The 114,722-nt window shown below is 60.1% G+C and carries 106 protein-coding genes and 4 pseudogenes (2 of these 110 running past the window's edge); 49 read left to right on the top strand and 61 right to left on the bottom strand.

The genetic code is table 11. The features are described 5' to 3' along the window. From JTY93_RS06305 to JTY93_RS06280, 6 genes and pseudogenes are all read right to left on the bottom strand, one after another. Positions 1-670 (bottom strand): annotated as a pseudogene (locus JTY93_RS06305) (amidase); it reaches 773 nt to the left of the window's first position. After that, a complete protein-coding gene (locus tag JTY93_RS06300) occupies positions 667-1,977 on the bottom strand; it encodes a citrate-proton symporter (RefSeq protein WP_029297023.1) in 1,311 nt (436 codons plus the stop codon). The pseudogene JTY93_RS06305 and the gene JTY93_RS06300 overlap by 4 nt, the downstream one beginning before the upstream one ends. A gap of 59 nt (positions 1,978-2,036) precedes the next feature. Further along, positions 2,037-3,212 (bottom strand): M20 aminoacylase family protein, encoded by a 1,176-nt coding sequence (locus JTY93_RS06295; protein ID WP_205476215.1) that lies wholly within the window; start codon positions 3,210-3,212, stop codon positions 2,037-2,039. Positions 3,213-3,320: 108 nt separating this feature from the next. Next, positions 3,321-3,635 (bottom strand): amidase, encoded by a 315-nt coding sequence (locus tag JTY93_RS06290; RefSeq protein ID WP_205476216.1) that lies wholly within the window; start codon positions 3,633-3,635, stop codon positions 3,321-3,323. Continuing rightward, positions 3,632-4,714, bottom strand: coding sequence for a serine hydrolase domain-containing protein (locus JTY93_RS06285; protein WP_205476217.1), 1,083 nt, complete (start codon positions 4,712-4,714; stop codon positions 3,632-3,634). The genes JTY93_RS06290 and JTY93_RS06285 overlap by 4 nt, the downstream gene beginning before the upstream one ends. Positions 4,715-4,829: 115 nt before the next feature. After that, positions 4,830-5,705 (bottom strand): acyl-CoA dehydrogenase middle domain-containing protein, encoded by an 876-nt coding sequence (locus tag JTY93_RS06280; protein WP_205476218.1) that lies wholly within the window; start codon positions 5,703-5,705, stop codon positions 4,830-4,832. 130 nt (positions 5,706-5,835) lie between these two features. On the opposite strand from JTY93_RS06280, the gene olsB reads away from it, so the two are divergent. Both olsB and JTY93_RS06270 read left to right on the top strand, forming a co-directional pair. Beyond that, the gene (gene olsB, locus JTY93_RS06275; protein WP_029297033.1) at positions 5,836-6,591 is read left to right on the top strand and encodes an L-ornithine N(alpha)-acyltransferase; all 756 of its coding nucleotides are present in this window, start codon (positions 5,836-5,838) and stop codon (positions 6,589-6,591) included. After that, the gene (locus JTY93_RS06270) at positions 6,591-7,385 is read left to right on the top strand and encodes a lysophospholipid acyltransferase family protein (protein WP_205476219.1); all 795 of its coding nucleotides are present in this window, start codon (positions 6,591-6,593) and stop codon (positions 7,383-7,385) included. Before olsB ends, JTY93_RS06270 begins: the two co-directional genes overlap by 1 nt. 117 nt (positions 7,386-7,502) lie before the next feature. Here JTY93_RS06270 and JTY93_RS06265 read toward each other — a convergent pair whose 3' ends face one another. Next, the gene (locus JTY93_RS06265; protein ID WP_205476220.1) at positions 7,503-8,084 is read right to left on the bottom strand and encodes an acyl carrier protein phosphodiesterase; all 582 of its coding nucleotides are present in this window, start codon (positions 8,082-8,084) and stop codon (positions 7,503-7,505) included. Between the two features lie 154 nt (positions 8,085-8,238). Here JTY93_RS06265 and JTY93_RS06260 point away from each other — a divergent pair, with 154 nt between their 5' ends. The 3 genes from JTY93_RS06260 to JTY93_RS06250 are packed head-to-tail and all read left to right on the top strand — an operon-like array spanning position 8,239 to position 10,813. Next, positions 8,239-8,553: an ArsR/SmtB family transcription factor gene (locus tag JTY93_RS06260; RefSeq protein WP_029297039.1), complete on the top strand. Its 315-nt coding sequence runs from the start codon at positions 8,239-8,241 to the stop codon at positions 8,551-8,553. A gap of 11 nt (positions 8,554-8,564) precedes the next feature. Further along, positions 8,565-9,731 (top strand): MFS transporter, encoded by a 1,167-nt coding sequence (locus tag JTY93_RS06255; RefSeq protein WP_169999304.1) that lies wholly within the window; start codon positions 8,565-8,567, stop codon positions 9,729-9,731. A 26-nt stretch (positions 9,732-9,757) separates the two neighbouring features. Next, positions 9,758-10,813, top strand: a complete 1,056-nt coding sequence (locus tag JTY93_RS06250; RefSeq protein ID WP_205476221.1) for an alkene reductase — start codon at positions 9,758-9,760, stop codon at positions 10,811-10,813. A gap of 334 nt (positions 10,814-11,147) precedes the next feature. Here the strand turns inward: JTY93_RS06250 and JTY93_RS06245 are convergent, their stop codons facing one another. Next, positions 11,148-11,780: a TetR family transcriptional regulator gene (locus JTY93_RS06245; RefSeq protein ID WP_029297045.1), complete on the bottom strand. Its 633-nt coding sequence runs from the start codon at positions 11,778-11,780 to the stop codon at positions 11,148-11,150. Positions 11,781-12,045: 265 nt separating this feature from the next. Between JTY93_RS06245 and JTY93_RS06240 the strand changes: the two genes are divergently transcribed. The 6 genes from JTY93_RS06240 to JTY93_RS06215 all read left to right on the top strand — a co-directional run bounded on the left by JTY93_RS06240 (position 12,046) and on the right by JTY93_RS06215 (position 21,963). After that, positions 12,046-13,185, top strand: a complete 1,140-nt coding sequence (locus tag JTY93_RS06240) for an efflux RND transporter periplasmic adaptor subunit (protein WP_205476222.1) — start codon at positions 12,046-12,048, stop codon at positions 13,183-13,185. 3 nt (positions 13,186-13,188) lie between these two features. Beyond that, positions 13,189-16,356: an efflux RND transporter permease subunit gene (locus tag JTY93_RS06235; protein WP_205476223.1), complete on the top strand. Its 3,168-nt coding sequence runs from the start codon at positions 13,189-13,191 to the stop codon at positions 16,354-16,356. Beyond that, positions 16,356-17,813 carry an AdeC/AdeK/OprM family multidrug efflux complex outer membrane factor gene (gene adeC, locus JTY93_RS06230; RefSeq protein ID WP_205476224.1) on the top strand — a complete coding sequence of 486 codons (1,458 nt, stop codon included), beginning with the start codon at positions 16,356-16,358 and terminating at the stop codon, positions 17,811-17,813. Before JTY93_RS06235 ends, adeC begins: the two co-directional genes overlap by 1 nt. 168 nt (positions 17,814-17,981) lie before the next feature. Further along, entirely contained in the window at positions 17,982-19,232 is a 1,251-nt protein-coding gene (locus JTY93_RS06225; protein WP_205476225.1) for an OprD family porin, read from the top strand. Between the two features lie 84 nt (positions 19,233-19,316). Further along, positions 19,317-20,216 carry a polysaccharide deacetylase family protein gene (locus JTY93_RS06220; protein ID WP_205476226.1) on the top strand — a complete coding sequence of 300 codons (900 nt, stop codon included), beginning with the start codon at positions 19,317-19,319 and terminating at the stop codon, positions 20,214-20,216. 166 nt (positions 20,217-20,382) lie between these two features. Next, positions 20,383-21,963, top strand: coding sequence for a M91 family zinc metallopeptidase (locus JTY93_RS06215; RefSeq protein WP_205476227.1), 1,581 nt, complete (start codon positions 20,383-20,385; stop codon positions 21,961-21,963). A gap of 47 nt (positions 21,964-22,010) precedes the next feature. On the opposite strand, the gene pcaC is transcribed toward JTY93_RS06215, so the two are convergent. The 11 genes from pcaC to pcaR form a co-directional block, all read right to left on the bottom strand. Further along, the gene (gene pcaC, locus JTY93_RS06210; protein WP_029297061.1) at positions 22,011-22,403 is read right to left on the bottom strand and encodes a 4-carboxymuconolactone decarboxylase; all 393 of its coding nucleotides are present in this window, start codon (positions 22,401-22,403) and stop codon (positions 22,011-22,013) included. Between the two features lie 209 nt (positions 22,404-22,612). Then, the gene (pcaD, locus tag JTY93_RS06205) at positions 22,613-23,404 is read right to left on the bottom strand and encodes a 3-oxoadipate enol-lactonase (RefSeq protein WP_205476228.1); all 792 of its coding nucleotides are present in this window, start codon (positions 23,402-23,404) and stop codon (positions 22,613-22,615) included. 10 nt (positions 23,405-23,414) lie between these two features. Continuing rightward, positions 23,415-24,779: a 3-carboxy-cis,cis-muconate cycloisomerase gene (locus JTY93_RS06200; protein ID WP_205476229.1), complete on the bottom strand. Its 1,365-nt coding sequence runs from the start codon at positions 24,777-24,779 to the stop codon at positions 23,415-23,417. Positions 24,780-24,789: 10 nt separating this feature from the next. After that, entirely contained in the window at positions 24,790-26,085 is a 1,296-nt protein-coding gene (locus JTY93_RS06195) for an MFS family transporter (RefSeq protein WP_029297066.1), read from the bottom strand. Positions 26,086-26,266: 181 nt separating this feature from the next. Continuing rightward, entirely contained in the window at positions 26,267-26,833 is a 567-nt protein-coding gene (gene pcaG, locus JTY93_RS06190; RefSeq protein WP_169999314.1) for a protocatechuate 3,4-dioxygenase subunit alpha, read from the bottom strand. A 1-nt stretch (position 26,834) separates the two neighbouring features. Then, the gene (pcaH, locus tag JTY93_RS06185) at positions 26,835-27,539 is read right to left on the bottom strand and encodes a protocatechuate 3,4-dioxygenase subunit beta (RefSeq protein ID WP_205476230.1); all 705 of its coding nucleotides are present in this window, start codon (positions 27,537-27,539) and stop codon (positions 26,835-26,837) included. A 28-nt stretch (positions 27,540-27,567) separates the two neighbouring features. Then, positions 27,568-28,773: a 3-oxoadipyl-CoA thiolase gene (gene pcaF / locus JTY93_RS06180; protein WP_169999326.1), complete on the bottom strand. Its 1,206-nt coding sequence runs from the start codon at positions 28,771-28,773 to the stop codon at positions 27,568-27,570. Continuing rightward, the gene (locus JTY93_RS06175) at positions 28,770-29,549 is read right to left on the bottom strand and encodes a CoA-transferase subunit beta (RefSeq protein ID WP_205476231.1); all 780 of its coding nucleotides are present in this window, start codon (positions 29,547-29,549) and stop codon (positions 28,770-28,772) included. Before JTY93_RS06175 ends, pcaF begins: the two co-directional genes overlap by 4 nt. Beyond that, positions 29,546-30,406, bottom strand: coding sequence for a CoA transferase subunit A (locus JTY93_RS06170; RefSeq protein WP_205476232.1), 861 nt, complete (start codon positions 30,404-30,406; stop codon positions 29,546-29,548). The genes JTY93_RS06175 and JTY93_RS06170 overlap by 4 nt, the downstream gene beginning before the upstream one ends. A 296-nt stretch (positions 30,407-30,702) precedes the next feature. After that, a complete protein-coding gene (gene pcaK / locus JTY93_RS06165) occupies positions 30,703-32,049 on the bottom strand; it encodes a 4-hydroxybenzoate transporter PcaK (protein WP_205476233.1) in 1,347 nt (448 codons plus the stop codon). Between the two features lie 175 nt (positions 32,050-32,224). Further along, a complete protein-coding gene (gene pcaR / locus JTY93_RS06160; protein WP_205476234.1) occupies positions 32,225-33,067 on the bottom strand; it encodes an IclR family transcriptional regulator in 843 nt (280 codons plus the stop codon). Between the two features lie 539 nt (positions 33,068-33,606). On the opposite strand from pcaR, the gene JTY93_RS06155 reads away from it, so the two are divergent. Both JTY93_RS06155 and JTY93_RS06150 read left to right on the top strand, forming a co-directional pair. Beyond that, positions 33,607-33,807, top strand: a complete 201-nt coding sequence (locus tag JTY93_RS06155; RefSeq protein WP_029297082.1) for a hypothetical protein — start codon at positions 33,607-33,609, stop codon at positions 33,805-33,807. Positions 33,808-34,138: 331 nt separating this feature from the next. After that, positions 34,139-35,614, top strand: a complete 1,476-nt coding sequence (locus JTY93_RS06150; RefSeq protein ID WP_029297084.1) for an inorganic phosphate transporter — start codon at positions 34,139-34,141, stop codon at positions 35,612-35,614. A 236-nt stretch (positions 35,615-35,850) separates the two neighbouring features. On the opposite strand, the gene ccoM is transcribed toward JTY93_RS06150, so the two are convergent. The 3 genes from ccoM to JTY93_RS06135 form a co-directional block, all read right to left on the bottom strand. Continuing rightward, a complete protein-coding gene (gene ccoM, locus JTY93_RS29550; protein ID WP_029297086.1) occupies positions 35,851-35,967 on the bottom strand; it encodes a cytochrome c oxidase subunit CcoM in 117 nt (38 codons plus the stop codon). A 144-nt stretch (positions 35,968-36,111) separates the two neighbouring features. Continuing rightward, positions 36,112-36,303, bottom strand: coding sequence for a hypothetical protein (locus JTY93_RS06140; RefSeq protein WP_205476269.1), 192 nt, complete (start codon positions 36,301-36,303; stop codon positions 36,112-36,114). 25 nt (positions 36,304-36,328) lie between these two features. Beyond that, positions 36,329-36,670, bottom strand: coding sequence for an aspartate-semialdehyde dehydrogenase (locus tag JTY93_RS06135; RefSeq protein WP_169999319.1), 342 nt, complete (start codon positions 36,668-36,670; stop codon positions 36,329-36,331). Between the two features lie 218 nt (positions 36,671-36,888). Between JTY93_RS06135 and rapA the strand changes: the two genes are divergently transcribed. Continuing rightward, a complete protein-coding gene (gene rapA, locus JTY93_RS06130; RefSeq protein WP_169999320.1) occupies positions 36,889-39,735 on the top strand; it encodes an RNA polymerase-associated protein RapA in 2,847 nt (948 codons plus the stop codon). A 168-nt stretch (positions 39,736-39,903) separates the two neighbouring features. On the opposite strand, the gene JTY93_RS06125 is transcribed toward rapA, so the two are convergent. Beyond that, positions 39,904-41,250: a spinster family MFS transporter gene (locus JTY93_RS06125; protein ID WP_169904951.1), complete on the bottom strand. Its 1,347-nt coding sequence runs from the start codon at positions 41,248-41,250 to the stop codon at positions 39,904-39,906. Between the two features lie 246 nt (positions 41,251-41,496). On the opposite strand from JTY93_RS06125, the gene JTY93_RS06120 reads away from it, so the two are divergent. The 3 genes from JTY93_RS06120 to JTY93_RS06110 all read left to right on the top strand — a co-directional run bounded on the left by JTY93_RS06120 (position 41,497) and on the right by JTY93_RS06110 (position 46,623). Next, a complete protein-coding gene (locus JTY93_RS06120) occupies positions 41,497-41,865 on the top strand; it encodes a YkgJ family cysteine cluster protein (protein ID WP_169999322.1) in 369 nt (122 codons plus the stop codon). Between the two features lie 142 nt (positions 41,866-42,007). Then, positions 42,008-44,233, top strand: a complete 2,226-nt coding sequence (locus JTY93_RS06115) for a putative bifunctional diguanylate cyclase/phosphodiesterase (protein ID WP_205476235.1) — start codon at positions 42,008-42,010, stop codon at positions 44,231-44,233. Between the two features lie 209 nt (positions 44,234-44,442). Further along, the gene (locus JTY93_RS06110; RefSeq protein WP_029297104.1) at positions 44,443-46,623 is read left to right on the top strand and encodes a hypothetical protein; all 2,181 of its coding nucleotides are present in this window, start codon (positions 44,443-44,445) and stop codon (positions 46,621-46,623) included. Between the two features lie 305 nt (positions 46,624-46,928). Here the strand turns inward: JTY93_RS06110 and JTY93_RS06105 are convergent, their stop codons facing one another. Next, positions 46,929-47,234 carry a DUF2288 domain-containing protein gene (locus JTY93_RS06105; protein WP_169996966.1) on the bottom strand — a complete coding sequence of 102 codons (306 nt, stop codon included), beginning with the start codon at positions 47,232-47,234 and terminating at the stop codon, positions 46,929-46,931. 341 nt (positions 47,235-47,575) lie between these two features. Here JTY93_RS06105 and JTY93_RS06100 point away from each other — a divergent pair, with 341 nt between their 5' ends. The 9 genes from JTY93_RS06100 to JTY93_RS06060 all read left to right on the top strand — a co-directional run bounded on the left by JTY93_RS06100 (position 47,576) and on the right by JTY93_RS06060 (position 56,372). Continuing rightward, positions 47,576-48,703 carry a branched-chain amino acid ABC transporter substrate-binding protein gene (locus JTY93_RS06100; protein WP_169996965.1) on the top strand — a complete coding sequence of 376 codons (1,128 nt, stop codon included), beginning with the start codon at positions 47,576-47,578 and terminating at the stop codon, positions 48,701-48,703. Between the two features lie 228 nt (positions 48,704-48,931). Beyond that, complete coding sequence (livH, locus tag JTY93_RS06095) at positions 48,932-49,855, top strand: high-affinity branched-chain amino acid ABC transporter permease LivH (RefSeq protein WP_029297109.1); 924 nt, start codon at positions 48,932-48,934, stop codon at positions 49,853-49,855. Then, positions 49,852-51,105 (top strand): high-affinity branched-chain amino acid ABC transporter permease LivM, encoded by a 1,254-nt coding sequence (locus JTY93_RS06090; protein WP_032858082.1) that lies wholly within the window; start codon positions 49,852-49,854, stop codon positions 51,103-51,105. Before livH ends, JTY93_RS06090 begins: the two co-directional genes overlap by 4 nt. After that, positions 51,102-51,869, top strand: coding sequence for a high-affinity branched-chain amino acid ABC transporter ATP-binding protein LivG (livG, locus tag JTY93_RS06085; protein WP_205476236.1), 768 nt, complete (start codon positions 51,102-51,104; stop codon positions 51,867-51,869). Before JTY93_RS06090 ends, livG begins: the two co-directional genes overlap by 4 nt. Next, positions 51,870-52,571 (top strand): ABC transporter ATP-binding protein, encoded by a 702-nt coding sequence (locus JTY93_RS06080; protein ID WP_029297115.1) that lies wholly within the window; start codon positions 51,870-51,872, stop codon positions 52,569-52,571. Between the two features lie 1,345 nt (positions 52,572-53,916). Beyond that, positions 53,917-54,225 (top strand): BufA1 family periplasmic bufferin-type metallophore, encoded by a 309-nt coding sequence (locus JTY93_RS06075; protein WP_205478778.1) that lies wholly within the window; start codon positions 53,917-53,919, stop codon positions 54,223-54,225. A 22-nt stretch (positions 54,226-54,247) separates the two neighbouring features. Further along, positions 54,248-55,129, top strand: a complete 882-nt coding sequence (bufB, locus tag JTY93_RS06070) for an MNIO family bufferin maturase (protein ID WP_205478776.1) — start codon at positions 54,248-54,250, stop codon at positions 55,127-55,129. After that, positions 55,126-55,890, top strand: a complete 765-nt coding sequence (locus JTY93_RS06065) for an HvfC/BufC N-terminal domain-containing protein (protein ID WP_205478775.1) — start codon at positions 55,126-55,128, stop codon at positions 55,888-55,890. The genes bufB and JTY93_RS06065 overlap by 4 nt, the downstream gene beginning before the upstream one ends. Continuing rightward, on the top strand, positions 55,887-56,372 hold the full coding sequence (locus JTY93_RS06060) for a DoxX family protein (RefSeq protein WP_205478772.1): 486 nt from the start codon (positions 55,887-55,889) through the stop codon (positions 56,370-56,372). Before JTY93_RS06065 ends, JTY93_RS06060 begins: the two co-directional genes overlap by 4 nt. Here JTY93_RS06060 and JTY93_RS06055 read toward each other — a convergent pair. Further along, on the bottom strand, positions 56,369-57,277 hold the full coding sequence (locus tag JTY93_RS06055; protein ID WP_205478770.1) for a LysR family transcriptional regulator: 909 nt from the start codon (positions 57,275-57,277) through the stop codon (positions 56,369-56,371). The two genes, JTY93_RS06060 and JTY93_RS06055, sit on opposite strands and share 4 nt — an antisense overlap. A gap of 105 nt (positions 57,278-57,382) precedes the next feature. On the opposite strand from JTY93_RS06055, the gene JTY93_RS06050 reads away from it, so the two are divergent. Continuing rightward, positions 57,383-57,982 carry a short chain dehydrogenase gene (locus JTY93_RS06050; RefSeq protein WP_092234079.1) on the top strand — a complete coding sequence of 200 codons (600 nt, stop codon included), beginning with the start codon at positions 57,383-57,385 and terminating at the stop codon, positions 57,980-57,982. A gap of 5 nt (positions 57,983-57,987) precedes the next feature. Here the strand turns inward: JTY93_RS06050 and JTY93_RS06045 are convergent, their stop codons facing one another. After that, on the bottom strand, positions 57,988-58,344 hold the full coding sequence (locus tag JTY93_RS06045) for a hypothetical protein (protein WP_205478768.1): 357 nt from the start codon (positions 58,342-58,344) through the stop codon (positions 57,988-57,990). A gap of 172 nt (positions 58,345-58,516) precedes the next feature. Between JTY93_RS06045 and JTY93_RS06040 the strand changes: the two genes are divergently transcribed. Both JTY93_RS06040 and JTY93_RS06035 read left to right on the top strand, forming a co-directional pair. Continuing rightward, positions 58,517-59,188, top strand: coding sequence for a COG3650 family protein (locus JTY93_RS06040; protein WP_070995765.1), 672 nt, complete (start codon positions 58,517-58,519; stop codon positions 59,186-59,188). Between the two features lie 106 nt (positions 59,189-59,294). Next, positions 59,295-60,908, top strand: a complete 1,614-nt coding sequence (locus JTY93_RS06035; RefSeq protein ID WP_205478766.1) for an NAD(P)/FAD-dependent oxidoreductase — start codon at positions 59,295-59,297, stop codon at positions 60,906-60,908. An 81-nt stretch (positions 60,909-60,989) separates the two neighbouring features. Here the strand turns inward: JTY93_RS06035 and JTY93_RS06030 are convergent, their stop codons facing one another. Further along, positions 60,990-62,084, bottom strand: a complete 1,095-nt coding sequence (locus JTY93_RS06030; protein ID WP_205478765.1) for a PLP-dependent cysteine synthase family protein — start codon at positions 62,082-62,084, stop codon at positions 60,990-60,992. Between the two features lie 217 nt (positions 62,085-62,301). On the opposite strand from JTY93_RS06030, the gene nhaA reads away from it, so the two are divergent. The 5 genes from nhaA to JTY93_RS06010 all read left to right on the top strand — a co-directional run bounded on the left by nhaA (position 62,302) and on the right by JTY93_RS06010 (position 65,884). After that, positions 62,302-63,489 (top strand): Na+/H+ antiporter NhaA, encoded by a 1,188-nt coding sequence (nhaA, locus tag JTY93_RS06025; RefSeq protein WP_205478762.1) that lies wholly within the window; start codon positions 62,302-62,304, stop codon positions 63,487-63,489. Between the two features lie 146 nt (positions 63,490-63,635). Further along, positions 63,636-64,853 carry an S-type pyocin domain-containing protein gene (locus JTY93_RS06020; protein ID WP_205478761.1) on the top strand — a complete coding sequence of 406 codons (1,218 nt, stop codon included), beginning with the start codon at positions 63,636-63,638 and terminating at the stop codon, positions 64,851-64,853. Then, positions 64,850-65,185, top strand: a complete 336-nt coding sequence (locus tag JTY93_RS06015) for a hypothetical protein (RefSeq protein WP_205478760.1) — start codon at positions 64,850-64,852, stop codon at positions 65,183-65,185. The genes JTY93_RS06020 and JTY93_RS06015 overlap by 4 nt, the downstream gene beginning before the upstream one ends. Positions 65,186-65,362: 177 nt before the next feature. Further along, positions 65,363-65,593: a DUF7683 domain-containing protein gene (locus JTY93_RS30260; RefSeq protein WP_240344557.1), complete on the top strand. Its 231-nt coding sequence runs from the start codon at positions 65,363-65,365 to the stop codon at positions 65,591-65,593. Positions 65,594-65,632: 39 nt separating this feature from the next. Further along, on the top strand, positions 65,633-65,884 hold the full coding sequence (locus tag JTY93_RS06010; RefSeq protein ID WP_205478759.1) for a pyocin S6 family toxin immunity protein: 252 nt from the start codon (positions 65,633-65,635) through the stop codon (positions 65,882-65,884). 60 nt (positions 65,885-65,944) lie between these two features. On the opposite strand, the gene JTY93_RS06005 is transcribed toward JTY93_RS06010, so the two are convergent. After that, positions 65,945-66,409, bottom strand: coding sequence for an outer membrane lipoprotein (locus JTY93_RS06005; RefSeq protein WP_029297142.1), 465 nt, complete (start codon positions 66,407-66,409; stop codon positions 65,945-65,947). A gap of 156 nt (positions 66,410-66,565) precedes the next feature. Here JTY93_RS06005 and JTY93_RS06000 point away from each other — a divergent pair, with 156 nt between their 5' ends. Beyond that, complete coding sequence (locus JTY93_RS06000) at positions 66,566-66,811, top strand: hypothetical protein (RefSeq protein WP_169996938.1); 246 nt, start codon at positions 66,566-66,568, stop codon at positions 66,809-66,811. A 59-nt stretch (positions 66,812-66,870) separates the two neighbouring features. On the opposite strand, the gene pdxH is transcribed toward JTY93_RS06000, so the two are convergent. The 5 genes and pseudogenes from pdxH to dinG all read right to left on the bottom strand — a co-directional run bounded on the left by pdxH (position 66,871) and on the right by dinG (position 74,399). Continuing rightward, entirely contained in the window at positions 66,871-67,518 is a 648-nt protein-coding gene (pdxH, locus tag JTY93_RS05995; RefSeq protein WP_169996936.1) for a pyridoxamine 5'-phosphate oxidase, read from the bottom strand. Between the two features lie 27 nt (positions 67,519-67,545). Beyond that, a complete protein-coding gene (locus tag JTY93_RS05990; protein ID WP_205478758.1) occupies positions 67,546-68,562 on the bottom strand; it encodes an OmpA family protein in 1,017 nt (338 codons plus the stop codon). A 139-nt stretch (positions 68,563-68,701) separates the two neighbouring features. Continuing rightward, positions 68,702-69,848: pseudogene (locus JTY93_RS05985) on the bottom strand (serine hydrolase domain-containing protein). 53 nt (positions 69,849-69,901) lie between these two features. Next, positions 69,902-72,166: a beta-galactosidase gene (locus JTY93_RS05980; RefSeq protein WP_205478756.1), complete on the bottom strand. Its 2,265-nt coding sequence runs from the start codon at positions 72,164-72,166 to the stop codon at positions 69,902-69,904. A gap of 88 nt (positions 72,167-72,254) precedes the next feature. Further along, positions 72,255-74,399: an ATP-dependent DNA helicase DinG gene (dinG, locus tag JTY93_RS05975; protein ID WP_029297151.1), complete on the bottom strand. Its 2,145-nt coding sequence runs from the start codon at positions 74,397-74,399 to the stop codon at positions 72,255-72,257. Between the two features lie 99 nt (positions 74,400-74,498). Here dinG and JTY93_RS05970 point away from each other — a divergent pair, with 99 nt between their 5' ends. Next, positions 74,499-74,963 carry a CopD family protein gene (locus JTY93_RS05970; RefSeq protein WP_205478748.1) on the top strand — a complete coding sequence of 155 codons (465 nt, stop codon included), beginning with the start codon at positions 74,499-74,501 and terminating at the stop codon, positions 74,961-74,963. A 285-nt stretch (positions 74,964-75,248) separates the two neighbouring features. Here the strand turns inward: JTY93_RS05970 and JTY93_RS05965 are convergent, their stop codons facing one another. From JTY93_RS05965 to JTY93_RS05955, 3 genes are all read right to left on the bottom strand, one after another. Then, entirely contained in the window at positions 75,249-76,007 is a 759-nt protein-coding gene (locus JTY93_RS05965) for a collagen-like domain-containing protein (protein WP_205477043.1), read from the bottom strand. Continuing rightward, entirely contained in the window at positions 76,000-76,290 is a 291-nt protein-coding gene (locus JTY93_RS05960) for a DUF1145 domain-containing protein (protein ID WP_169996929.1), read from the bottom strand. Before JTY93_RS05960 ends, JTY93_RS05965 begins: the two co-directional genes overlap by 8 nt. A gap of 180 nt (positions 76,291-76,470) precedes the next feature. Further along, complete coding sequence (locus tag JTY93_RS05955) at positions 76,471-77,166, bottom strand: PA1041 family peptidoglycan-binding anchor lipoprotein (protein ID WP_029297159.1); 696 nt, start codon at positions 77,164-77,166, stop codon at positions 76,471-76,473. Between the two features lie 191 nt (positions 77,167-77,357). Here JTY93_RS05955 and JTY93_RS05950 point away from each other — a divergent pair, with 191 nt between their 5' ends. From JTY93_RS05950 to JTY93_RS05900, 11 genes are all read left to right on the top strand, one after another. Next, positions 77,358-77,855 (top strand): DUF6231 family protein, encoded by a 498-nt coding sequence (locus JTY93_RS05950; protein ID WP_169996927.1) that lies wholly within the window; start codon positions 77,358-77,360, stop codon positions 77,853-77,855. A gap of 2 nt (positions 77,856-77,857) precedes the next feature. Further along, positions 77,858-78,346, top strand: a complete 489-nt coding sequence (locus tag JTY93_RS05945) for a YchJ family protein (RefSeq protein WP_205477042.1) — start codon at positions 77,858-77,860, stop codon at positions 78,344-78,346. A gap of 107 nt (positions 78,347-78,453) precedes the next feature. Next, the gene (locus JTY93_RS05940; RefSeq protein ID WP_205477041.1) at positions 78,454-78,945 is read left to right on the top strand and encodes an LEA/WHy family protein; all 492 of its coding nucleotides are present in this window, start codon (positions 78,454-78,456) and stop codon (positions 78,943-78,945) included. After that, positions 78,942-79,142 carry an SEC-C metal-binding domain-containing protein gene (locus JTY93_RS05935; RefSeq protein ID WP_205477040.1) on the top strand — a complete coding sequence of 67 codons (201 nt, stop codon included), beginning with the start codon at positions 78,942-78,944 and terminating at the stop codon, positions 79,140-79,142. Before JTY93_RS05940 ends, JTY93_RS05935 begins: the two co-directional genes overlap by 4 nt. A gap of 189 nt (positions 79,143-79,331) precedes the next feature. Next, positions 79,332-79,976, top strand: a complete 645-nt coding sequence (locus JTY93_RS05930) for a glutathione binding-like protein (RefSeq protein WP_205477039.1) — start codon at positions 79,332-79,334, stop codon at positions 79,974-79,976. A gap of 217 nt (positions 79,977-80,193) precedes the next feature. Then, positions 80,194-82,635: a penicillin acylase family protein gene (locus tag JTY93_RS05925; RefSeq protein ID WP_205477038.1), complete on the top strand. Its 2,442-nt coding sequence runs from the start codon at positions 80,194-80,196 to the stop codon at positions 82,633-82,635. Between the two features lie 280 nt (positions 82,636-82,915). Beyond that, entirely contained in the window at positions 82,916-83,698 is a 783-nt protein-coding gene (locus JTY93_RS05920; protein ID WP_169996920.1) for a transporter substrate-binding domain-containing protein, read from the top strand. Between the two features lie 60 nt (positions 83,699-83,758). After that, on the top strand, positions 83,759-84,487 hold the full coding sequence (locus tag JTY93_RS05915) for an ABC transporter permease (RefSeq protein WP_169996918.1): 729 nt from the start codon (positions 83,759-83,761) through the stop codon (positions 84,485-84,487). Beyond that, positions 84,484-85,194 carry an ABC transporter permease gene (locus JTY93_RS05910; RefSeq protein ID WP_205477037.1) on the top strand — a complete coding sequence of 237 codons (711 nt, stop codon included), beginning with the start codon at positions 84,484-84,486 and terminating at the stop codon, positions 85,192-85,194. The genes JTY93_RS05915 and JTY93_RS05910 overlap by 4 nt, the downstream gene beginning before the upstream one ends. A gap of 9 nt (positions 85,195-85,203) precedes the next feature. Next, positions 85,204-86,322: a succinylglutamate desuccinylase/aspartoacylase family protein gene (locus JTY93_RS05905; RefSeq protein WP_205477036.1), complete on the top strand. Its 1,119-nt coding sequence runs from the start codon at positions 85,204-85,206 to the stop codon at positions 86,320-86,322. Between the two features lie 13 nt (positions 86,323-86,335). Further along, a complete protein-coding gene (locus JTY93_RS05900) occupies positions 86,336-87,100 on the top strand; it encodes an ABC transporter ATP-binding protein (protein WP_205477035.1) in 765 nt (254 codons plus the stop codon). A gap of 180 nt (positions 87,101-87,280) precedes the next feature. On the opposite strand, the gene JTY93_RS05895 is transcribed toward JTY93_RS05900, so the two are convergent. Next, complete coding sequence (locus JTY93_RS05895) at positions 87,281-87,478, bottom strand: hypothetical protein (RefSeq protein WP_029297182.1); 198 nt, start codon at positions 87,476-87,478, stop codon at positions 87,281-87,283. Positions 87,479-87,585: 107 nt separating this feature from the next. Then, positions 87,586-88,152, bottom strand: coding sequence for a dCTP deaminase (dcd, locus tag JTY93_RS05890; protein WP_093412595.1), 567 nt, complete (start codon positions 88,150-88,152; stop codon positions 87,586-87,588). A gap of 392 nt (positions 88,153-88,544) precedes the next feature. Here dcd and JTY93_RS05885 point away from each other — a divergent pair, with 392 nt between their 5' ends. Continuing rightward, positions 88,545-88,754, top strand: coding sequence for a cold-shock protein (locus tag JTY93_RS05885; protein WP_002554837.1), 210 nt, complete (start codon positions 88,545-88,547; stop codon positions 88,752-88,754). 195 nt (positions 88,755-88,949) lie between these two features. Here the strand turns inward: JTY93_RS05885 and rpoS are convergent, their stop codons facing one another. The 8 genes from rpoS to JTY93_RS05845 all read right to left on the bottom strand — a co-directional run bounded on the left by rpoS (position 88,950) and on the right by JTY93_RS05845 (position 96,068). Beyond that, a complete protein-coding gene (gene rpoS / locus JTY93_RS05880) occupies positions 88,950-89,954 on the bottom strand; it encodes an RNA polymerase sigma factor RpoS (RefSeq protein WP_038446486.1) in 1,005 nt (334 codons plus the stop codon). Between the two features lie 105 nt (positions 89,955-90,059). Next, complete coding sequence (locus tag JTY93_RS05875; RefSeq protein ID WP_205477034.1) at positions 90,060-90,893, bottom strand: peptidoglycan DD-metalloendopeptidase family protein; 834 nt, start codon at positions 90,891-90,893, stop codon at positions 90,060-90,062. A gap of 211 nt (positions 90,894-91,104) precedes the next feature. Then, on the bottom strand, positions 91,105-91,740 hold the full coding sequence (locus tag JTY93_RS05870) for a protein-L-isoaspartate(D-aspartate) O-methyltransferase (RefSeq protein ID WP_169865481.1): 636 nt from the start codon (positions 91,738-91,740) through the stop codon (positions 91,105-91,107). Positions 91,741-91,781: 41 nt separating this feature from the next. Beyond that, positions 91,782-92,531, bottom strand: a complete 750-nt coding sequence (gene surE, locus JTY93_RS05865; protein WP_169996908.1) for a 5'/3'-nucleotidase SurE — start codon at positions 92,529-92,531, stop codon at positions 91,782-91,784. After that, on the bottom strand, positions 92,519-93,577 hold the full coding sequence (gene truD / locus JTY93_RS05860; RefSeq protein WP_205477033.1) for a tRNA pseudouridine(13) synthase TruD: 1,059 nt from the start codon (positions 93,575-93,577) through the stop codon (positions 92,519-92,521). The genes surE and truD overlap by 13 nt, the downstream gene beginning before the upstream one ends. Further along, positions 93,574-94,047 (bottom strand): 2-C-methyl-D-erythritol 2,4-cyclodiphosphate synthase, encoded by a 474-nt coding sequence (ispF, locus tag JTY93_RS05855; RefSeq protein WP_205477032.1) that lies wholly within the window; start codon positions 94,045-94,047, stop codon positions 93,574-93,576. Before ispF ends, truD begins: the two co-directional genes overlap by 4 nt. A gap of 54 nt (positions 94,048-94,101) precedes the next feature. Then, complete coding sequence (gene fghA / locus JTY93_RS05850; protein WP_169996904.1) at positions 94,102-94,947, bottom strand: S-formylglutathione hydrolase; 846 nt, start codon at positions 94,945-94,947, stop codon at positions 94,102-94,104. A gap of 8 nt (positions 94,948-94,955) precedes the next feature. Beyond that, a complete protein-coding gene (locus tag JTY93_RS05845; RefSeq protein WP_076962184.1) occupies positions 94,956-96,068 on the bottom strand; it encodes an S-(hydroxymethyl)glutathione dehydrogenase/class III alcohol dehydrogenase in 1,113 nt (370 codons plus the stop codon). 109 nt (positions 96,069-96,177) lie between these two features. Here JTY93_RS05845 and JTY93_RS05840 point away from each other — a divergent pair, with 109 nt between their 5' ends. Further along, positions 96,178-97,074: a LysR substrate-binding domain-containing protein gene (locus JTY93_RS05840; protein WP_070995747.1), complete on the top strand. Its 897-nt coding sequence runs from the start codon at positions 96,178-96,180 to the stop codon at positions 97,072-97,074. A gap of 127 nt (positions 97,075-97,201) precedes the next feature. Here the strand turns inward: JTY93_RS05840 and ispD are convergent, their stop codons facing one another. The 15 genes and pseudogenes from ispD to bamA all read right to left on the bottom strand — a co-directional run. Further along, positions 97,202-97,909: a 2-C-methyl-D-erythritol 4-phosphate cytidylyltransferase gene (gene ispD / locus JTY93_RS05835; protein WP_205477031.1), complete on the bottom strand. Its 708-nt coding sequence runs from the start codon at positions 97,907-97,909 to the stop codon at positions 97,202-97,204. Further along, positions 97,906-98,184 (bottom strand): cell division protein FtsB, encoded by a 279-nt coding sequence (gene ftsB, locus JTY93_RS05830; protein WP_205477030.1) that lies wholly within the window; start codon positions 98,182-98,184, stop codon positions 97,906-97,908. Before ftsB ends, ispD begins: the two co-directional genes overlap by 4 nt. A 172-nt stretch (positions 98,185-98,356) precedes the next feature. Continuing rightward, positions 98,357-99,646 (bottom strand): phosphopyruvate hydratase, encoded by a 1,290-nt coding sequence (eno, locus tag JTY93_RS05825; protein ID WP_029297253.1) that lies wholly within the window; start codon positions 99,644-99,646, stop codon positions 98,357-98,359. Between the two features lie 156 nt (positions 99,647-99,802). After that, on the bottom strand, positions 99,803-100,648 hold the full coding sequence (gene kdsA, locus JTY93_RS05820) for a 3-deoxy-8-phosphooctulonate synthase (protein WP_010212442.1): 846 nt from the start codon (positions 100,646-100,648) through the stop codon (positions 99,803-99,805). Positions 100,649-100,653: 5 nt separating this feature from the next. Further along, a complete protein-coding gene (gene pyrG, locus JTY93_RS05815) occupies positions 100,654-102,285 on the bottom strand; it encodes a CTP synthase (RefSeq protein ID WP_169996899.1) in 1,632 nt (543 codons plus the stop codon). Positions 102,286-102,558: 273 nt separating this feature from the next. Further along, positions 102,559-103,879 (bottom strand): annotated as a pseudogene (gene tilS, locus JTY93_RS05810) (tRNA lysidine(34) synthetase TilS). A gap of 159 nt (positions 103,880-104,038) precedes the next feature. Next, complete coding sequence (locus JTY93_RS05805) at positions 104,039-104,986, bottom strand: acetyl-CoA carboxylase carboxyltransferase subunit alpha (RefSeq protein ID WP_029297260.1); 948 nt, start codon at positions 104,984-104,986, stop codon at positions 104,039-104,041. A gap of 139 nt (positions 104,987-105,125) precedes the next feature. Further along, a pseudogene (gene dnaE / locus JTY93_RS05800) lies at positions 105,126-108,648 on the bottom strand (DNA polymerase III subunit alpha). A 77-nt stretch (positions 108,649-108,725) separates the two neighbouring features. Continuing rightward, entirely contained in the window at positions 108,726-109,358 is a 633-nt protein-coding gene (gene rnhB, locus JTY93_RS05795) for a ribonuclease HII (protein ID WP_205477027.1), read from the bottom strand. Further along, positions 109,355-110,494, bottom strand: a complete 1,140-nt coding sequence (lpxB, locus tag JTY93_RS05790; protein WP_205477026.1) for a lipid-A-disaccharide synthase — start codon at positions 110,492-110,494, stop codon at positions 109,355-109,357. Before lpxB ends, rnhB begins: the two co-directional genes overlap by 4 nt. A 2-nt stretch (positions 110,495-110,496) precedes the next feature. Continuing rightward, positions 110,497-111,273 carry an acyl-ACP--UDP-N-acetylglucosamine O-acyltransferase gene (gene lpxA, locus JTY93_RS05785; protein WP_169996889.1) on the bottom strand — a complete coding sequence of 259 codons (777 nt, stop codon included), beginning with the start codon at positions 111,271-111,273 and terminating at the stop codon, positions 110,497-110,499. Continuing rightward, a complete protein-coding gene (gene fabZ / locus JTY93_RS05780) occupies positions 111,270-111,710 on the bottom strand; it encodes a 3-hydroxyacyl-ACP dehydratase FabZ (protein WP_029297270.1) in 441 nt (146 codons plus the stop codon). The genes lpxA and fabZ overlap by 4 nt, the downstream gene beginning before the upstream one ends. Positions 111,711-111,820: 110 nt before the next feature. Then, positions 111,821-112,876, bottom strand: coding sequence for a UDP-3-O-(3-hydroxymyristoyl)glucosamine N-acyltransferase (gene lpxD / locus JTY93_RS05775; RefSeq protein ID WP_205477025.1), 1,056 nt, complete (start codon positions 112,874-112,876; stop codon positions 111,821-111,823). Positions 112,877-112,879: 3 nt separating this feature from the next. Further along, a complete protein-coding gene (locus JTY93_RS05770; protein WP_003219314.1) occupies positions 112,880-113,383 on the bottom strand; it encodes an OmpH/Skp family outer membrane protein in 504 nt (167 codons plus the stop codon). A 45-nt stretch (positions 113,384-113,428) separates the two neighbouring features. Beyond that, on the bottom strand, positions 113,429-114,722 hold the 3' portion of the coding sequence (bamA, locus tag JTY93_RS05765) for an outer membrane protein assembly factor BamA (RefSeq protein WP_169996882.1). Its footprint extends 1,094 nt past the window's final position; only the last 1,294 of its 2,388 coding nucleotides appear in the window; its start codon lies off the right edge, out of view — the gene reads right to left on this strand; its stop codon occupies positions 113,429-113,431.

Genomic DNA, 114,722 nt, shown 5'->3' with positions numbered 1-114,722 from the left:
CCGCCACGCTGCGGCCCATCGGGCCTTCGGTGGCCAACTGCTGGACAAACACCTCCGGTGCCGGCCCATGGGGCACGCGGCCCTGGGACGGGCGCAGGCCAAACACGTTATTGAACGCTGCCGGGTTGCGCAGCGAGCCCATCATGTCGCTGCCATCGGCCACCGGCAGCATGCGCAGCGCCAAGGCCACCGCCGCCCCGCCGCTGCTGCCGCCGGCCACCAACGCGGGGTCGTAGGCATTGCCGGTGGTGCCGAACACGCTGTTGTAGGTCTGGGAACCCAGGCCAAACTCCGGCACGTTGCTCTTGCCGATGATAATCGCACCACTGGCCCGCACCCGGGCCACGGCGATGGCGTCTTCAACGGGGATCTGTTCGACGAACAGCGGCGAGCCCATGGTCGTGCGCAAGCCCTTGGTTGCCGCCAGATCCTTGATCGCCTGGGGCATGCCATGCATCCAGCCACGGGAGCGGCCCTGGTCCAGCTCCCGGTCACAATCCCGGGCCTCGGCCAGCACGTGCTCTTCGTCGCGCAACGACACCAGGGCATTGACCGACGGGTTGAAACGCGCGATCTGCGCCAGATAAGCCTGCATCACTTCATGACACGACACCTGCCGAGCGTGGATCGCCTGGGACAACGCAATTGCATCGAGCTCAACAATGTTCAAGGCTTCACTCCCTTGGTAAAGCGCGCCGGTGCTGCGGCCCTCGGCGCTTCATGCATGCAGTAAGTGCCCAGCAGCGTCAGGACGCAAGCGAACAGCACATAAAACGCCGGGGCCACCGGGGTGCCCAGCTCTTTGCTCAGCCAGGTGACGATCAGCGGAGCAAAGCCACCAAACACCATCACCGCCACGTTGTACGCCACTGACACCCCGGTGGAGCGCACCTCGATGGGAAACTGTTCGGCCAGGGCCGTCGGCGCCGGGCCGAAGAAGCCGCCGATGGCGATGCACAACATCACTTGCATCACCAGCAACCGCTCGATGGACGGCGCCGCCGCGACCCACACGTACAGCGGGTAAACCATCACGAAAAACGCCAGGGTGAAGCCCATCAACACCGGTCGCCGGCCCAGACGATCGGACAACAGGCCAGACAGCGGAATCACCACGGTCATCAGCGCCACGGCGAACATCTGCACCATCAATACCTGATCCAGGGGCAGGCCCAGGTTCTTGTGGGCGAAGGTCGGCATATTCACCAGCACCACGTAGAACGACACCGTCGCGCCACAGGCCAGGCCCATGCTCACCAGGATGCTGCGCCGATGCTCACGCAGCACCGTCATCAGGCTCGGCGCCGGGCCGGTGGCCTGTTTGCGCGCTTCGATAAATTCCTCGGGGTCTTCCATATGCCGGCGAATCCACAAGCCCACCGGGCCGATGAGCAGGCCGAACACAAACGGCAGGCGCCAGCCCCACAGGTCGAGGGTTTCTGGAGTAAAAAAGTGCGTGACCAGCGCTACCATCGCCGCGCCGCCAAACACCGCCAGGCACTGCCCGACCAATTGCCAGGAGCCGTATAAGCCCTTGCGATGGGCCGGTGCGCTTTCCACCAGAAACGCCGTGGCGCTGGCATATTCACCGCCCGTGGCAAAGCCCTGGAGCATGCGCGCCACCACGATCAACAGCGGCGCGCCCATGCCGATGGCGGCGTAGTTGGGGGCAAATACGATCAGTGCGATAGACACGGTCATCAAGCGAATAATCAGTTGCATGGCGGCCTTGCGGCCTTTGCGGTCGGCGTACATACCCAGCAGGATGCCGCCCACCGGGCGCATGAAGAAGCCCACGCCGAAGGTGGCCAGGGCCATCAACAGCGAGGCGTATTCGTCGTCCGAGGGGAAGAACTGCCGGGCGATGATGCTGGCCAGAAAACCATAGACGATGAAGTCGTACCACTCCAGCGCGTTGCCGACCACCGCCGCTACCACTTGCCGGGTGCGGGACACGCCTTTTATTGAAGTCTGCATGAGAACACTCCATTCAACCTGTTGAGGAAAGGTCCAGCGGCAGGAAAAAGGCAGGGGGTTCAGGCCGGTTTGAGCCAGCTCTCGGCCAAGGCACCCCAGTAGGCGGCACCGGTCAGCAGGATCTCGTCGTTGAAGTCATAGGCGGGGTTGTGGACCATCGGCCGCGACACGCCGTTGCCGATAAACAGGTAGCTGCCGGGGCAGCGCTGGAGCATCCAGGCGAAGTCTTCGCTGCCCATCAACTTGGGCGTGTTGGCGTCGACCGCCTCCTCGCCGAGCAAGGCAATACCGACCTGGCGGGCGAACTCGGTTTCGTCGGCATGGTTGACCAGCACCGGATAGGCCGGGCGATGTTCGATCTGCGCGGTACAGCCAAAGCTCTGGGCCTGGGTCTGGATAATCGCCTTGACCCGCTCCAGCATCTGCTCGCGCACCGGTGCATTGAGGGCGCGCAGGCTCAGGCGCAATACGGCCTGCTGGGGGATCACGTTGGCCGCTTGCCCCGCTTGCAGGGCGCCGACCGTAACCACCGCCGCTTCCTGGGCATTGATGTTGCGCGCGACCACTGTCTGCAACGCCATCACCGTACTGGCGGCCGCCACCAGCGGGTCCACAGTCAGATGCGGCATGGAGCCGTGGCCGCCGACACCTTCGAGGGTCACGGTGAGCAGGTCCTGGGAAGCCATCATCGGCCCGGTCCGCAGGCCCAGGTGGCCGGCGGGCAAGCCGGGCATATTGTGCATGCCGAACAGGGCATCGCAGGGGAAGCGCTCCAGCAAGCCATCGGCGAGCATCGCTTCAGCGCCGCCCTGGCCTTCTTCGGCCGGCTGGAAAATCAGGTTGAGGGTGCCGTCGAACTGACGCGTCGCCGCCAGGTAACGCGCAGCGCCCAACAGCATGGCGGTGTGACCGTCGTGACCGCAGGCATGCATGCAGCCGGCGTGTTGGCTGCTGTAGGCGACGCCGGTGTTTTCGATGATCGGCAAGGCGTCCATGTCGGCCCGAATCCCCAGGGTGCGCGAGCTGCTGCCATTGCGCAGCACGCCGACCACGCCGGTGCGACCGATGCCGGTATGCACTTCGTAGCCCCAGTTTTTCAGGGATTGGGCGACCAGGGCCGAGGTGCGGTTTTCTTCAAACCCCAGTTCGGGGTGGGCGTGGATATCCTGGCGCACGGCGTGCAGGTCGCTGGCGACATCGCTCAGCCAATCCAGGATGTGCTGGTGTGGGCTCATGGTGACTCTCCTCGCAGGCGGGTATTCCCGTTCTTTTTTGTGGCACCGCCACAGATAACCGCGATGGGCGTGCGAGGACAATCAAAGGTGGTTCCACCCTGTGGAACCTCAGGGCAGCAGGCGGCAACCCTGGCGCTCGCCCAGCCATTGGGCGCTGTGGCTGCGGCCCAGGCCGCTGGCGGTGACCAGGCGCGTCTGCGGGTGATCGGCAAAGGCGCTGGTGGGGATGTATTGCTTCACATAGCCCAGGCAATAGTCCGCCGGGTTGCCCGCCACATACCGACACGAGCAGTACTCCTTGGCGGTATAGGCGGCGATGATGTCAGGGAAGGCTTGCAGGTTGACGCGCTCGTGCCAGAGCCAACCCAGCAAAGCGAACAACAGCAGGAGAAACAGGCTGAGAAGCGGGCGACGATGGATCATGGTTGCACCGCCGCGAGCACGCGCTTGAGCAGTTCGTTGTGGCGATAGCTGCCATCGCGGTCATCGCCATAGCGCACGATCACCAACCTTGCCTGGGGCAACACATACAACGCCTGGCCCCAGTGCCCCAAGGCCGCGAAGGTATCGTCGGGCGCATCCGGCCAGGGCCGGGCAGCGCCCTGCACTTGACGGTTGAGCCACCAGTGGCCGCCGGGCACCGCTTCGTCCTGGTCCGCCGTGTACTGCGCCAGGGGTTGGCGATTGAAGTCGACCCACGCCTGGGGCAGCAATTGCCGCTCGCCCCAGCGCCCGTCCCGCGCCATCAACAAGCCAATGCGCGCCAGATCGCGGGCAGTCATATAGGCATAGGACGAGGCGACGAAGGTTTCATTGGCGTCACTTTCCCAGGTGGCGCTGCGGATCCCCAAGGGCGTGAACAGTGCGGTCCACGGGTAATCGACATAAGCCCTATGGCCCAGCATGCCCTTGAGAGCAGCGGACGCCAGATTGCTGTCGCCGCTGGAGTAGCGAAATGCCTGGCCTGCTGCTGCGAAGGTGTGGGTGTCGGCGGCAAACTGCGCCATATCGGCGCGGCCACGGGTGTAGAGCATGGCCACCACCGAGGATTTCAGCGGCGCGTATTCGTAGTCTTCCTGCCAGTCCAGGCCTGAGGTCCAGTTCAGCAGGTGCGCCAGGGTGATGCTCGGGTGTTGCTTCATCGGCGGATAGAAACGCGCGACCGGGTCGCTCAGTTTGAAGCGGCCTTCGCCATAGGCAACGCCCAACACCGTGGCCAGCAGGCTTTTGCTGATGGACCAGGTCAGGTGCGGCGTGCTTGCGGTAGTGGGTGCAGCGTAGCGTTCATAAATGACTTCGCCGTCGCGGATCACCAAGAGCGCGTCGGTGCGGATGCCTTGGCGGGTGAGGTCATTGCGGGCCGGGAATGCATAGTCCTCCAGCGCGTTCAAGGCGGGGCCGGTCAATGGCGCGCCCTGGGACCAATCCTTCGCCGGCCAGGCCTGGGCGTGTGCGGTAGCGGTGAACAGCAGCAAGGCGACACACAGCAGGCCTTTGACCATGGACAAGCACTCGGGGGCATTCAAACCGGCGAGCCTAATGCAGATAAATGACGGTTTGGCGACAGGTCATCGGTTTGCCGCGCCGCATAAATCCAAGCCCGCTCGCCACATAAGCTCAGGGGGATGGGTTCAGGGCTTTTTCCAGGCGTTTGGCCCGGGCGCTGGCGGCAAGGTCCAGCACGGCTTGGTCGCGCTGCCACATGGCGGCCCACGCCCCTTCACTCATCGCTTGATTGACCTGCGGCTTCAGCGCCTCGAACTGCGCAAACAATCCCCCCAACAACACATGCCCTGCCGCCGAGGCCGTGGGCTGGCGAATGACTTCGGCACAGCCGGCCAGCAACGCCAATAACTGCAAACGCAGGGTCTGGGGCCAATCACACTCCTGGCCGATGCCATGCAGCCAGGCGGTCATCGCGCTCAAGACATAGGTGTCTTCCAGCGTGCGGAAGGGTTTGACGTAGTCGTCCCAGCCATCCCCTGGCAAACGTTCGCAGGCGGCATGGTCGAGGTGGACGCGCCCGTGGCTGATATCGGGCATCAACGGGATCGCGGGCAAGGGCTCGACGCGTACGCCGGGCTCGCCGGCCAGCACCACTGCCAGGCTCAGGCGCGGCTTTTCATCGGCGGCCTCGCAACGCGCGGCGATCAGTAGCCAGTCGGCGGCGTCGCCGGCGGTGACGAAGTCCTTGCGCCCGCTCAGGCGCAAGTCGTCCAGGCGCGTTTGCATGTCCACTGGGCGCAGGCTGCGCTGTTCGGTCGCACACAAGGCGCCCAGGCTGTGGGGCGCGCTGGGCCATAACGCGCGCAAAGCTGCTTGATAACCCACCAGAAATGCCCGGCCGGGCGTGGCCATCAGGCGCGCACCCTGAGTTGCCAGTTCAAAGGGCGTCACCTGCCCCAGGCGTTGCAATAAAACGCTGTAGCCCTCGGCCAGGTTGGCGTGGACGGGCAGTCGGTCGGGTCGATCGAGCAAAGCGTGCCAGGGCATGGAGGGCTCCTTGGGGGCTGTCATCTAAGCGTCACCGTAGATTCATGGAGATGACACCGGGGGTACATAGCCTGACTTTGCACAACAAAGTCGACTGGCCGCAACCCTGGCCGGCACCTGGAGACTCGCCATGACTCAGATCGCCCGCATCAGTGACACCGGCAATGAACGCCGTCTGCAAGCCGAACGCCTGATCGGCGCCCAGGCTTTGCAGGAAGCCCAGGCCCTGCGTTTCACCGTTTTCAGCGGCGAGTTCAATGCCAAGCTCAAAGGCGCGGAACTGGGCCTGGACATGGATGACTATGATGTTCACTGCAGCCACATTGGCGTACGGGACTTGAACACCGGGCGACTGGTTGCCACTACCCGGCTGCTGGATCACCAGGCGGCCAGCACCTTGGGCCGGTTCTACAGCGAAGAAGAATTCAGCCTCCACGGCCTGTTGCATCTGCAAGGGCCGATCCTGGAGATCGGTCGTACCTGCGTCGACCCGGCCTATCGCAACGGCGGCACCATCGCGGTGCTGTGGGGCGAACTGGCCGAAGTCCTAAACCAGGGCGGCTACAGCTACCTGATGGGCTGCGCCAGCATCCCGATGCACGACGGTGGCATCCAGGCCCACGCAATCATGCAACGCCTGCGCGAACGCTATCTGTGCAACGAGCACCTGCGCGCCGAACCGAAAAAACCGCTGCCGAGCCTGGACCTGCCGTCCAACGTCATCGCCGAAATGCCGCCGCTGCTCAAGGCCTACATGCGCCTGGGCGCGAAGATCTGCGGTGAGCCATGCTGGGACGAGGATTTCCAGGTGGCTGACGTGTTCATCCTGCTCAAGCGCGACGAGTTGTGCCCGCGTTATGCCCGCCACTTCAAGGCGGCCATGTGATGGGGCGCCTGCGGGTCTACGGGCGGATCGCCCGCGTGCTGCTGGTGGTAAGCCTGGGCTTGAGCATGGCCGGGGTGTTTGGTCTGTTCGAGCGCCTGGGGGTTGCCAACTCCATGGTGCGGCGCCAGCGCTGGTCGCGGTTTTTCATGGCGCGCTTGAGCAATGCCCTGCCCTTTCGCGTGACCGTGCACGGCGAGCTGCCGCAACAGCCGATGCTGTGGGTCAGCAACCATGTGTCATGGACGGACATCCCGCTGCTGGGCATGGTGGCACCGCTGTCGTTCCTGTCCAAGGCCGAAGTGCGTACCTGGCCGGTGGCCGGTTGGCTGGCGGCCAAGGCCGGCAGCCTATTTATCCGCCGTGGTTCAGGTGACAGCCAATTGATCCGCAAGCAGATGACCCGTCATCTGCAGCAAAAACACCCGCTGCTGATGTTCCCTGAGGGCACCACCACCGATGGCCGCAGCCTGCGCACCTTCCATGGCCGGTTGCTGGCCAGTGCAATTGATGCCGACGTGGCGCTGCAGCCGGTGGCTATCCGTTATGTGCGCGATGGGCAGATCGATCCGCTCGCACCGTTTATTGGTGATGATGATTTGCTCTCGCACCTGATGCGCCTGTTTGGCAATGATCAGGGCGACGTTGAGATTCATCTGCTCAAGCCCATTGCCTGCGCCGGACAGGAGCGTGCAGCGCTGGCGTATCAGGCGCAGCAGGCGGTGCACAAGGCATTGTTCGGCGAGGTGGCCCAGCCAGCAGAACCAGGGCAAATAGGCACACTGGCCGCTGCCTGAGCCTCCCTGTAGGAGCGAGCTTGGCTCCGGGCGGCGTTCCGACGAAGAACCTGAGAGCGCCGCGATAAACCAGATGTGCTGCGTTATCGTTGACGTTCTTCGCGAGCAAGCTCGCTCCTACATAGAGGTGGCGTGTTGGGCGCAAAACACCTGCAGTTGGGGATAGAACACCCGGAAGTCCTCGCTCAACGGCTCATACAACAGCCGCAACTCCTGCATCGCCTGCCCCAGTTCCTGGGGTTGGCTCAGGCGCCGGGAAATCCCCCGCAGCACTTGCTCCATCACCGCGAACTCGCGGTAGGAGCCCAGCCAGTCATCGGCCGCCATATACGGCGCAATCTGCGCCAGGCGCCCCGGCAACTGCGGCTCTGCCGCCAGCACCTGGTACACCTGGGAGGTAAAGCGCTCCAGCGGCTGCTCGGCATACTGCGCCCAATCCCGCGCCAGACAATGGTCGAAGAACACGTCGAGGACGATCCCCGCATAGCGCCGCCGGGTCAGGGTGAACCGTGACAATGCCTGCCCGACCAGTGGGTGGCTGTCGGTGAAACGGTCGATGGCGCGATGCAACTGGATCCCCGCCTCGATTTGCGGGCTGTACTGGCCCTGCAGGCGGCCTTTGACGAAATCACCATAGAGGCTACCCAGCAGTTGTGCAGGAAGTTGGCCGCCAAGGTGCAGATGTGCGAGATAATTCATGGCGCGCAGTTTAGCACTGCCATCAATGCATCGTTATAACCCGATATACCGATTTATCTGGTAACAAGATCAAAATCGTATTGGTATATCGGGATATAGCGATTTAAAGTTCGCCTCATCGCGATATAACGTTTTACCAACACCGAGCCCTGCCATGTCCATTGACCTCGACGAAATAATAAAAGCCCTGGCACACCCAGTACGGCGAGACATTCTCAACTGGCTGAAAGACCCGAAAGTGCAGTTCCCCGAGCAAGTGCACAACCACGAGTACGGCATCTGCGCCGGCCAGATCGACCAACGCTGCGGCCTGTCGCAATCCACCGTGTCGGCGCACTTGGCGACCCTGCAACGCGCAGGCTTGATCAGCAGCCAGAAAGCCGGGCAATGGCACTTTTTCCGCCGCAATGAAGACGTGATCCAAGCCTTTATCCAGGCCATCACTGAAGAACTCAGCCCCCCGCTGTAAAGGACCCCACAATGCCTCTCTCGCTACTCATACTGGCCTTAAGCGCCTTCGCCATCGGCACCACCGAATTCGTCATCATGGGCCTGTTGCCCGATGTGGCGGCCGACCTCGGTGTGTCGATTCCAGGCGCCGGCTGGCTGGTGACCGGCTACGCCCTGGGCGTGGCCATCGGTGCGCCCTTCATGGCACTGGCCACCGCCAAGCTGCCGCGCAAGGCTGCTCTGGTAGCGCTGATGGGCATTTTCATCATCGGCAATCTGCTCTGCGCCCTGGCCAGTGACTACAACGTGCTGATGTTTGCCCGTGTGGTGACCGCGCTGTGCCACGGTGCGTTCTTTGGGATCGGCTCGGTAGTGGCGGCCAACCTGGTGCCGGCCAACAAGCGCGCTTCGGCGGTGGCCCTGATGTTTACCGGCCTGACCCTGGCCAACGTACTCGGCGTGCCCCTGGGCACCGCGCTGGGCCAGGAAGCTGGCTGGCGCTCGACCTTCTGGGCCGTGACGGTGATTGGTGTAATTGCGCTGATCGGCCTGATCCGCTTCCTGCCGGCCAAGCGTGATGAAGAAAAACTCGACATGCGCGCCGAACTGGCGGCCCTCAAGGGCGCCGGCATCTGGTTGTCGTTGAGCATGACTGCGCTGTTTGCCGCTTCGATGTTCACCCTCTTCACCTATGTCGCGCCGCTGCTGGGGGATGTCACCGGTATCTCACCCAAAGGCGTGACCTGGACCCTGCTGCTGATCGGCCTGGGCCTGACCGTGGGCAATATCATCGGCGGCAAGCTGGCGGACAAGCGCCTGGCGGCCACCCTGATCGGCGTGTTTATCAGCATGGCCGTGGTGTCCACCGCATTGACCTGGACCAGCGTCGCCATCATCCCCACCGAAATTACCCTGTTCCTCTGGGCCACCGCGTCATTTGCCGCCGTACCGGCGCTGCAGATCAACGTGGTGACGTTCGGCAAGGCCGCGCCCAACCTGGTCTCGACCCTCAATATCGGCGCTTTCAACATCGGCAACGCGCTGGGCGCCTGGGTTGGCGGTAGCGTGATTGCCCACGGTTTCGGCCTGACCAGCGTGCCGTTGGCCGCTGCGGTGCTGGCGATCCTGGCGCTGGTGGTCACGCTGATTACGTTCCGTCAGAGCGGCGATGCCGACCTGGCCCCTGCTACCCATTAATCACTTAGAACAGACGAGTGTTTACGATGACGACTATTTTCGATCCGATCAAACTGGGTGATGTGCAACTGTCGAACCGCATCATCATGGCGCCGCTGACGCGCGGCCGTGCCGATGCCGGTCGCGTACCCAATGCGCTGATGGCTGAATACTACGTGCAGCGGGCCTGCGCCGGGCTGATCCTCAGCGAAGCCACCTCGGTGACGCCAATGGGCGTGGGCTACCCGGACACCCCCGGCATCTGGTCCAACGACCAGGTGCGTGGCTGGACCAACATTACCAAGGCTGTGCATAACGCAGGCGGCAAAATCTTCCTGCAACTGTGGCACGTAGGGCGTATCTCCCACCCGTCCTACCTGAACGGCGAAGCCCCGGTGGCACCCAGCGCCATCCAACCGGCAGGCCATGTCAGCCTGGTGCGGCCACTGGCGGACTACCCGACCCCACGCGCCCTGGAAACCGCAGAGATCGCGGATATCGTCGACGCCTACCGCGTGGGGGCCGAGAACGCCAAGGCCGCCGGCTTTGACGGCGTGGAAGTGCATGGCGCCAACGGTTACCTGCTCGACCAGTTCCTGCAAAGCAGCACCAACCAGCGCACTGATGAGTACGGCGGCTCCCTGGAAAACCGTGCACGATTGCTGCTGGAAGTGACCGATGCAGTGATCGAAGTCTGGGGCGCTGGCCGCGTGGGGATGCATTTGTCGCCTCGGGCCGATCTCCATGACATGGGCGATGACAACCTGGCAGAAACCTTCACCTACGTCGCCCGTGAACTGGGCAAGCGCGGCATTGCCTTTATCTGCGCCCGCGAGAAAGAAGCCGGCGACAGCCTTGGCCCACAACTGAAAGCCGCGTTCGGTGGGCCGTACATCGCCAACGAGCGCTTTACCAAGGACAGCGCCAACGCCTGGTTGGCTTCGGGCAAGGCGGATGCGGTGGCCTTTGGCGTGCCGTTTATCGCCAACCCGGACCTGCCGGCGCGCCTCAAGGCCGATGCGCCGCTCAATGAAGCGCGCCCCGACACCTTCTACACCAAGGGCCCGGTCGGCTATATCGACTACCCAACCCTCCCCTTGTAAGAGCGAGCTTGCTCGCGAAGAACCTGAGGGCGCCGCAATAAACCAGATTCACTGCGTTATCGTTTACGTTCTTCGCGAGCAAGCTCGCTCCTACAGAAAAGCAGAAACGCAAAAGCCCCGGTTCGTGAGAGCCGGGGCTTTTTATGTTAGCCATCCGTTGTAGGAAACACTCCTTCACATCACTGCAACAATATCGCTACAAAATACTTAGCCGGCTACCTTTCAACCCGGCGCCAGCGCGTATATAAAGTCACCCCACAAATAAGTCGGAAGGACGATTGACCGTCCTTAGGCTTTACTGTTGACACAAACGGACGTAATTACGCATTTTGTATCAATTGCGCAGGCCGGGGCTCAATCGCAGCATGTCCAGCCCTATATCCACCAGACGCTCAGCCTGCTGATACAGCTCGAAGCTGTCAGGCACCAGTAGCCACTGGCCAATAAGCCCATTGATATAAGCGTGTATGCACACCGCCCCACGAGCAGTGTCGAGGTTTTCCGGGAGCTGCCCGCGGTGAACTGCATTGCGCAGCGTCAGGCCGATGCGCAGGTTGCACTCAAGGCTGTGGGTCTGGCGCTGACGGCGCATGTCGCACATTTCATCGGTAAATTCGCACTTATGGAACAGGATCTCATTAATGCGCCGAGTCTTCGGGTCCAGGGCCACCTGATGAAAAAGATGAATCAGCAGCTTGCGCATACAGCCCAGCGGATCTACCTCATCCTCGCTTTCACTGGCCCTGGCCAATTCGTCCAGAGGTTCGTGCAGCGTGTCGAGCAGTGCCTGCAACAGGTCCGACTTATTGCTGAAGTGCCAATAGATCGCGCCCCGCGTCACGCCTGCCCTGGCCGCGATATCTGCCAACGTGGTACGCGCAACGCCGCGCTCATAAAAGGCTTGCTCGGCGGCTTCAAGTATTTGGCTACGCGTTTCCTGAGCTTCCTCTTTGGTACGACGAACCATGGCAGTAACACCTCAATCAGGACACGAGCGGTGGCTGCTAACCACCTTCTGAATAATTATGGGACGACACCTTCATGGGCGCCGAACGTAATAGAATCGAGGCTTTCAGCGCTGCCTTGTAAGGAATCCGCGAAGCCTGTCAAGAGTTTACAAACAACCATGAACGTAAGTATATTGCGTAGCAAGCTACTTATCCACTCAGTGCCTGTTTTTTACCCTTCCACACTTCTTGTGCGCATCAAGCGCGCCTGACCCGAGGATCTTCATGCAACTTAAGCCAGCTGTTACCGCTCTGGTCACTGCCGTCGCCCTGGCATCGCTGCTCAGCGGATGTAAAAAGGAAGAGGCGGCACCGCCCGCTCAAACCCCTCAGGTCGGCGTGGTCACTATTCAACCTCAAGCCTATACCCTGACCTCCGAATTGCCGGGCCGCACCACTGCGTTCCGCATCGCGGAAGTCCGCCCGCAGGTTAACGGCATCATTCTCAAGCGCCTGTTCAAGGAAGGCGGCGACGTCAAGGAAGGCCAGCAGCTCTATCAGATCGATCCGTCGGTCTATGAGGCCACCCTCAAAAGCGCCCAGGCCAGCCTGCAGCAGACCAAGTCGATTGCCGACCGCTACAAGCAGTTGGTCAACGAACAGGCCGTCAGCCGCCAGGAATACGACACCGCCGTGTCCAACCGCATGACCTCGGAAGCCAACCTGCAGAGCGCTCAGATCAACGTGCGCTACACCAAGGTGTTCGCCCCAATCTCCGGGCGTATCGGCCGTTCCTCGGTCACCGAAGGCGCACTGGTCAGCAATGGCCAGGCCGATGCCATGGCGGTGATCCAGCAATTGGACCCGATCTACGTCGACGTCACGCAATCGTCCACCGAGATGCTGAAACTGCGTCGCGACCTGGAAAGCGGCCAACTGCAAAAAGCCGGTGAGAACGCGGCCATGGTCAAGCTGACCCTGGAAGACGGCAGCGAATACAGCCAGCAAGGGCGCCTGGAGTTCTCCGAAGTGTCGGTCGACCAGACCACCGGTTCGGTCACCCTGCGCGCCGTGTTCCCCAACCCTGACCACACCCTGCTGCCGGGCATGTTTGTCCACGCGCAATTGCAGGCCGGTGTGAACAGCAAGGCAATCCTCGCCCCTCAACAGGGTGTGACCCGCGACATCAAGGGTATCCCGACGGCGCTGGTGGTGACTGCCGACAACAAGGTTGAACAGCGCGTGCTGGTGGCCAACCGTACCGCCGGTGCCTACTGGCTGGTGGAAAAGGGCCTGAATGCCGGTGACCGTGTGATCACCGAAGGCTTGCAGTTCATCAAGCCGGGAATCACGGTTCAAGCCAAGGAAGCCACCAACGCCAAGCCCGCCGGTACTGCTCCTGCCGCCGCTGGCAAAGGGGAGTAATACATGTCGAAATTTTTTATCGACCGTCCCATTTTTGCCTGGGTAATCGCCCTGGTAATCATGCTGGTCGGGGCACTGTCGATCCTGAAGTTGCCCATCAACCAATACCCGGCCATCGCACCAACCGCCATTGATATCCAGGTGACCTACCCAGGCGCATCCGCACAAACCGTGCAGGACACCGTGGTGCAGGTGATCGAGCAGCAGCTCAATGGTATCGACAACCTGCGTTATGTGGCCTCGGACAGTAACTCCGACGGCAGCATGACCATCACCGCGACGTTCAACCAGGGTACCAACCCCGACATCGCCCAGGTCCAGGTGCAGAACAAGCTGAACCTGGCGACCCCATTGCTGCCTCAAGAAGTGCAGCAGCAGGGGATCCGCGTAACCAAGTCGGTGAAGAACTTCCTGATGGTGATCGGTTTGGTGTCCGAAGACGGCACCATGACCAAGGATGACCTGTCCAACTACATCGTTTCCAACATCCAGGACCCGATTTCTCGGACCTCTGGCGTCGGTGACTTCCAGGTCTTCGGTTCCCAGTACGCCATGCGTATCTGGCTGGACCCGGCCAAGTTGAACAACTACAAGATGACCCCAGTGGATGTCAGCACCGCCGTGCAGGCACAAAACGTACAGGTGGCCACCGGCCAACTGGGCGGCCTGCCAGCCCTGCCCGGCACGCAGTTGAACGCCACCATCATCGGCAAGACCCGCCTGCAAACTGCCGAGCAGTTTGAAAAGATCCTCCTGCGCGTGAACAGCGACGGTTCCCAAGTGCGCCTGGGTGATGTCGCCCGTGTCGAGCTGGGTGGCCAGAACTACAGCATCAGCGCCCAGTTCAACGGCAAGCCGGCTTCCGGCATGGCGATCAAACTGGCATCGGGCGCCAATGCCCTGGACACCGCCAAGGCCATCCGCGCCACGGTGGCGTCTCTGGAGCCGTTCTTCCCGCCGGGCATGAAAGCCGTGGTTCCGTATGACACCACCCCCGTGGTGACCGAATCGATTTCCGGGGTAGTCGATACCCTGGTCGAGGCGATCATCCTGGTGTTCCTGGTGATGTACCTGTTCTTGCAGAACTTTCGCGCCACCATCATCACCACCATGACAGTACCGGTGGTCTTGCTGGGTACGTTCGGCATCCTCGCGGCCTTCGGTTTCACCATCAACACCTTGACCATGTTCGGCATGATCCTGGCCATCGGCTTGCTGGTGGACGATGCGATCGTGGTGGTAGAAAACGTCGAGCGGGTGATGGCCGAGGAACACCTGTCGCCCAAGGAGGCGACGGTCAAGTCCATGAGCCAGATCCAGGGCGCCCTGGTGGGTATTGCCCTGGTACTGTCGGCGGTACTGCTGCCGATGGCGTTCTTTGGCGGCTCCACGGGTGTGATCTATAAACAGTTCTCCATCACCATTGTGTCGGCGATGGCCCTGTCGGTACTGGTTGCACTGATCTTCACCCCGGCCTTGTGCGCCACCATGCTCAAGCCGATCGACCCTGAGAAACACGGGCAACCCAAGCGTGGATTCTTCGGCTGGTTCAACCGCACCTTCGACCGTGGCGTTCTGAGCTACGAGCGTGGCGTGGGCAACATGATCAAGCACAAGGCGCCTTCGTTCCTGGTGTACCTGATCATCTTCGCCGGCATGATCTGGCTGTTCACCCGTATTCCGAGCGCGTTCCTGCCCGAGGAAGACCAGGGTGTGATCTTCGCCCAGGTGCAGACGCCGGTGGGTTCTTCGGCCGAGCGCACCCAGACCGTTATCGACGACATGCGTGCCTTCCTGTTGAACAACAAGGAAGGTGAGCCCGGTGAAGGCAAGGCCGTGCAATCGGTATTTACCGTAAACGGCTTCAACTTTGCCGGTCGTGGCCAAAGCTCGGGCCTGGCATTCGTCATGCTCAAGCCATGGAGCGAGCGGGATGCCTCGATGTCGGTATTCGAGGTGGCCAAGCGGGCCCAGGGATACTTCTCCCAGACCTTCAAGGACGCCATGGTGTTTGCCATCGTGCCACCTTCGGTACTGGAGCTGGGTAACGCAACGGGCTTCGACGTGTTCCTGCAGGATCAGGGCGGTGTGGGTCACGATGCATTGATGAACGCACGTAACCAGTTCCTCGGCATGGCGGCCCAAAGCAAGATCCTTGCTGGCGTACGTCCAAACGGTGTGAACGATGAGCCGCAGTATGAGTTGACCATCGACGACGAGAAGGCCAGCGCCCAGGGCATCAGCCTGTCGAGCATCAACCAGACCCTGGCGATTGCCCTGGGTGGCAGCTACATCAACGACTTCATCGACCGTGGTCGGGTGAAGAAGGTCTATATCCAGGGCGATGCCGCTGGCCGGATGTCCCCGGAAGACCTGAACAAATGGTACGTGCGCGCCAACGACGGAAAAATGGTGCCGTTATCCGCCATTGCCTCCGGCAACTGGATCTTCGGTTCGCCGAAACTGTCGCGGTACAACGGCGTAGCGGCCATGGAAGTCCTCGGCACTCCGGCGCCGGGCTACAGCACCGGTGACGCGATGGCAGAAGTCGAGCGTATCGCCAAGCAACTGCCTGCGGGTGTGGGCTATGCCTGGACCGGTCTGTCCTATGAAGAACGCTTGTCCGGCTCCCAGGCACCTGCGCTGTACGCCCTGTCGTTGCTGGTAGTGTTCCTCTGCCTGGCGGCGCTGTACGAAAGCTGGTCGATCCCGATTGCGGTGGTGTTGGTAGTACCGCTGGGTGTGATCGGTGCACTGATGGCGACCAGCCTGCGAGGACTGTCCAACGACGTGTTCTTCCAGGTGGGGTTGTTGGTGACGGTGGGCCTGGCCTCGAAGAACGCCATCCTGATCGTGGAGTTCGCCAAGGAGCTGCATGAGCAGGGCAAGGGCATCGTCGAGGCGGCCATCGAGGCGTCCCGCATGCGTCTGCGTCCGATCATCATGACGTCCATGGCGTTCGTCCTCGGCGTACTGCCGCTGGCGATCTCCTCGGGCGCAGGTTCAGGCAGCCAACACGCAATCGGTACCGGGGTAATTGGCGGTATGATCACCGCTACCGTCCTGGCGATCTTCTGGGTGCCACTGTTCTTCGTGACCGTGTCTGCCATTGGCAGCCGGAAAAAAACTGACAAGTCCGATACACCGCAAACTCCTAAAGAGGCTGGCTAATGCGCAAGTCGCTACTCTCCCTGGCAGTCACGGCATTCGTGCTCAGTGGCTGCTCGCTGATCCCAGATTATCAGCAGCCTGAAGCGCCGGTTGCCGCCCAGTTCCCTCAGGGGCCGGCGTATTCGTCGGCCCAGGCACCGAGCCAGGCCGCTGCCGAACAGGGCTGGAAGCAGTTTTTCCACGACCCTGCCCTGCAACAGCTGATCCAGGTCGCACTGGTCAACAACCGTGACCTGCGCGTCGCCGCGCTGAACATCGACGCCTTCGCCGCGCAGTACCGCATCCAGCGTGCCGACCTGTTCCCGGCCGTCGGCGCCAATGGCAGCGGCAGCCGTCAGCGCACTCCGGCACGGGCCTCGCAAACCGGCGAATCGAACATCACCAGCTCCTACTCGGCGACCCTCGGGATCAACGCCTACGAGCTGGACCTGTTCGGCCGGGTGCGCAGCCTGAGCGAAGAAGCGTTGCAGAAATACTTCGCTACCGAAGAAGCGCGCCGCAGCACGCAGATCAGCCTGGTGGCCAGCGTGGCCAATGCCTACCTGACCTGGCAAGCGGACAAGGAGCTGCTCAAGCTGACCCAGGACACCCTGGCCGCCTACGAGCAGAGCTTCAAGCTCACCTCGCGCAGCAACGAAGTCGGCGTGGCCTCGGCCCTGGACTTGAGCCAGGCGCGCACCTCGGTTGAAAGCGCCCGTGTGCAACTGGCCCGCTACACCCGCCAAGTGGCCCAGGACGAAAACAACCTGACCCTGCTGCTGGGCACCGGCCTGCCGGCGAATCTTGCCACCCAGCCGCTGTCCGACGACCTGTTGAGCGAAGTACCGGCAGGCCTGCCTTCAGACCTGCTGCAACGTCGTCCCGACATCCTGCAGGCCGAGCACAACCTCAAGGCGGCCAACGCCAATATCGGCGCGGCACGGGCTGCGTTCTTCCCGAGCATCAGCCTGACCGCCAATGCCGGTACGTTGAGCCCGGACCTCGGCGGCCTGTTCAAGGGCGGCTCGGGCACCTGGTCGTTCGCGCCGCAGATCAACATCCCGATCTTCAACGCCGGTAGCCTGCGCGCAAGCCTGGACTACTCGAAGATCCAGAAAGAGATCAACGTTGCGACCTACGAGAAGTCGATCCAGACCGCGTTCCAGGAAGTCTCCGACGGCCTGGCGGCACGTGCGACCTACAACCAACAGTTGCAGGCCCAGCGTGACTTCGTCGAGGCCAACCAGGACTACTACCGTCTGGCCGAACGTCGCTACCGCATTGGTGTCGACAGCAACCTGACCTTCCTCGACGCCCAGCGCCAGCTGTTCGCTGCCCAGCAAACGCTGATCACCGATCGCCTGGCCCAACTGACCAGCGAAGTGACCTTGTACAAGGCCCTCGGTGGCGGTTGGAACGAACAGACGGCGAAGAATGAACCCGTGAAAGAAGAAGCGCCGAAGCTCAAGTTGTTCTGATCGGCGTAGCGACACACGAAGCCCACCTTTTGGTGGGCTTTTTTCATGGGCGTACAGTTCCGTTCGATCACCGCCCAAAACCCGCCCTGCCCCCAATTGAATCGCCCCGGCAACGCCACGCACCATGGCCCGCACCTGAAAACCACCAATAACAACAGGTCCTACGCCATGAGCACTTTGCACCCTCGCCGGCTATTGCTGGCTACCGCTGTCGCCAGCCTTGCCCTTCCCGCTGTCGCCGAGGAGCACGGCTTTCTTGAAGACGCCAGTGCCAACCTCAACCTGCGCAACTTCTTCTTCAACCGCAATTTCACCAACCCGACCAAGACCCAGGGCGGTGCGCAGGAGTGGACGCAGAGCTTCATCCTCGACGCCAAGTCCGGGTTCACCCAGGGCACCGTGGGTTTTGGCGTGGACGTGCTGGGCATGTACTCGCAAAAGCTCGACGGCGGCGGCGGCTCGGGTGGTACGCAACTGCTGCCCCTGGATCACGACGGCAAACCGGCGGACAACTTCGGTCGCCTGGGGGTAGCGTTCAAGGCGCGGCTGTCCAAGACCGAGTTGAAAGTCGGCGAGTGGATGCCGGTGTTGCCGATCCTGCGTTCGGACGACGGCCGCTCCCTGCCGCAAACCCTGCGCGGCGGGCAGATCACCTCCAAAGAGATCGACGGCCTGAGCCTGTATGGCGGCCAGTTCCGCGCCAACAGCCCGCGTGATGACAGCAGCATGACCGACATGTCGATGTTCGGAAAAACCGCGTTTACCTCGGATCGCTTCAACTTCCTGGGCGCCGAATACGCGTTCAACGACAAGCGAACCCAGGTCGGCGTGTGGAATGCCCAACTCAAGGACATCTACCGCCAGCAATACCTCAACCTGATCCACAGCCAGCCCGTGGGCGACTGGACCCTGGGCGCCAACCTGGGTTTCTTCTACGGCAAGGATGACGGCAGCGCCCGGGCCGGCGAGTTGGACAACAAGACCTGGTCCGGCCTGTTCTCGGCCAAGTACGGCGGCAACACCTTCTACGTCGGCCTGCAAAAACTCAGCGGTAACAGCCCGTGGATGCGGGTCAATGGCACCAGCGGCGGCACCCTGGCCAACGACAGCTTCAATGCCAGCTATGACAACGCCGAGGAAAAATCCTGGCAAGTGCGCCATGACTACAACTTCGCCGCGCTCGGCGTGCCGGGGCTGACCCTGATGAACCGCTACATCAGCGGCAGCAACGTGCATACCGCCACCGTCAGCGACGGCAAGGAATGGGGCCGGGAAAGCGAAGTCGGCTACACCGTGCAAAGCGGCAGCCTGAAAAACCTTACCCTGCGCTGGCGCAATTCCAGCATGCGTCGGGACTACAGCAACAATGAGTTTGATGAGAACCGGTTGATCGTCAGTTACCCGATAAGTCTGCTGTAAACCGGCGACAATCTTGCTGTATGGTGCGCGCCTGCCGCTGCTGATCCCACTCAGCAGCGGCCTTTATTTGAGCCCGCACACACCATGAAGCCCGCCGCCCTCGCTACCGCCCTGTTCGCCCTGGCACTTTGCCTCAGCGGCTGCATCGGCGCACCCGTAGGGTTGACGCCACTGACCGAACAACGTCTGCAAACCCAGGCACCAATCCGCTTTTTGCTGACCTTCGATGATGGCCCCAGTGCCTCGGGCTACGCCAACCCCAGCCGTTCGGTGATTCAGGACCTGGCCGACAACCCCGTGCAACCGGGGATCAAGGCCATCTTCTTTTTACAGACCGACGCCTGGCGCGCCGGCGGTAGCCCACGCGGGCGCAAAACCATGGTGCGTGAGCACGCTGCTGGCCATATCCTGGCGTTTCACACTGCCACGCGCTGGCACAGCAACCATCGCCTGCTCAACGACACGGACCTGGAACAGACCCTGAACCAGGGCGCCGCCAGCATTGCCTCGATCACCGGCGCGCCCCCCAATCTGGTCCGTCCCCCCTTCTGGAACTACGACCGACGCACCTTCGCCGCGTACCAGCGCCACGGCATGCACATTCTGCTGACCGACCTGAGCGCCAATGACGGCAAGATCTGGGGCTTCAACGCCAGCCCCCAGCGCCGCGCCAACCTGCTGCGGCAACTGTCGCTGGTGCGCGAACGCATTGCCCTGGGCCAATTGCCGACCGTGGACGGGGTGATTCCGGTAGTGGTGACCTTTCACGACATTAACCGCTACACCGCCAGGCACCTGCACGAATACCTGCAGATCCTGATGGACAGCGCCCAGGCCAATGGCTTGAAAACTGCCGCTGAACCTTTCTACAGCGACCGCTCGGCGCTGGAACGTGGCGCCCTGGCCCGCACGGTAAAAGACCTCCACGAGGTGGTGCAGTTGCCCGGTATGTGGAATTGGGTGTGGGACGCGGACGCCCAATGAGGCTCTTGAACCAGAAACAAAACAGACCTCGACAATGAGTGTCTGTCGAAGTTTTTGAGCTTGATACCTCAGTCACTTAAAAAACCGGTATTACTTTCCTCAGGAACGTTTACCAAGCAACCTACCACCGACTCTCAAAATGCTTACGTCCTAGCGAGAGTTTGTAATGATGAGCTTACCTGTTTCAACATTTCCCAGCGCCCTCCGTTCTACCCAACTCGCGGAAACTTCCGGCCAAAAAACCACACCCGCCGTTACCGTGATTCAAAGCCCCCACATCCAAGAAGCAAACGTCCGCTTTACATCAAAGTCAAAACTCTTACCCGAGCAGCATTACGTCGAGAAATACCCAAACTACACAAACTCGGCCCCACTCTTTAGCGATAACAATATAAAAGTCGTCCATAAATCCTCGTGGAGAATTGAAAAGGAGGATAGCTATAGCAACATCAACAACGTACTTCAGATCGAAACCGGAGACAAAGCGGACACTATAAAAGTCAGCCAACCCTCGGCCAACGAAATCAGTTTGCAAGTCAATGGCACTTACTACACTTTAAAGCTCAACAACCATGAAGACTACCCTGAAGAACTGCACATAAAATCCAAAGGCGGCAATGATAAAATCAAGGTTGATCCCAGCGTCACCGTATCCATCACCATTGAAGGTGGCAGAGGCAATGACCAGATTGAAGCCCTTGCCAGTGGTTTGACTGCAGTCTATGGCGGGGCTGGAGATGATGACATCACCCTGGGCAGCGGGGCCGGTTATGCCGAAGGCAACAGTGGCGATGACAAAATGAAAGGCGGGACCGGTAAATCCGTGATGTATGGAAATGCCGGCAGAGACCAGATGTTTTCTGGCCCTGGGAGCAAAGGTACATTCAGCTACATGGACGGTGGCGAAGGCGACGACTTCATGATCAGCGAAAGCCCCTTTAACGTGATGCATGGTGGCCGCGGCCAGGACTTTATGTACGGAAGAGGGCCCACCACGTTTTATACCGGACGGGGCCGGGATACCGTCTTTTCAAACGATGCGCGCGACAAAGTCTATGCCGATGCCGGTGATCGTGTCTGCCGGGTTCCCGGCTCTACATTAAGACAAGTCACAATAAGCGATGCCGGCAATAAGGGCTTGAATATCGAGGGCTCAGATAAGTTCCGACAGCGTACAGAAGATGATCTTGAACTTTTCAGAAACTCGCCGACTGCGCAGAAGATGCTCACCGAGTTAGACCAGGCCGCCGAGCGTAATGGCGCTCCGGTCACGATCAAAGAAACCTTGATGGCCCCTAGCTATTATTTCGCCAACGCGTTTACAAGAGAAACCGACAAACAGCTGAAGGACTATGACGATATCAGCGAGTCCGCCCAGGTAGGTTTCATCCACGACAATACCAAGGGTTCGGTAGCGACCAGCGCAACGATAAACCACACTCCCAGCATCCTGTTTCCGCCTACCCTGGTACCGCCGATAGTCGATTTCTACCATGAAATGGCACATGCCTATAACGGCGCAAATGGCACTTTATTACCGGGCATAACCAGTAGACCTGATCTAGAGGCTCCAGAGCGCAACTTAGAGCGACAAGCCGTTGGACTGGAGACCGATGCACCGGCCTTCGACTTTGACAACGACCGCTCCACTCCCCCCACGACAACTAACCCCAAAACCTTTACCGAAAATGCGCTGCGTGAAGAAATGGGCTTTCCCCTGCGCAAATCTTACTCTCACTATGAGTGAGCAATAATCAACCACCCTGAACAATGCATGAGGGGGAGAAGCCGCCATTAACCGCGCGACTCAACCCCCAACTCATCCCACACCGACTCCGCCAGGTGGAACGTCGCATTGGCCGCCGGTATCCCACAGTAGATCGCGCTCTGCATCAGCACTTCCTTGATCTCGGCGCGGGTCACGCCGTTGCTGGCAGCGGCGCGCAAGTGCAGTTTGAGCTCTTCGTTGCGGTTCATGCCGATCAGCATGGCGATGGTGATCAGACTGCGGGTGTGCCGAGGCAAGCCGGGGCGGGTCCAGATATCACCCCAGGCGTGGCGGGTGATCATTTCCTGGAACTCGCTGTTGAACTCGGTCAGGGCATTGAGACTGCGATCGACATGGGCATCGCCCAGCACTTCACGACGGACTTTGAGACCATCGGCATAACGTTGTTTCTCGTCCACAAAATTCTCCTATATTGGTGCGGCCCTGCCGTGAGAAGCGGGCTTGCTGTGGCGAGCGGGCTTGCCCCGCGCTGGGCTGCGTAGCAGCCCTAAAACCTGCGTCCCAGTCCTATCTGATGCAACTCTGGTTTTTTTGGGGGCTGCTGCGCAGCCCAGCGCGGGGCAAGCCCGCTCGCCACAACCACAACCACAACCAAAGCCACAACTCATCAATCAGCTAACAAAAAAGCCAGCACCCGATCGCTGAACGCAGCGCCGGCTTGTACGTTGGACAGGTGTGCCGCGTAGAATTCGGCGTACTCGGCCCCCCGCACCTGCTCCTGGATAAAGTGGCTGCCAGACGGCGGTGTCACCGCGTCTTCGGTACCGGCGATCACCAGGGTCGGCACAGTGATCGACGACACCTGATCACGCAAATCGGCATCGCGCACCGCGCCACAGTTGGCGGCATAGCCTGCGGGATCGGTGGCTGCCAGCATGTCGGTAATGCGCTTGGCCTGCTCGGGATGCGCCTGGGCAAAATCAGCGGTGAACCAGCGAGCAATCGACGCATCACGCAATGCCACCATCGCCGCCGCGCCATCGCGCAAGACCATTTCTATACGAGGGTTCCAGATATCCGGGGTACCGATCTTCGCTGCCGTGTTGCATACCACCAGTTTGCGCAAGCGTTCGCCGGCGTTGATGCCCAGCCACTGGCCAATCAGGCCACCCATGGACAGGCCGCAAAAGTGCACGCGGTCGATCTGCAGCGTGTCCAGCAGCGCCAGCACATCCCGCCCCAGCTGTTCGATGCTGTAGGGGCCGTCGGTGACCAGGGATTTGCCGTGGCCACGGGTGTCCAGGCGCAGCACCCGAAAATGCTCGGTGAAGGCCGGCATCTGCGTGTCCCACATGTGCAGGTCAGTGCCCAAAGAGTTTGACAGCACCAGTACCGCCGCACCTTCGGGGCCTTCGAGTTGGTAATTCAGTTCGCCATCGGCGAGTTGTACAGATCCCACAGCAGCCTCCTCAGGCAGAAAATGCAAAGTGTCCGGCCACTGCACGGCTAACCCAGGTCTGGGCCTGCCCCAGGTAGTGGGCCGGATCGAGCAGACGATCGAGTTCGCCAGCCGACAATTGGGCAGTGACTTGCGCCTCATCGGCCAGCACCGCACGCAAATGGCGCTGCTCTGCCACGGCGCGTTTGCAACATTGCTCCAACAGATGGTGGGCGGTTTCACGGCCCAGGCGCTGAGCGAGCACGATGCTCACCGCTTCGGCCAGGACCAGACCTTGGGTCAGGTCGAGATTCTTGCCCATGCGCTGCGCATCGACTTCCAGGCCTTCGCTTACCAGTAGCGCTTGCTGCAAGGCACCGGACACCAGGCGGCAGATTTCGGGCAAGGTCTCCCACTCGGCATGCCACAGGCCCAGGCTGCGTTCGTGTTCCTGGGGCATGGCGCTGAACATCGTCGATACCAGGCCAGGCACACGGGTGGCCGCACTGATCAGTACAGCGGCGCCCACTGGGTTGCGTTTGTGCGGCATGGTAGAGGATCCGCCTTTACCCGGTGCCGACGGCTCGAACACTTCCGCCGCTTCGGTTTGCATCAACAGGCTGATATCCCGACCGAGCTTGCCGAGGCTGCCGGCGATCAGGCCCAGGACGCTGGCGAATTCCACCAGGCGATCGCGCTGGGTATGCCAGGGCTGCTCGGGCAGCGTCAGTTGCAACTCTGCCGCCAGGGCGTGCGCCACCGGCATCGCCTGTTCGCCCAGGGCGGCCAGGGTGCCGGACGCGCCGCCGAATTGCAGTACCAGCAGGCGCGGCTTCAACTCTGCCAGGCGCTGGCGATTGCGGGTCACCGCCCCCAGCCAACCGGCAATTTTCATCCCCAGGGTGACCGGCGTGGCGTGTTGCAACCAGGTACGCCCGGCCAATGGCACGTCGGCATAACGCTGCGCCTGGGCGGCGAGCACCGCGCCGAGCCGGGCAAGGTCCGTCTCAATCAGCGCCAACGCCTGCCGCAATTGCAGTACCAGGCCGGTGTCCATCACATCCTGGCTGGTGGCGCCCAGATGCACATAGCGCTCGGCACCGGCATCTTCACTGGCAATCAACTTGCCCAGGGCCTTCACCAACGGAATCGCCGAGTTGCCCGCCGTGGCGATCGCTATGCCAAGGGCATCCACGTCGTACAACGAGGCCAGGCAGGCCTGGGCAATCGGCGCCACAGCTGCCGCTGGGATCAACCCGACCCGGGCCTGCGCCCGGGCCAATGCGGCTTCAAAATCCAGCATGCCCTGCAAGCGTCCTTGGTCACAGAACACCTCGACCATGCTATCGGCGGTGAAGTAAGCGTCGAACAATTGGTTGCTCGTGCGCAGTGTCATAACTCATCCCTTACAGATCGTGGTGCAAGTACTCAGCCTGTTTCGGCAGGCGCAGGCTGAACAGAAACGCGATGGCCATCATGCCGGTCACGTACCAGTAGAAGGTGTTTTCCAGGCCGATGGACTTCAGGCCCAATGCCACGTATTCGGCCGAACCACCAAAGATCGCATTGGCCACCGCATAGGCCAGGCCTACACCGAGGGCGCGTACTTGTGGCGGGAACATCTCGGCTTTCACCAGACCGCTGATGGAGGTGTAGAAACTCACAATCGCCAGCGCCAGGGTGATCAATACAAAGGCCAGGAACGGGCTGGTCACGGTTTTCAGGGTCAGCAGGATCGGCACCGTGCACAGGGTGCCGAGGGCACCGAACCAGAGCATCGAGTTACGGCGACCGATCTTGTCCGAGAGCATGCCGAATAGCGGCTGCATGCACATATAGAGGAACAGCGCGCCGGTCATGATGTAGCTGGCGGTCTTGGCGTGCATGCCGGCGGTATTCACCAGGTACTTCTGCATGTAGGTGGTAAAGGTGTAGAAAATCAACGAGCCGCCGGCGGTGTAGCCGAGCACGGTGATAAACGCGGCCTTGTGATCACGGAACAGCGCGGCAATGCTGCCGGCGTCCTTGTTGTCACGCATTTCCTTGCTGGTGGTTTCTTTCAGGGAGCGGCGCAGCAACAGCGAAATCACCGCCGCCACCGCACCGATCACAAACGGAATGCGCCAGCCCCAGGCCCGCAGTTCATCTTCGGTGAGCAGTTGTTGCAGGATCACCACCACCGACACCGCCAGCAGTTGCCCGCCGATCAGGGTCACGTATTGGAACGAGGCGAAGAAGCCGCGCTGGCCCTTGAGCGCGACTTCGCTCATGTAGGTTGCCGTGGTGCCGTACTCGCCGCCCACCGACAGGCCCTGGAACAAACGCGCCATCAGCAACAGCGCCGGTGCCCAGGCGCCGATGTCTTTATAGGTGGGCAGAAACGCAATGACCAGGGAGCCGGCGCACATCATCAGCACCGAGATCATCATCGAGTTCTTGCGCCCGTGTTTGTCGGCGACCCGGCCAAACAGCCAGCCACCGATGGGGCGCATCAGAAAGCCTGCGGCGAACACACCGGCGGTGTTGAGCAATTGCACCGTGGGGTCGTCGGAGGGGAAAAACGCTGGGGCGAAGTAGATGGCGCAGAAGGCGTAGACGTAGAAGTCGAACCATTCGACCAGGTTGCCGGAGGAGGCCCCGACAATCGCAAAAATCCGTTTGCTGCGTTCTTCTCCAGTGTAGTGACTGGTATTGGTTGTCATGTTGTTTTCACTCGTAGGGAACGGGTTAGAGTCTAGACATACTTTGCAACAACCTCGTTCCGCAAGCAGACCTTGGAATATGTATTACCGATAAGGGCCTCTTCGCGAGCAAGCCCGCTCCAACATTGGAACGCGGCCACCCTGTGGGAGCGGGCTTGCTCGCGATAAATTTCAAGCCAACTCAGTAATCGAAGAACACCGTTTCTTCATCTGTCCCCTGAAGCACCACGTTCCACTGATAAACCCCCGACGCATCCGCCTTGGCCACCAAGGTCCGCCGCCGCTCTGCCGGCACACACGCCAGCAAAGGGTCATCGCCATTGGCCGCCTCGCCATCGAAATAAATCCGCGTCAGCAAGTGCTTCACCAAACCACGGGCAAAAACCAACACCACCAAATGCGGCGCCTGGGTCGTGCCCTTGAGACCCGGTACGCTGCCCGGCTTGATGGTGCTGAAACGGAAACGCCCTTCACCATCCACCGGCACTCGGCCAAAGCCTTCGAAATTGGGGTCCAGGGCTTTGGCCTGGTCATCTTCGGGGTGGTCATATTTACCGGCGGCATTGGCCTGCCAGACTTCCAGCATCGCATCGTTGACCACATCGCCATTGCCATCCACCACCTGCCCGGTGATCGCCACGCGCTCGCCGAGGGTGCCAGCATTGGCCAGGTCTTCGCGGTTCAGCCAGGTCAGGCCGATGTGATAGTACGGCCCGACGGTGTGGGACGTGGTTGCGTTAAGGGTCATGTCATTTCTCCATCGGCGTGGCGTCGCGGCCGCGCAGGACGATGTCCCAGCGGTAGCCGAGGGCGTAGTGCGGCACGGTCTTTTCCAGGTCGAAACTGGCGATCAGGCGTTCCTTGGCCGACGTGTCGGGCACGCAGTTGTAGATCGGGTCATAGGCCAGCAGCGGGTCGCCGGGAAAGTACATCTGGGTCACCAAGCGCGTCAGCACACTGGGCCCGAACAGCGAGAAGTGAATGTGCGCCGGACGCCAGGCGTTGTGATGATTACCCCACGGATAGGCGCCGGGCTTGATGGTCTGGAACTGGTACCAGCCATCGGCATCGGTAACGGTGCGGCCAGTGCCGGTAAAGTTCGGGTCCAGGGGCGCATCGTGCAAGTCGCGCTTGTGGTTGTAGCGCCCGGCAGCGTTGGCCTGCCAGATCTCGACCAATATGCCCGCCACTGGCAGGCCGTTTTCGTCCAGGACCCGGCCGTGAATGATGATGCGTTCGCCTTGCGGCTCGCCATCGTGCTGGGCCGTCAGGTCATTGTCTTTCTCGGCAATGCGCTCGGCGCCGATGGTCGGGCCGGTGATTTCCGACAGCGAATGGGGCAGAAACACCAACGGCTGGGACGGCGAACGCAGGTTCGTCGACTGGTACGCCGGGTGCAGGTAATCAGGCTGAGTACCCGCTTGCGGGCGCCGGTATCCGGGCTTGTCACTCATGAAGTCATCCTCTTTATTCTTGTCAGTCTCAAACGCGTTCGATCGCCAGGGCCAGGCCTTGGCCGACGCCAACACACATGGTCGCCAGGCCTTTGCTGCCGCCGGTTTTTTCCAGTTGATGCAGCGCGGTCAACACCAGGCGCGCACCGCTCATGCCCAGCGGATGGCCCAAGGCAATCGCGCCACCGTTGGGATTGACCTGCGGCGCATCGTCCGCCAGGCCCAATTCACGCAGCACCGCCAAGCCTTGGCTGGCGAAGGCTTCGTTGAGTTCGATCACATCAAAGTCGCTGACAGCCAGGCCCAGGCGCTCGACCAGCTTGCGCACCGCAGGCACCGGGCCGATGCCCATCACACGGGGTTCGACCCCGGCGCTGGCCATGCCCAACACCCGGGCGCGGGCGGTCAGGCCGTGCTTTTTCACGGCTTCGGCACTGGCCAGAATCAAGGCCGCAGCGCCGTCGTTGACCCCGGAGGCGTTGCCGGCGGTGACAGTCTTGTCCGGGCCATTGACTGGTTTGAGCTTGGCCAGGGCTTCGAGGCTGGTGTCGGCGCGTGGATGCTCGTCGTGCTCCACCAGAATCTCGCCTTTTTTATGGGCGACCCGCACCGGCACGATTTCTTGCGCGAAGAATCCGGCGGCCTGGGCAGCGGCAGTGCGTTGCTGGCTGCGCAAGGCGAAGGCGTCCTGGTCGGCACGGGAAACGTTGTACTCATCGGCCACATTGTCAGCCGTCTGCGGCATGGCATCGACGCCGTACTGGGCCTTCATCAACGGGTTGATAAAACGCCAGCCAATGGTGGTGTCTTCCAGCTTCATGTTGCGCGAGAACGCGGCGTCGGCCTTGCCCATCACGAAGGGCGCACGGGACATCGACTCGACGCCACCGGCAATGGCCAGTTCCATTTCGCCACTGGCGATGGCGCGGAACGCGGTGCCGATGGCGTCCATGCCCGAAGCGCACAGGCGGTTGAGCGTGACGCCAGGGATGCTCGGCGCCAGGCCGGCCAGCAGCGCAGCCATGCGCGCCACGTTGCGGTTGTCTTCGCCGGCCTGGTTGGCGCAGCCGAGGAACACTTCGTCGACTGCGGTCCAGTCCACCGATGGGTTGCGCGCCATCAGGGCCTTGATCGGCAGGGCCGCCAGGTCATCGGCGCGCACCGTGGACAAGCCACCGCCGAAGCGGCCGATGGGGGTGCGGATGGCATCACAGATAAACACGTCGCGCATCAGGCTTCTCCTGGGGTTTGGCCATGGGCGGCGGCGGTACGGGCTTCAAGGTCGCGCAAGGCGTTCAGTTCGATTTCGGTAGGTTCGGCGCTGGTGCTGACCTGGTCGGCAAAACGGATCGCCCAGCCGGTGGCGGCAATCACTTGCTCGCGGGTCACACCGGGATGCAAGGCGGTGACCACAAATTCGTGGGTGCCCTTCTCCGGTTCCATGATGCACAGGTCGGTAATAATCCCTACCGGGCCTGCGCCTGGCAGGCCGAGGCGCTTGCGCGAATCGCCGCCTTCGCCATGACCGACCGAGGTAATGAAGTCCAGCTTGTCGACAAACGAACGGGACGACTGTTTGAGGATGATCAGCACGCTCTTGGCGGAACCGGCGATTTCCGGCGCGCCACCGGCGCCCGGCAGGCGCACCTTGGGCTGATGATAGTCACCGACCACGGTGGTGTTGATATTGCCGAAACGGTCGACCTGGGCCGCGCCTAGAAAGCCGACGTCAATGCGCCCGCCTTGCAGCCAGTAGCGAAAAATCTCACCGGTGGGCACCACAGTGTCGGCGGTTTCCGCCAGTTCGCCGTCGCCAATGGATAGCGGCAGTACCGAGGGTTTGGCGCCAATCGGGCCGGACTCGTAGATCAACACCACATCCGGCGAAGACGTCAGGCGGGCCAGGTTGGCGGCCTTGGACGGCAGGCCGATACCGACGAAGCAGACCGAGCCGTTCTTAAGCCGACGCGCGGCGGCGACGGTCATCATTTCATTGGTCGAGTAAGTCATTGCTTGGCCTCCTGGGCAGCAGCCAGCTTGGCCTGGAATTGACTGAAGTCGGCGGTGCCATGGATGTATTCATCGATCCAGGCGGTAAACGTCCCACGATCCCGAGCGATCGGGTCCCAGGCTTGATAGAAGCGATTGTCGCGTTCGGTGTAACCGTGGGCGTAGGACGGATGCGCGCCGCCCGGCACATGGCACACTGCGGTCAGCGCCCAGGTCGGCAGCACGCAGGCGTTCATCGGCGCGTTGAGGTCATCGACGATTTCTTCGACGGTGACGATGCAACGCTTGGCCGCCAGCGCGGCCTCTTTCTGCACCCCAAGAATCCCCCACAACAGCACGTTGCCCTTGCGGTCGGCCTTTTGCGCATGGATCACGGTGATGTCCGGGCGCACCGACGGCACCGCCGCCAGCACTTCGCCCGTGAAGGGGCAGGTCACGGTCTTGATCAACGGATTGACCTTGGGCAGGTCGGAACCGGCATAGGCCCGCAGCACCGCGAACGGCAGGCCGGAAGCGCCGGCCACGTAGGCGTTGGCCAGGTCCGCATGGCTGTGTTCTTCGATCTCCAACGGTTGCGGCCATTGCTTCTCGACCGCGTCCCGCAGGCGATGCAGGGAGCCCACGCCAGGGTTGCCGCCCCAGGAGAAAATCAACTTGCGCGCACAGCCGGCCCCGATCAGTTGGTCGTAGATCAGGTCGGGCGTCATGCGTACCAGCGTCAGGTCTTTCTTGCCCTGACGAATGATTTCATGACCTGCCGCTGTAGGGATCAGGTGGGTAAAGCCTTCGAGCGCGACGGTATCGCCGTCATTGACGAACTGCTTTACCGCATCAGCCAGCGAAAGGATTTCAGCCATGGGGTTGGGCTCCCGATGTAGGTCGAAAAAGGCGCTGGAGACAGCGCCGAAGTGCTTGAAGAGTAAGCTGGGGTCAGAGGCCAAACAATCCGATAATCGACTAAGTGTTCGATAATCGAACGAATTGTTGCCTAGCTAACATTCCTCCAAACACCCCTGGATTCAATGTAAACACCGTACATGTGGGAGCGGGCTTGCTCGCGAAGGCGGTGTGTCAGTCAACACATTTTGTCCTGAGCCGCCGCCTTCGCGAGCAAGCCCGCTCCCACATTTTTGAAGCGTGCCGGCTTTAAATCTCAGGTGGCATCCGCATGGCTGACCAGGCCTTTGATCAGCACCGCGGTGGTGGCCAACGCGGCCGGAATTACCAACGCCGTCAGCACCTGCTCGAAGTTCCAACCCAACCCCAACAACGTGGCGCCCATCCACGCGCCGAGGATCGCGCCAAAACGGCCAATCCCCAGCATCCACGAGACCCCAGTGGCGCGGCCCTGGGTCGGGTAAAACCGCGCAGCCAGCGAAGGCATGGCCGATTGCGCACCGTTGACACACATCCCGGCGATCAACACCAGGGTGGCCAGGAGGGTGATATTGCCCAGGCTCTGGCCCACGGCGTAGGCAAACACCCCCGCCAACAGGTAGAAAGTGCCGATGACCTTGTGCGGATTGAACCGGTCCATGGCCCAGCCCACGCCCACGGCGCTGAGTACGCCACCAAACTGGAACAACGCGCCAATGAACGCCGCCTGTTCCATGCTGGCACCGCTGTCTCGCATCAGGGTCGGCAACCAACTGGTCAGCAGGTACACAATCACCAGGCCCATGAAGTACGTGAGCCACAGCAACAGGGTGCCGGCGCTGTAGGTGCCAGAGAAGATCACCGCGAATACATTGCGCGCCTTGACAGTTTTCTGTTCCGGGACACTGAAGCTGGCGGCCTGGGCGACGGTGACCGGGTCGATGGGCGCCAGGGCCTTGCGCACTTTGTCGGTGCCGCGATTGCGCACCACCAGGTAGCGCGCCGATTCCGGCAGCCACAGCAGCAGCACACCCACCAGGATCAATGGCAGGATGCCGCCGATCAGCAGCAGGCTATGCCAGCCGAACATCGGGATCAGCTTGGCCGAGATAAACCCGCCACCGGCCATGCCCAGGTTGAAACCACAGAACATGCTGGTCACCAGCAACGACTTGTGGCGCTCCGGGGTGTATTCAGACAGCAATGTCGTCGCGTTCGGCATACCTGCGCCCAGGCCCAGGCCGGTCAGGAACCGCAACACCAGTAGCTGATCAACGTCGGTGCTGTAGGCCGAGGCCAGGCTGAAGGCGCCGAACACCAGCACGGCGCCCACCAGCACCACCTTGCGCCCGAACCGGTCGGCCAAGGGCCCGGAGCCCAAGGCGCCAAACACCATGCCAATCAACGCCGCACTCATCACCGGGCCGAGGCTGGCACGGTCGATCCCCCAATCCTGGGACAGCGCCGGCGCAATAAAGCCCATGGCCGCAGTATCCAGGCCATCGAGAAAGACAATCAGGAAACACAGGATCACCACCCGCCATTGATAGCGGGACAAAGGTTGCGCATTGATAAAGGACTGCACGTCCAGACATGTACCAACAGAAGGCGAAGGCTGATTCATTATTTTTATTTCCACACCGATGGCGGGCGGACGACGGCGAGTCGTCAATATTATTGGAGCGAAACCAGACCTGTGGCGGCACGCCATCGCGGTCAATCACGCTGCCGCGACATTAATAAGCCAAGGGAAACACCGTCAATTCATCAAACCGGGATCTGTGCGGTCACCGAACAGCTTAAGCAAACAACTGGGCACTCAGCTCCTGGCTGGCGCTAAGCATGCTCGGCAGGAAGCGTTGCTCCAGCTCGCTACGGCTGACCCGGCCGGCGTGAGTGCTGACATTGAGCGCGGCCAACACCTGGCCAGACGCGTCATACACCGGCACGGCAATGGAGCGCAGGCCCTGCTCCAGTTCCTGATCAACGATGCACCAGCCCTGTTGCCGCACTTGTTGCAGGCATTCAAGCAAGTCTTGGGGCGTGGTCAGGGTGCGGCTGGTCTTGACTTGCAGATCGGCGTGATCGAGGTAGTCCTGCAGCGACGCATCATCCAGGGCGGCCAGCAGGATCCGGCCCATAGAGGTGCAATAGGCCGGCAACCGGCCACCGACCGACAGATCCACCGAGATCAGGCGCTGGGTCGTGGCGGAGCGGGCGATGTAGAGGATGTCGTCGCCTTCCAGGGTCGCCATGTTGCAGGCTTCGTGAAGCTGCTCGCTCATGCGGTCCAAGTAGGGCTGGGCAGAAACCGCCAGGGGCGTGGAAGACAGGTAGGCATGCCCCAGGGTCAGGACCTTGGGTAGCAGGGAATAGGTGCGCCCGTCGGTGGTGGCGTAGCCGAGCTTGATCAAGGTATGCAGGCAACGCCTGACGGCAGCGCGGGGGATTTCTGTGCGATGGCTGATCTGCGCGATGGTCAGGTGGCGCTTGCGCTCCTGGAACGCCTGCACCACGGCCAGCCCGCGTGCCAGGGAGGTCATGAAATCCGGGTCGCCGGTAAACGCCTGGATGCGCTTGGCCGGTGACGCGACGATCGGCGGCGCCACTGAGGCAAAGGAGTTGCGCAATTGATCGTTCATTTCAGGTCCTTTCTCTTGTTTTCAACCGCCATTACAAGCCGCCGGGCAGCGGATGTACAAGGCAGGGGCGCCAACATTGGGCGATTATCGGACGATCATTCGATAATCGCAATTTGCTGACTGAATGGATCAGGCGCAGCGCGCGTTGATTTAATTAGTGCCAATTTTACTTTCAACTGTCACATACCGATTATTAGGCAAGTGGCGCCAAGTGCTCGACACTATTGAACTGCCCTCTTATCTGGCCAAGTTGACGCTTTTTAACTTGTTGACGATAGTCTTATTCAAATGCGCCGCTATAATGCGCTCTGTAACAATCTGGAGTTGGCTGGACGCGCGATCGTCGATCCCGCTGAACCCAGCCATTGCCGTATCCAGGCCTTGGTCGCAAGTACCCAGTCCTGAAAAAGAAAACTGTTGCTACGACAGCTGTACTTCCCCGGTGCCGTGGCCGCGTGCAATACAGAAGTGGTCGATCGTAAGCCTCTTCCTGATATCGCGCTTCACCGGAATTAAACTCAACTCAATTAGGTAACAATGTGACGAAAGACGAACTGCGCGCAGAACTTGAGCGCCAGGAGCAACGTTACAAGGATGTTTACGGCGGGGAAGTCACCACCTACGCCGCCCAACCGGAGCCGGAGCGCAAACCATGGCGCAAACGAGCCAGTCTGCTCGACCAGGCGTTTGCCCAGGAAATCCAAAAGATCGAAAAGGATCTCAAGGCCGAAGAGCCATAAGCTCTGCTGGACTGAGCCTTCCTGGCAAGTCATTGCCCTGCCAGCACCTCCTGGCAGGGGCGCCTTGGGTATGCCCTCCAATCGTCATTTTCGGCGTCATTACGAAATTTCATACAGCCGTTTCAGCCCCCTCGCCCTAATTGTCGCACCCCGCACCGCGCCCTCTATTCTTTACAAATCAATGAGTTGCCAAACAACCGAAATATCTGGTAGCCACACCCCTCCTCCCAACTAATTCGTTGAAGAATGTTACCGGTGAGCAGCTAGTGCATCGATTACTGAGGTTTTCTGGCATAATCGCGCCCCCTTACGACCGGGTCATAAAACCTTCATGATCGATTTATTCAGCGGACTGGATGCCTGGGTTCTTGTGAGCCTGTTGCTCGCCCTCGCCTTTGTCCTCGCCTTCGAGTTCATCAATGGCTTTCATGACACCGCTAACGCGGTGGCCACAGTCATCTATACCAAAGCGATGCCGCCGCACCTGGCCGTATTCTTTTCCGGGGTGTTCAACTTCCTCGGCGTGTTGCTCGGCGGGGTAGGCGTTGCCTATGCCATCGTGCACTTGCTGCCGGTGGAGTTGCTGATCAATGTGAACACCGGACATGGCCTGGCCATGGTGTTCTCATTGTTGGCCGCCGCCATCACGTGGAACCTCGGCACCTGGTATTTCGGGATTCCGGCATCCAGCTCCCACACCCTGATCGGTTCGATCCTCGGTGTCGGCCTGGCCAATGCCCTGATCAACGATATTCCACTGGCGGATGGGGTCAACTGGCAGAAGGCCATTGATATCGGCGCCTCGCTGGTGTTCTCGCCCATGGCCGGCTTCCTGGTCGCTGCTCTGGTGTTGATTGGTCTTAAATGGTGGCGTCCGCTGTCCAAGATGCACAAGACACCGGACCAGCGCCGCAAGCTCGACGACAAGAAACACCCGCCGTTCTGGAACCGCCTGGTACTGGTGATTTCCGCGATGGCCGTGAGTTTCGTGCATGGTTCCAACGACGGTCAGAAAGGTATCGGCCTGATCATGCTGGTGCTGATTGGTATCGTGCCCGCGCAGTTCGTACTTGATCTGGGCAGCACCACTTACCAGATCGAGCGAACCCGCGACGCCACCCTGCACCTCAACCAGTTCTACCAGCGCAACCACGAAACCCTCGGCGAATTCCTTGCCTTGGGCAAAAGTGTCAGAGACGACCTGCCAGGCAAGTTCCGTTGCAACCCGCAACAGACCGAGCCGACCATCAACGCCCTCCTCGGCACATTGAAGGGTGTCTCTGACTACCACTCCTTGACCTCCGACCAGCGCATTGAAGTCCGTCGCTACCTGTTGTGCCTGGACGACACCGCAAAGAAAGTCGGCAAGCTGCCTGGCCTTGATTCCCGCGAGAAGTCGGACCTGGAAAAACTGCGCAAAGACCTGACTGCCACCACTGAATACGCCCCGTTCTGGGTGATCCTCGCCGTGGCCCTGGCCCTTGGCCTGGGCACCATGGTGGGCTGGAAGCGTGTGGTACTGACCATCGGTGAGAAGATCGGCAAGCAGGGCATGACCTATGCCCAGGGCATGTCGGCACAAATCACTACCGCCACCATGATTGGCTTTGCCAATATCTTCGCCCTGCCGGTGTCCACCACCCACGTGCTGTCTTCGGGCGTGGCCGGGACCATGGTCGCGAACAAGAGCGGCCTGCAAGGCGGCACCGTGAAGACCATCCTGATGGCCTGGGTGCTGACCCTTCCGGCCACGGTGAGCCTGTCGGCCGGGCTGTTCTGGTTGGCTTCCAAGGCGCTGGGCAGTTAACCGCCCGCGCAACTGAAAAAGGCGTGACCTGCGAGGGTCACGCCTTTTTTTGTCCTTGGAGCCGGCTTGCCGGCGAAAAACTTGAGAACAACACGGGGTACCAGGCCCACCGCGTTATCGTTGACGATTTTCGCTGGCAAGCCGGCGCCTACAAGAATTGCTTCAAAATCCGGGCAAAAAAAAGGGCGACCGAAGTCGCCCAAAATGCCTTGCGTGCTCATGTAACCCGGAAAAACCTATGGTTTTTTACGCTTATTCGCGTCTTTCCAGATAAAAAAACCAAACCCTACAAAAAACAGCACCATGAGGCCGACAGTCAGCACCCCGGCGAAAACCACATTATCGAAAAACATGACCGGCCTCCTGCTCTTGCCCTGTTGCGATGGGGGCTAAGTTAACCAAGAAGCCGGGGGGATAAATTGACGGGGATCAATGTCGCCCGCAACGGGGCGTAAAGAAGGGAAATAACTGACCTGAATCAACAGATTCAGGGCATTTCAGCGCTTTTTCGCTTTGTTTTTCGACTTTTTCTTCGTCTTGCCCAACGGCATGGCCTGCTCGAACGCCTGGCGCACGTCATTCAGGCGCTTGTCGTTGAGGTCGTGCACCCGTTTGGCCCGTTCGGCATTCAGGTCGATCAGCTTGTCGTCACTCATGGCATGGCTTACGTGGTGGCTGGAGTGACTCAATAATGCGTCCTGGCCCGCCCGGGGGTCAAACCTCGACATCCACCCACAACCCCTGGCGGGGCGCGTCCTCAATCAGCGGCGCGACCGGCACGGTGTTATCGGCGTTGAGTTCATCACCGGGAATGGCCAGGTGCTGCTCGGGATCTTCGTCGGCCTCGCGCCGGCGTTTCTGCTGTTCCTGCTGGCGTCGTTGCTCCTCGCGCAGCATCAGGGTCGATTGCTCGGCGTCGCGGTTTTTCAGGTCGATGGTGCTTTCGTTGGAGCTCGCCTGCGCAGGTACCACCGGCGGGATATCGGGCTTTGGGCGCACGGGGTCGAGTTGTGATGTGACCGGCACAACACTCAAGGGCAAGATCGGTGGCAGCATAATTATTAGTCTCCTGTCAGCAGGCTGTCGGCTGGCGTACCAGCGACTTGAGCCCAGGGTCGCCAACTTGTGACCCAGTCGTCAGTCACCCGTGCCCTGCCACCCGTCGAATCGACCTCTTTCATCCCTGCAAGCGGAGTAGTTTTTGTCAGAGTCCTTTGGCTGGGGACCTTGTTCCGTTAGAATAGTCGGCTTTTTCACGGCGGGAGTCAGGCAGCATGGCGCAGCAGTATCAACCGGGGCAACGCTGGATTAGTGACAGCGAAGCAGAGCTGGGGTTAGGCACCGTTCTGGCACAGGACGGCCGCTTGTTGACCGTGCTCTATCCGGCCACTGGCGACACTCGCCAGTATGCGCTACGGAATGCGCCCCTCACTCGCGTGAGGTTTTCGCCGGGTGACACCATCACCCACTTCGAAGGCTGGAAAATGACCGTGCGCGAGGTCGACGATGTCGATGGCCTGCTGGTCTACCACGGCCTCAATGGGCAGAACGAGCAGGTCACCCTGCCGGAAACCCAACTGTCGAACTTCATCCAGTTCCGCCTCGCCAGCGACCGTCTGTTCGCCGGGCAGATCGACCCGCTGGCCTGGTTCTCCCTGCGCTACCACACCCTGGAACACACCAGCCGCCAATTGCAGTCCTCGCTCTGGGGCCTGGGTGGCGTACGTGCGCAGCCGATTGCACACCAATTGCACATTGCCCGTGAAGTGGCCGACCGTATCGCGCCACGGGTGCTGCTGGCCGACGAAGTAGGCCTGGGCAAGACCATCGAAGCCGGCCTGGTGATCCATCGCCAGTTGCTGTCCGGCCGCGCCAATCGCGTGCTGATCCTGGTCCCGGAAAACCTCCAGCACCAATGGCTGGTAGAAATGCGCCGACGCTTCAACCTGCAGGTGGCGCTGTTTGACGAAGAACGGTTTATCGAAAGCGATGCCAGCAACCCGTTCGAAGACACCCAGCTCGCGCTGGTGGCCCTGGAATGGCTGGTGGATGACGAGAAGGCCCAGGACGCGCTGTTCGCCGCCGGCTGGGACTTGATGGTGGTCGACGAAGCGCACCACCTGGTATGGCACGAAGAGAAAGCCAGCGCCGAATACCAACTGGTGGAGCAACTGGCTGAGACCATTCCCGGCGTGCTGCTGCTGACCGCGACCCCGGAACAACTGGGCCAGGACAGTCACTTCGCCCGTCTGCGCCTGCTGGACCCGAACCGTTTCCACGACGTCAAAGCCTTCCGCGCCGAGAGCGAGAACTATCGCCCGGTGGCCGAAGCCGTCCAGGAACTGATGGACAAAGGCCGCCTTTCACCGGCTGCGCACAAGACTATCCAGGGGTTCCTCGGCAACGAAGGTGAAGCCCTGCTGGCCGCCGTCAACGATGGCGACACCGAAGCCAGCGCGCGCCTGGTGCGTGAGCTGCTGGACCGCCACGGCACCGGCCGCGTGCTGTTCCGTAACACCCGCGCCGCGGTGCAAGGCTTCCCCGAGCGCAAGCTGCACGCCTACCCGCTGCCGTGCCCGGACGAGTATCTGGAACTGCCGCTGGGCGAGCATGCCGAGCTGTATCCGGAAGTCAGCTTCCAGTCGCAGCCGGATATCGAAGAAGAAAACCGCTGGTGGCGCTTCGACCCGCGTGTCGAGTGGCTGATCGACCAGTTGAAGATGCTCAAACGCACCAAGGTCCTGGTGATCTGCGCCCATGCCGAAACCGCCATGGACCTGGAAGACGCCCTGCGCGTGCGTTCCGGCATCCCGGCCACGGTGTTCCACGAGGGCATGAACATCCTCGAACGGGACCGTGCCGCCGCCTACTTCGCTGATGAAGAGTTCGGCGCCCAAGTGCTGATCTGTTCGGAAATCGGTAGTGAAGGCCGCAACTTCCAGTTCGCCCACCATCTGGTGCTGTTCGATCTGCCGTCGCACCCGGACTTGCTGGAGCAACGCATCGGGCGTCTGGATCGGATCGGCCAGAAGCATGTGATCGAATTACACGTGCCGTACCTGGAAACCAGTCCGCAAGAACGGCTGTTCCAGTGGTACCACGAAGCCTTGAACGCCTTCCTTAATACCTGCCCGACCGGCAACGCCTTGCAGCACCAGTTCGGCCCGCGCCTGCTGCCGCTGCTGGAAAATGCCGACGACGTTGAATGGCAAGGCCTGATCGACGAAGCCCGGACTGAGCGCGAGCGTCTGGAAGCCGAGCTGCACACCGGCCGCGACCGTTTGCTGGAGCTCAACTCCGGCGGCGCTGGCGAAGGTGATGCACTGGTCGAAGATATCCTGGAGCAAGACGATCAGTTCACCCTGCCGATCTACATGGAAACCCTGTTCGACGCATTTGGCATCGACAGCGAAGACCATTCGGAAAACGCGCTGATCCTCAAGCCCAGCGAAAAAATGCTCGACGCCAGCTTCCCCCTCGGCGACGACGAAGGCGTAACCATTACCTACGACCGCAACCAGGCGCTGTCTCGCGAAGACATGCAGTTCATTACCTGGGAGCACCCAATGGTCCAGGGCGGTATGGATCTGGTGCTGTCCGGTTCCATGGGCAACACCGCCGTGGCGCTGATCAAGAACAAGGCGCTCAAGCCGGGCACCGTGTTGCTGGAGCTGCTCTACGTCAGTGAGGTAGTGGCGCCGCGTTCGCTGCAACTGGGTCGCTACCTGCCGCCGGCAGCCCTGCGTTGCCTGTTGGATGCCAATGGCAATGACTTGTCCGGCCGTGTGTCGTTCACCACCTTGAACGACCAGTTGGAAAGCGTGCCACGGGCCAGCGCCAACAAGTTCGTGCAGGCTCAGCGTGATCAGCTGACGCCACGGATCAACGCCGGCGAAGAGAAAATCGCCCCGCGCCACGCCGAGCGTGTGGCCGAGGCGCAACGTCGCCTGGCGGCAGACACCGACGAAGAACTGGCACGCCTGACCGCCCTGCAAGCCGTCAATCCAACCGTACGCGACAGCGAACTGGTTGCCCTGCGCCAACAACGCGAGCAAGGCCTGGCCATGCTCGACAAGGCGGCGTTGCGGTTGGAAGCTATTCGGGTGTTGGTAGCGGGTTGATCCGCACCCTGCCCTGTCAAACAAGAAGGCCCGCGCAATGCGGGCCTTTTTTATGGGGTCTTGAGGACCTCATCGCAGGCAAGCCAGCTCCCACAGTTGACCGGTGTTCCAGTTGGCAACTCGGTCAACTGTGGGAGCTGGCTTGCCTGCGATAGCATCACCTCGGTCTCAAGCAGGAACCGCCGGACCAGGCACCGCCACCACTCCCAACCCATCCTTCATCCGCTTGGCATCGCGCACAAAACACCGCGAAGCCTGGAACAGAAACAGCATGGTCAGGAACAACGCCACCGGGATCAGGTACATGGCGTCATGCAGCCCCACGGCCTTGAACGCTTCGGTCATTTGTTCGGCACCCGCCGCATACATCGCCGCATGGGCAAAGTGATCAGACAATGCGCCCACCACCACTGGCCCCATACCACCACCCAGCAGATACAGGCCGGCAAAGAACAGTGCCATGGCCGTAGCGCGTAGGCGTGGCTCCACCACGTCCTGGATTGCCGTGTACACACAGGTGTAGAAGTTATAGGCGAACAGCCAACCCACACTGAACACCGCGACAAACACCCCAATTTCGATGCGCCCCGCATGCAGGGCCCAGGCCGTGCAGACCGTGGAGATAATCAGGCTGAAGGCGGCAAACAGCAGGCGGCCGTTGGGGATACGTTGGTGAATCTTGTCGGCCACCAGGCCGCCCAAGGTCAGGCCAAACAAGCCCGTCACGCCGACGATCACCCCGGTTGCCACCGCAGCTTCTTGCAGCGGCATCAGGAAGTAGCGTTGCAGCATCGGCACCAGGAACGAGTTGCAGGCATAGGTGGCAAAGTTGAAGCACAGCCCGGCCAGCACCAACCAGAGGAAGGTCGGTACCGCCAGCACGCGACGAATCGGCCGATCAACTTTCTCTTGAGAGACTTGCACGGTTTCGGCGGCGCCGCGCTTGGGCTCCTTGATGTAGAACATGAACACCGCGAGGATCAGCCCCGGGACCGCCGCAATAAAGAACGGTGCACGCCAGCTGTCGAACGCCTGGACCATCGCGCCGATGGTGAAGAACGCCAGCAACAGCCCCAAGGGCAGGCCCAGCATGAAAATCCCCATGGCTCGAGCGCGGCGGTGGGCCGGGAATAGGTCGCCGATCAGCGAGTTGGCAGCCGGTGCATAACTGGCCTCACCAATACCGATGCCCATGCGTACCAGCAGAAAGGTCCAGAAGCTACCAACCATACCGTTGACCGCCGTCAGCGCGCTCCAACTCGCCAGGCCCCAGCCCATCAGTTTGCTGCGCGAGCCAGTATCGGCCAGGCGCCCCAGAGGCAAGCCGGCAATGGCATAGACGATGGTGAACGCGGTGCCGATGATGCCGAGTTGGAAGTCACTGAGGTGCCATTCCATGCGGATCGGCTCGATGATGATCGCCGGGATCGTGCGATCAAAGAAGTTGAACAGGTTGGCCAGGAACAGCAGGAACAGAATGCGCCAGGCATTCGCCGCTTGGGTCGAGTTCTGCATGGGTCCGTCTCTTTATTGTTATAGAGGCTCGATGCCGACGCATCCTGCCCGGAACCTGCAATCTAGTCAGCCAAGGCGCGGTTGTCTGTAATGATTCGTAAAGCTGATAGGGCGTAATTTCATCCAGGGCAGCCCGATTTTCCCCGGTAAAAAAATAAGCACGCGCCCCCCTTCCCAAGCGCCTTGGCAGGAATAGAATAGCGAGCCTTCCGCAGTTCCCCCCTTACCTCTTATTGATGACGTGCCATGTCCGATGCCAGTCCGTGTCTGAATTGCGGTGCCTGCTGTTCACACTTTCGCGTGTCTTTCTTTTGGGGCGAATGCGCTTCATCAGGCGGCACCGTGCCCGATGAACTGGTGGTACAGATCAACCCCAGCCGAGTGGCGATGATCGGCACCGACCAAAAGCCGGCGCGCTGCGTCAGCCTGGAAGGCGAAGTGGGCTGCGGTACACGCTGCTCGATCTACGAGCAGCGCTCCAGCGTATGCCGGGAGTTCGAGGCGTCATGGAGCCAGGGCGAAGTGAACGTCGATTGCGACGCCGCTCGTGCCGCGTTCGGCCTGGCGCCGCTTGAGCAACCGCCTTACGAGTACGAGTTGCCGATCAGCGCTTAGAACCACTGGCTATGAGCGGGATGCAAAAATCGAAAAAAATCAAAATGCCATCACCGCTTGCGATTTCGTTGAGCCTTCTATACTTGACTCCATAGGTCATCGCCGCGCGCCGTGACAAGAGATGACTCTAACGGGACATGCTATGGAATGGCTGGGTCTGCATTTTTTTACCCCCCTTCCCGAGAACGGGCATTTATTACTCGATTGCACCCATAACCCCTTCCTGGTGCTGCTGGCGTATCTGGTTGCCTGCGCTGCGGGCTTCGGCACCCTGGACATGGCTGAACGTGTCGGCCACGTTGACAACCCGACGGCAAAACGCCGCTGGCGCTGGATCGGCGCCGCATGCCTGGCCGGCGGGATCTGGTCGACTCACTTCATCAGCATGCTGGCGTTCCAGGCGCCCATCGCCATCCATTACGAACTATTCATGACCTTTGCTTCATTGCTGATCGCAATGGTCGCCTCGTTGTTCGCCATGCAAACCCTCAGTCATACGCAACTGCGTTTTCATCAGTATCTGATCGCGTCCATCTGGATGGGCCTGGGCATCACCCTGATGCATTACGTGGGCATGTCCGCCATGCGCTCCGAGGCCCAGATGTATTTTTCCAGCGCGCTGTTCGGGTTGTCGGTAGCCATCGCCATCGGCGCCAGCCTGGCGGCCTTGCTGTTATCCAATTACCTGCGCAATGGCAGCGGGATGTTCCACCAACTGCTCAAATACGGCGCCAGCCTGGTACTCGGCGCCGGCATTATCAGCATGCACTTCACCGGTATGGCCGCCATGCAATTGCTGCTGCCCACAGGGGCTGTACCGTCGCTCCCAATCGACAATAACCCGACGCAACTGGGGCTGTCGGTGGCCGTCATCACGTTGCTGGTGATCGGCAGCAGCATCAGCGCAGCCCTGGCCGACAAGAAACTGCAGCACAAGGAACGCGACCTGCGTCGGGTCAATACCTTGCTGACCGAGCTGGACCAGGCGCGCGCATCCCTGCAGCAAGTCGCCCACTATGACGCCTTGACCGGCCTGCTCAATCGCCGGGGCTTCAACCAGATCTTCGCCGAAAAGCTCGCACAGAAATCCCTGGCGGGGAGCATGCTGGCGTTGATTTTCCTCGACATCGACCACTTCAAGCGGATCAACGACAGCCTGGGCCATGACGCCGGCGATGAGCTGCTGACGGTCCTGGCCGGGCATATCAAGAGTTCGGTACGCAGCCACAATGATGTGGTGGCGCGGTTCGGCGGCGATGAGTTCTGCATCCTGATCAATATTCATCATCGCGACGAAGCGCGGCACATGGCCCAGCGCATCATGCAAAAAATGAAAGAGCCCATCGAGCTGGCTGGCCGGCGCATGGTGATGACTACAAGCATCGGTATCAGCGTATTTCCCGAGGACGGGACCACCAGCGAGGAACTGCTGAAAACCGCCGACCTAGCGCTGTATCAGTCCAAGGATGGCGGGCGCAACAGCCTGAACTTCTTCAGCTCCAACCTGAAAACCCGCGCCTCGCTTGAACTTCAGCTGGAAGAGGAACTGCGTAACGCGCTACGCAACCAAAAAGAACTGGTCCTGCACTACCAACCGATCCTCGACCTGCGCAAAGGCAAGGTCACACGGCTCGAAGCCCTGGTGCGCTGGCAACATCCCGTCCATGGGTTGCTGGCGCCCGACCGGTTTATCGGTATTGCCGAAAACAACGGGCTGATCGCCGAACTGGACAACTGGGTACTACGCCAGGCCTGTGCCGACCTGAGCTGGCTGACGGAACAGGGTCACCCAGACCTGAGCATGGCCGTCAACTGCTCGGCCCTGAACCTCGCCCGTGACGAACTGGCGGACGAGATCGAATATGCCCTGCGCAGCAGCGGTATCGCCGCCAGCCGCCTGGAACTGGAAGTGACCGAAAATGCCTTGATGGGCAACATCAGCAGCACCCTGATCCTGCTGCGGCAAATCCGCGCGCTGGGCGTTTCGTTGTCCATCGATGACTTCGGCACCGGTTACTCCTCCCTTTCCTATCTCAAGCGCCTACCCCTCAATACCTTGAAAATCGATCGGTCCTTTATCCAGGACATTCCCAAATCCACCACCGATATGGAGATTGTCCAGGCGATCATCGGCATGGCCCACACCCTGCACCTGCAGGTCATCACCGAAGGGGTGGAAACCCCGCAGCAACTGGAGCTTCTGATCAAGCATGGCTGCGATTATGTGCAGGGTTACCTGCTCAGTGCAGCGGTGCCAGCCAGTGAAGTCAGTGCGTTGATCAACACGCTTGATCAGCACAACCCGCTCACACCGTTAAGCCAGGCAGGCGGCAAGGACACCTCTTCGGTGGTACGTCCAATCCGTTGAGGCGCAAAAACCTTGGCATATCGCCATCATTTTGATTAAAGAACGCCGACGAACGGCCGATTCATGAGAGTCCGGCGTCGCTTTTCCCTAGAAAAAATAGGGTTAAGACAGGTCGCCGAGGCCTAAAACGCACTGTAAAAGTCGCGAACTCTCACTCGGTGATGGCTCTTTGATGCTTTCCAGCCATCCGTCCAGGCACATGGCGCACAATGACTTCTAAAAATAATCCTGTTACTGCGGTATCCGACGTGTTGCTGACAGCTCCTGCGGAAAAACCCTCAGGTTCAAAGTCATTGAACAGTCAACGTGCGCTGGGCACCCAGCAATACCTGTACTTCACCGAAACCAACACCGACCGCATCCTCGACAACCTCGACGGCCTGCGCGACATGGTGTTCCCACGCCCGCCGCACCTTGAGGGCGACAGCGAGTTACGCAGCGAGCAGGAATTTCCCTCGGTCTGCCTGATCGGCTTGGGGCGCTGCGGTTCCAACATTGCCCTGGATGTCGCGGAGCTGGTCTACAACGCGCGCAAGTTCTACTTGAACGAGTTCAGCACCGAAGATAAATCCTACGTTGAAAAGGGCTACAGCCCAGCCCAATGGATCCGTAACAACCTGCGCCTGGGGGCCAGCAAGGCCAGCAAGCCGGTGTTTCTGGTAGAACCGTTGGTGATGCTCGGCGACCTGGACAAAGACATTGCCGGGCGCATCCGTTTTTCCCGCAAGGGCGAAAAAAGCGGATTTTTACGCGACTACAGCAAGATGAAAATCATGGACCTGTCGGAAGTGCACGCCGGTGGCGCCGGTAACGCACCGATCCTCGGCCAGTACCTGGCCAAGATCATCCTCAACAAAGACACCCAGCGTTTTTCCAGCCCCGACTGGAAGATGATCCATTCGTACCTGATCGATTCCTGCGGGATCAAGGCCAACCAGTCGCGCCTCTACTTCTCGATCTTCAGCGCCGGCGGCGGCACCGGCTCGGGCATGGCCTCGGAATTTGGCCTGGCCCAGCAGCACTCGTACATGAACAAAACCTTCGATACCAAGCCCGCCGACGAGCACGACAGCAAGAGCGGCCACGCCTTTGTGTTCGAGCCGATCTTCACCAGCGGCATCTGCGTGCTACCGAACATCTCCGATCACCGCAGCGAAATGTCCGAGGCACTGCACATCAACGCCGGGCGTCTGCTGTGCAAGTACCTGTCGGAGGAATGGGACTTCTCGTACAACTTCGACAATGAAGACAGCAGCGAGGCCAGCGTCAAAGGGCGCATTCGCCCGTGGAACGCCATGATGCTGATCTCCAACGACATCATGCGTTACGCCGAAGAAAGCGACGATGGCAACATCCAGAACATTGACGTCAATGCCATGGAAAAACACGCCAACCAGTACATCTCACAGCAGATCTTCAACATTCTGACGGCCCAGGCGGTGACAACCGACTACGACCAGAACTATTTCCGCCGGGCCGGCATTGATATCGGTGAAACCATTCGCCTGGACGCCAACGACCTGTTCATGAGCCTGGCCGGGCCGGTGGCGATTGCCTATGCCGAGTCTGTGGTCCCGGAAACCCCGGCGCCGTCGAATGACAAGTTCAAGGTGTTCGAAAAAGAACCGCAGCGATTGAACATCGATGACCTGTTCTTCCGCTCCATCGACCTGCCCCACTTCAACAAGGTCACCCAGGCCATCGAAGGCATCAGCCTGCTGCCGATCGAGTCCAAGCGCTATCGGGCGTCGCTGGAGCAGTACAAGAATTCCGGCTATGACGCGGCGGCCCTGCACGACCTGCACTTCTTCAAGAACTGCTCGTCGGTGGTGTCCATTGTCTCCCTGCCCAAGGACTACAAACTGTCCTATATGGACCTGAACCGGCTCAAGACTCACCTCAACAGCCTGTTCCCCAACACGACCCTCAAGCGTTACGCCCTGGTGATCGGCGCCTCGGCCAACCTGTCGCTGACCACCCTGATCGCCAAGAGCCCGTGCCTGTCGGATGATTTCCTGACGTTGATCGTGGCCTTTATCAAACGCTGCTTTGCCCGCAACCCGTACCGCTTCGACGAGACGCTGGACAACTCGATCCTGGACTTCATCATCCATGAAGACTTCGACGAGGACCGTATTGACGAGTTGCTCAACGAATTCGAAAACCCGGCGAAAATCCTCGATACCAACTGGTACGCGATCAAGCCGATGTATGAGAAGAAGTATCGCGAGCTGATCAATGACAAGGAGAAGTTTGTCTCAATCAACGATATTCGTCTGTCGCGGGACTGCGTGAAGAAAGCGATCAAGTACCTGCGTGAGATTTATCGTCACCGGATTGGCAAGACCAAGGTGATCTCGCTGAATAACCATACGGGCAAGACCGCCTAGACCGAGGCGCGCCCTTCGCGAGCAAGCCCGCTCCCACCTTCGGCCGCGTTCCACCCTTGGAATGCGGCCGAAGGTGGGAGCGGGCTTGCTCGCGAAGGCGGTCTGCCAGGCGACAAATATCCATAACCTTGCCACACCAAGAAACAATTCCCCGAGCCATTCGCGGCCCGCAAAACTGTTCCCATGACGTTTACGTCACCCTCCCTTGTGACCTTTCTTCACGGCCAGTTGCCATCACGGGTAAAGCGGTTACTCCGCTACACACTTCTAACCGGGAAAAACGCGCACCATTTAAGTGCTCGAATTTAATTCGATGCCCTTTCCTGGATCAGAATCCACGGCGAAACCACCACCGCCCACAGGCTCGGATCACGCTCCACCAGGTCCAATGCCCGCGTCGCAGACACTTCGCCAAGGCTCCCCGAGGCTAGCCAGGCGGCCACTTTGTCCCGGCTATCCTCGGCCATGCCCTCGGCGGCTTCGATCAAATCCAGGCCTGCGTCGACCCACAATAGGGCACCCTTGGCGAAGAACGGCTCAAGCTCCTTCCAGGAAATTTCCGCGGTTTCGCCGAGCAGCTTGGCATAGAGGGTGCTAGGTTCTTGCGTCATGGGAACTCACCTGAGGGAAAAATCGGCGCAATCATACCGTCGAGACTTCCGCAGAAAAACCCAGTTGCAATTGAGGCACCGATTGAAAGTGTCAGGAACGCCAAGGATTGCCCGAGACTCTGGCATTCACCCGCCGCAATTCTGTCTTTTTCTTTCATTTAAGCGACACACCCGGGGTTTGCCCCCAGCAGCTAGCTTTTCAAGCGATCAACCGGCGCTCTACACTGTACCGGTACAGTTGCCAGGCCGCTGCCGGGGGGATATCCGAGATATCTGATCCGGTTCTGTAGCCCACAAGGCCGCTAGAACTATAAAAAATACAACAGTAAGAGTGGAGCACTATGAATAAGGCTACTAAGCAGATTTCCAAACTGTTTGCCGCTATGGTCCTGGCTGGAGTTGCCGGCCATTCGTTCGCAGCTGACACCATCAAGATCGGTATTGCCGGCCCTAAAACCGGCCCTGTGACCCAATACGGCGATATGCAGTTCATGGGCGCCAAGCAAGCCATCAAGGACATCAACGCCAAGGGCGGTGTCGACGGCAAGATGCTCGAAGCCAAGGAATACGACGACGCTTGCGACCCTAAACAAGCCGTTGCCGTAGCCAACAAAGTGGTCAACGACGGCGTCAAGTTCGTAGTCGGCCACCTCTGCTCCAGCTCCACTCAGCCTGCAACCGACATCTACGAAGACGAAGGCGTGATCATGATCACCCCGGCGGCTACCAGCCCGGAAATCACCTCCCGTGGCTACAAGCTGGTCTTCCGTACCATCGGCCTGGACAGCGCCCAGGGCCCAGCGGCCGGCAATTACATCGCCGACCACGTCAAGCCGAAGGTCGTTGCAGTACTGCACGACAAGCAACAATACGGTGAAGGTATCGCGTCTGCCGTGAAGAAGACCCTGGAAGAAAAAGGCGTGAAAGTCGCCGTGTTCGAAGGCCTGAACGCCGGCGACAAAGACTTTTCCTCGATCATCCAGAAGCTCAAGCAAGCCAACGTCGACTTCGTCTACTACGGCGGCTACCACCCAGAACTGGGCCTGATCCTGCGTCAATCCCAGGAAAAAGGCCTGAAAGCCAAGTTCATGGGTCCAGAAGGCGTGGGCAACGACTCCATCTCGCAAATCGCCCAGAAAGCCTCCGAAGGCCTGCTGGTCACCCTGCCCAAATCCTTTGACGCCGATCCTGCCAACAAGGCCATAGTCGACGCGCTCAAGGCTGACGGCAAAGATCCAAGCGGTCCGTTCGTGTTCCCGGCCTACTCGGCAGTTGAAATCATCGCTGGCGGCATCGCTGCTGCTAAAAGCGAAGACACCGCCAAAGTGGCCGCGGCCATCCACGCGGGTACCTTCAAGACCCCGACTGGCGATCTGAGCTTCGACGCCAAGGGCGACCTGAAAGACTTCAAGTTCGTGGTCTACGAATGGCACTTCGGCCAACCAAAAACCGAAGTTTCCCCTCAGTAAGCCAGGCGTTACTGGACAACAAGCCCACTGTGCAAGCAGTGGGTTTTGTTTTACGAGGTTTATGGGCCACGCACCCGCGATCCGGGTGCTGGTTCACCTGAAAATCTTAAAACCGTCACCAGCGGTTCGCTGGCAAATGCTTTGTGCAAATGTGCTCACAGAACACAGCACCAGGCTGGAAGATGACTCCACCAGTGAAATGCGTATCGGGTTTTTAGGAGCGCTGTAATGCCTGAGATCTATCATTTTTTCCAACAGCTGGTTAATGGCCTGACCATTGGCAGCACCTATGCCTTGATAGCCATTGGCTACACAATGGTTTACGGCATCATTGGAATGATCAACTTCGCCCACGGCGAGGTCTACATGATTGGCTCCTACGTGGCTTTCATCGCCATTGCCGGGCTGGCCATGATGGGTATCCACTCCCTGCCGCTGTTGATGACTGCCGCATTCCTTGCGTCAATCGTCGTAACCAGTGCCTACGGCTACAGTATCGAACGCGTTGCGTACCGCCCCTTGCGTGGCAGCAACCGCCTGATCCCGTTGATTTCCGCCATCGGCATGTCGATTTTCCTGCAGAACACCGTATTGCTGTCCCAGGACTCCAAGGACAAGTCCATTCCCAACCTGATCCCGGGCAGTATTTCCTTCGGGCCGGGCGGCGCAGAAGAAGTCCTGATTTCCTACATGCAGATCCTGGTCTTCGTCGTCACCCTGGTGGCGATGCTCGGCCTGACCCTGTTCATCTCCCGCTCCCGTCTGGGGCGCGCCTGCCGGGCCTGCGCCGAAGACATCAAGATGGCCAACCTGCTGGGCATCAACACCAACAACATCATTGCCCTGACTTTCGTCATCGGTGCTGCACTGGCGGCCGTCGCTGCCGTGTTGCTGAGCATGCAGTATGGCGTGATCAACCCCAATGCCGGCTTCCTGGTGGGCCTCAAAGCCTTTACCGCGGCGGTCCTGGGCGGCATCGGCAGTATTCCGGGCGCCATGCTCGGCGGGCTGGTGCTGGGTGTGGCCGAAGCCTTTGGTGCCGATATCTTCGGTGACCAGTACAAGGACGTGGTGGCATTCGGTCTATTGGTTCTGGTGCTGTTATTCCGGCCGACCGGCATCCTGGGCCGTCCGGAGGTTGAGAAAGTATGAGCAGATATCTTAAATCGGCGTTTTTCAGCGCCTTGCTGGTTTGGGCCGTGGCCTTTCCGGTACTCGGACTGAAGTTGAGCATTGTCGGGATCAACCTTGAAGTACACGGCACCGGGCCAGTGACGCTGACCATCATTGCCCTGTGCTCGGTGCTGATGTTCCTGCGGGTACTGTTCACCCAGCAGGTCGGTGCGCTGCTCAAGTCCAACCGTGGCCCGCTGGTCTCGCCCAAGGTCAGCCAGTTCCTGACCCTGCCGCGTACCCAGCGCTACATCATCATCGGCCTGATCGTGGCCGCGTTGATCTGGCCATTCTTCGGCTCCCGTGGTGCGGTGGATATTGCCACCCTGATCCTGATCTACGTGTTGCTGGGCCTGGGCCTGAACATCGTGGTGGGCTTGGCCGGGCTGCTCGACCTGGGTTACGTGGGCTTCTACGCGGTGGGTGCCTACACCTACGCGCTGCTCTCGCACTACCTGGGCTGGAGCTTCTGGATCTGCCTGCCATTGGCCGGCATGGCGGCGGCGACGTTCGGCTTCCTGCTGGGCTTCCCGGTGTTGCGCCTGCGCGGTGACTACCTGGCCATCGTGACCCTGGGCTTCGGTGAAATCATCCGCCTGTTCCTGCGTAACCTTACGGATATCACCGGTGGTCCCAACGGTATCAGCAGCATTCCCAAGCCAACGTTCTTCGGCTTGTCGTTTGATCGCTCCGCTGCCGAGGGCATGCAGACCTTCCACGAGTACTTCGGGATTGCCTACAACCCGGTGAGCAAGGTGGTGTTCCTGTACCTGGTCGCCCTGTTGCTGGCCCTGGCCGCGCTGTTCGTGATCAACCGCCTGCTGCGCATGCCGATCGGGCGTGCCTGGGAAGCGCTGCGTGAAGACGAAATCGCCTGCCGTGCGCTGGGCCTGAACCCAACCGTCATCAAGCTCTCCGCCTTCACCCTGGGTGCCGCGTTCGCCGGTTTTGCCGGCAGCTTCTTTGCCGCTCGCCAAGGCCTGGTGACGCCTGAGTCGTTTACCTTCATCGAGTCGGCAATCATCCTCGCCATCGTGGTATTGGGTGGCATGGGCTCGCAGTTGGGCGTGATCCTTGCGGCCATCGTGATGATCCTGCTGCCGGAACTGATGCGTGAGTTCAGCGAGTACCGCATGTTGATGTTCGGCGCCATGATGGTGCTGATGATGATCTGGCGCCCTCAAGGCCTGCTGCCCATGCAACGTCCACATATGGAGCTGCGCAAATGAGCCGCGAGATCCTGAAAGTCGAAAACCTGAGCATGCGCTTCGGCGGCTTGCTGGCGGTCAATGGCGTCGCCCTGACCGTCAAAGAGAAACAAGTGGTTGCGCTGATCGGCCCCAATGGCGCCGGCAAGACCACGGTGTTCAACTGCCTGACCGGCTTCTACAAACCGGCCGGTGGCAGCATCCTGCTGGACGGCCAGCCGATCCAGGGCCTGGCCGGTCACGAGATCGCCCGCAAGGGCGTGGTGCGGACCTTCCAGAACGTGCGGTTGTTCAAGGACATGACCGCAGTGGAAAACCTGCTGATTGCCCAGCACCGTCACCTGAACACCAACTTCTTCGCAGGCCTGTTCAAGACCCCGGGGTTCCGCAAGAGCGAGCGCGAGGCCATGGAGTACGCCGCGTATTGGCTGGACAAGGTCAACCTCACCGAGTTTGCCAACCGTCCGGCCGGCACCCTGGCCTATGGTCAGCAACGCCGCCTGGAAATCGCCCGCTGCATGATGACCCGCCCGCGGATCCTGATGCTCGACGAACCCGCTGCGGGCCTCAACCCCAAGGAAACCGAAGACCTCAAGGCGTTGATCGGTGTGCTGCGTGAAGAAAACAACGCCACCGTGCTGCTGATCGAACACGACATGAAACTGGTCATGAGCATTTCCGACCATATCGTCGTGATCAACCAGGGCACGCCATTGGCCAACGGGACGCCGGAGCAGATCCGCGACAATCCGGAAGTGATCAAAGCCTATTTGGGGGAAGCGTAAATGCTGCAATTCGAAAACGTTTCCACTTTCTACGGCAAGATCCAGGCCCTGCACGACGTCAACGTGGAAGTGCGCCAGGGCGAGATCGTCACCCTGATCGGTGCCAACGGTGCCGGCAAGTCCACCTTGCTGATGACCCTGTGCGGTTCGCCCCAGGCTCACAGCGGCAGCATCCGCTACATGGGTGAGGAACTGGTAGGCCAGCATTCGGCGGCGATCATGCGCAAGAGCATTGCCGTGGTCCCGGAAGGCCGTAGGGTGTTTGCCCGCCTGACCGTGGAAGAGAACCTGGCCATGGGCGGATTCTTTACCGACAAGGGCGACTACCAGGAGCAGATGGACAAGGTGCTGCACCTGTTCCCTCGGCTCAAGGAACGCTTCAGCCAGCGCGGCGGCACCATGTCCGGCGGCGAACAGCAGATGCTCGCCATCGGCCGTGCGCTGATGAGCAAGCCCAAGTTGCTGCTGTTGGACGAACCTTCCCTGGGCCTGGCCCCGATCATCATCCAGCAGATTTTCGACATCATCGAGCAACTGCGCAAGGACGGTGTGACGGTGTTTTTGGTGGAGCAAAACGCCAACCAGGCGTTGAAAATTGCCGACCGTGCCTACGTGCTGGAAAACGGCCGGGTAGTGATGCAGGGCAGCGGCGAGCAACTGCTGACCGACCCGAAAGTGCGCGAGGCATATCTGGGCGGCTAAAAACGGCTGCTCAATGAACCGGGCCAAAATGTGGGACCGGGCTTGCCCGCGATGGCTGTGTGTCGGTGCTGGATGCATTGGCTGACACTCCGCTATCGCGGGCAAGCCCACACTTGATCTTCATCCAGACTGAAACCCCGGCCCCACCACCAATCCCTGTGGGAGCTGTCGAGCTTTAGCGAGGCTGCGAAGGCGGCAGCACAGCTAACAAAGAGTCCACCTGACCCACCGCTTTCGCAGCCTCGCCAGGGCTCGACAGCTCCCACACTTGATCTTCATCCAACCTGAAATCCCGGACCCGCCGCCAATCCCTGTGGGAGCTGTCGAGCTTTAGCGAGGCTGCGAAAGCGGCAGCACAGCCACTGAAGATGTCGCCTGCTCCACCGCTTTCGCAGCCTCGCCAGGGCTCGACAGCTCCCACACTTGATCTTCATCCAGCCTGAAATCCCGGCCCCACCACCAATCCCTGTGGGAGCTGTCGAGCTTTAGCGAGGCTACGAAAGCGGCAGCACAGCCACTGAAGATGTCGCCTGACCCTCCACTATCGCAGCCTCGCCGGGGCTCGACAGCTCCCACACTTGATCTTCATCCAACCTGAAATCCCGGACCCGCCGCCAATCCCTGTGGGAGCTGTCGAGCTTTAGCGAGGCTGCGAAGGCGGCAGCACAGCTAACAAAGAGTCCACCTGACCCACCGCTTTCGCAGCCTCGCCGGGGCTCGACAGCTGCCACACTTGATCTTCATCCAGCCTGAAATCCCGGCCCCACCACCAATCCCTGTGGGAGCTGTCGAGCTTTAGCGAGGCTGCGAAAGCGGCAGCACAGCCACTGAAGATGTCGCCTGACCCTCCACTATCGCAGCCTCGCCGGGGCTCGACAGCTCCCACAGTTGATCTTCATCCAGCCTGAAATCCCGGCCCCACCACCAATCCCTGTGGGAGCTGTCGAGCTTTAGCGAGGCTGCGAAGGCGGCAGCACAGCTAACAAAGAGTCCACCTGACCCACCGCTTTCGCAGCCTCGCCAGGGCTCGACAGCTCCCACACTTGATCTTCATCCAGCCTGAAATCCCGGCCCCACCACCAATCCCTGTGGGAGCTGTCGAGCTTTAGCGAGGCTGCGAAAGCGGCAGCCCAGCCACTGAAGATGTCGCCTGACCCTCCACTATCGCAGCCTCGCCAGGGCTCGACAGCTCCCACACTTGATCTTCATCCAACCTGAAATCCCGGCCCCACCAACAGTTTTCAAGTTTTCTTCGACCCACGTGTAACGATCCCCTCCCCCCTTTCTCTAGTGGGGTAAGCAAGCACAAACGCTTTCTTGCCAACCTCACTGCTGGAGAAACACCATGACCACTACCACCCGTTCGCTGTCCGCCGCCACCCTCGTCCTGGCCCTGGGTTCTGCCTTGAGCCTGAGCACTCTGACCACTGCCGCCCATGCCGACGAGGCGAAGATGGAAAAATGCTTTGGCGTCGCCCTCAAAGGCAAGAACGACTGCGCCGCAGGCGCTGGCACCACGTGCGCGGGCACCTCGAAAACCGACTACCAGGCCAACGCCTGGAATCTGGTCCCCGAGGGCACCTGCATGAAGATGGAAAGCAAAACCTCGCCAACCGGTTTTGGCCAACTGGAAGCCTACAAGGCCAAATCCTGAATCCCCTGCCTGAGTACTGACGATGACGCTTTCATCTCTGCCTGATGTCGCCCAGGCTCAGGCTCCCGGCCTTCCGCGCCGGGCCGGGCTGGGGCTCAAGAGCGAGCACTTCCAGCAAGTGCTCGCCACCCTGCCCGATATTGGTTTTTTTGAAGTCCACGCCGAAAACTACATGGTGGCCGGCGGGCCGTTCCACCACTATCTAGGGTTGATCCGCGAGCAGTATCCGCTATCGCTGCACGGCGTCGGCCTGTCCATCGGTGGCGAAGGCCCGCTGAACCACGCCCACTTGGCGCGCCTGGCGGCACTGATGGAGCGCTATCAACCTCACTCCTTTTCCGAACACCTGGCCTGGTCAAGCCACGGCCCGGTGTTTCTCAATGACCTGCTGCCCCTGGCCTATGACGACGCCGCCCTCAAGCGGGTGTGCGAACACATTGACCAGGTACAAAACACACTCAAGCGGCGCATGTTGCTGGAGAACCCGTCAACCTACCTGCAGTTCCAGCACTCCACCCTGGACGAAACCGACTTTATCAGCGAGGTCATCCGGCGTACCGGCTGCGGCCTGTTGCTGGACGTGAACAATGTATATGTGTCCTGCATCAATCATCAGCAGGATCCGTTGGCCTACCTCAATGCCTTGCCTTTGCACAGCGTGGGCGAGATTCATCTGGCAGGTTTTGCCGAAGACACCGACAGCCTAGGTGATCGCCTGCTGATCGATGACCACGGAGCGCCGGTCGACAACGCCGTCTGGCAGTTGTATCAGCAGGCACTGCAACGCACCGGGCCGGTGGCTACGCTGATCGAGCGTGACAACGATGTTCCGGCCTTCAGCGTATTGCACGCCGAAGCCCGGCAAGCGGACCAGCACCTGCTGGCTGCGGCGGTGCCCCTATGAACCTGCACGGACGATTCGCCCAGGCCCTGCTTACGCCGGACCAACCATGCCCGGATGGGTTGTTCAGCCGCAATGGCGCCGATCCTGCCAGTCGTTTTGCGGTGTATCGCAACAACGTCCACAGCTCGTTGATCAATGCCCTGGCCGACAGTTATCCGGTGACCCGGCAACTGGTGGGCGACCATTTTTTTCGGGCCATGGCCGGGTTGTATATCCAGGCTTACCCACCGATCAGCCCGCTGCTCCACGACTACGGCAGTGACCTGGCGGATTTTATCCAGGGCTTCGCCCCCGCTGTCGAGGTGCCATACCTGGCCGACGTCGCTCGGCTGGAGCGCTTGCGGATCAGTGCCTATCACGCCATCGACGCCCCGGTAGCCGACCCACAGGCCGTGGTGAACCAGCTACAGCAGCTACTCAGTCTGGGCAACGTGCGCCTGCAATTGCATCCATCCGTTGCCACCTTGCGTTCGGACTACGCCGTGGTGGCGCTATGGGCTGCGCACCAAACCACCGACAGCATCGCCAAAATCGACCCCTGGCATGGGCAAAGTGCGCTGGTGCTGCGCAACGGCCTGGAGGTGGAAGTGTTCTGCATCGACAGCGGCTGCGTGACCTTTATCAACAGCCTGAACAACGATTGGCCCCTGGAAATGGCGGTGGCGTACGCCCTCGACGCGGCCAGCGAATTTGACCTGCACCAATGCCTGGGACTGCTGATCAACCACCGCGCCATCACCCAAATCAAGGTACAGCCATGAATACTTCCGCCCCCCGTCTGATTGCACGCGTCACTCAAACCTTCGAAAAAATCCCCTACAGCCTGATCGCTCTTGTCGCACGTTTTTCCATTGCAGCGGTGTTCTGGAAATCCGGCCAGACCAAGGTCCAGGGGTTTGCCGTCGACCTGATAGACGGCACCTTCGAACTGGGCGTGCCCCACCTCGCCAACTCCACCGTGCCGTTGTTTCGAAGTGAATACCGGTTACCGTTTGTGCCAGCAGAAGTGGCCGCGTACCTGGCCACATTCGCCGAACACTTTTTCCCGGTTCTGATTCTGCTGGGGCTTGCCACACGTTTTTCAGCGCTGGCGTTACTGGGCATGACCCTGGTGATCCAACTATTTGTCTATCCCGATGCGTACCCGACCCACGGCACCTGGATCGCGTTGCTGCTGGTGTTGATGGCCAAGGGGCCCGGACGGGTGTCAATTGATCACTGGATCGCCCGGCGCTGGCGCTAGAGCCGGTCCAATGCCTCGCCGTTGCGCTTGAACCAGCCCACCAGGTAATCGGCCAGCACTTGGGTGCGACGCGGTAGCCCACCCTGATACGGATGCACCAGGTACATGGGCATGCTGCGGGTCTGATAATCACGCAAGAGCCAACGAAGCCGGCCGTCAGCCAATTCCACTTGCAACAGATAGGACGGCAGCCGTGCGATACCGGCCCCCACCAGTGCGGCTTTTTTCAGCAAGTTGTAGTGGTTGGAGGCAAAAGTGCCATCCACCCGCACTCGCAACAGCTCGTGCTGCTGGTGATATAGCCACTCCTCGCGCCCACTGTAGTGGCTGTTGAGCAAACAGCGGTGCCCGACCAGCTCCGCGGGTGTCAGCGGTTCACCGTACTGTTCCAGGTAAGCCGGGCTGGCACAGGTCATTTCATGCCAGGCCAACAACGGCTTGGCGACCAGGCGCTCATCGTTGGCAACCTCTGAGCGTACCGCCAGATCAAAGCCGTCCCTGGCCAGGTCGCGATAATTGTTGCTGAGATCCACCTCGACCTGCACTTGCGGGTACTGTCGGGAAAACTCCAGTAACAGGCCATCGAAGAAGGTTTCGCCCAGGGACACCGGAACGGTCATACGCACCGGCCCGGCCACATCATCTTTTAGCCGCGCCAATGCCTGACGTGCACGGTCCACTTGGATTACCAGCGCCTGAGCTTGTGGCAGCAGGGCCGCGCCGGCAGCGGTCAGATTCAGCCGGCGGGTGGTGCGGTGCAGCAACACTACCGAAAACTGTGCTTCCAACTGGCTGATGCGCTTGGACAACTGCCCCTTGCTGCAGCCCAGTTGCTGGGCGGCCAGGGTAAAACTGCCGGCTTCGATCAACACCGCAAACGCCGCCAGGTCGTCCATCTCGCTCATGGATTGTTTCCATTTGAAAACCAAAGGTTGCCTATTAGTGCGCTTATCTACAGAAAAAACCACTCTAGACTGAAGGCTCACTTGAACCCTTTGAGGAATCACATCATGAAGATCCTGTTGATTGGCGCCAGCGGCACGGTGGGCTCGGCAGTCAAGGCCGAGCTGTCCCAGCGCCACGAAGTGATCAGCATCGGTCGCAAGAGCGGCGACTTTCACGTTGATATCAGCGATAGCGCTTCAATCCGCCAGTTGTTTGCGCAAACCGGCAAGTTCGATGCCCTGGTATGCGCCGCCGGCAGTGTGAACTTCGTACCTTTGGGAGAGATGGATGCCAGCCACTTCGACCTAGGCCTGCAAGACAAACTGATGGGCCAGGTCAACCTGCTGCTGATCGGCCGTGAATTCGCCAACGACGGTGCGTCGTTCACCTTCACCAGCGGCATCCTCAATCGCGACCCGATCCGCACCGGCGCTTCGGCTGCACTGGTCAATGGCGCCATCGATGCCTTCGTCAAGGCGGCGGCGATTGAATTGCCACGGGGCTTGCGCATCAATTCGGTCAGCCCGACCGTGCTGGTGGAGGCCATGGGCAGCTATGCGCCATATTTCAGAGGCTTCAAGCCGGCTCCTGCGGCGGACGTGGCATTGGCATACGCCAAAAGTGTTGAAGGCTTACAGACCGGACAGACTTACATCGTAGGCTGAAAGCATCACTCGAGCAGCGATGGCATCATCTCCAGCAACTGGTCGCGGGGAATGGAAAACGTCAGGCCCGGACCGTCGAGGACACTCTGAACCGTCGCGGTACTGAGCTGCCGGCCATTGAGATACAGCGTTATCCGTTTGTGCATGGCCAGCAGGCTCAGGGCTTTGGAACGCGCCCTGGCCTCGGGCGTCAGCGTCACGTCGACTCGAATAAACTCAGGCTGGAGCGCCGAGGTTTTTTTCAGGCTCACCGTGATCTCGGTAAAGTCGGTCTGCGAACTGTAGAACAGCTTGGCCGGCGCCTCGGCCCTGGCCAGGGGCGCCATCCAGACCAGGGCGAAAAAGGCCCATCGAAGGCTCATACACGTGCTCCTTTGAAAAGCGTGAACGTTGCACAAGGTTGGCACAGCAAACAGAGGAAAAGGCTTAAATCCGCGCTCCATTAAAATGCTGAAACCTAATCGTGCGCCATCGTCGGCTTGTGATGCGGCGCCAGCCTGCGTAACGTGGCGGCACTTGTCAGGAGACCCGATAATGCTTGCCGCCCGTACCCTTGCTCTGTTTGCCCTGCTGCCCTTGTTCGCTGCCTGCCAGGTGTTTGAACGCGATCCGGCGACGCCCTCCACTGCGGGCCTGACTCGCATGCAAGGCGAGTTGACGGCCATCGGCGACAAATTGCTGTTCCAGCCCTGCCATGACCAGCGTAACTACGTGGTCAACGATACCGGCGGTACCAGCATCCTCCAGGAAGCTGCGTCCCTGGCCGGCCAGCAAGGGGCGTTGTTTGCCGACTTGCGCGGCAAGTTTTCCGGGGTCGCCAGCGGCACCCAGGGCCAGGTGGAGCTGCAACAGCTGTACCGCGTCGAACGCTCGACCTCAGCCTGTGACGACCCGGACTTCAAGCGCATGATCCTGCGCGCCAACGGGCACAAGCCAGCCTGGGCCCTGAATGTGACCAACAAGGGCATGGTCCTGCAACGCGAAGGCCAGCCACCGTTGCCGGTGCCTTATGTGGAAGAGCAACTGGGTGACGGCCGTTTCAACCTCACCACCGAAGCCAACGGCCAGCAGATTGAACTGTGGGTCGCGCCCCAGCGCTGCATCGATAGCGTCAGCGGCAGCCTGCAACACATGAGCGCCGAACTTCGGATCAACGGTCAGGTGCAGCGTGGTTGCGCGGCATTTGGCGGCTCGCGAGACGACTGATTCGCCCCTGGGCTGTTTTAGCATGACGGGAAAGCGCCGTTGGGGCTTATAATCGCCGGTTTGCAAAACTGCCGGCCCTTCCAAACGCCGCATATCGGATCCTGTCATGCTACGAATCACCGAACTCAAGCTGCCCATCGACCATCCCGAAGAAGACCTGCGGCCTGCCATCGTGCAGCGCCTGGGCATCGCCAGTGATGATCTGCTCGATTTCACCCTGTTCAAACGCAGCTACGATGCGCGCAAGAAGTCGTCGGAGCTGTGCTTCATCTACACCGTGGACCTTGAGGTCAAGGGCGAAGCCGCCCTGCTGCTCAAGTTCGCCGACGATCGCAATATCAATGCCGCCCCCGATATCAGCTACAAGGTCGTAGGACAGGCACCGGCAGACCTGAGCGAGAGCCCTATCGTCGTCGGCTTCGGCCCTTGCGGGATCTTTGCCGGGTTGTTGCTGGCGCAGATGGGCTTCAAGCCGATCATCCTCGAGCGCGGCCGCGAAGTACGCCAGCGCACCAAGGACACCTGGGGCCTGTGGCGCAAAAACGTCCTAAACCCCGAGTCCAACGTGCAGTTCGGTGAGGGCGGCGCCGGGACCTTTTCCGACGGCAAGCTCTACAGCCAGATCAAGGACCCGAAATTCCACGGGCGCAAGGTCCTGCACGAGTTCGTCAAGGCCGGCGCGCCGGATGAAATCCTCTACGTCAGCAAACCGCACATCGGCACCTTCCGTCTGACCGGCGTGGTGGAAAACATGCGCCAGCAGATCATCGCCCTGGGCGGTGAGGTGCGTTTTGAACAGCGGGTCACCGACGTGCTGATCGAAGATGGCCAGTTGAATGGCGTGGTGGTCGCTGGTGGCGAACAGATCCTCTCCAAGCACGTGATCCTCGCCCTCGGCCACAGCGCCCGCGACACCTTCCGCATGCTCCACGGCCGTGGCGTGTACATGGAAGCCAAGCCGTTCTCGGTGGGTTTCCGCATCGAGCACCCGCAGTCGCTGATCGACGCGGCACGCCTGGGCAAGTATGCCGGGCACCCAAAACTGGGCGCGGCCGACTACAAGCTGGTGCACCACGCCAAGAACGGCCGTTCGGTATACAGCTTCTGCATGTGCCCGGGCGGTACGGTGGTTGCGGCCACTTCCGAGCCAAATCGGGTTGTGACCAATGGCATGAGCCAATACTCGCGTAACGAGCGCAATGCCAACTCCGGGATCGTGGTCGGCATCACCCCGGAAGTCGACTATCCGGGCGGCCCTCTGGCCGGGATCGAGCTGCAGGAGCGCCTGGAGTCCCACGCGTTCATCCTCGGCGGCAGCAACTACGAAGCACCGGCGCAACTGGTGGGTGATTTCATCGCCGGCAAACCATCCACGGCCATCGGCAGCGTGGAACCTTCCTACAAGCCAGGCGTAGCCCTGGGCGACTTGGCCCTGGCCTTGCCAGACTTCGCCATCGAGGCCATCCGCGAAGCGTTGCCGGCCTTTGAGAAGCAGATCAAGGGTTACTCGCTGCATGACGCGGTACTGACCGGGATCGAGACCCGCACCTCGTCGCCGCTGCGGATCACCCGCGACGCGTCGATGCAGAGTTTGAATGTCAAAGGCCTGTTCCCGGCCGGCGAAGGCGCAGGTTATGCCGGTGGGATCTTGTCGGCAGGCGTTGACGGGATTCGGATTGCCGAAGCCGTGGCCCGGGATATCCTCGGCATCGAGGCCTGACAGCTCACCCGCAAGCGCCCCTCTCTATTGTGGGAGCCGGGCTTGCCCGGCTCCCACAATGGTTTCCATACACAGGAAATTTTAGATATTGGCGCGCAGGATGCTGTCCGGCAACGGCTCGCCCCGCTCGACACTGGCTGCAACAGCGTCAATCAGTTCCTCCAGCTCGTACCCTTGCCCGATCAGCCACGCATCGTCGTAATAGGTCGTGGCATAACGCTCGCCCCCATCACACAGAATCGCCACGATAGACCCCGACTCCCCTGCCGCCTGCATCTGCTGCGCGGCAATCAACGCGCCAATCAGATTGGTACCGCTGGAACCCCCGACCCGCCGTCCCAAGCGTTGCGCCAGGTAATGCATGGCCGCCAACGACAAGGCGTCCGGCACCTTGACCATCGCATCGATCACCTTGGGCAGGAATGACGCTTCTACCCGTGGCCGGCCAATGCCCTCGATTCGCGAACCGCAGTCAAGGCGCAGGCTGGCATCACCGGTCTGGTAATACTCGAAGAACACCGAACGCTCGGCGTCGGCGCATAACACCCGGGTGCAATGCTGGCGATAACGCACATAACGCCCGAGGGTCGCGGTGGTACCGCCGGTACCCGGGCTGGAAATCAGCCAGCTCGGCTCTGGATGCCGCTCGCAGCGCAATTGCTGGAAGATTGATTCGGCAATGTTGTTGTTCGCCCGCCAGTCGGTAGCACGTTCAGCGTAGGTGAACTGATCCATGAAGTGCCCGCCGCTTTCCTGCGCCAAACGCTCGGATTCGGCGTAGATCTGCGTGGGATCCTGCACCAGATGGCTCTTGCCGCCGTAAAAGGCGATTTGCGCAATCTTTTCCTGAGACGTGGTGGCCGGCATCACCGCAATGAACGGCAGGCCCAGCAAGCGCGCGAAGTACGCTTCAGAGATCGCCGTCGAGCCGCTGGACGCCTCGATCACCGGTGCGCCGGGCTTGAGCCAACCGTTGCACAGGGCATACAGGAACAGGGAGCGGGCCAGCCGGTGCTTGAGGCTACCGGTGGGGTGGCTGGATTCATCTTTGAAATACAACTCGATCCCCGGCAGGCCCGGCAGCGGCAGCGGGATCAGGTGGGTGTCGGCGCTGCGCTGGAAGTCCGCTTCAATAATGCGGATGGCCTCTCGGGCCCACGGACGGTGGTCGCTCATGCTCAAGTTCCATTAAATTTTCAGGCTTGATCTTAGGGTGTTTCCTACACTGCACACAGATACAGTCGTGACTCAATTCGATACACAATTGCTAGGCTTTGACGCAATCCATACCTTGGCACTTTTATATAACAAAAAAAGAATATAACTTTTGTTTTAACAACTAACAGTACGAGTTAGGGTACGCCCCTATTGAACTTTGATTGGAGAGCATCCCTTGCCTCTGCGTAGCACATTTACCCGTTTCTTCCAGCTTGAAGCGGCCAGCGGTCTGTTACTGATCGCTGCAGCCGCCTTGGCCCTGATCATCAACAACTCACCGCTGTCCCATCTCTACAACAGCTTCCTTGAAGTGCCCGTCGCCGTACAAATCGGTGCGCTGCAAATCGCCAAGCCGTCACTGCTATGGATCAACGACGGCCTGATGGCCCTGTTCTTCCTGCTGATCGGCCTGGAGGTCAAGCGCGAGTTGCTCGACGGCCACCTGTCCAAGCCTTCCCAGGTCGTGCTGCCAGGCGCAGCAGCCATCGGCGGCATGGTGGTGCCAGCACTGATCTACTGGGCGCTGAACAAGGATAACCCTGCGGCGCTGGGCGGCTGGGCCATCCCGATGGCCACCGATATCGCCTTTGCCCTCGGCGTACTGGCACTGCTGGGCAAGCGTGTACCGGTGTCGCTGAAGCTGTTCCTGATGACCCTGGCGATCATTGATGACCTGGGCGCCATTATCGTCATCGCGATTTTCTACTCCAGTGAACTGTCCACTGCGTCGCTGGCGGGTGCAGGCGCATGCCTTGTCGCGCTGATCGCCATGAACCGCCTGGGCGTGGTCAAGCTCGGGCCCTACCTGATCATCGGCCTGATCCTCTGGGTCTGCGTGCTCAAGAGCGGTGTGCATGCCACCCTGGCTGGCGTCACCCTGGCGTTCTGCATCCCACTGCGTACCAAGAACGCCGAGCCGTCGCCCCTGCTAGGCCTGGAACACGCCCTGCACCCGTGGGTGGCGTACGCAATCCTGCCGCTGTTCGCCTTTGCCAACGCCGGTGTGTCCCTGGCCGGGGTCAACCTGGAGAGCTTCACCCACCATGTGCCTATGGGTATCGCCGCAGGCCTGCTGGTGGGCAAGACCGTCGGTGTGTTTGGCCTGACCTGGCTCGCGGTGAAAACCGGCCTCGCGGCTCTACCGACCGGCGCCAATTGGGGCCAAGTCATGGGCGTGGCCATCCTGTGCGGCATCGGCTTCACCATGAGCCTGTTTGTCGGCTCACTGGCGTTCGTACCAGGCAGTAGCGAATACGCCGGGATGGACCGGATGGGCATTCTCACCGGTTCGATCCTTGCTGCATTGATTGGTTATGCAGTGACAGCGATGGCCAGTCGCAAGCAGGTGACGGTCAACGCGTAACACGTAACGGGGGGGGAAGGCTTTTCCTGCCCCCCCGTGCTTTCAGCCTCTTCTCCCCTCGCTTGCAGCACCCTCCTACATTTTTTCTCCTGCGCCTCCCATAACGTCGCACTAGATGTCGCGATGTAACTCGCCAGGAGGGCATGATGGCCAACAACAAAGACAGACCGCAGGTCTGGCGTTCCTACGGGACCGGTACCGGTGGCTATCGCCGCCTGGAACCCATGAACGAGCGCGAACTGGCCGCCCGCGAGGCGCTCCAGCAACCCTACAACGCAATGCTCGCACGCCAGCAGGCCTACGAAGCAAAGCTTCAGCCTGCGTCAGAACCGAACCCCGCTCCTGTCGTCGGGTGCGTTTTCGCTAAGTCCTGCAACTTGCCGGACGCCATCATCAGCTACAACACCCCATCTGGTTACATTCCCCTGGATCGCCTCGCAGACTATGGCGAACATGCAGTGCTGGGCGGCCGTGAAACAGATGCAACAGGCCGGCTTCCTCTCCAGAAGATAAGCGCCACTGTATTGCCTGCCGGGCTTGGCTCGTTGGCACTGGGTGGCTCGGCCATTACGGGCGCGGCCGCTGCCACCGGGACCGTTGCGACAGGCTTCATGCTGGGCCTGGTAGCACTGCTATGGCCCTCAACGCTGGGCGACAGCGCGCTCTATAGCGATGAACAATTGCGCACCCTGACCCGCGCCCGCACCCGTGTGCGCCTGAATATCGAACAACAGGCCGACGGTAGCCTGAAGGGCTATGCCTTCTACACGGGAAAGAATCGTGATTGGGAAATGGTCGATGTCGTACAGTTTCAACTACAGGGCACGCAACACGTAGCGGATTTGGGTGACGGCGTCGAGCTGATCTGGACACCTGCTGTTGACCCTGCCGATACCCTTGGCATACCCGCACTGGAGGCTGCGCCAGCCACGCCTCACATATGGGTGTATCCGCCGACGGAAACAGCCGCGAGTATCATCGTCGACCCGATTTATCCGCCGGAGTATAAGGATTTCATTCTGGTATTCCCCAGTGAGTCAGGGGTAAAACCACTCTATATCGTGGTGAGCTGGAAGTACGAAGATGCGCCGTACCACGGAAAAAAAGGCAACTCCGTTAAAAGCAAAAGACCAACCAACGGTTTAGCCGCACTAAACGACTCAATACAGGTGAAACCTACAGAACCACGCCGAGTAGGTATCGACCCACAAACGAAGGAGTTTGTGGTCATAGATCGCACCACAGATGAGCTTTACCACGGTCATGTGAGGTCCTGGGAAGAGCTTCATCAAGACATGAAAAATGCGCTGATAAAAGCGGGTAAAACCAACCGCAAAGGAAAAATTCTCGGAGCAGAAAAATGAACATGCACTATCACGACCCGGATATGAGTCATGAGGAAGCAGTAAGCAGTCTTGCCGCTGGAGACGAACGTAAGGTAGCAACTGCACTGATTTCTATCGGGCTTAATGAAAAAAATAGCGCCTGGGCTCAGGAGGTCTGCTTAGAACATATAAGTCATGACAACCAAGCGATTGCCTCAGCTGCCATAGTCGCTGTAGGTCATATCGCGCGTCGATTCAGAACATTGGACACGGCTAAGGTGTCTGCGGCAATGCAACTGGCTGGGCAAAAACACCCATCACTGAGCGGCGTGATAAGTAGCGCTCGAGATGACATCGAAATGTTCACCTGATCGCTCCCTCCAACCGGTCACTCAATCTGAGAGATTTTCCTTCACTGCGCCCCTTTAACGACTAACAAAATGAAGAGCATCGATTATCACAACAAATATCGGCAGTCAGCCTGGTGGTGGATTTGAACCGTTAATAATCAAATCCATCTCCACGAAAATCCAAAAAAGATTCGCACCATGAGATATCTGATTGAAGCCTTCGATAAGGTTACTGAGCTCCAGGCTTTTGTAATCGAGCTACCTCCTGGGAGTGAGGAAAAGTTGAAAACCATAATGCAATGGTCCAACGAGCAGTATGGCTGGGAGGGTTACAACCTTACTCCCACCCAACTGACAGCTATCGAATCTTTGGCAGGCAGGGCAATAGAGACCCCCGTTCATTTTTTCCAACTCACCTGCAGTATCTGACTAGCGAACCAGAAGCTGAAAGGTGCTTTAACTAGCCTTATGTTTTATTTATCAATTACCGGTTTTTTTCCTGACGATAAACAGGACGAATCATTGCAATACCAATTCGACATAGAAGGGGATCAGCTTAATCAAGACGTCGCCCAACTCACCGAATCAAAACCCCTTGAGGAGTTGCAACCCGGTGAGTTGGAACTCACCAAAATCCAGGTCGCACAGCTCTCCACGCTGCTGAAGATTAATCTGAGAAACGACTTGGAGTACTTCATCGGCCTACGAAGCCGGCCATGAACGCCAACAAAAAACCCCGACCAGTCACCTGGTCGGGGTTTTTCTTTTACTGAATGACGCTTAGCGGGTAACGCGGCTGGTCCCGTCTACGGTCATGATGCGCACGCGGTCGCCGATGCGGAAGATCTCGTTTTCCTGCACGGCCTGGACGTAGGCGCGCATGCTGCCGTCGTCTTCGCGTACGGTGATTTCCACGCCCTGGGTGCGGGTCAGGCCTTCTTCGGTGGCCGAGCCCAGCAGGCCGCCCGCCACGGCACCGATAACAGCGGTCACGATGCTGCCGCGACCGCCACCGATGGCGCTACCACCAACACCACCAATGACTGCGCCTGCTGCGCCGCCGATTGGGGTCTTGGTGCCTTCGATCTTGACCGGACGCAGGGATTCAATGGTGCCCATGCGCACGCTTTGCACACGACGGGCTTCGTCACGGGAATACGAGTCGCCGGTCAGACTGGAGGCGCAGCCACCCAGCAGCAACGACATGGTGGTGAAGCAGGCAACCAGCAGAACAGACTTACGCATAGCATCAACTCCAAAGGACATATCTTTATTAGACTCCGCTGCTTGACGCCTGTCACGGCACGGCCCGGAGAAAATTGCTTTCATTCAGCCCCAGTACAGACAGGCTGTACCGCAAAAACCGACAAACGGTAGACCTACACCCAGACAAGGAATTTCATGGACTACTTCATCATTGTAGCTACCACCGCCGCCGGCCTGTATTTCCATTGGTGGCTGTACCGGCGGATCAAGCGCTGGGTAGACCGCGACTTGGCGCTCTCGCTTGCGGGAGACGATCCGCACAAGCGCAACTTTATGCTGCAACAGTTGGACCGTGCCAAGGCTGAGAAGGTCAAGCGTAAGGACTTGCCACAGTGGCTGCAGGACGCAGCGCGGCAATATGTGGTCAAAACCACGGAGTAGAAGGCTTCGTAGAAGGACATGTCAGAGCCGGCAAGCCGGCTCCTACAAGTGTGATGTCTTTAGGGTGCCAATCGCTCGCGGGTCCAGTCGGCACCCTGCAAACGATAGTTCAAGCGATCATGTAAACGGCTCGCCCGGCCCTGCCAGAACTCGATGCGCTCCGGCAGCAGGCGATAACCACCCCAGTGTTCCGGGCAATCCGGCTGGGTCTCGCTGAAACGCTGCTCGGTCAGCGTGAGCAGGTCCTGCAATTGCTGGCGATCACGGATCACCTGGCTTTGCGGGGAAGCCCAAGCGCCGATACGGCTACCCAGTGGGCGCACCTGATAGTAGGCGTCCGACTCCTGGGGCGTGACCTTGATCACCCGCCCCTCGATGCGCACCTGGCGCTCCAGGGTCGGCCAGAAGAAGGTCATGGCAGCAAACGGGCGAGCTGCCATTTGCTGGCCCTTGGCGCTCTGGTAGTTGGTGAAGAAGGTAAAGCCCTGGGCATCCAGCCCCTTGAGCAGCAGGACGCGGCAGTGAGGCCGGCCCTCCTGGTCCACGGTCGCCAAGGTCATGGCGTTCGCCTCAACCGGCGGTTGCTCGGTCTTGACCGCGTCGTTGAACCACTGGTGGAACAACGCAAACGGTTCGTCCGGGGCCTGGGCCTCGCTCAAACCGTCCCGTGTGTAGTCACGGCGCATATCTGCCAGTGCCTGGGTCATGCGGCTTTATCCTTCTGGCTCAATTACTCAGTTTTTCGCCTGGTCGTTTGCAGCGACTTTTTTCGCTGGCGCTGCGGCCTTGGCGGCAACTGGCTTTTTGGCAGCCGGCTTGGCGGCGGCTTTTTTCGCGGCTGGCTTGGCGGCGGCCTTCTTGGCTGGCGCTTTCTTGGCGGCAACCGCTTTCTTGGCGACCGGCGCTGGAGCAACGACGTCCTGCACCGCGACCAGTTCAGGCTTCGGCGGGTTTGGCGAGTTGTACTTGCTCAACAGTGCCAGCATGGTTGTGCGTTGGGTGAACATGATTTCCATGCGACGGTTCAGGGCTCGACCCTGGGTGCTGTCGTTAGCGGCGCGGGGCATAAGGTCACCCATGCCACGCAACATCAGGCGGTCCTGCTTCAAGCCACTGAGGCTGAAGATCGAAGCGATGGACTGGGCACGCTCCTTGGTCAAGGGCTGGTTCTGCACGGTGTCGATATGGCCCAGGACCAGCACGGCAGTCTTCGGATCCTTTTCAACGGCCTTGGCGACACGGGTAAACGGGCCCAGGGTCACCGGCAACAACATCGCCGGGCGCTTCGGGTTGTACGAACCATCGACTGGGGCAATCACCACCAGCACGTTGTCGCGACGTTCCAGTTGCAGGTTGCTGTCCTTGATCGCAGCGCGCAGGCGCGGCTCGTAGTCATCCAGCCAGGCCTGAGTAATTTTCGGGTCTGGCATCGGGATGTTGGTCACATCGACTTTGTTCAGGGGTTTGGGCTTGCTTTCAAAAGGCCACCACCATTTGGTGTCGCTTTCAGCCTTGGCCACTACCGGAGCGGCAGCGGCAGCAGGAGCAGGCGTTGCCGCCTTCAGATCGGCCTTGAGATCAGCCTTGGCGTCAGCCGCTTTGGCATCGGCCTTGGCGGTAACGTCCTTGGACGCCGACTTGTCGAACCCGAATGACCACCAATGCTCGCCAGACGCATCATTTTGTGGGGTTTGTGCACAGCCAGTAATAGTGAGGCAGAGCGCCAGTGCCAAGGACTTGTTCGATAACATGAGATATCCACAAAATGAGAAAACACAGGGGTCTGGATGACCCGTTAAACAGACGCTTCACGAAGTTTAAAGTAACAATACTTTTCAAGCGCCTTTTGTAGGTGCCTTTTTAACAAAAAAACGCCATACAGCAAGCTATTTACAGACAGTCGGCCAATATTCTTACCAACTTTTGCGCACGCGGGTCCATAAGTACATACGGCCCCAGAGTATTGGTCACGAAACCAAATGCTACATCATGTTCCGGATCGGCAAAGCCCACGGAACCACCCGCCCCAGGATGCCCAAATGCACGCGGGCCAAGGCCGAACGTGGCATTGGGCACATTCGGCTGGTCCAACATGCAGCCCAGGCCAAAGCGGGTTTGCGTCAACAAGGTTTTATCCGGCCCGATACTGTGTTCGCGGGTCAGTTGTTCAAGCATATCGGCTTCCAACAAACTTCCGTCCAACAAACCACTATAAAACCCGGCCAAACTGCGTGCATTGCCATGCCCGTTTGCCGCAGGCTGCTGCATACGACGCCACTCGGGTTTGTTAGTGCTGGTTAGTATAGAAGGCGGATTGGTAAACGCCCGGGTGCTCATTGCCTCGGGCTCACGCAGGGTAACCTGCAACAGCCGTTGGGCAGCTTCATCCCCCATATTGCCTTTACCCCTGGCAATGTGCGCGACACGATAGAACTCTTCGTCCGCCAGCCCGACATGAAAGTCCAGGCCCAACGGGCGAGCAACCCGAGCCACAATCGACTCCCCCGGCCCACGCCCGTCGGCACGGCGCAGCAGCTCCCCGACCAGCCAGCCATAGGTGATGGCGGCGTAGCCATGGCCTTCACCGGGGGGTCCACCAGGGAGCCTCGGCGGCCAGGGCAGCCGTCATCAACGGCCAGTCATACAGGGCCTCAGCGGGCAATGTCTCACGCAACGCTGGCAACCCGGCCTTATGGCACAGCAGTTGGCGCAGGGTGATGCTTTCCTTGCCCGCCGCCGCGAACTCAGGCCAGTAGTTGGCAACGGGGACGTCCAGTTGCAATTTGCCTTCGGCAACCAGTTGCAAGGCGGTGACAGCGGTGAAGGTCTTGGTGCAGGAGAACAGGTTGGCGATGGTATCGCTGTGCCAGGCCTCGGCACCGTCCTTGTCGGCAGCACCGGCCCACAGATCGAGGACCGTTTCACCGCCAATCTGCACACACAGCGCGGCGCCGCGCTCCTGAGGGTCGTCAAACAATGCGGCGAAGGCTTCACGCACTGCTTCGAATTGAAGCTCGTAATGACCCTGAATCTGCACCTGTATCCCCCTCGAAAAAGACCTGCTTTAAGTGGCGCCCATTGTTCCAGTCATTACTGGGTTTGGGAACCCGTTGCAGCATGGGCGACCTTGGCTTTTTCGGCCTCTGCGCCCAATTGCTGGATCGTCGTCAGGTTGCTTTTACGCACGCTATCGACAAAGCCCTGGAACGGCACATCAGTGATCCCCACCAAGCCGAAATGGCCGTTTTCACCGTCGAGCAAACGCCCGGTTACTGGCTGGTCGAGATACTGGAACCAGTGCACACCGACAATCGACGGTTCGCCCATGGCCTGCTTGAGGAAGGCCGCATAAGCCGGGGCCCGCGCCTCCTCACGGGCCAATTGCGTGACACCGCCCCAGAACGGGCCACGGTCGGCGGAGCCGAAGTTGAACTCGGTGATCAGCACCGGTTTGTCCAGTGCACGCAGGGCCGCAAAGTCGTAGCCGTCCTGGGGCTTGAGGGTGTACATGTTGAAGCTCAACACATCGCAATACTGGGCGCAGGACGCCACGGCCTCCGGGGTGCTGACCGCATAGCGGCCACCCAACAGCAACTGGTTGGGCGCATGCCACTTCAGCGCATCGGAGATGGTCTTGAAGTAGGCGTCGGCGAAGGTTTTCTGGAAGTACTGGAAATCAGCCTCGATTTCCGGATGCTCGGCATTGGGAACCGGCGGCTCGAAGCCTGGATCTTCCATCAACTCCCAGCCAGCCAGTTGGATGCCCCAGGCTTTGGAAAGGCCAGCTTCGTTGCGGTACTTGTCGCGCAGTTGCTTGAGGAACGCACGCTTGGCCGGGACATCCGTAGTCATGCGCAGGGTGCCGTAGGCCAGGGCGTAGCGGGATTTCGCATCATCGCCGGGGCCGGCCCACGCCAGTTCGTTATCGGCAAAGAAGCCAATCAACCAGGGGTCGTCGCGATGGTCGCGGGTGGCGATCGCCACAGCCCGCTCAGTGGCCATGGCAAAGCGCGGGTCGAAGGGATCGGGCATGCCGCCCCACCAGTCGATGCCGGTGCTGATACTGGTGTAGTCGCCAATGATCGACAGAGGCAAGGTGTAAGGCACGCGACGGGCGTCACCCAACTGCGGGGCGCTCCAGTTGCCGATCGTATTGAAGCCCCAGGCTTGCAGGCGATCCAGGGTGTGACCGGTCCAGCGGGCCTGGTCAAAACCTTGGGCCGTGCAGGGCTGCGCCTCTGCTGCCGGGTCACACGCCTGGCCGTAGGTGCGCTGCAGGTTGGCACCGTAGAAGTCGTACCAGCGCCCTACATTGAAGCCGCGCCCTACATCGGCGCCATTGCCGCCACGGTTGTCGCCGCTGCCGTAATACTTGTCGAAGGGCTCGCCCGCCTTGGGCAGTGCGCCAAACATCCATTCGCGCCCCGCGACATAAGTCTGGCTGTTATCCGGGCTCACCGTGTTGACACCCAGCGAGTAGAACGGATGCCCAAGCGGTGTCACCAGGTACCAGCGCCCGTCGCGTTTTTCGGTGCGGAAGAAGCCGCTGGCCTCAAAGGCCGGGCCCTTGGTGCTGCCGCCAAACTTGTCCAGGGCGCTCTTGTCACGCTCTGCGAGCCAGCCCTTGAGTTGTTGTTGTTCCTTGGCGGCAGCGGCTTTCAATTGCTCGTCGCTGCTGACTTTTTCTGGCCAGCGCGCACGGTTGGACTGCCCATAGGCGTCCACCAGTTCACTGTAGGCGGCCTTGAGCACCGGCTCGCTGTCCTGCACGCCAAAGCGCTCCAGCAGAATGCTTTGCGGCGCAGCCGGCTTGATCATTGACAGAGTAACCGAGACCACCTGGCTACGATCGATTTCGCCAGCGCTACCGGCCAACATCACGCGCTGCCCCTCCACGGTGATCGGCATCGGCGGCCCGGCCTTCATGCCCTGGCTCAAGGGCGAGTTGGCTTGCAGGGGCACCAGCAGGGTTTGCGCAGGCCCCGCCGGCAAATCGATACGGCTGACCAGGGTCCTGCCGTCGCTGCTCTGCACCTTGACGTACAACGTCAGCGCCCAGTCCATCGCACTCTGGATGCGCAGGCTCATGGCACTCGATTGCGACCAGTCCCACACCCCACTCTGCGGGCTGAGCACCAGGCTCGGCTCCGCTGCCGGGTTAAAGGTGATGCGGCGCAGCACCTCGCCTTCCGGGGTCTGTTCGGCGTTGTACTGCGGCAGGCTGGCGTCCTGGGTCGCCACCTTGACCACATCGGCCGGCCGGACAAAGTTGAACAGCGTCTGTTGCCCAGCCGGCGCGGCCAGCAATGGCGTGGCAAACAATAGGGCAAAAAGAGCAGGCAGCGTGCGGATCATACGAACAAGGTTCTCCCAATCGGCCGGTGAATGGCCTGATGACATATATGAGATAGACCACGAAGTGGGCGAATTCGCCCACTGTGGCTTAGGAAATTTCGCGCCTGAAAGGCGGCAAGGCATTAAGGATAGCCTTGCCATAGCGTTGGGTGACCAAACGGCGGTCGAGCAAGGTGATGGTGCCCCGGTCCTCTTCAGTACGCAGCAAGCGGCCACAGGCCTGGACCAGCTTCAACGAGGCATCCGGTACCGAGATCTCCATGAACGGATTGCCGCCCCGGGCTTCGATCCATTCGGCCAGCGCGGCCTCGACCGGATCGTCCGGTACGGAGAACGGGATCTTCGCGATCACCACGTGCTCGCAGTAGGCACCGGGCAAGTCCACACCTTCGGCAAAGCTCGCCAGGCCGAACAGTACGCTGGAATCCCCGCCATCGACCCGCGCCTTGTGCTTGTTCAGAGTCTCCTGTTTTGACAGGTTGCCCTGGATAAACACCTGCTTGCGCCAATCGCGGTCGAGGCCGTCGAATACGTCCTGCATCTGTTTACGTGACGAGAACAGTACCAACGTGCCCTTGGAACCCTCCACCAGGGACGGCAGGTCGCGAATGATTGCCGCGGTGTGGGCCGGCGCATCCCGCGGGTCGGCCTTGAGGTCCGGCACCCGCAGCACGCCGGCGTCGGCGTGATGGAACGGGCTGGGCACCACGGCAGTGACCGCTTTTTTCGGCAGGCCGGCACGCATGCGAAAGCGCTCGAAAGTACCCAGGGCGGTCAGGGTGGCCGAGGTCACCAGGGCGCCGTAGGCCACGTTCCAAAGGTTGCGCCGCAGCATCTCCGCCGCGAGGATCGGGCTGGCATTGACTTCGATATCGAACAACGCGCCGCTTTCCGACAGCGTCAGCCAGCGAGCCATGGGCGGATTGTCTTCCGGATCTTCGACGGTGAAGGCGGTCCACAACTCCCAGTTGCCCTGGGCCCTGGACAGCAGGCTGCCAAACAGCGGGTACCACTCTTCGGCCTGGTTGCTGGCGATGCCGATATTAACCTCGCCGTCCATGCCTTCCTTGAGCAGGTCGGTGAGGCGGGTGAACAGGTCGGTCAGGCGTGAAAAACCCTTCTTCAACTCGACGCCCATCTCGCGCATATGCTCGGGGATCAGCCCGCCGACAAAGCGATGGCGTGGCCGTTCGCGTCCTTCGACGTCTTCGCCGGGCTTGAAATCCGCCACTTGCTCACAGGCGCTGAACATGAACTGTTGCTGGGTCTTGATCTCCCGCGCCAACTCCGGCACCTGCTCGATCAGCTTGCCCAGGTCGCCGGGCAGCGGATGCTGGGCCAGCAGCTTGGTGAGGTTCTTGGCGGTGGTTTCCAGCCAGTCGGCAGTGGAGCGCAGGCGTGTGTAGTGGGCGAAGTGGCCGATGGCCTTGTCCGGCAAGTGGTGGCCCTCGTCGAACACGTACAGCGTGTCACGCGGGTCGGGCAGCACGGCACCGCCGCCCAGGGCCAGGTCGGCGAGGACCATGTCGTGGTTGGTGACAATCACATCAACCTTGCCCATGCCTTCGCGGGCCTTGTAGAAGGCGCACTGGCCGAAGTTGGGACAATGACGGTTGGTGCACTGGCTATGATCGGTGGTCAGGCGCGCCCAGTCGGCGTCTTCCAGGGCATTGGGCCAACTGTCGCGGTCACCATCCCACTTATTGCCGGCCAGCTTCTCGATCATGCTGGTAAACAGCTTCTGGCTGGCCTCATCGACTTCGATCTTGAAGCCTTCTTCTTCGAACAGCGAGGCCGTGGCGGTTTGCGCGTGGCCTTCCTGAAGCAGCACGTCCAGCTTGGACAGGCACATATAGCGGCCACGACCCTTGGCCAGGGCAAAGGTGAAGCTCAGGCCGCTATTGCGCATCAGGTCCGGCAGGTCTTTGTAGACGATCTGTTCTTGCAGGGCGACGGTGGCGGTGGCAATCACCAGGCGCTTGCCGGCCGCCTTGGCAGTAGGAATCGCCGCCAGGCTGTAGGCTACGGTCTTGCCGGTACCGGTGCCGGCCTCGACGGCCACGACCGCGGGGTCGCCACTGCGCCGGCCTTCGTCGTCGGTGTCGATATCCCCGAGGACCTTGGCCACTTCGGCGATCATCAGGCGCTGGCCGTAACGCGGTTTCAAGCTCTTGGCTTCGAGAAAACGCGAATAGGCGCCCTGGATCGTGGTTTTGAGTTCAGTGCTGATCATGGATAGTCGGGCGCAAAAAACGCTGGATAAATTTTCAGTGGTTCGGATCGGCAGCTATCATACCCCGCTAATTAATCCCGCGCAGAACGGAGTACCTCAATGACCGTCTTTAGCCTTGCCTACACCCTGCATGTATTGGCCGCCCTGGTATGGGTCGGCGGTATGTTTTTCGCCTGGATGATCCTGCGCCCGGCCGCTGTGGCGGCGCTTGAGGGGCCGGCGCGGCTGAAACTGTGGATGAATGTGTTTCCACGTTTTTTCGTGTGGGTCTGGGTGGCGGTGCTGATCTTGCCGATCAGTGGCGTCGGCCTATTGCAACTGCGCTTCAGCGGGTTTGAGACCGCACCGCGTTATGTGCAGGTGATGATGGGGTTGTATGTGGTGATGACGGCGCTGTTTATCCGCATCCAGGCGTTGCAACTGCCTGAACTGCGTACGGCAGTGGCAGCCGAGGACTGGGCGACTGGCGCGCAGGTGTTGGGAAAAATCCGAAAGTTGGTAGGAATCAATCTGATTGTGGGGTTGGTAGTGGTGGCGGTTGCCTCGGCTCGGCCGATGTTCTGAGGGGGTTCTCCAGGGCCTCATCGCGGGCATAGGTATCTACACAACTTTCAGAAACTGACGAACTCCCCCGTGGCGAGCGGGCTTGCCCTCGCGCTGGGCTGCGAAGCAGCCCCCAAAACCAGCCGCTGCGGTGTATCTGGTACAACGCATTCGGCTTATTGGGGGCTGCTTCGCAGCCCAGCGCGGGCAAGCCCGCTCGCCACAACTACGCTATCTGCCTGGATTTAGGTGTTGCGGCAAATGTTGTGTAGATACCGATGCCGCGATGGGGCCAGTGCCTATAGCTCAAAGCCGTTGGATGGTCACCGTACCGGCAGGTCCGGAAGGCCCAGCCTGCCCTTCCAGACCGGGACGGCCTTTCTCGCCGCCATCGGCGCGGTACACCAGGCACCCCCTGGACTGCCCGCCCTTGCCCGGTTTGCCGGCAACACCCGGCAAGCCGCCTGCACCGCCGTCGACCCAGACCTTAATCTGCTCACTCGGATAATCCTGCGGCAATTCGATACGCACTGCCGCCCCCGCGGCCCCCGGCAGCCCATCGCCACCGTTGTCGCCATTGGCGCCGCGCCCAGCCGAACCCCACGTGCACCCTGGGTCTTCGCCATTGGCGCCGTCCAGGCCGCTATAACCTTGGGCGCCGGTGCCACCCCGGGCATCGACAGACAATAGCTGCGCATTCAATGCATTGATCCGCAACGTCAGGTCACGCCCCGGCTTGGCCGGCTTTTCATGGGTGCCGGGCGCCCCCCGGGAGGTGATCTGGCTGCCATGCTCCAACTGCGCATGCCGTACCTGCAATTGCAGGGCCGAGGCGCTCGGCACAATGGCGATCCGCGCTTCGCGGCCCAGGTGCAGTTCGTCGACGGTGACCTGGGTGATATTTGCCGGAATCAACAAGGTGCCATAGTCGGCCACGTCCAGGCGTTCCAACTGCAGCACGCTGGTGCTGTTGGGCAAGCGCAGCAACGAGTTGGTCTCGACACTGACGCTTTCGGCCAGGGCAACGGGGCTGACCAGCAGGGCCAGGAGAATAACCTTACGCATGATTGCCATCCTTATTGTCTTGATCAGCCGTAGGCGCAGGCAGGCTCTTTATATGGAACATGCCCAGCAGCAGGATCAGCAGGCGGTCACGCCAAGGGTGGGCACGATGTTTGACGCTGGCGTTGAATAGCACCAACTCCAGAAGGTGGGTCAGCAACAATAGGATGCCGACCAGGTTGACCAATAGATGAAATGGATTGGTCAGCGGTTTGAACAGATTGATCAGCACAACGCCCCAGAACAGCAACGCCAGCAACTTCCCCAATCGCAACAACAGCTTCATGCCCTACGCCCCCTTGCACATTATTCTTTGGGCGCACAGTAACGAGTTCTACGGGCGATTTGCCAGTGAAGGATTAAAAAACTTGAGAACGCTGCGACTTGGCGACCAGATCGCCGAGGATTGTCGGAAGCTTCCATCAGAAATGCCCCTGGCGCCACCCAGGGGCAGGCGTGCAGCGCGCTAGCGGTTGATCTGGATTTCCACGCGGCGGTTCAGCGCTCGCCCGTCGGCGGTTTTGTTGTCGGCCACCGGATGGGTTTCACCGGCCCCCGTCACCGACACAAAGTTGCTGCGCGGCACGCCGGAGCTGACCAGGTAGTCGGTCACCGAATGGGCGCGTTTTTCCGAGAGTTTCTGGTTGTAGGCATCTTTGCCGACGCTGTCGGTATGCCCGCTGACCCGCAACTGGGCACTCGGCGCCTCCTGTTTCAGGCGTGCGGCGACGGTGTCGAGCTTGGTTTTATCGGCCGCCGTCAGCCGGGCCGAGTCGAACTCGAAGTGCACGTCACGAATCACGATGGTCTCTTCCTTGACCACCACCACTTCTTCGACGACTACCGCCTCGGGTACTGGCGGGCAGCCATTGGCATCGACCTGCACGCCTTTGGGGGTGCCCGGGCATTGGTCGCGGCTGTCGGGCACGCCGTCGCCGTCCTCATCGCCGTCGCCATGGACCCAGCAATAAGCGCCGGCCATGCCGCCGATCAACAAGGCGCCGCCGCCGGCCCATGAAGAGCTTTCGGTGGCGCCTAGCGCCGCACCGGTTACGCCGCCGAGGGCTGCGCAGGTGGGCCAATCGGTTTTTTGCAAGCCTGCGCAACCTGTCAATACTCCGGTTAGCAGAACCAAGGGTAGAGCTGTCCGCATGATGCTCATTTGATTTCTCCTGAGGGGATCGGCCGCAAGCCGATGGGTGGAGTAAAGACCGCTCTTTTCATCTGCGCCAGCGCGCCACACCCCCGTATTCATTGGCCCAGGCTGCTTTTCCAGGCCGACAGGCCGCCGCCCGCTCTAGGCCCGCGCGCTCAAGCAGGCTAGTCTTCACGGTTCTGATGTGAGGATCTTCGATGACCGCCGGTAATTCTTCCCGTACGCCGCAGCAATCGCTCGCCGCCCTGCTTGATCGCCAAGCGCCCAAACGCCTGCTGGTATTGGGTGCCGGGCAGTTCCCGGCGCTGGATGCGTTCAAGCAGGCCCACCCTGACACCGTAGTCTGCGTCGCAGGGCCTGGACCATTGCCTGCCGAACTGGCCGCCCAGCGATTTGACCTGGCCCTGGTGGTCGACTGCCTGGAGCACCTGTCAAAACGTGCAGGGTTGGAGCTACTGGGCGGCGTGCGCAACCTCAACGCCAGCCGCATCGCCGTCCTCGCCGACCTGGCGGCCTGCGGCTGGAAAGACACCGACTTTTTCTCCTTGGCCCTGCAGACTAGCGAACAATTTCGCCGCGACGATCAGGTACTGACGCTGTTTACCTACGATCTGCTTGAATACAAACAGGTCCCGGACTGGCTGAACGCCCGGTTCTGGGCCAACCCGGAAAACTTCGGAAAGTATTGGTGGTAACCATGAGTACATCCATTTGCCCTTGCGGCAGCGGCAACCTGCTGGATGCCTGTTGCGGCCATTACCACACCGGCCACCCCGCGCCCTGTGCCACTGCGTTGATGCGCTCACGCTACAGTGCCTATGTGCTGGGGCTGGTGGATTATCTGGTGGCGACCACGCTACCGGCACAACAGAGCGGCCTGGACCGTGACGCCATCGGGGCCTGGAGCGCGCAGAGCACTTGGTTGGGCCTGGAGGTGGAAAGTTCCGAGGTGTTTGGTGGGCAGCCGGAACATGCCTTCGTCACCTTTACCGCACGCTGGCATGACAGCACTGGCGAACATAGCCACCGGGAACAGTCGTCTTTCGTACAGAACGATGGGCACTGGTACTTTATTGATCCTACGGTGTCGGTGAAGGCTGGGCGCAATGATGCCTGCCTGTGTGGCAGTGGGCAGAAGTTCAAGAAGTGCTGTTCCAGCTATTTGAAACAAAACGGCTCAGTGTAGGAGCGAGCTTGCTCGCGAAGAAGGCAAGAGCACCGCATTTACCTAGACTGCCCTCGTCATCGTTGACGACCATCGCCGGCAAGCCGGCTCCTACAAAGGATTGCGTCATGGTCAACCGATTACGAAGCTATAGCTGTTTACTGGCACTGACCATTGGCCTCTCGGGCTGCGCGTCCTGGTTCGCCGATGACACGCCGCCACCGCAAATCCACCTGATCAAGGTCGATCTGGTACGCGCCAAGCTGTTGGAGCAGAAGTTCAAGCTGCACTTTCGCGTGGATAACCCCGGCGACTCGGACCTCACCGTGCGCGGCTTGATCTATAAGATCAGCCTGGCTGACGTGGAGCTGACCGAAGGCGAATCCAACGAGTGGCTGACCATACCGCCCCATCGCCGGGGTTTTTTCAAGGTCACGGTGCGCACCAACCTGTGGCCACAGGTACGGCAAATCGCCGACCTGTTGAAAAACCCGGACCGCCCTATCCCCTATCGCCTGGAAGGTGAACTGAAAACCGGATTATTCATCGGTAACGACGTGCACGTGATGCGCAATGACGAGATAATCCCCGCCGATTTTATTCCGGAGCGACACCAATGACTCAGCAACCCCATGTCCATGGTCCTGACTGCAACCACGATCACGATCACGATCATCACGACCATGGCCATGTCCACGGCCCGAACTGCGGCCATGCCCACCAGGAACCGGTGCGCAACGCCCTGAAAGACGTTGGCCGCAACGATCCGTGCCCGTGCGGCAGTGAGAAAAAGTTCAAGAAGTGCCACGGCGCCTGATCCGCCGCATGTAGGCGCCAGCTTGTCGGTCGGTGAGGCAAACCGCCATCGCCAGCAAGCCGGCTCCTACAGTTCTATCGATAGACCTAAATATTTCATTGAATTTTCCCTAGTCGACCGTTACCTATATCTACAGGCACATCAGCGGGCGTCCTGCCCGGTCAAGCATCACCAATTATGGAGAGCTTCATGATCGACCTGTATTACTGGACCACCCCCAACGGTCACAAGATTTCGTTGTTCCTGGAAGAAGCCGGACTGCCCTACGCGGTACATCCGATCAACATCGGCCAGGGCGACCAGTTCAAGCCAGACTTCCTGAAGATCGCTCCCAACAACCGTATTCCTGCCATTGTCGATCAACAGCCGAGCGACGGTGGTGCGCCGATTTCCCTGTTTGAATCCGGCGCTATCCTGCTGTACCTCGCGGAAAAAACCGGCCAGTTTCTGCCCAAGGACCTGCGCGCTCGCCAGGAAGTACTGCAATGGTTGTTCTGGCAAATGGGCGGCCTGGGCCCAATGGCCGGGCAGAATCACCATTTCAGCCAGTTCGCCCCGGAAAAGATCCCCTACGCCATCAAACGCTACGTCGATGAAACCGCGCGCCTCTATGGCGTGCTGGACCGGCGCCTGGCCGATCGCAGCTTCGTCGCCGGCGAGGCCTACAGCATTGCCGACATGGCGATCTACCCGTGGATCGTGTCCCACAAATGGCAGAGCCAGCGCCTGGAGGATTTCCCCCATCTGCATCGCTGGTTCAACCTGATCAAGGAACGCCCGGCGACGGTGCGGGCCTATGATTTGGTACAGAAGGTCAACCCGCCGAAATCCTGATCGTACCCTGTAGGAACTGGCTAGCCGGCGAAGATCGTTAACGAAAAAGCTGAGTGCCTGGATAAGCGTGGCGCCTGGTAGTTTTTCGCCGGCAAGCCGGCTCCTACAGGGGTTTGTGAGTGTTTGAAAAAATTAGCATCGCCTCCCGCTTGCGTCGGTTCGCCGCGCTCACTAACGTAGCGCCTTTACTGACGCTACCCCCCGCAGGAGCTTTGCCATGGCCTCGCCAGCCCTCTCACGTTTTCTTCCCCGGTTCGGCGTTGCCGCGGCAGTGGCCAGTGCCTTGGGCCTGGCCGGTTGCCAGTCACTGAACAGCCAGGACACCCTGCCGCCTGTTTCCGGCGTACAGCCGCTCAAGGGCCTGGCGCAAAATGTCTCCGTGCGGCGCAACAGCCAGGGCATGCCGCTGATTGAAAGCAACACCTTCCACGACGCACTGTTCACCCTGGGTTATGTGCACGCCAGCGACCGGATCAACCAGATGGTCACCCTGCGCCTGCTGGCCCAGGGCCGCCTGGCAGAAATGTCCGGGCCGGATGTGCTGGATGTCGACCGCTTTATGCGCGCGGTCAACCTCAAGAAAAGCGCCAGCGAGCTGTACAACGCGTCGTCACCACGCCTCAAGCGCTTCTTCGAAGTCTATGCCCGCGGGGTCAACGCCTACCTGTTCCGCTACCGTGAAAAACTGCCTACGGATCTGGCCAAGACTGGCTACAAGCCCGAATACTGGAAGCCAGAGGATTCGGCGCTGCTGTTCTGCCTGCTCAATTTCAGTGAGTCGGCCAACCTGCAGGAAGAGTTGTCCGCCTTGGTACTGGCGCAAAAAGTCGGCGCCGATAAATTCGCCTGGCTGACCCCAAGCTACCCGGACGAGCCACTGCCTATGGCGGAGTCCGACAAGCTCAAGGGCGTCAACCTCGGGCAGATTCCCGGCCTTGCCACGCTCAACAGCATCAACGAGCGCCTGGGCAGCCTCAATACCCTGGGGGTTTCCACCTCCAGCAACTGGGCCATCGCCCCACAACGCAGCCGCAGTGGTCGCAGCCTGCTGGCCAACGACCTGTCGACGCCGATGCAGGCGCCGTCCCTGTGGAATTTCGTACAAATCCGCGCGCCGAAATACCAGGCGGTCGGGGTGTCGATTGCCGGGATACCTACGCTGCTTTCCGGTTTCAATGGCAAGGTGGCCTGGAGCATGAGCCAGGTGTCCGGCGATACCCAGGACCTGTTCCTGGAGAAGGTCAAACGCCAGGGCAGCGCGTTGTACTACGAGCACAACGGCAAATGGCTACCGGCCATCGTGCGTAACGAAACCTTCTTCGCCAAGGGCCAGCGGCCGATTCGCGAGGCGGTGTACGAAACCCGCCACGGGCCGTTGCTCAACAGCGCCCAGTCGCTGACCAGCGGCTACGGCCTGGCCCTGCAAACCGCCGATTTCAAGGACGACAAGAGCCTGGATGCGTTTTTCGACCTGTCCCGGGCGCAGAACGTGGAAAAAGCTTCGGACGCCAGCCGTGAGATTCGCGCCATCCCCCTGAACATGGTGTTTGCCGACGCCAGCAATATCGGCTGGCAGGTCACCGGGCGCTTCCCCAACCGCCGCGAAGGCGAAGGCCTGCTGCCATCCCCAGGCTGGGACGGGCGCTATGATTGGGACGGCTTCGCCGACGCGATGCTGCATCCCTACGACCAGGACCCACCCCAGGGCTGGGTCGGTACGGCCAACCAGCGCAGCGTGCCCCACGGCTATGGCATGCAACTGTCCAACTCCTGGGCCGCACCAGAACGCAGCGAACGCCTGGCGCAGTTGGCCGGCAACGGCAAGCACGACAGCCGTAGCGTGATTGCCATGCAATACGACCAAACCACACTGTTCGCCGCCAAGCTCAAAAGCATGTTCCAGGCGCCAGGTATGGCCCAGCCTCTGAAACAGGCGATCGAGGCCCTGCCGGCCGTCGAACGGGCCAAGGCCCAGGAAACCCTGGGCCGCCTGATGGCGTTCGACGGGCGCCTGGCAGCCACGTCGAGCGATGCTGCGATCTACCAACTGTTTATGCAGGAAAGCTCCAAGCAGATTTTCCTCGATGAACTGGGCCCGCAAACCAGTGCCACCTGGAAAGCCTTTGTCAGCAACGCCAACCTGTCCTACGCCGCCCAGGCCGATCATCTGTTGGGGCGTGAAGACAGCCCGTTTTGGGATGACCTGCACACCCCCAACAAAGAAGACAAGCCGGCGATTCTCTCCCGCAGCCTGGCCGCCGCGATCACTGCCGGCGATAGCCAACTGGGCACGGATCACAAGGCTTGGCAGTGGGGCAAATTGCATAGCTACACCTGGAAAAACACCAGTGGCCAGACCCTGCGCGGCCCGTTGGCCGCAGGGGGCGATCACACTACGTTGAACGCCGCGCCCTACAACTGGGGGCAGGATTTCGCCACCACCCAAGTCCAGGCCCTACGCATGATTGTGGATTTCGGCCAAGTGGAACCCATGATGGGCCAGGGCGGGATCGGCCAATCCGGCAACCCTGCCAGCCCGTACTATGCCAATGGCATCGATCCGTGGCTCAAAGCGCAGTACCTGAGCTTCCCGATGCAGCCGCAGAACTTTGACAAGGTGTACGGCAAGACCCGATTGACTCTGGTCCCAGGGAAATAACCCCATTTAGGAGCTGGCTTGCCAGCGATGGCGGTGTGCCTGCCAGCACATCGTTGCCGCGCTGCAAGTCAGCTCCTAACGTTCTGCACTGCAATGGTGCTGAAGCTCTGTTGCGCCCGATATCGGGCGCTTGCCACGTTGCCCTTCGCGTAATCCCACCTATTAAAAAGACCGTTCGGAACTATGGTGCAGAAATTGCTACTTGCGATTCGTCTGACGCCGTTCAGTAACAGTCCTAATCGCGCCACAAGCGCTTATCTTGGTTTCCAGGGATTACATAATGAAAAAAGCATTGCTGACCCTTTCTGCACTCGCTCTGTGCATGGCCGCCGGTACCGCCTTGGCCAAGGAATACAAGGAATTGCGTTTTGGTGTGGACCCTTCCTACGCGCCGTTTGAATCCAAGGCCGCAGACGGCAGCCTGGTGGGCTTCGACATCGACCTGGGCAACGCCATTTGTGCGCAGCTGAAGGTCAAGTGCAAGTGGGTAGAAAGCGACTTTGACGGCATGATCCCGGGCCTCAAAGCCAAGAAGTTCGACGGCGTGATTTCGTCCATGACCGTAACCCCGGCCCGCGAGAAGGTTATCGACTTCTCCAGCGAGCTATTTTCCGGGCCCACTTCCTACGTGTTCAAGAAAGGCGCCGGCCTGAGCGAAGATATTGCGTCCCTCAAGGGCAAGACCGTCGGTTATGAGCAAGGCACCATCCAGGAAGCCTATGCCAAGGCCGTGCTGGACAAAGCCGGGGTCAAAACCCAGGCCTACCAGAACCAGGACCAGGTGTATGCCGACCTGACCTCGGGCCGCCTCGATGCATCGATCCAGGACATGCTGCAGGCCGAACTGGGCTTTTTGAAGTCGCCACAAGGCGCGGACTACGAAGTCAGCAAGCCGGTGGACAGCGAAATGCTGCCCTCCAAAACCGCCGTGGGTATCGCGAAAGGTAACAAAGAGCTGAAAGCCCTCTTGGATAAAGGTATCAAAGCGTTACACGATGATGGCACCTACGCCACTATCCAGAAAAAACACTTTGGCGATCTGAACCTGTACAGCGGCAAGTAATGCTGCGGCGCCCACTCCGCTAACGGGTGGGCGCACTATCGATGGCCAAGGGCATACCCCATGTTTGAAGACCTGCTGCAGACCCTCGGGCTTGGCGCGTTCAGCCTGCAAGGGTTTGGCCCGCTATTGCTGCAAGGCACCTGGATGACCATCAAGCTGTCGGTGCTGTCTCTGGCCGTCAGCGTAGTACTGGGCCTGCTCGGCGCCAGCGCCAAGTTGTCGAGCGTGGCGCTGTTGCGTATCCCCGCCCAGCTCTACACCACCCTGATTCGCGGCGTGCCGGACCTGGTGCTGATGCTGCTGATTTTCTACAGCCTGCAAACCTGGCTGACCAGTTTCACCGACTACATGGAATGGGAATACATCGAGATCAACCCGTTCGGCGCCGGGGTGATTACCCTGGGTTTTATCTACGGTGCGTATTTCACCGAGACTTTTCGCGGCGCGATCCTCGCCGTGCCCCGCGGCCAGTTGGAGGCTGCCACGGCTTATGGCCTCACACGCGCACAGCGCTTTCGCTACGTGACGTTCCCGCAAATGATGCGCTTTGCCCTGCCGGGTATCGGCAATAACTGGATGGTGATGCTCAAGGCCACGGCACTGGTGTCGATCATCGGCCTGGCCGACGTGGTCAAGGCCGCCCAGGACGCGGGCAAAAGTACTTATCAGTTGTTCTTTTTCCTGGTGGTCGCGGCTTTGATCTACCTGGTCATCACCAGCGCGTCCAACTTCGTCCTGCGCAGGCTGGAAACCCGTTACGCCGCCGGCGTACGGGAGGCGGTGCGATGATCGAACTCTTACAGGAATACTGGCGCCCCTTCCTCTACAGCGACGGCCAGCACATGACCGGCCTGGCCATGACGATGTGGCTGCTCACGGCCTCGATCTGCATCGGTTTCGTGGTGTCGATCCCGCTATCCATCGCCCGCGTCTCGCCCAACCGCTGGGTACGCTGGCCGGTGCAGTTTTACACCTACCTGTTTCGCGGCACGCCGCTCTACATCCAGTTGCTGATTTGCTACACCGGCATCTACAGCCTGGCTGCCATTCGTGCGCAGCCGGTGCTGGATGCGTTCTTTCGCGACGCAATGAATTGCACCCTCCTCGCGTTTGCCCTCAACACCTGCGCCTACACCACGGAGATCTTCGCCGGGGCCATTCGCAGCATGGCCCACGGTGAGGTCGAGGCGGCGAAAGCTTATGGCCTGAGCGGCTGGAAACTGTATGCCTACGTGATCATGCCCTCGGCCCTGCGTCGTTCATTGCCGTACTACAGTAATGAAGTGATCCTGATGCTGCACTCGACGACGGTGGCCTTTACCGCGACGATCCCGGACATCCTCAAAGTGGCCCGGGACGCCAACTCGGCCACCTTCCTCACGTTCCAATCGTTTGGTATCGCTGCGCTGATCTACCTGACCGTGACCTTTACCCTGGTCGGTCTGTTTCGTCTGGCGGAGCGTCGCTGGCTGGCCTTTCTCGGGCCTAGCCATTAAGGAGCCCCTATGCGGCAACAGATTCATCCCATCCTCGCACCGGTGCCTGGCACCGCACGGCAGATCCACAGCTTCCACTTCGGGCCAGAGCAGGCCGAAGGCAAAATCTATATCCAATCCTCGCTACACGCCGACGAACTACCCGGCATGCTGGTGGCCTGGCATTTGAAGGCACGCCTGGCGGAGTTGGCCGCCGCCGGCCGCCTGCGCAGCAAAATCGTGCTGGTGCCAGTAGCCAACCCGGTAGGCCTGGAACAGGTGCTGATGGATATTCCACTAGGCCGCTACGAACTGGAGAGCGGGCAGAATTTCAATCGCCTGTTTGTCGACCTCAGTGACGAGGTCGGCAATCAGGTCGAGGGCCTTCTGGGCGGCGATGCCAGGCTTAACGTCGCGCTGATCCGCGACAGCCTACGCCAGGCCCTCGACCGCCATCTACCGGCCACGCAGCTGCAATCCCAGCGCCTGGTACTGCAACGCCTGGCCTGTGATGCCGATATGGTGCTGGACCTGCATTGTGACTTCGAAGCCGTCGCCCATTTGTACACTACACCCGAGGCCTGGCCGCAGGTCGAGCCGTTGGCCCGCTACATCGGCGCCGAAGCCAGCCTGCTGGCCACCGACTCCGGTGGGCAATCCTTCGATGAGTGTTTCACCCTGCTCTGGTGGCAGTTGCAGCAACGTTTTGGCGAACGCTTCGCGATTCCCCAGGGCAGCTTTTCGGTGACACTGGAGTTGCGCGGCCAAGGTGATGTCAATCATGGCCTGGCCAGCCTCGATTGCCAGGCGATCATCGACTACCTGATCCGCTTTGGCGCCATCAGCGGCGAACCGGCGCCTCTGCCCGACTTGCCCTACCCCGCCACGCCACTGGCCGCCGTCGAGCCGGTAGCCACCCCGGTGGGCGGCCTGCTGGTGTTTCACGCGTTGCCAGGGGAATACCTGGAGGCCGGGCAGTTGGTCGCCGAGGTCATCGACCCCATTCACGACCGCATCAGCCCCGTTCATTGCCGGCATGCCGGTCTGCTGTATGCCCGTTCGCTTCGGCGCATGGCCACGGCCGGCATGGTGATTGCCCATGTCGCCGGCCTTACCCCCTATCGCAGTGGCTATTTACTATCGCCTTGAGGATGCACGCCCCATGTACAAACTGACCGTTGAAGGCCTGCATAAGAGCTATGGCGACCATGAAGTGCTCAAAGGTGTATCGCTGAAGGCCAAAAGCGGTGATGTGATCAGCCTGATCGGCGCCAGCGGCTCGGGCAAAAGCACCTTCCTGCGTTGCATCAACTTCCTTGAACAACCCAATGACGGCGCCATGAGCCTCGATGGCCAGCCGATCCGCATGGTCAGCGACCGCCATGGTATGCGCGTGGCCGACGAGGCCGAGCTACAACGGCTGCGCACCCGCCTGGCGATGGTATTTCAGCATTTCAACCTGTGGAGCCATATGAGCGTGCTGGAGAACATCACCATGGCCCCCCGCAGGGTCTTGGGGTGTAGCAAAAAGGACGCCGAGGACCGCGCCCGGCGTTATCTGGACAAGGTTGGGCTGCCGGCACGGGTAGCCGAGCAGTATCCAGCATTCCTCTCCGGTGGCCAGCAACAGCGGGTGGCTATCGCGCGCGCCCTGGCGATGGAGCCGGAGGTGATGCTGTTTGACGAGCCGACATCGGCTCTGGACCCGGAGTTGGTGGGCGAAGTGCTGAAGGTGATTCAGGGTTTGGCTGAAGAGGGCCGGACCATGATCATGGTGACCCACGAGATGAGTTTCGCGCGCAAGGTATCCAGCCAGGTGCTGTTTTTGCACCATGGCCTGGTGGAAGAGGAAGGCACACCGCAAGAGGTGCTCGGCAACCCGAAAAGCGAGCGTTTGCGGCAGTTTTTGAGTGGCAACCTGAAATAAACAGCGCACAACGCAGAGGCTTGGTGAAGGGATTGTTGTGGGTGTGGCGAGCGGGCTTGCCCCGCGCGGGGCTGCGTAGCAGTCCTAATAATTTCGCCACCTTTGCTCAGATAAACGGCGGCGTCAGGTTTCAGGGCTGCTACGCAGCCCAGCGCGGGGCAAGCCCGCTCGCCACAGATATCAAGCCACAGGCGCGGGTGGTGGCTCGTCCGGCAGGGTCGGTACGCCAGGTTCGGTGGGTTGTTCCGGGGTATCGGGGTCAGGCTGGCCAGGGATGCCGCCGGCGGCGGGGTCGGCCATCAGGGACCAGGCCAGAACACCAATCTGGTTGGGTTCAAGCCGGGCAAGTTCGGCGCTGATTCGCGGGTCGATCTTCATAGGGTACTCCTCAAGCGTGGCTCGGCGCGCTGTGCACGCGCCGAGGCAGTACACCCAATAGAGTGCCTGCCCGCTGACAAATTCCCTTGCTCTGTAAGACGTTTCTATCAGGTGCGTGGCAGAGTGACGCCGCGCTGGCCCTGGTACTTGCCGCCACGGTCCTTATAGGACACTTCGCACTCTTCGTCGGATTCGAAGAACAACATCTGCGCTACGCCTTCGTTGGCGTAGATCTTCGCGGGCAAGGTGGTGGTGTTGGAGAACTCCAGGGTCACGTGGCCTTCCCATTCCGGCTCAAGCGGCGTCACGTTGACGATGATGCCGCAGCGCGCGTAGGTGCTCTTGCCCAGGCAGATGGTCAGGACATTACGCGGGATACGGAAAAACTCGACAGTGCGCGCCAGGGCGAAGGAGTTAGGCGGGATGATGCACACATCGCTCTTCACATCGACAAAGCTCTTTTCATCGAAGTTTTTCGGATCGACGGTGGCCGAGTTGATGTTGGTGAACACCTTGAACTCATCGGCGCAACGCACATCGTAGCCGTAGCTGGAAACCCCGAACGAAATCAGGCGTTCGGTGCCCTCACCGCGCATCTGGCGCTCGACGAAGGGTTCGATCATGCCGTGCTCTTGCGCCATGCGGCGAATCCACTTGTCCGATTTGATGCTCATGGCGGGTGTCCTGAATAGCGAGGTGGAAAATTCTGTTGGGCATCTTACCGGGGCTGGCCTCGCGGTTCAAAGGACGCGGGGGTTTTTCTTGATTAAGTTGCGCCGGATCACTGTCACCCGCAAGGGGCGAGCCCTGCCCCCGAATTACAGGGCCGCAGGCCTGTAAAAGGCACCGCCAGTCACGAAAATAGAGAAACCTTCGGAAATACCATTGGCACGTTCCGGAAAAAGGGTTAAGGTGGCGCCACTGTGCTGCTTGTGTCACTGAGAATCTCTACACGATATGTTGAATTTCGATCCAACCATCTCCAAGAATTTTTCCTGCTCTTTGCACTCAGTCTCGGCCAGGGCTTTTCCTGAGTCGCAGTTAACTTTGTCCAAGGAGATACACCATGTCTAATCGCCAAACTGGTACCGTTAAGTGGTTCAACGATGAAAAAGGCTTCGGCTTCATCACTCCACAATCCGGTGACGACCTGTTCGTTCACTTCAAAGCTATCCAATCCGACGGCTTCAAAAGCCTGAAAGAAGGCCAACAGGTTTCTTTCATCGCTACCCGCGGTCAGAAAGGCATGCAAGCTGAAGAAGTTCAAGTTATCTAACTTGTACTGACTCAGTCGAAAGAACCCCGCCCTTAAAAGCGGGGTTTTTTTATGCCTGCCATTTAGTCGGCATGGCCGAGCACAAAAAAATGTGGGAGCGGGCTTGCCCGCGACTGCGATGGATCAGTCGGTACATCTGTCGACTGATACTCCGCATTCGCGAGCAAGCCCGCTCCCACATTGGGTCAAGCGTCGTTATTGAAACAACGACTCGCTCGACAGACCATTCTTCTCCAGGATCTCCCGCAAGCGCTTGAGACCCTCCACCTGGATCTGCCGCACCCGCTCACGGGTCAAGCCAATCTCCAGGCCAACATCTTCCAGGGTGCTGCTTTCATGGCCACGCAGGCCGAAGCGGCGAATCACCACCTCTCGCTGCTTGTCCGTCAGTTCTGAAAGCCATTGGTCGATGCTTTGTGACAAGTCATCGTCCTGCAACAGCTCACACGGATCCGTTGGTCGGTCATCCGTAAGGGTGTCCAGCAGGGTTTTATCCGAGTCCGGACCCAGCGAGACATCGACCGAAGACACACGCTCATTAAGACCCAGCATGCGCTTGACCTCTCCCACTGGTTTTTCCAGCAGGTTGGCGATCTCTTCAGGCGAAGGTTCATGATCAAGTTTCTGGGTGAGCTCACGTGCCGCCCGCAGGTACACGTTCAGCTCCTTGACGACATGAATCGGCAACCGGATGGTCCGGGTCTGATTCATGATTGCGCGCTCAATGGTCTGGCGAATCCACCACGTAGCGTAGGTCGAGAAGCGAAAACCCCGCTCGGGGTCGAACTTCTCTACTGCCCGGATCAAGCCGAGGTTGCCCTCTTCGATCAGGTCCAACAGCGACAGCCCACGATTGACATAGCGTCGGGCGATTTTCACCACCAGGCGCAAGTTGCTTTCAATCATGCGCTTGCGCCCAGCCGGATCGCCCTTTTGCGACAGTCGCGCAAAATGGACTTCTTCTTCGGGAGTGAGCAAGGGGGAAAAGCCGATTTCATTGAGGTACAACTGGGTAGCATCGAGCGCCCGGGTGTAATCAATATACTTATGCTGTTTTAACGCTGTGGAGTTTTTGGACTTGGTACGAACTGAAGGTACAGCGGGTCCCTCATTCGACATCGATTCCGTACCGATGCCGGTCTCCATAAGGAGAACCTCATCGTCGATGTCAAACTCCGGCGCTTCTTTACTGAGAGCCATTGTTATAGTCCTTTGGTGAGTTCGACCTCAAGCTCAAGCGACGCCTTTATCCTTGGCAACGCTGGAGCCTGTTCCTTCTACGTGAGGGAACAGGCTGACAACACATCAACGCCGGGGTAGGAATTGCAGTGGATCTACAGGTTTACCTTGGCGGCGAATCTCAAAGTGCAGTTTCACCCGGTCTGTACCAGTCGACCCCATTTCGGCAATTGTCTGTCCGACTTTGACCTGCTGCCCCTCCCGAACCAACAACCTGCGGTTATGACCGTAGGCACTGACGTAGGTATCGCTGTGTTTGATGATGACCAATTCGCCGTAGCCCCGTAAACCACTCCCGGCGTATACAACGGTCCCATCAGACGCAGCTAAAACAGGCTGTCCCAAATCCCCGGCGATATCAATGCCTTTATTCAAACTACCGTTTGAAGAGAATTTTCCAATAAGAATGCCATTTGAAGGCCATCCCCAACCGGTCGGCGCCGGTCCCGCAGGTGGCAACGGCGCGGGGGCCGGCTTGCTCGCAGGCTTAGCCGCAACGGTGCCTGCAGGCCGAGTGAAGACCGTAGTCTTGCTGGAAGACGAGGCCGAGGAACCGGATTTTGTCACAACTGCCGTGGGCGCCGAACCGGTGCGTCCATCGAAGCGGATGGTTTGCCCCGGATGTATCGTATAGGGCACAGGAATATTGTTACGCGCTGCTAGCGCCTTGTAGTCCCAGCCATAACGGAAGGCGATCGAGAACATCGTATCGCCCTTGCGCACCACGTATTGCCCGGTGGTCACCGTAGGCCGTTGCGGTGCCGCGCTATTGCGGTCGACAACCCGCGCGCCGCTACCCGTGCTGGAGCAGGCAGCCAGCAAGGAACTCAAGACAAGGCCAATCACCAGTCGCTGAAAGCTCGTTTTACTCATACGCTGCGCAATGACTGTGAGACTCACCCGCCGCTCCCTTTGTGGTGGCTGAAACATGAACGCCTGTATCAGGCTTGAAATATGTCGCAAGTATAACTGGCTGCCAGACTTTAACCGGCAACAAGGTAGAAACGAAAAATTCATCTCGTTTAATAACTACCCAACTTGATGTTGACTCAATGAACCCCGCTGTAAGACACATACCCAGCAATAGAATTCAGTGCGCTGTCACAAATGATCAGGCCAGGGGCCCATTAAGTAACGGAACAAAACGCACCGCTCCCAGGACATGCCGGGAAAAACCCTCTTCTTCGCGCACGATCAACATCAACTGCTGCACTTCGCCCGAACCCACCGGTATCACCAGGCGCCCGCCCGGAGCCAGTTGATCGAGTAGCGCCTGGGGCACATCGGTGGCCACTGCAGTCACGATGATGCCGTTGTAGGGCGCCAATGCCGGCCAGCCTTCCCAGCCATCCCCCCAGCGAAAGACCACGTTGCGCAGGTTCAGCTCCACCAGGCGCTCCTTGGCCCGGTCCTGCAGGACCTTGATCCGTTCCACGGAAAACACCCGCTCCACCAATTGCGAGAGTACGGCGGTCTGGTAGCCGGAGCCCGTACCAATCTCCAACACTTTGTCCAAAGGGCCCGCCGCCAACAGCAGCTCGCTCATCCGCGCCACCATATAGGGCTGGGAAATGGTCTGGTTATGGCCGATGGGCAGCGCGGTATCTTCGTAGGCACGATGGGCCAGGGCCTCATCGACAAACAGATGGCGCGGGGTACGGCGGATGACTTCCAACACCTGGGCGTTGGACAACCCCTCTTCATAGAGCCGCTGGATCAAACGCTCACGGGTACGTTGGGAGGTCATGCCGATCCCCCGGCGCAACAGGTCGTCCTGTTCACGAGCCATCAGCGCAGCCCCTCCAACCAGGGATCGAGACCACCGAAGGCATCACTGAAGGTACGATCAAGTTGCAGCGGGGTAATCGAAACATAGCCTTGCATCACCGCATGAAAGTCCGTGCCTGGCCCGCCATCCTCGGCGTCGCCCGCTGCAGCAATCCAGTAGCCTTCCCTGCCACGGGGATCGACCACTTTCAGCGGTGCCGCGGCGCGGGCGCGATGGCCCAGGCGGGTCAACTGGATGCCGCGAATATGGTCCAGGGGCAGATTGGGAATATTGACGTTGAGCACCGTACGCGGCGGCAGCACCAGGGTGCCGTGGGCCTCGACCAGTTTGCGTGCGAAATACGCGGCGCTCGCCAGGTTATCCACCTGCCGCGACGCCAGCGAAAAGGCGAAAGCCGTACGCCCCAGGAAGCGCCCTTCAAGGGCCGCCGCCACGGTGCCGGAATACAGCACGTCATCGCCCAGGTTCGCGCCCAGGTTGATCCCGGAAACCACCAGGTCCGGCTCATCGGCCAGCAAGCTGTTGATCGCCAGGTGCACGCAATCGGTCGGCGTGCCATTAACGCTGATAAAGCCGTTGGCCAGCGTCTGCGGGTGCAAGGGACGGTCGAGCGTCAGCGAACTGCTGGCGCCGCTTTTGTCCTGGTCCGGGGCAACCACCACGCACTCGGCGTAATCCGCCAGCGCAGCATGAAGCGCGGCAAGGCCGGGTGCGGTGACCCCGTCGTCGTTAGATATCAGAATACGCATGGGCTGTCCGTCTGCCCCACCGGCACCAGATCAACAAGCTCGCGCACCAAGACAGTGGCGAAGCATCCGGCCGGCAGGACGAATTCCAATTGCAGAATGTCAGTCTCGGGATAATGCCACGTCAACCCGCCAATGGGCAGTCGCAGAATGCGACGTTCCTGGCTCATGCCGGCTTTGGCCAGCCAATCGCACAGGTCCGCCTCGCTCGCAGCGACCGCTTGTTCCAGTTCATGGGTGGCGCCAGCGGCGGGCGAATCGCCTTCACCCCATTGCGGGCCGGTGGGATGCAGGTCGAGGATCGCCAGGCGTGGATCGCTGCACTCCGCCTCCCCGGCCGGGAAAAAACTGCGGCTATCGGTGAATGCCAGCAAGTCACCGACCTGGGCCCGCTGCCACGAACCATCGGCAACCCGCGCCGCCAGCACTTTATTGAACACAAAGCTGCGCGCCGTCGACAGCAGGCGCGAACGCACATTGCGTTGCTCCGGCAAAGCCTTGCGGGCCGCCCAGTCGCGGGCATCGACGACGTTGCCGCCGTCATGGCCAAAACGTTGGGAGCCGAAATAGTTGGGAATACCGTGCTTGGCGATCAATTGCAGACGCGCGTCGATAGCGGCCGGATCGCCAGCCAGTTGGGTCAGGCGCAGGGTGAAACCGTTGGCCGCATGCGCGCCACGCTGCAATTTACGTTTGTGGCGGGCGGTCTTGAGAATCTTCAGGGTGTCGTTTTGCGCCGCGCTCAGGTCTGGATCGGCCTTGCCCGGCAGTTGCACGCTGAACCACTGGCGCGTCAGCGCCTGGCGATCCTTGAGGCCGGCATAGCTGACGGTGCGTAACGGCACACTGGCCGCCTTGGCAATCCGCCGCGCAGCCTCTTCAGTGTTCAGGCCGCGCTTTTCCACCCACATCCACAGGTGCTCACCCTCGCCGGTCAGCGGGATATCCAGCACTTCATCCACCTGGAAATCTTCGGCAGTCGCCTTGAGCACCGCACTGCCCAGTGCGTCGCCATAGGCCCGCGGGCCCAACAATTGCAGTTCGTTCATGCGCGCAACAACAAGGCGACGGAGTGCACGGCGATGCCCTCTTCACGACCGGTAAACCCGAGCTTTTCGGTAGTGGTGGCTTTCACGTTGACTTGATCCAGTTCTATTTGCAGGTCGGCGGCAATCACGGCGCGCATCGATTCGATATGTGGGGCCATTTTCGGCGCCTGGGCAACGATGGTGTTATCGACATTGCCGACCTTCCAGCCCTTGCCATGGATCAGGCCGACCACGTGCCGCAGCAGCACGCGGCTGTCCGCGCCCTTGAAAGTGGGATCGGTGTCCGGAAAGTGTTTGCCGATATCCCCCAACGCTGCTGCGCCGAGCAAGGCATCGCTCAAGGCATGCAGCACAACGTCGCCGTCGGAATGAGCCAGCAACCCATGGTGGTGCGCAATGCGCACGCCACCCAGAGTGATGAAGTCGCCTTCGGCGAAACGGTGCACATCATAGCCGTGGCCAATACGCATAAAAAAACGCCCCGATTTAATTCAGGGCGTGATTCTACCTACTTTTGCCGGACATTAACCGAGCAAAGCACGTCCATGATGACGCAAGTGGTCCTCAATGAAGCTGGCGATAAAGAAGTAGCTGTGGTCATAGCCCGGTTGCAGGCGCAGCTCCAACGGGTGGCCGGCCGCCTTGGCAGCTTGCTGCAAGGCCTCGGGCTTGAGCTGGGAGGCCAGGAAGTCGTCGCGATCACCCTGATCCACCAGCAATGGCAGTTTTTCCGAAGCTTCGCTGATCAGCACGCAGGCGTCCCATTCGCGCCACTTCGAACGCTCTTCTCCCAAGTAACGGGAAAAAGCCTTCTGCCCCCAAGGGCAATCCATCGGGTTATTGATTGGCGAAAACGCCGACACTGACTGATAGCGCCCGGGATTGCGCAAGGCACACACCAGCGCACCGTGGCCTCCCATGGAGTGCCCGCTGATACCGCGCTTGTCGCAAGCCGGGAAATGCGCTTCCACCAACGCCGGCAATTCCTGCACCACATAGTCATGCATCCGATAATGCCGGGCCCAAGGTTCCTGGGTGGCATTGAGATAGAAGCCCGCCCCCAGCCCAAAGTCCCAGGCATTATCCGGATCACCCGGTACACCCGGCCCACGAGGACTGGTATCCGGTGCCACGATGATCATTCCCAGTTCGGCCGCCACGCGCTGCGCGCCGGCCTTCTGCATGAAGTTCTCATCGGTACAGGTCAGCCCCGACAGCCAATACAACACCGGCAGCTTGCCACCCTGCTCCGCTTGGGGCGGTAGGTAGACGGCGAAGGTCATGTCGCAGTCCAGCACATCGGAATGATGCTTGTAACGCTTGTGCCAGCCGCCGAAGCTCTTCTGGCACGACAGGTTTTCCAGACTCATGGCCGACCTCAGAAATGGATGACAGTGCGAATGCTCTTGCCTTCATGCATCAGGTCGAATGCCTTATTGATATCTTCCAGGCCCATGGTGTGGGTGATGAAGGTATCCAAGGGAATTTCGCCGGTCTGGGCCATTTCCACATAACTTGGCAACTCGCTGCGGCCACGCACGCCACCGAATGCCGAACCGCGCCAGACGCGACCGGTCACCAACTGGAATGGACGGGTAGCGATTTCCTGGCCAGCACCGGCGACACCGATGATCACCGACTCGCCCCAACCCTTGTGGCAGCACTCAAGGGCTGCGCGCATCAGTTGCACATTGCCGATGCATTCGAAGGAAAAGTCCACGCCGCCATCAGTCAAATCGACAATCACGTCCTGGATCGGACGGTCGTAGTCTTTCGGGTTGATGCAGTCGGTGGCGCCCAGTTGCTTGGCGATCTCGAACTTGGCCGGGTTGATATCGATGGCGATGATCCGAGCAGCCTTGGCTTTCACCGCGCCGATCACCGCCGACAAGCCAATCCCGCCCAGGCCGAAGATGGCTACGGTGTCGCCCGGCTTGACCTTGGCGGTGTTGATCACCGCACCGATCCCGGTGGTGACGCCACAGCCCAGCAAGCAGACTTTTTCCAGCGGGGCTTCTTTAGGAATCTTGGCCACGGAGATTTCCGGCAACACCGTGTACTCGGAAAAGGTCGAAGTCCCCATGTAGTGGAAAATCGGCTGGCCCTTGTAGGAAAAACGCGTGGTACCGTCCGGCATCAGGCCTTTGCCCTGGGTTGCGCGGATGGCCTGGCACAGGTTGGTCTTGCCGGACAGGCAGAATTTGCACTTGCCACATTCCGGGGTATACAGCGGGATCACATGGTCGCCCACCGCTACCGAGGTCACACCCTCGCCAATCGCCTCGACTACCGCGCCGCCTTCATGGCCGAGGATCGACGGGAAGATACCTTCCGGATCGGCGCCCGACAGGGTGTAGGCATCGGTATGGCAAACCCCGGAAGCGACCACGCGCAACAGGACTTCACCCGCCTTGGGCATGGCCACATCCACTTCCACGATCTCCAGCGGTTTCTTGGCTTCAAAGGCGACAGCGGCGCGTGACTTGATCATCCGGGTTTCTCCAGGGGCTTGAAAAGTGAGACGGGCAGTGTAAAACATGGCCAACTGATTAATAATCCAGGCAAAAGCAAAACATTATTGCCATACAGGGACAATCTGCATGCTGGAGAACCGCTGGGAAGGCATCGATGAATTCGTCGCCGTGGCCGAATGCAGCCAGTTCACCGCCGCCGCCGAGCGGCTTGGCGTGTCCTCGTCCCATATCAGCCGTCAGGTTGCACGCCTGGAGGAGCGCCTGCAAACCCGCTTGCTCTATCGCAGTACCCGGCGCGTGACACTGACCGAGGCCGGCCAGACCTTCCTCCAGCATTGCCAGCGCCTGCAAGACGGGCGTGAAGAAGCCTTGCGCGCCGTGGGCGACCTGACCAGCGAGCCCAAGGGCATGTTGCGCATGACCTGCGCCGTGGCCTATGGCGAACGTTTTATCGTGCCCCTGGTCACGCGCTTCATGGGGCTGTATCCGCAATTACGGGTGGATATCGAACTGAGCAACCGCCCCCTCGACCTGGTGCATGAAGGTCTGGATCTGGCGATTCGCCTGGGTCGCCTGCAGGACTCGCGGATGGTCGCCAGCCGTCTGGCGCCACGGCGCATGTATCTGTGCGCCTCGCCGTCCTACCTGGAGCGGTATGGCCGCCCACATAGCTTGTCGGAACTGAGCCGACATAACTGCCTGATCGGCAGCTCGGATATTTGGCAGTTGGCCCAGGATGGGCGCGAGTTTTCCCAAAGGGTGCAGGGAAACTGGCGCTGCAACAGTGGGCAGGCGGTGTTGGATGCGGCGTTGCAGGGGGTGGGATTGTGTCAGTTACCGGACTATTACGTGCTGGAGCACTTGCACAGCGGAGCGCTGGTTTCACTGCTTGAGGCCCATCAACCACCGAATACCGCAGTGTGGGCGCTGTATCCGCAGCAGCGGCATTTATCGCCCAAAGTGCGCAAGTTGGTGGATTACCTGAAGGAAGGGTTGGCTGGGCGGCCGGAGTATGGCGGGTGATCTGGAGTGTCAGGCCCGGCCTCATCGCAGGCAAGCCAGCTCCCACACTCGACTGCATATACCTGCTGGAATGCGGTCAAGTGTGGGAGCTGGCTTGCCTGCGATAGAGTCAACTCGGTGTAACTGACTAGCTGCGATTCGCCCACCGCAACCTAAGCCACTCCAGATCCTCCGGCCGGGTCACCTTGATATTGTCCGCGCGCCCTTCGACCAGGCGTGGCGCCTGACCGGACCATTCCATGGCCGAGGCTTCGTCGGTGATGACCGCATCGGCCACCAGGCTATCGGCCAAGGCACGATGCAAGGCGCCCAGGCGAAACATTTGCGGCGTGTAGGCTTGCCAAATCAGGCTACGGTCAATGGTTTCCACCACCCGCCCGTGCTTGTCGACACGCTTGAGGGTGTCGCGGGCCGGCACTGCCAGCAAGCCGCCCACCGGGTCGTGCGCCAGCTCCGCCAACAACGTGTCGAGGTCCTCGCGGCTCAGGTTCGGCCGCGCAGCATCGTGCACCAGCACCCAATCGTCATCGCTGGCGCCCAAGGCATTGAGTTGCAGCAACGCATTGAGTACCGAGCCTGAACGCTGCGAACCACCGTCCGCGCGCTGAATACGCGGGTCGCCAGCACACGCCAGGTTGGGCCAATAAGGATCATCCACAGCCAGACTGACCACCAACCCCTTGAGTTGCGGATGGTCGAGAAAACAGCCAAGGCTATGTTCAAGAATAGTGCGCCCGCCCAACTGCAAATATTGCTTGGGACGGTCTGCGGCCATACGGACACCGACGCCCGCAGCAGGAATCACGGCCCAGAAGGCCGGTATACAGGAATTCATTGGGCCAACTGGTAGAGGGTTTCGCCCTCCTTGACCATGCCCAATTCATGACGAGCCCGCTCTTCAACGGTCTCCAAGCCTTTTTTCAACTCAAGCACTTCGGCATCGAGTACACGGTTGCGCTCCAGCAACACCTCGTTTTCGGCGTGCTGCGCGGCAATTTGCTGGGTCAGGTCGGTTACCTGCGCCAGACTGCCATTGCCCACCCAAAGGCGGTACTGCAGGCCAGCCAGCAGCAAGAGCAAGACGAGGAACAACCAATTGGGACTGCGCATCGAATATCGGGTATCCAGTGAAAAAAGACAGCCATGCAAAAACTTTTGAAGCAACTGATAGCACGAAGCCTGGAAGAACCAGGCTTGTGCTTGATAGGCATCAGATTAGTGCGCAAATTCACTCTACAGCGAGTTTTCCGACACAATCCGTTGTCTTTTTACCATCAACTACTCAGCCGCGAAACTCACCACGACCGTTGTATTTGGCTTTACCGCCCAGTTGCTCTTCGATACGCAGCAGTTGGTTGTACTTGGAAACGCGGTCGGAACGGCACAGGGAACCGGTTTTGATCTGGCCTGCCGAGGTGCCCACGGCCAGGTCGGCAATGGTCGAGTCTTCGGTTTCGCCGGAGCGGTGCGAGATCACAGCGGTGTAGCCCGCGGCCTTGGCCATCTGGATAGCTTCCAGGGTTTCGGTCAGGGTGCCAATCTGGTTGAACTTGATCAGGATCGAATTGGCGATCTTCTTGTCGATGCCTTCTTTCAGGATCTTGGTGTTGGTCACGAACAGATCGTCACCGACGAGCTGGATCTTCTCGCCGATCTTGTCGGTGAGGATTTTCCAACCGTCCCAGTCGGACTCATCCAGGCCATCTTCGATCGAAATGATCGGGTAGCGCTGGGTCAGGCCCTTCAGGTATTCAGCGAAACCTTCGGAGTTGAACACCTGGCCTTCACCGGACAGGTTGTACTTGCCATCTTCATAGAACTCGCTGGCCGCGCAGTCCAGGGCCAGGGTCACGTCGGTGCCCAGCTTGTAGCCAGCGTTGGCCACCGCTTCGGAGATCACTTTCAGTGCATCTTCGTTGGACGCCAGGTTCGGTGCGAAACCACCTTCGTCGCCCACAGCAGTGCTTAGGCCACGGGCCTTCAGCACAGCTTTGAGGTGATGGAAAATCTCGGTACCCATGCGCAGGCCTTCAGAGAAGGTCTTGGCGCCGACTGGCTGTACCATGAATTCCTGGATATCGACGTTGTTGTCCGCGTGTTCGCCACCGTTGATGATGTTCATCATCGGCACCGGCATCGAGTACACGCCCGGAGTGCCATTCAGGTTGGCAATGTGCGCGTACAGCGGCAGGTCTTGATCCTGTGCAGCAGCCTTGGCAGCAGCCAGGGATACGGCGAGGATCGCATTGGCGCCGAGGCTGCCTTTGTTTTCAGTGCCGTCGAGCTTGATCATCGCGTGGTCCAGGGCTTTCTGGTCCAGCGGGTCCTTGCCCAGCAACAGGTCGCGGATCGGACCGTTGATGTTGGCTACCGCCTTGAGGACACCCTTGCCCAGGTAACGGCTCTTGTCGCCATCACGCAGTTCCAGCGCTTCGCGCGAACCGGTGGAAGCACCGGACGGCGCGCAGGCGCTGCCGATGATGCCGTTATCGAGAAGCACGTCGGCTTCGACGGTGGGGTTGCCACGGGAGTCGAGAACTTCACGACCTTTGATGTCGACGATTTTTGCCATTGTTGTAAACACTCCAAAGTTGACGAAAACGACGCAGCTGAAGGAAATCTTTTGACCGACCGCAAGGGTGGAACAACGGGGCAGGCTTGCAGACGACAAAGCCCAGGCCCGGAGGCCTGAGCATAAAACGCGGAAAGTTTACCGGAGAAACGCGGCTTACGCGGTCTCTACTGTCGGAAAACTCTTGACCAGTTCGTCTAACTGCTTGAGCTGGGCCAGGAATGGCTCCAGCTTGTCCAGGCGCAGGGCGCAAGGACCGTCGCACTTGGCGTTGTCCGGATCCGGGTGGGCTTCCAGGAACAGGCCAGCCAGGGACTGGCTGATACCGGCCTTGGCCAGATCCAGCACCTGGGCACGTCGACCGCCAGCGGAATCTGCGCGACCACCCGGCATTTGCAGCGCGTGGGTCACATCGAAGAACACCGGGTATTCGAACTGTTTCATGATGCCGAAACCAAGCATATCCACCACGAGGTTGTTGTAGCCGAAGCTCGAACCACGCTCGCACAGGATCAACTGGTCGTTACCCGCTTCCACGCACTTGTTCAGGATGTGTTTCATCTCCTGGGGCGCAAGGAACTGGGCTTTCTTGATATTGATCACAGCGCCGGTCTTGGCCATAGCGACGACCAGGTCGGTCTGGCGCGACAGGAAGGCCGGCAACTGGATGATGTCGCACACCTCGGCGACCACGGCCGCCTGCTCAGGCTCGTGGACGTCGGTGATGATCGGCACGCCGAAGGCTTGCTTGATGTCCTGGAAGATCCGCATGCCTTCTTCAAGGCCCGGGCCGCGATAGGAGGTCACGGACGAACGGTTGGCCTTGTCGAAGCTGGCCTTGAACACATAAGGGATACCCAGTTTCTCGGTAACCTTTACGTACTCTTCACAGACCTGCATCGCCATGTCGCGGCTTTCGAGCACGTTCATGCCGCCAAACAGCACCATGGGCTTGTCGTTGGCAATTTCGATATCGCCTACACGAATGATCTTCTGGGCCATCAGGTTTACGCCTTCTTCTGATGTTGCGTCAGTGCAGCCTTGACGAAACCGCTGAACAACGGGTGACCGTCGCGCGGAGTCGAGGTGAACTCAGGGTGGAACTGGCAAGCGACGAACCATGGATGATCCGGGGCTTCGACCACTTCAACCAGCTTGCCGTCACCGGAGCGACCGGAGATTTTCAGGCCGGCTTCCTTGATCTGCGGCAGCAGGTTGTTGTTCACCTCGTAACGGTGACGGTGACGCTCGACAATTACGTCCTTGCCGTAGCAGTCGTGCACCAGCGAGCCGGACTCCAGCAGGCAATCCTGTGCGCCAAGGCGCATGGTGCCGCCCAGGTCAGAGCTTTCGGTGCGGGTTTCTACAGCGCCGGTGGCATCTTCCCACTCGGTGATCAAGCCCACGACCGGGTGGCCGCTGGTGTGATCGAACTCGGTGGAGTTGGCGTCTTTCCAGCCCAGCACGTTACGAGCAAACTCGATAACGGCCACTTGCATGCCCAGGCAGATACCCAGGTATGGCACCTTGTTCTCACGAGCAAACTGTACCGCCGTGATCTTGCCTTCCACGCCACGCAGGCCGAAACCGCCTGGAACGAGGATCGCATCAACACCTTCAAGCAGGGCGGTGCCCTGGTTCTCGATATCTTCGGAGTCGATATAGCGCAGGTTGACCTTGGTACGGTTGCTGATGCCGGCGTGGCTCATCGCTTCGATCAGCGACTTGTACGCATCCAGCAGTTCCATGTACTTACCGACCATGGCGATGGTGACTTCATGCTCTGGGTTGAGCTTGGCGTCGACCACGGCTTCCCACTCGGACAAGTCCGCGCCGCCGCACTGCAAGCCGAAACGCTCGACCACAAAATCATCCAGACCTTGGGAATGCAGGATGCCCGGGATCTTGTAGATGGTGTCGGCGTCTTCCAGGGCAATCACCGCACGCTCTTCAACGTTGGTGAACTGCGCGATCTTGCGACGCGAGGAAATGTCGATCGGATGATCGGAGCGGCACACCAGCACGTCCGGCTGCAGGCCGATGGAACGCAGTTCCTTGACCGAGTGCTGGGTAGGCTTGGTTTTGGTTTCGCCAGCGGTGGCGATGTACGGCACCAGTGTCAGGTGCATCAGCATCGCGCGCTTGGCGCCGACTTCGAAACGCAACTGGCGGATGGCTTCGAGGAACGGCTGGGACTCGATGTCACCCACGGTGCCACCGATCTCGACCATCGCCACGTCGGCATCGCCCGCGCCCTTGATGATGCGGCGCTTGATTTCGTCGGTGATGTGCGGGATCACCTGGATGGTTGCACCCAGGTAGTCACCACGGCGCTCCTTGCGCAGGACGTGCTCGTAGACACGGCCGGTGGTGAAGTTGTTGTTCTGGGTCATGGTCGTGCGGATGAACCGCTCGTAGTGGCCCAGGTCCAGGTCGGTCTCGGCGCCGTCGTGGGTAACGAACACTTCACCGTGCTGGAACGGGCTCATGGTGCCCGGGTCGACGTTGATGTACGGGTCCAGCTTGAGCATGGTGACCTTAAGTCCCCGCGCCTCCAGGATGGCCGCCAACGAAGCGGAGGCAATGCCTTTCCCCAATGAAGAAACAACACCGCCCGTGACGAATATGTAGCGCGTCATGAAAAACCCTAGAAGTCTGCGTTAAAGCGGTCGGAGCCGCCGGGGAAAGCGAAGGAAGGCCGAAGCCCCCGATCACCTGCATTAATCACAGTGCACCTTTCAAAAAAACCGCCGCGTTGTGACAGACCAGCAATGGAACACCGGTACGTTGATCGCTACACATTTTTTGGAATCGCCCAGCAAAGACTGCTTGGTAATCGGCAACGACTGTGTTTCAGGAGAATCCACAGAAGTTGTATCAAGAAGGGAGCGTAGTCTACCGGAAAGGCGCTATCAGCTCAAACCTTGATCGCAGGTTGGTGGCGCCCAATGTAATTGCCAGTCATCCCCCTGCCCTATCGAGGCCCTTGCCAGGTTGGCCACGGCCAGTAGGCGGGAGCCCTGGTACAGCAGCGGCAATCTGCCACGGATAAAACCCGGCACCGCACTTTCGTTGAGTAAACGCTTGAGGTCACGCCGGCCACGGCCTGGCACTTCCATGACTTCACCGCCTTGGCGGTAGCCGATGCTCAAAGGGCCTTCGGGGGCATGCCCGCTGAAATACAGCTGGCCGTTGCCAGGTAACTGTAGTGGGTTTTGCGGGCGTGACCAGCTTAACGGAGTGTCGGAAAATTCCGACCAAGCGGCAGCCACCCACCAGATGCGATCGTTGCAACGGTGCAATTGGCCATCGGCCAGACGCCAAACCGGCTGTGCGTCCGCCTTGGCATCACGCAGGGTATTCCAGCCGATCCAGTGCTCGCTGTCGGGCAACGGCGTCAGCGGCGCCAGCCAGTATCGCAGGGCATTACGCTGCCGGGCGTCGGAAAGATCACGCAACGGCGCAAGCACCAAAGATGGCAGCGTTAGCCAGGGAAATTCCGATGGCAGCTGGGCGGCCTGCACATCCAATTGCGCCAGCTCATCGAGCAAGCCTTGGGCCTCTGCCAGATGCCCAGCGGTTCGCGCCAGGGTATTCACGGCCTGAGGCCAGCGCGCGGTGAGCAGCGGGAACAATTGATGCCGCAAATAATTGCGAGAGAAACGTGGATCGCTGTTGGAAGGATCTTCAATCCAGCTCAACTGCTGCCCGCGGGCATAGACCTCCAACTCGGCTCGCGACACGTCCAGCAGCGGCCGCGCCAAGTGCCCCTCGCCCAAGGGACGCTGCGCTGGCATCGCCGCCAGCCCCCCGCACCCCAGCGCCCCGCAGCAGACGGAACAGCAGGGTTTCGGCCTGATCGTCACGGTGCTGGCCAGTGAGTAGCAGCTCCCCTGGGCCAATTGCCTCAGCGAACGCCTGGTAGCGCACATCACGGGCCGCCCGCTCAAGACTTGCACCCGGCTGCACGCACACATACATGACTCGCAGCGACACACCTGCGGCATCACAGACCGCCTGACAATGAGCTGGCCACGCGTCAGCCGCAGCCTGGAGGCCATGGTGAACATGGATCGCCTGCAGGGGCGGCAGAGACTGTTTTTTTGCCAGATCGGCGAGAAGGTGCAGCAGGACCGTGGAGTCGAGTCCGCCGGAGAAAGCGATATGCCAGGCCGAGGCGTTGCGCCACGGGGCGAGGGTTTGCAGAAGTTTGGCGGTTAGAGTTGGTTTCATCGCACGTTACCGCCACAAAACTGGAATACGTTAACCAAGCATATACAAAGCAAATGTGGGAGCGGGCTTGCCCGCGATAGCGGTGTACCAGTCAACCAATCTGGCACTGACACATTACTATCGCGAGCAAGCCCGCTCCCACATGGGTAACGCAGTGGCTTAGAGACCGTAGCTCATCAGGCGCTCGTAACGACGGGCCAGCAGCGCCTCGTTGTCGAACTTCTTGAGCATGTCCAACTGCGCACAGAGCTCAGCGCGGATGGTAGCCGACGCTGCAGCAGGGTCGCGGTGGGCGCCGCCCAGGGGCTCGGCGATCACTTTGTCGACGATACCCAGGCCTTTGAGGCGATCAGCGGTGATACCCATGGCTTCAGCCGCATCCGGGGCCTTTTCTGCGGTTTTCCACAGGATCGAGGCGCAACCTTCCGGCGAGATCACCGCGTAGGTGGAATACTGCAGCATGTTCAATTGGTCGCAAACGCCAATGGCCAACGCACCGCCGGAACCGCCTTCACCAATCACGGTCGCGATGATCGGAGTTTTCAGGCGTGCCATCACCCGCAGGTTCCAGGCAATCGCTTCGCTCTGGTTACGCTCTTCAGCGTCGATGCCTGGGTAGGCACCCGGGGTGTCGATAAAGGTCAGGATCGGCATCTTGAAGCGCTCAGCCATCTCCATCAGGCGGCAAGCCTTGCGGTAGCCTTCTGGGCGCGGCATGCCGAAGTTGCGACGCACTTTCTCGCGCACTTCGCGGCCTTTCTGGTGACCGATCACCATCACGGGCTGGTCGTCGAGGCGGGCAATACCGCCGACAATCGCCGCGTCATCGGAGAAGTGGCGGTCGCCGTGCAACTCGTCAAACTCGGTGAAGATGTGATCGATGTAGTCCAGGGTGTACGGACGGCGCGGGTGGCGGGCCAGGCGCGCGATCTGCCAGCTGGTCAGCTTGCCGAAGATGTCTTCGGTGAGCGTCTTGCTCTTGTCTTGCAGGCGGGAGATTTCATCGCCGATATTCAGCGAATTGTCATTGCCGACCAGGCGCAGCTCTTCGATCTTGGCTTGCAGGTCAGCGATCGGCTGTTCGAAATCAAGAAAATTCGGGTTCATAAGCGTCCGTCTTGGGTCGACGGCCAAGGAGTGCCTGGCCAGCCGGTTGTCTATTCGCGCCCTACCTTAAGGGAGAGGCGCGTCAAGGTCGAGATTAAATGTTGAGTCGAGGTCAGGGGTACAAGGGCAGCCCTGACCGTCAACGGTATTGGAGGAAGACGTTGTCACGCCCGAACTGGTCACGCAATGCTTGAATCAAGCCATCAGCCGGGTCAATTCGCCACGTCTCGCCGAACTGCAACATCGCCTTGGCGTCGTTGCCGGTGTACTCCATGGTCACCGGGCACGCGCCACGGTGGCGCTTGAGCAGATCCCCCAGCCAGCGTAGCTGATCGCCCTTGAGCGCTTCGGTTTTGACCTTCAGGCGCAGGCTTTCGGCCAGGTTGGTACGGGCATCCTCCATGCTCATCACCCGCTTGATGCGCAGGCGCAGGCCGCCGGAGAAGTCATCGTTGCTGACCTCCCCTTCCACCACCACCATCGCGTCGGTCTGCAACAGCGACTGCGCGGAGTGGAAGGCGTCGGCAAACAGCGATGCTTCGATACGCCCGGAACGGTCGTCGAGGGTGATGAAACCCATCTTGTCGCCCTTTTTGTTCTTCATCACCCGCAGGGCAATGATCATCCCGGCGACAGTCTGGGTATCGCGCGCCGGCTTCAGGTCGATGATGCGCTGGCGGGCAAAACGGCGGATCTCGCCTTCATATTCATCAATCGGGTGACCGGTGAGGTACAGGCCCAGCGTGTCTTTTTCACCCTTGAGCCGCTCCTTGAGGGTCAGCTCCTTGGCCTTGCGGTGATTGGCATACACATCGGCGTCTTCTTCGACGAACAGCCCGCCAAACAGGTCGGCATGCCCGCTGTCGTGGGTGCGGGCAGTTTGTTCGGCAGCCTTGATCGCTTCTTCCATGGCGGTCAGCAGTACCGCGCGATTACGGTCGATATTGGCCTGGTAGGCCTTCGGCTCGTCATGGAAATACGGGCCGAGACGGTCAAGTGCACCGCTGCGGATCAGGCCATCGAGGGTACGTTTGTTGATGCGCTTGAGGTCCACACGAGCGCAGAAGTCGAACAGATCCTTGAAAGGACCGTCCTGGCGCGCCTCGGTAATCGCCTCGACCGGGCCTTCGCCCACGCCTTTGATCGCGCCCAGGCCGTAGATGATGCGGCCTTCGTCGTTCACGGTGAACTTGAACTCCGAGGCGTTCACATCCGGCGCGTCGAGACGCAGCTTCATGGTCCGCACTTCTTCGATCAAGGTCACGACCTTGTCGGTGTTGTGCATATCCGCCGAAAGCACCGCCGCCATGAACGGCGCCGGGTAGTGGGCTTTCAGCCAGGCAGTCTGGTATGACACCAGGCCGTAGGCGGCGGAGTGGGATTTGTTGAAACCATAACCGGCGAATTTTTCCACCAGGTCAAAGATGTTACCGGCAAGGTCAGCGTCGATATTGTTGGTGGCGCAACCTTCAATGAAACCGCCGCGCTGCTTGGCCATTTCCTCGGGCTTTTTCTTACCCATGGCTCGACGCAGCATGTCCGCGCCGCCAAGGGTGTAGCCGGCCATGACCTGGGCGATCTGCATCACCTGTTCCTGATACAGGATGATGCCGTAGGTCGGTGCCAGTACTGGCTTGAGGCCCTCGTACTGGTAGTCGGAGTGCGGGTAGGCCAGTTCGGCGCGCCCGTGCTTACGGTTGATAAAGTCGTCAACCATGCCCGATTGCAGTGGGCCCGGACGGAACAGGGCCACCAGTGCGATCAAGTCTTCCAGGCAGTCGGGCTTGAGCTTTTTGATCAGCTCCTTCATGCCGCGGGACTCAAGCTGGAACACCGCAGTGGTCTCGGCTTTTTGCAGCAGGGCGTAGGTCGGCTTGTCGTCCAGCGGGATAAAGGCGATATCCAGCGGCGCCTCATCGACCTTGGCCCGCTCGCGGTTGATGGTCTTGAGCGCCCAATCGATGATCGTCAGGGTCCGCAGGCCGAGGAAGTCGAACTTCACCAGGCCGGCCGCCTCCACGTCGTCCTTGTCGAACTGGGTTACCAGGCCACCGCCTTCTTCGTCGCAATAGATCGGCGAAAAGTCTGTGAGCTTGGTCGGCGCGATTACCACACCACCGGCGTGCTTGCCGACGTTACGCACCACGCCTTCAAGCTTGCGGGCCATGTCCCAGATTTCGGCGGCTTCTTCATCGACCTTGATGAAGTCACGCAGGATTTCTTCCTGTTCGTAGGCCTTTTCCAGGGTCATGCCGACTTCGAAAGGAATCATCTTCGACAGACGATCCGCCAGGCCGTAGGACTTGCCCTGCACCCGCGCCACGTCGCGGATAACTGCCTTCGCCGCCATGGAACCGAAGGTAATGATCTGGCTTACCGCGTTGCGACCGTATTTTTCGGCTACATATTCGATAACCCGGTCGCGACCATCCATGCAGAAGTCGACGTCGAAGTCGGGCATCGATACCCGTTCCGGGTTCAGGAACCGTTCGAACAGCAGGTCATATTCCAGCGGATCAAGGTCGGTGATCTTCTGTACATAGGCCACCAGCGAGCCCGCACCCGACCCCCCGGCCAGGCCCCACCGGCACACCATTGCTTTTGGCCCACTGGATAAAGTCCATTACGATCAGGAAGTAACCGGGGAATCCCATCTGGATAATGATATCCAGCTCGAAATTCAGCCGATCGACATACACCTGGCGCTTGGCCTCGTAGTCTTCGGTGGTGTCCTTGGGCAACAGGACCGCAAGACGCTCCTCCAGGCCATCGAAGGACACCTTGCGGAAATATTCATCGATGGTCATGCCATCGGGAATCGGGAAGTTGGGCAAAAAGTGTTTGCCCAGCTTCACTTCGATATTGCAGCGTTTGGCAATTTCGACGGAGTTTTCCAGGGCCTCGGGCAAATCGCTGAACAACTCAGCCATTTCCTCGGCGCTTTTGAGGTACTGCTCTTCGCTGTAGTTCTTCGAGCGCCGTGGATCGTCCAGGGCCCGGCCTTCGCCGATGCACACCCGGGTTTCGTGGGCTTCGAAGTCTTCCTTCTTGATAAAGCGCACATCGTTGGTGGCTACCAGCGGCGCACCCAGCTTTTCCGCCAGGGCTACGGCAGCGTGCAGATGCTCTTCATCGTTGGGGCGATTGGTGCGCTGGACTTCCAGGTAGAAACGGCCAGGAAAGACCTTCATCCACTCACTGGCCAGCACTTCGGCCTCGTGCGGGTTACCACCCAGCAACGCGATACCGACCTCACCCTCTTTGGCGGCCGACAGCATGATAAGCCCTTCGCTGGCCTCGGCCACCCATTCGCGCTCGATGATGATCGAGCCATTGCGCTGGCCGTCGATGAAACCACGAGAAATCAGTTCGGTCAGGTTGCGGTAGCCCACGCCGTTCATCGCCAGCAGGCTGATACGGCTCAGGGCGTTGTCCGGATCTTTGTTGGACAGCCACAAGTCGGCGCCGCAGATCGGCTTGATCCCGGCGCCCATGGCATTCTTGTAGAACTTGACCAGGGAGCACATGTTGTTCTGGTCAGTGACCGCGACGGCAGGCATGTTCATGCCCACCAGGGTTTTGACCAGTGGTTTGATCCGTACCAGGCCGTCGACCAGGGAGTATTCAGTGTGCAGGCGCAGGTGAACGAATGAAGCCGGCATAGTGATCCTGTCTAGATACGTGTGAAAACAACAAGGCCCGGATTGTACCGGGCCTTGAGTAAAACATCAGCCTGCGCCTAAATCTCGACCAGACTTTCGCGCACCTCGTAAGCCTGGCGCACCGGGGCAAACGAGCGGCGGTGGATCGGTGTAGGGCCCAATCGCGCCAGGGCTTCCAGATGAACGGGCGTCGGGTAGCCTTTGTGGCCACCGATGCCATAGCCCGGATAGATCAACTCGAACGCCGCCATTTCACGGTCGCGACTGACCTTGGCCAGGATCGAGGCGGCGGCAATCGCCGGAACTTTGCTATCACCCTTGACCACTGCTTCGGCGGGCATCGCCAGCTTCGGGCAGCGATTACCATCGATCATCGCCAGCTTCGGGGTGATGTGCAGGCCCTCGACGGCGCGCTGCATGGCCAGCATCGTGGCGTGGAGGATATTCAGCTCGTCGATTTCCTCGACTTCAGCCCTGGCGATATGCCAGCTGAGGGCCTTTTCGCAAATTTCGTCAAAAAGCTTTTCACGACGGGCTTCGGTGAGTTTCTTCGAATCGTTGAGGCCGAGAATCGGGCGATTCGGGTCAAGAATCACTGCCGCAGTGACCACCGCGCCGCACAGCGGGCCGCGCCCTACCTCATCGACACCGGCGACCAATTCGTGTGTTTGAGCGACCAAGCTGAAATCCAGGCCCATTTGCGTCTTCATAGGGTTTCCTGCTGGCGGCCGATCAAGGTCAACACGGCGTCTGCGGCCTGGTTCGACGCATCACGGCGCAAGGTACGGTGAATTTCGTCAAACCCGCGGGTCTGCTCTTCGCCACCGTCGATCAACGGCAAAATGGTCTGGGCCAATGCCTCGGGCGTCGCAGCGTCCTGCAGCAACTCCGGCACCAACAAGCGCTGGGCAAGCAGGTTGGGCAAGGAGATGTAGGGACTTTTAACCATGCGCTTGAGAATCCAGTAGGTCAGCGGCGCCAATCGATAGGCCACGACCATTGGGCGCTTGTAGAGCAAGGCCTCCAGCGTGGCAGTACCAGAAGCGATCAACACCGCATCACACGCGGCCAAGGCCAGATGGGAACGTCCGTCAAGCAGCGTCAACGGCAGGTTGCGCCCCACCAGCAAGGCCTCGATCTGTGCTCGCCGCTGCGGGCTGGCGCACGGCAGCACAAAACGCACTCCAGGCTTCAAGGCCAGCAGGCGCTCGGCCGCATCAAAAAACAATGCACCCAGGCGACCGACTTCACCACCACGACTGCCCGGCATCAACGCCACCAACGGCCCGTCGGGCAGGCCCAACTCGGCGCGGGCGGCGGGGCGGTCAGCCTGCAGCGGGATGGTATCGGCCAGGGTATGGCCGACAAACCTTACCGGCACGCCCTGCTCTTCGTAGAACCGCGCCTCGAAAGGCAGCAGGGTCAGCATCAGGTCGCAGCCCTCGCGGATCTTCAAGACACGCTTTTGTCGCCACGCCCACACGGACGGACTGACGTAATGCACGGTCTTGATTCCGGCCTGACGCAGTTTGAGTTCGATATTGAGGGTGAAGTCCGGGGCGTCGATACCGATAAAGACGTCCGGTTTTTCTGCAATCAGGGCCTGGATCAGCAGTTTGCGCCGAGCCAGTAGCTCACGCAGGCGCCCCAATACTTCCACCAGCCCCATGACCGACAACCGCTCCATGGGAAAGTAGGAAGTCAGGCCTTCAGCCTGCATCAACGGGCCGCCGACCCCAATGAATTCGACCGCTGGATGCTGCACCTTGATGGCGCGCATCAGGCCAGCGCCGAGGATATCGCCGGAAGCTTCTCCGGCCACCAATGCAATACGCAGCGTGGCCATGATCAGCGGGTGATGCCGCGAGTCGATGCCTGGATCGAATCACGGAACATGGCAACTTCGGGAAACAGCGCCGCCGGCTCGGCCAACTCGGCGAGCGCTTGGTCAACCGTCAGGCCCTGGCGATACACCACCTTGTAGGCGCGACGCAGGGCGTGAATCGCCTCTTCGCTGAAACCGCGTCGGCGCATGCCTTCGAAATTCATGCTGCGGGCTTCGGCTGGGTTACCGAATACTGTGACGAACGCCGGGACATCCTTGCCAATAGCAGTACCCATGCCGGAAAAGCTGTGAGCGCCGATATGGCAGTACTGATGCACCAGGGTGAAACCGGACAGGATCGCCCAATCGTCAACGTGTACATGGCCGGCCAGCGCGGTGTTATTGACCAGGATGCAGTGATTGCCAATCACGCTGTCGTGACCGATGTGCGCGTAGGCCATCACCAGGTTGTGATCGCCCAGGGTGGTTTCTGCCCGGTCCTGCACAGTACCGCGATGAATGGTCACGCCTTCACGAATGATGTTGTGATCACCGATTACCAGGCGGGTTTCTTCACCCTTGTACTTCATGTCCGGCGTGTCTTCGCCTACCGAGGAAAACTGGTAGATGCGGTTGTGTTTGCCTATGCGGGTCGGACCCTTGAGGATCACGTGCGGCCCGATGACTGTCCCCTCGCCGATTTCCACACCTGCGCCGATGATCGACCAAGGGCCGACCTCAACGTCGGCGGCCAGCACGGCCGTCGGATCGATGATTGCGCGAGGGTCAATCAAACTCATAGTTTGCGTTCCGCACAGATGATTTCGGCGGAACACACAGGCTTGCCGTCAACGGACGCCTGGCATTCGAATTTCCAGATCTGGCGCTTGCAGCTCACGAACTTGGCTTCCAGGATCAACTGGTCACCTGGGGTGACCGGGTTGCGGAAGCGCAGCTTGTCGGAGCCCACGAAATAGTAAAGCGTGCCGTCGGCAGGCTTCAGGTCGAGCATTTTAAAACCCAGGATACCAGCGGCCTGCGCCATCGCTTCGATGATCAATACGCCCGGCATGATTGGATGCGCGGGAAAGTGACCATTGAAGAATGGTTCGTTGATGCTGACATTCTTGTAGGCACGAATGCGCTTTTCCTCAACATTCAGTTCCACTACGCGGTCCACCAGCAGGAACGGGTAACGGTGAGGCAGGTATTCGCGAATCTCGTTGATGTCCATCATTTCGGGGGGAAGCCTGTAATAAAGATTGGGAGCGCGCGGACTAAGGCACGCCCCTCTAGCAAATCAAGAAGGCAGTCTAGCTGCTGTGCACACTTGATATGGAAATGGTATCAGCCATCTGATGAAACATTACTGCCAGGGGTCACGTCCCCAACACGCTTTTCCAGATGTTTCAGGCGCCGTGCCATGTCGTCGAGCTGCCTTAAACGGGCCGCGCTCTTGCGCCACTCGGCTGCGGGTTGCATCGCCGTACCGGAAGAATAGGCCCCAGGCTCAGTAATCGAATGGGTCACCATGGTCATGCCGGTAATGAATACGTTGTCGCAAACTTCAATATGGCCCACCAGCCCGACACCGCCGGCCAGCATGCAATGCTTGCCGATCTTGGTGCTGCCGGAGATGCCGACGCACGCAGCCATGGCCGTGTGATCGCCAATCTGTACGTTGTGGGCGATCTGGATCTGGTTGTCCAGCTTCACACCATTGCCAATCACGGTATCGGCCAGGGCCCCGCGATCAACCGCAGTGTTGACGCCAATCTCCACATCATCACCGATCAACACACCGCCAACCTGGGCAATCTTCTGCCAGATGCCTTTCTCGTTGGCAAAGCCGAAGCCTTCGCCACCGATCACGGCACCCGACTGAATCACCACCCGTTGCCCGATACGCACATCGTGGTACAGGGTCACACGTGGCGCGAGCCAGCCGCCCGCGCCGACTTCACTGCGGGCGCCGATAAAGCAATGAGCCCCTACAGTCACGCCTGCACCAATGCGCGCACCACTCTCGATCACCGCGAAAGCACCAATGCTCGCCGCAGGATCAACCTGGGCGTCATCAGCGATCACGGCAGAAGGATGAATGCCTGGGGCAGCCTTGGGTTTCGGATCGAACAGGTGGGACACCCGCGCGTAAGCCGCGTAAGGGTCGGCCACCACCAGCGCATCCCCGGCAAACGCCTCGGCATCAGCGGCCTTCAGCAATACTGCTGCGGCCTGGCTGTCGCCCAGGTATTTACGGTATTGGGGGTTTGCGAGGAAGCTCAACTGAGCTGGGCCAGCCTCCTGCAAGGTGGCTAGCCCAGTGATTTCCTTCTCCTTGGAGCCACGCAAGGTGGCCCCCAGGAACTCGGCCAACTCGCCGAGTTTGATAGTCGCGGTCATGGCTTACTTCAGCTGGTTCATGCGCTCGATCACCTGGCGGGTGATGTCGTATTGAGGCTTGACGTCGATCACGGCGCCACGCTCGAAGACCAGGTCAAAGGCACCTTTCTTGATGACTTCTTCCACGGCGCTGTCGAGTTTTGGCTTCAGTTGCTTGAGCATTTCACGGTCGGCCACAGCCTTGGCTTCGTTCAGTTCCTTGGACTGGAATTGATAGTCACGGGCCTTTTGCTTGAATTCAAGCTCCAGACGCTCGCGCTCGCCTTGCTGCATTTTGTCGCCACCGGCGACCAGGCGATCCTGGATACCTTTGGCGCTGCTTTCCAGAGTCTTGAGCTTGGTCAGTTGCGGACCGAATTTTTTCTCGGCATCTACCGCGTACTTCTTGGCCGCGTCGGATTCCAGCAGGGCCATCTGATAGTTCAGGACGGCGATTTTCATTTCGGCAAACGCCGGGGTTGCGACCAGCACGGTTGCCAGAAGAACCAATTGAGTCAACTTACGCACGATGCACTCCTACAGAATCCGTTGTCGTTATCTTGGGTCGGACGCTTAGAACGTCTGGCCGAGGGAAAATTGGAAAATCTGGGTTTCAGCGTTATCCGGTTTCTTGACTGGCATCGCCAAGGCGAAGCTCAACGGACCAAGGGCGGTAATCCAGGTCACACCCACACCCACGGAACTGGCCAGATTGCTCAGGCTTACGTCGTTGCACTGGGTGTTGGACTTCAGGCCGCTCGGGTTACGAATCTGCTCGCACTTGGAGTCGAATACGTTACCCACATCCCAGAAGACCGAAGTCCGCAGGGAACGCTGGTCCTTGACGAATGGCAACGGGAACAGAATTTCCGCACCACCTTGAATCAACACGTTACCACCGAATGGCAGCGGGTCATTGTCCGAGTCACGCACAGTGCCGACGTTACCGGTTTCGGCAACACCACGGCTCGGCGTACCACGAGGACCCAGGGTGCTGTCCTTGAAGCCACGTACGGAGTTGAAGCCACCGGCGTAGTAGTTCTCGTAGAACGGCAGGCCATTGGTCGAACCGTAGCCGTCACCATAGCCCAGTTCGGTGTGCAGGCGCATGGTGTAGTTATCGCTCAACGGCGTGAACAACTGGCCACGGTAGTCGAGTTTGAAGAACGACAGATCGCTACCTGGGGTGGTGGTTTCCAGGGTCAAGCTCTGGGAGTGACCACGGGTGGCCAGCACGCCTTTGTTCAGGGTGGACTCGGACCAACCGGCCGAGGCCTTGAAGTTGAGGAACTTGTCACCTTCGCGGCGGGTGAAGTCGAAGATCTCGTCCACGGTGTAGACACCGGTCTTGATCTCATCCTGCTGCGCAGTCAGGCCGAAGGTCAGACGCGAGGTCTCACTGATCGGGTAGCCCACGTTGACGCCGGCACCCAGGCTGTCGATCGCATAGCTTGCAACGTCGACGTCGAGGTCTTTGTAGTCGGTGGTGCGGTAGAAGGCGTTGTAGCCCAGGCTCACACCGTCAGCAGTCCAGTAGGGGTCCACGTAGCCGAAGTTGTAGCGGCTCTGGTATTCACTGCGGGTCAGGCCGATGGAAACCTTGTTACCGGTACCCAGGAAGTTGTTCTGGGTAATCGAGCCACCGAGGATCAGGCCGGCACTCTGTGCAAAGCCGACACTGGCAGTGATCGAGCCGGATGCTTGTTCTTCCACGGCGTAGTTAACATCGACCTGGTCATCCACACCCGGTACGGCCGGGGTTTCGACGTTGACTTCCTTGAAGAAGCCCAGGCGCTCAAGACGGGTCTTGGACTGGTCGATCAGGTAGGTCGAAGCCCAGCCACCTTCCATCTGGCGCATTTCGCGA

The organism is Pseudomonas hygromyciniae, assembly GCF_016925675.1.
GTDB lineage: Bacteria > Pseudomonadota > Gammaproteobacteria > Pseudomonadales > Pseudomonadaceae > Aquipseudomonas > Aquipseudomonas hygromyciniae.
Note: the sequence above shows the minus strand (reverse complement) of the source record. Positions and strands in the feature narration are given on the sequence as shown.

Coding starts and splice junctions, on each gene's coding strand:
- JTY93_RS06300 (WP_029297023.1), bottom strand. CDS start 1,977: ATGCAGACTTCAATAAAAGGCGTGTCCCGCACCCGGCAAGTGGTAGCG.
- JTY93_RS06295 (WP_205476215.1), bottom strand. CDS start 3,212: ATGAGCCCACACCAGCACATCCTGGATTGGCTGAGCGATGTCGCCAGC.
- JTY93_RS06290 (WP_205476216.1), bottom strand. CDS start 3,635: ATGATCCATCGTCGCCCGCTTCTCAGCCTGTTTCTCCTGCTGTTGTTC.
- JTY93_RS06285 (WP_205476217.1), bottom strand. CDS start 4,714: ATGGTCAAAGGCCTGCTGTGTGTCGCCTTGCTGCTGTTCACCGCTACC.
- JTY93_RS06280 (WP_205476218.1), bottom strand. CDS start 5,705: ATGCCCTGGCACGCTTTGCTCGATCGACCCGACCGACTGCCCGTCCAC.
- olsB (WP_029297033.1), top strand. CDS start 5,836: ATGACTCAGATCGCCCGCATCAGTGACACCGGCAATGAACGCCGTCTG.
- JTY93_RS06270 (WP_205476219.1), top strand. CDS start 6,591: ATGGGGCGCCTGCGGGTCTACGGGCGGATCGCCCGCGTGCTGCTGGTG.
- JTY93_RS06265 (WP_205476220.1), bottom strand. CDS start 8,084: ATGAATTATCTCGCACATCTGCACCTTGGCGGCCAACTTCCTGCACAA.
- JTY93_RS06260 (WP_029297039.1), top strand. CDS start 8,239: ATGTCCATTGACCTCGACGAAATAATAAAAGCCCTGGCACACCCAGTA.
- JTY93_RS06255 (WP_169999304.1), top strand. CDS start 8,565: ATGCCTCTCTCGCTACTCATACTGGCCTTAAGCGCCTTCGCCATCGGC.
- JTY93_RS06250 (WP_205476221.1), top strand. CDS start 9,758: ATGACGACTATTTTCGATCCGATCAAACTGGGTGATGTGCAACTGTCG.
- JTY93_RS06245 (WP_029297045.1), bottom strand. CDS start 11,780: ATGGTTCGTCGTACCAAAGAGGAAGCTCAGGAAACGCGTAGCCAAATA.
- JTY93_RS06240 (WP_205476222.1), top strand. CDS start 12,046: ATGCAACTTAAGCCAGCTGTTACCGCTCTGGTCACTGCCGTCGCCCTG.
- JTY93_RS06235 (WP_205476223.1), top strand. CDS start 13,189: ATGTCGAAATTTTTTATCGACCGTCCCATTTTTGCCTGGGTAATCGCC.
- adeC (WP_205476224.1), top strand. CDS start 16,356: ATGCGCAAGTCGCTACTCTCCCTGGCAGTCACGGCATTCGTGCTCAGT.
- JTY93_RS06225 (WP_205476225.1), top strand. CDS start 17,982: ATGAGCACTTTGCACCCTCGCCGGCTATTGCTGGCTACCGCTGTCGCC.
- JTY93_RS06220 (WP_205476226.1), top strand. CDS start 19,317: ATGAAGCCCGCCGCCCTCGCTACCGCCCTGTTCGCCCTGGCACTTTGC.
- JTY93_RS06215 (WP_205476227.1), top strand. CDS start 20,383: ATGATGAGCTTACCTGTTTCAACATTTCCCAGCGCCCTCCGTTCTACC.
- JTY93_RS06200 (WP_205476229.1), bottom strand. CDS start 24,779: ATGACACTGCGCACGAGCAACCAATTGTTCGACGCTTACTTCACCGCC.
- JTY93_RS06195 (WP_029297066.1), bottom strand. CDS start 26,085: ATGACAACCAATACCAGTCACTACACTGGAGAAGAACGCAGCAAACGG.
- pcaG (WP_169999314.1), bottom strand. CDS start 26,833: ATGACCCTTAACGCAACCACGTCCCACACCGTCGGGCCGTACTATCAC.
- pcaH (WP_205476230.1), bottom strand. CDS start 27,539: ATGAGTGACAAGCCCGGATACCGGCGCCCGCAAGCGGGTACTCAGCCT.
- JTY93_RS06175 (WP_205476231.1), bottom strand. CDS start 29,549: ATGACTTACTCGACCAATGAAATGATGACCGTCGCCGCCGCGCGTCGG.
- JTY93_RS06170 (WP_205476232.1), bottom strand. CDS start 30,406: ATGGCTGAAATCCTTTCGCTGGCTGATGCGGTAAAGCAGTTCGTCAAT.
- pcaK (WP_205476233.1), bottom strand. CDS start 32,049: ATGAATCAGCCTTCGCCTTCTGTTGGTACATGTCTGGACGTGCAGTCC.
- pcaR (WP_205476234.1), bottom strand. CDS start 33,067: ATGAACGATCAATTGCGCAACTCCTTTGCCTCAGTGGCGCCGCCGATC.
- JTY93_RS06150 (WP_029297084.1), top strand. CDS start 34,139: ATGATCGATTTATTCAGCGGACTGGATGCCTGGGTTCTTGTGAGCCTG.
- ccoM (WP_029297086.1), bottom strand. CDS start 35,967: ATGTTTTTCGATAATGTGGTTTTCGCCGGGGTGCTGACTGTCGGCCTC.
- JTY93_RS06135 (WP_169999319.1), bottom strand. CDS start 36,670: ATGCTGCCACCGATCTTGCCCTTGAGTGTTGTGCCGGTCACATCACAA.
- rapA (WP_169999320.1), top strand. CDS start 36,889: ATGGCGCAGCAGTATCAACCGGGGCAACGCTGGATTAGTGACAGCGAA.
- JTY93_RS06125 (WP_169904951.1), bottom strand. CDS start 41,250: ATGCAGAACTCGACCCAAGCGGCGAATGCCTGGCGCATTCTGTTCCTG.
- JTY93_RS06120 (WP_169999322.1), top strand. CDS start 41,497: ATGTCCGATGCCAGTCCGTGTCTGAATTGCGGTGCCTGCTGTTCACAC.
- JTY93_RS06115 (WP_205476235.1), top strand. CDS start 42,008: ATGGAATGGCTGGGTCTGCATTTTTTTACCCCCCTTCCCGAGAACGGG.
- JTY93_RS06110 (WP_029297104.1), top strand. CDS start 44,443: ATGACTTCTAAAAATAATCCTGTTACTGCGGTATCCGACGTGTTGCTG.
- JTY93_RS06105 (WP_169996966.1), bottom strand. CDS start 47,234: ATGACGCAAGAACCTAGCACCCTCTATGCCAAGCTGCTCGGCGAAACC.
- JTY93_RS06100 (WP_169996965.1), top strand. CDS start 47,576: ATGAATAAGGCTACTAAGCAGATTTCCAAACTGTTTGCCGCTATGGTC.
- livH (WP_029297109.1), top strand. CDS start 48,932: ATGCCTGAGATCTATCATTTTTTCCAACAGCTGGTTAATGGCCTGACC.
- JTY93_RS06090 (WP_032858082.1), top strand. CDS start 49,852: ATGAGCAGATATCTTAAATCGGCGTTTTTCAGCGCCTTGCTGGTTTGG.
- livG (WP_205476236.1), top strand. CDS start 51,102: ATGAGCCGCGAGATCCTGAAAGTCGAAAACCTGAGCATGCGCTTCGGC.
- JTY93_RS06080 (WP_029297115.1), top strand. CDS start 51,870: ATGCTGCAATTCGAAAACGTTTCCACTTTCTACGGCAAGATCCAGGCC.
- JTY93_RS06075 (WP_205478778.1), top strand. CDS start 53,917: ATGACCACTACCACCCGTTCGCTGTCCGCCGCCACCCTCGTCCTGGCC.
- bufB (WP_205478776.1), top strand. CDS start 54,248: ATGACGCTTTCATCTCTGCCTGATGTCGCCCAGGCTCAGGCTCCCGGC.
- JTY93_RS06065 (WP_205478775.1), top strand. CDS start 55,126: ATGAACCTGCACGGACGATTCGCCCAGGCCCTGCTTACGCCGGACCAA.
- JTY93_RS06060 (WP_205478772.1), top strand. CDS start 55,887: ATGAATACTTCCGCCCCCCGTCTGATTGCACGCGTCACTCAAACCTTC.
- JTY93_RS06055 (WP_205478770.1), bottom strand. CDS start 57,277: ATGAGCGAGATGGACGACCTGGCGGCGTTTGCGGTGTTGATCGAAGCC.
- JTY93_RS06050 (WP_092234079.1), top strand. CDS start 57,383: ATGAAGATCCTGTTGATTGGCGCCAGCGGCACGGTGGGCTCGGCAGTC.
- JTY93_RS06045 (WP_205478768.1), bottom strand. CDS start 58,344: ATGAGCCTTCGATGGGCCTTTTTCGCCCTGGTCTGGATGGCGCCCCTG.
- JTY93_RS06040 (WP_070995765.1), top strand. CDS start 58,517: ATGCTTGCCGCCCGTACCCTTGCTCTGTTTGCCCTGCTGCCCTTGTTC.
- JTY93_RS06035 (WP_205478766.1), top strand. CDS start 59,295: ATGCTACGAATCACCGAACTCAAGCTGCCCATCGACCATCCCGAAGAA.
- JTY93_RS06030 (WP_205478765.1), bottom strand. CDS start 62,084: ATGAGCGACCACCGTCCGTGGGCCCGAGAGGCCATCCGCATTATTGAA.
- JTY93_RS06020 (WP_205478761.1), top strand. CDS start 63,636: ATGGCCAACAACAAAGACAGACCGCAGGTCTGGCGTTCCTACGGGACC.
- JTY93_RS06015 (WP_205478760.1), top strand. CDS start 64,850: ATGAACATGCACTATCACGACCCGGATATGAGTCATGAGGAAGCAGTA.
- JTY93_RS30260 (WP_240344557.1), top strand. CDS start 65,363: ATGAGATATCTGATTGAAGCCTTCGATAAGGTTACTGAGCTCCAGGCT.
- JTY93_RS06010 (WP_205478759.1), top strand. CDS start 65,633: ATGTTTTATTTATCAATTACCGGTTTTTTTCCTGACGATAAACAGGAC.
- JTY93_RS06005 (WP_029297142.1), bottom strand. CDS start 66,409: ATGCGTAAGTCTGTTCTGCTGGTTGCCTGCTTCACCACCATGTCGTTG.
- JTY93_RS06000 (WP_169996938.1), top strand. CDS start 66,566: ATGGACTACTTCATCATTGTAGCTACCACCGCCGCCGGCCTGTATTTC.
- pdxH (WP_169996936.1), bottom strand. CDS start 67,518: ATGACCCAGGCACTGGCAGATATGCGCCGTGACTACACACGGGACGGT.
- JTY93_RS05990 (WP_205478758.1), bottom strand. CDS start 68,562: ATGTTATCGAACAAGTCCTTGGCACTGGCGCTCTGCCTCACTATTACT.
- JTY93_RS05980 (WP_205478756.1), bottom strand. CDS start 72,166: ATGATCCGCACGCTGCCTGCTCTTTTTGCCCTATTGTTTGCCACGCCA.
- dinG (WP_029297151.1), bottom strand. CDS start 74,399: ATGATCAGCACTGAACTCAAAACCACGATCCAGGGCGCCTATTCGCGT.
- JTY93_RS05970 (WP_205478748.1), top strand. CDS start 74,499: ATGACCGTCTTTAGCCTTGCCTACACCCTGCATGTATTGGCCGCCCTG.
- JTY93_RS05965 (WP_205477043.1), bottom strand. CDS start 76,007: ATGCGTAAGGTTATTCTCCTGGCCCTGCTGGTCAGCCCCGTTGCCCTG.
- JTY93_RS05960 (WP_169996929.1), bottom strand. CDS start 76,290: ATGAAGCTGTTGTTGCGATTGGGGAAGTTGCTGGCGTTGCTGTTCTGG.
- JTY93_RS05955 (WP_029297159.1), bottom strand. CDS start 77,166: ATGAGCATCATGCGGACAGCTCTACCCTTGGTTCTGCTAACCGGAGTA.
- JTY93_RS05950 (WP_169996927.1), top strand. CDS start 77,358: ATGACCGCCGGTAATTCTTCCCGTACGCCGCAGCAATCGCTCGCCGCC.
- JTY93_RS05945 (WP_205477042.1), top strand. CDS start 77,858: ATGAGTACATCCATTTGCCCTTGCGGCAGCGGCAACCTGCTGGATGCC.
- JTY93_RS05940 (WP_205477041.1), top strand. CDS start 78,454: ATGGTCAACCGATTACGAAGCTATAGCTGTTTACTGGCACTGACCATT.
- JTY93_RS05935 (WP_205477040.1), top strand. CDS start 78,942: ATGACTCAGCAACCCCATGTCCATGGTCCTGACTGCAACCACGATCAC.
- JTY93_RS05930 (WP_205477039.1), top strand. CDS start 79,332: ATGATCGACCTGTATTACTGGACCACCCCCAACGGTCACAAGATTTCG.
- JTY93_RS05925 (WP_205477038.1), top strand. CDS start 80,194: ATGGCCTCGCCAGCCCTCTCACGTTTTCTTCCCCGGTTCGGCGTTGCC.
- JTY93_RS05920 (WP_169996920.1), top strand. CDS start 82,916: ATGAAAAAAGCATTGCTGACCCTTTCTGCACTCGCTCTGTGCATGGCC.
- JTY93_RS05915 (WP_169996918.1), top strand. CDS start 83,759: ATGTTTGAAGACCTGCTGCAGACCCTCGGGCTTGGCGCGTTCAGCCTG.
- JTY93_RS05910 (WP_205477037.1), top strand. CDS start 84,484: ATGATCGAACTCTTACAGGAATACTGGCGCCCCTTCCTCTACAGCGAC.
- JTY93_RS05905 (WP_205477036.1), top strand. CDS start 85,204: ATGCGGCAACAGATTCATCCCATCCTCGCACCGGTGCCTGGCACCGCA.
- JTY93_RS05900 (WP_205477035.1), top strand. CDS start 86,336: ATGTACAAACTGACCGTTGAAGGCCTGCATAAGAGCTATGGCGACCAT.
- JTY93_RS05895 (WP_029297182.1), bottom strand. CDS start 87,478: ATGAAGATCGACCCGCGAATCAGCGCCGAACTTGCCCGGCTTGAACCC.
- dcd (WP_093412595.1), bottom strand. CDS start 88,152: ATGAGCATCAAATCGGACAAGTGGATTCGCCGCATGGCGCAAGAGCAC.
- JTY93_RS05885 (WP_002554837.1), top strand. CDS start 88,545: ATGTCTAATCGCCAAACTGGTACCGTTAAGTGGTTCAACGATGAAAAA.
- rpoS (WP_038446486.1), bottom strand. CDS start 89,954: ATGGCTCTCAGTAAAGAAGCGCCGGAGTTTGACATCGACGATGAGGTT.
- JTY93_RS05870 (WP_169865481.1), bottom strand. CDS start 91,740: ATGACCTCCCAACGTACCCGTGAGCGTTTGATCCAGCGGCTCTATGAA.
- surE (WP_169996908.1), bottom strand. CDS start 92,531: ATGCGTATTCTGATATCTAACGACGACGGGGTCACCGCACCCGGCCTT.
- truD (WP_205477033.1), bottom strand. CDS start 93,577: ATGAACGAACTGCAATTGTTGGGCCCGCGGGCCTATGGCGACGCACTG.
- ispF (WP_205477032.1), bottom strand. CDS start 94,047: ATGCGTATTGGCCACGGCTATGATGTGCACCGTTTCGCCGAAGGCGAC.
- fghA (WP_169996904.1), bottom strand. CDS start 94,947: ATGAGTCTGGAAAACCTGTCGTGCCAGAAGAGCTTCGGCGGCTGGCAC.
- JTY93_RS05845 (WP_076962184.1), bottom strand. CDS start 96,068: ATGATCAAGTCACGCGCCGCTGTCGCCTTTGAAGCCAAGAAACCGCTG.
- JTY93_RS05840 (WP_070995747.1), top strand. CDS start 96,178: ATGCTGGAGAACCGCTGGGAAGGCATCGATGAATTCGTCGCCGTGGCC.
- ispD (WP_205477031.1), bottom strand. CDS start 97,909: ATGAATTCCTGTATACCGGCCTTCTGGGCCGTGATTCCTGCTGCGGGC.
- ftsB (WP_205477030.1), bottom strand. CDS start 98,184: ATGCGCAGTCCCAATTGGTTGTTCCTCGTCTTGCTCTTGCTGCTGGCT.
- eno (WP_029297253.1), bottom strand. CDS start 99,646: ATGGCAAAAATCGTCGACATCAAAGGTCGTGAAGTTCTCGACTCCCGT.
- kdsA (WP_010212442.1), bottom strand. CDS start 100,648: ATGGCCCAGAAGATCATTCGTGTAGGCGATATCGAAATTGCCAACGAC.
- pyrG (WP_169996899.1), bottom strand. CDS start 102,285: ATGACGCGCTACATATTCGTCACGGGCGGTGTTGTTTCTTCATTGGGG.
- JTY93_RS05805 (WP_029297260.1), bottom strand. CDS start 104,986: ATGAACCCGAATTTTCTTGATTTCGAACAGCCGATCGCTGACCTGCAA.
- rnhB (WP_205477027.1), bottom strand. CDS start 109,358: ATGAAGACGCAAATGGGCCTGGATTTCAGCTTGGTCGCTCAAACACAC.
- lpxB (WP_205477026.1), bottom strand. CDS start 110,494: ATGGCCACGCTGCGTATTGCATTGGTGGCCGGAGAAGCTTCCGGCGAT.
- lpxA (WP_169996889.1), bottom strand. CDS start 111,273: ATGAGTTTGATTGACCCTCGCGCAATCATCGATCCGACGGCCGTGCTG.
- fabZ (WP_029297270.1), bottom strand. CDS start 111,710: ATGATGGACATCAACGAGATTCGCGAATACCTGCCTCACCGTTACCCG.
- lpxD (WP_205477025.1), bottom strand. CDS start 112,876: ATGACCGCGACTATCAAACTCGGCGAGTTGGCCGAGTTCCTGGGGGCC.